The following is a 106,681-nucleotide window of genomic DNA, read 5'->3' on the forward strand; positions in this document are numbered from 1 at the left end:
GTCCCGCTCCCGAGGCCGGCGTGTCGCGGCAGGGTGCGCTCGACCGAGAGGTCGACGCCGTCGGCTCCGAGGAGGTCGACCGCCTGTTCGGCGTACTCGCGGGCGGCGGGATGCCGACACCGAACGTCGGACGCGGGCTCGGCGGCGACGACCACCCGCGGCTCGTCGAGCGCGACGCCCACGCCGCCGTAGAGGCGGTCGCGGGCGAGGCTCAGATTGAGGAAGCCGAAGTGGATGCGCGCGCCGGTCGAGACCCGAACCATGTCACCGGCTATCGGCGGGGACGCCAAAAGGGGGTTTCGACCATGGCAACGCGGGCCGGGGTTACCCGCCGCTGTCGGTCGGTTTCGACTCTCGGGGCGGTGGTCGAAAGGGGGTGGGCCGAGGCGCAGGAAGAACGAAAGCGGGGCGAACTGAAACCGGGGGCGCATCGCCTCAGCGGGGGTGACAGGCGGGAGGAGCCGCGTTACGAGGTCGTCTCGTTCGTCGTCGTTTCGTTGGCGGTCGAATCGGTCGTCGTCCCGTTCGTCTCCGTCTCGTTCGCCGTCGTCTCCGTTGACTCGTACGTCACCGTCACCTCGTCGGCGACGGGCTGGAGGACGTACTTGCCCGCGTTGCCGGCCTTGACGGGCGTGAAGTCGGCCGTGAACGTGGTCGTCTCGTCGGCGCGAATCTCGAAGGACCGCTCGAACTTCAGCGGGGCGGACCCGGGCACCTCGACGGTCGCCGAGGACCCGTCGGTGAGGGTCGCGTCGGTCTCCGACACCTCGACCTGCAGGGACTCGTAGGTGCCAGTCTCCAGTTCGAACTCCTCGACGAGCGCCGAGGCGTCGCCCTGTAGTTCGACGAGGTCGAGTTCCGCGTCGCCCGCGTCGAGCGACTCCGCCTCGCCGTCATCGGGCTTGACGCGGACCGTCGAGACCGTCACGACGCAGGACTCGAAGTCGGCGATGTCGCCGGGCTTGTCGCTCACGCGGGCCGAGAGCGTCCCCGTCGTCGCGGACGCGGTGCCCATACATCCGGCGAGGCCGGCGGTGGTTGCGGCGGCGATTCCAGCGGCGGACGTGAGGAAGCGTCGTCTGGTGCGTGTCATTGGTAGGTGTCCGTGTGTCTGCGGGGCGTCGCGGCGCGACCGGGCGGTCCGCGCGATGACTGGTGGGGAACCGCCGTCGCCCCGCGACGTCGCTCGCTCTGCACGCCGCGGTATTGAAGGGTGGAAACCGACGCGCCGGCTTGCGGTCGTTGGCGCGAGATTCGGCTCGAAAGACGCCGAATTTCGCCGAGTTTCGTCGGAAAATGGGGTGGGTCCGCCGCCGACCGCACGGGAGGGCGGCGACCGGCGTTCGACTCAGCGCACGCGGCAGACGTTCCCGTTTGACGGGTTCCCGTTGGACGGTCGCTCGCGCGCGGGCGAGACGGCGTCGACGACTGGGAGGACGCTGAAGCCGGGCGACCCGCCGGTGGCGAACCCGATGGCGAACACCGAGTAGGTCCGGCCGCCTTCGAGCGTCGTTCCGGGGAGGTCGAGCACGACGCTCCCGTCCGACGAGAGGACGACCTGCAGGTCGTACGTCCCGGCGGGCACCGTCTCGTAGTGCGAGACGTCGCCGAACGCAAGTCCGGAAAACAGCGTCGGGCCGTCCTTGACGACGATGTCGACTTCGGGCGCGTCGGGCGAGAAGTGCGCGACGCGGACTCTGGCTTTGCCGTACGGTGCCGGCCGGTTCGTGTCCGTGAGCACGACTGGCGTGATGTCGTCGAGCACGTCGGTCGCCGCGACGGTGTAATCGCGGTTGCGTCGGAGCGTGACCGAGGCGTCGATGACGACCGTCGAGGGGTCACCCGCGGGCGTCACCTCGACCTGATACGTCCCCGCCGGGACGGTGAAGTAGTCGGACAAGACGCCGAACGGGACGCCCTGCAGACCGGGGAAGGGGTCGCCGTTCACGTACACGTCTACGGGGGGCGCGTCGGGCGAGAAGTGGCCGACTCGGAACCGCGCGTCACCCGCGGCGACGCCGCCGGGGCGTGCCGCCGCTGTGGTCGCACCGCCGGCGAGGAGGAGTCCAGTTGCGCCGAGGCTCTTCAGCATCGTTCGTCGGGAGAAAGACGACATTTGCAACCGTCATGAAGGTCCATAAAGAGATTAATATTTCTACAAAACAATTCTTGAAAGAAAATCTTCGCGTCGAGACAGTCAGGCGTTCCTGACCGTCTCAGACGAGTTCTTCTGCGACCACGTCGACCGCGAGCAGGTTCGGGTCGATTGCGAGGTCGGCCTGCGCCGTGGCGAACTCCGGGAGGGAGTCGTAGGCGTAGGTCACGACGCGCACGTCGGGGTTCAGCTCCTTCGCCACCGAGATGGCCGTCGCGTCGTCCATATCGGTGAGCACGAACAGGTCGGCGTCCTCGATGCCGGCCTCGCCGAGCGAGTCGGCGGAGGCGATACCGCTGACGCGGACGACCGTCGCGCCCTCGGTTTCGAGCGCCTCGCCGAGTCCGTCGGGGTCGGTCCCCGCGACGACTGCCGTCGTCATTCGTACTCGATGGTCGCCGGCGGTTTGTGGGTCACGTCGTAGACGACGCGGGCGACGTTCTCGTTCGTCCCGGTGATGCGCGACTGGATGCGCTGGAGGGTGTCCCACGGCAGTTCCTGCGCGCGAGCGGTCATGCCGTCGCGCGACTCCACGGAGCGGACCGAGACGATCCAGCCGTGGACGCGGTTGTCACCCTTGACGCCGGTGCCCTTGCCGATGACGGCGGCGAACGCCTGCCACGGCTCGTGCTTTTCGGTCTCGTCTTCGACGACGTGACACGCGTCGCGGGCGACCTGCACCTTCTCGGGCGTGACTTCGCCGAGGACGCGGACCGCGAGGCCCGGCCCCGGGAACGGCATCCGCTCGGCGATGATGGATTCGAGGCCGAGCGCGCGGGCGACCTCGCGGACCTCGTCCTTGTAGAGGTCGCGGACGGGTTCGACGATGCCTTCGAAGTCCACCACGTCCGGCAGGCCGCCGACGTTGTGGTGGGACTTGATGTTGCCCTCGGACTCGATGCGGTCGGGGTAGATGGTCCCCTGCACGAGGTACTGCGCGTCGGTCTCCTTCGCCTCGCGCTCGAACTCGCGGATGAACTGCTCGCCGATGACCTTGCGCTTTTCCTCGGGGTCGACGACGCCCTCGAGGGCGTCGAAGAATCGGTCTCGGGCGTCGACGACGCGGAGGCTCTCCATGAAGGAGAAGGTGTCCGCGATCTGCTCGGTCTCGCCTTTGCGCATCAGGCCGGTGTCGACGTAGACCGGGGTGAGCTGCTCGCCGACGGCCTCGTAGGCGAGCGTCGCGGCGACCGAGGAGTCCACGCCGCCCGAGAGGGCGATGATGGCGTGCTCGTCGCCGATTTGGTCACGAATCGATGCGGTCGCGTCTTCGATGAATTCGTCTACGTTTACCATTATGCTGTCACCTCTTCGTTGCCGAGTTCGCGCGCGTCGAGTTCGCCGAGGACCGCGCGGAGGAAGCCGAGGAACGGCGGGCTGGCGCGGTCGGGTCGAGAGCGGAACTCGGGGTGGAACTGCGTTCCGAAGAAGAACGGGTGGTTCGTCAGTTCGAGAATCTCCATGCGGTTTTCGGCGCGGCCGGAGAAGCGGAGCCCCTCGGACTCGAGTTCGTCGATGAGTTCGGGGTTCACTTCGTAGCGGTGGCGGTGGCGCTCCGTACAGGAGGTGTCGCCGTACACCGCCTCCGCGAGCGTGCCGGCGTCGATGTCGGTGTCGTGCGCGCCGAGGCGCATCGTGCCGCCCATCTCGTCGACCTCGTACTGCTCGGGCAGGAGGTCGATGACGGGGTACGGCGTGTCGGGGTCGAGTTCGGCCGAGTGGGCGTCCTCGTGGCCGAGGACGTTCCGGGCCTGCTCGACGACGGCCATCTGGAAGCCCAGACAGAGGCCGAGGAACGGGATGTCGTTCTCGCGGGCGTAGCGGATGGCCTCGATTTTGCCGCCGGTTCCGCGGGAGCCGAAGCCGCCGGGGACGACGACGCCGTCGGCGTCCTTGAGTCGCTCTTCGTGCTTGTCGAGCATCTCGTCGGAGTCGACCCAGAGGATGTTCACGTCGACGCCGCACTCGATGCCCGCGTGCTTGAGCGCCTCGTGGATGGACATGTAGGCGTCTTCGAGGGCGTACTTGCCGACGAGCGCGATGTCGACCGAGCCGGTCCGGTCGGCCGTGACGAGCTCGCGCCAGCGGTTGTCGCGGTCTTCCTTCGGAAGCGCCTCGTCGGCGATGCCGAGCCGCTCCATGACGTACTCGTCGAGGCCCTCCTCTTCGACCATCAGCGGGACGTGGTAGATGTCCGGCACGTCGGGGTTGGAGAACACGGCGGCGTCCGGCACGTCGCAGAACTGCGCGATTTTGGTCTTCGTCGCCGGTTCGAGCTTGTCGTCGGCGCGGCCGACGAGGATGTCCGGCTGGAGGCCGATGCTCCGAAGCTCCTTGACCGAGTGCTGGGTGGGCTTCGTCTTCTGCTCGCCGTTCTTCGAGTAGGGGACGAGCGTGACGTGCGTGAACAGCACGTCGCCGTCTTCCTCCTCGGAGGCGAACTGGCGGAGCGATTCGAGGAACGGCATCGACTCGATGTCGCCGACGGTGCCGCCGACCTCGACGATGCACACGTCGGTGTCCTCGGCCGCCTCGCGGATGCGGCGCTTGATGTCCTCCGTGACGTGCGGGATAATCTGGACCGTCTTCCCGAGGTAGTCGCCGTCGCGCTCCTTCTGGATGACGTGCTGGTAGGTCTTGCCCGTCGTGATGTTGTGGTCGGCGGTCATGTCGACGCCGAGGAACCGCTCGTAGTTCCCGAGGTCGAGGTCGACTTCAGCGCCGTCTTTCAGGACGTACACCTCCCCGTGCTCGTAGGGGTTCATCGTCCCGGCGTCGACGTTCAGGTACGGGTCTATCTTAACCGCGGTGACGTCGAACCCGGCGTTCTTCAGGAGTCGGCCGGTGCTCGCGGCCGTGATACCCTTCCCGAGGCCGGACATGACACCCCCGGTTACGAAAATGAACTTGCGCCCCATCTCTGGGTCGTATTCGTCCGTCGGCATACTGACCGTGTGCGAGCGTACTTCAAAACCATTTCGGAGGGAACATCGTGTGCCAGAGCACCGCACGCTCCCGAATCCGCGAGAATCGCGCGACGGCGACGCGACGATGACGCCGACTCGGCGGCGCGTCCCCGGTCAGTCCAGCCTTTTAATGACTCGCGCCGGGTTGCCGCCGACGACCACCGAGTCGGGCACGTCCTTCGTGACGACCGCGCCCGAGGCGACCACCACGTCGTCGCCGATGGTGACGCCGGGGTTGACGACCGCCCGGCCGCCGAGCCACGCGTTGTCGCCGACGGTCACCGGCTCCCCCGACTCGGGGCCCTTGATTCGCTCCGCGGCATCGAGCGGGTGGGTCGCAGTGTAGATGTGAACGCCCGGCGCGAGCTGGCAGTTGTCGCCGAGCGTGATTGGACACACGTCGAGGAAGACGCAGTCGAAGTTGGCGAAGAAGTTCTCGCCGACGCTGACGTTGTAGCCGTAGTCGCAGCGGAACGTCGGCTCGATTTCGAACGACTCGCCGACCTCCCCGAACAGTTCCCGAATCAGTTCCTCGCGGCGCTCGGTTTGGGTCTCGTCGGTCTCGTTGAACAGGCGCGTGAGCCGCCGCGCGCGCTTTCGTTCCGCGACGAGTTCCGGGTCGCTCGCGTCGTACAGTTCGCCCGCGAGCATCTTCTCCTTCTCGGAGGGCATACCCTCGATGACCGGGGGAGCGGTGGTAAGTGTACGCACGACTTCCGCAACCGCAGGATTTGACTCGCCCGCCCACGACCACCCGTGCATGAAGGACTTCCCGCGACTCGGCTTCGGGACGTACAAGCTCGAAGACCGCGACGAGTGCGTCGAGGCCGTCAAGACCGCCCTCGACGTTGGCTACCGCCACGTTGACACGGCCCAGATGTACCACAACGAGGAGTTCGTCGGCGAGGGACTCGCCGAATCCGACGTCGACATCGACGACGTGTTCGTGGCGACGAAGCTCGACACCGACAACCTCGGCTCCGACGACGTGCTGGAGACCGCCCGCGAGTCCGCCGAAAAGCTCGGCGTCGACACCATCGACCTGCTGTACGTTCACTGGCCGCTCGACAGCTACGACGAGGACGAGACGCTCGCGGCCCTCGACGAACTCGTCGAGGAGGGCGTCGTCGCCAACGTCGGCCTGAGCAACTTCCGACCCGACCAGCTCGAATCGGCCATCGAGACGCTCGACGCGCCCGTGTTCGCCCACCAGGTCGAGATGCACCCGATGCTCCAGCAGGCCGAACTCCGCGAGCTCGCCGCGGAACGCGGCCACCGTCTGGTCGCCTACTCGCCCATCGCGCGCAACCAGGTCGCCGACGAGGAGGTCATCGTCGACATCGCCGAGAAGCACGACGCCTCGCCCGCGCAGGTCGCCCTCGCGTGGCTCATCGAGAAGGGCGCGACGCCCATCCCGAAGGCCGCCTCGCCCGACCACATCCGCGACAACTTCGCCGCGCTCGACCTCGACCTCGACGACGAGGACGTGGCCGCCATCGACGACCTCGATTCGACTCACCGCATCGTCGACTTCGAGGAAGCGCCGTGGAACCACGCCTGACCTGAGTCGAGCCGACCCGGCCGATGCCGGGACGCTGAGAACCCTCATTTTCGCCGCGAGCGCCCCGCTGTGCGTCGTCTTCGTCGCCGACGAATCCCTGACAGAGCGGGCCGTGGGACCCCGCCACAAACAGGGTGAACATATATGATGGACTCGGCCGTACTGCCGAATATGGCAACGGTGGTGGTGGTGTGCCCGCACTGCGGACAGCAAGTGGAATCGAGATACGAGGGCGACGCCGACTTCGACGGTGTCAGACAGCGGTTAAAAAGCGAGTATCGCGTCGCGCGGCAGACCTGTCCGGTCTGTTCGAATCCGTACGACCTCCGTCGGGCGTAAGTCGCTCCGACGGCGCGGCGACGGTGACGGTGACGACTTCGGCGGGTGGCCGAGGGCGTCGGCGTCGGTGTCGCGTTCGCGTTATCCCGTGTTCTTCATCCCGGCGGCGATACCTTTGACCGTGAGCCGCAGGGTCTGTTCTTCCTCGTCGGTCCGGTGGGTCTGCGACAGCAGGTGCGTCTGCAGCAGGTTCAGCGGGTCGACGTAGGGGTTGCGGCGGCGGAGGCTCTCTTCGAGCCACTCGCGCTTCAGGAGACTGCTGCGCTCGCTGATGTCGAGCATGAGGTCCGCGGCGTCCTCGTACTCCTCGGTGAGGCGGGTGAAGAACTCCTCGCGGAGCTCCTCGTCGGCGAGGTTCGCGTACTCCGTGGCGATTTCGAGGTCGGTGCGCGCCAGCGCCATCGCGGCGTTGTCGAACGTGCTCCGGAAGAACGCCCACTCGTCGTACATCTCGCGGAGGTCGTCCATGTCGCCGCCGTCTTCGAGGAAGGCGTTGACGCCGGCGGCCAGCGAGTACCAGCCGGGGAGGATACACCGCGACTGGGTCCACGAGAACACCCACGGGATGGCGCGGAGGTCCTCGACGCTGCGCTCGTCGGACCGAGAGGCCGGCCGGGAGCCGAGGTTGAGTTCCTCGATGACGGTGATGGGCGTCGCCTGCTCGAAGTAGGAGACGAAGCCGTCGGATTCGAGGAGGTTCCGGTACTCCTCGCGGGCGGCGGCCGCCATGGTGTCCATGGCGTCGACCCAGCGGTCGGGCACCTCCTCTTCGGGCGTCCGAATCGCCTGCAGGCGGGCGCGAATCTGGGCGTTGAGCATCTGTTCGAGGTTCCGCTCGGCGATGCGCGGGTTGGCGTACTTCTCGGCGATGGCCTCGCCCTGCTCGGTGAACTTAATCTGTCCCGTGACGGTCTCGTTCGGGAGCGCGAGCATGGCTTCGTTCATCGGACCGCCGCCGCGGGAGATGGAGCCGCCGCGGCCGTGGAACAGCCGCATCGTCACGTCGAAGTCGTCGCAGATGTCGGCGAGGCGGCGCTGGTTCTTGTAGAGGTCCCAGTTGGCGGCGAGGAAGCCGTTTTCCTTGTTGGAGTCGGAGTAGCCCAGCATAATCTCTTGGACGTCGTTCCGGGCGGCGAGCGCCGTCCCGTAGGCCTCGTTCTCGAACAGCGTGCCCATGATGCGGCGCGCGCCGTTGAGCGCGGACTCGGTCTCGAGGAGCGGGACCACGTCGATGCCGCAGTGGTCGGGCAGAGAGACGACGCCCGCCTGGTCGGCGAGGAACAGCACTTCGAGGACGTGCGAGGGTTCCTCGGTCATCGAGATGCAGTAGGTGTCGATAGCGCCGACGCCGTACTCGCGCTGCCACTCGCCGAGCTTGCGGAACCGGCGGAGGACGCGCTCGGCCGTCTCGGAGATGTCGCCGGGGTCTTCGAGGTCGACGACGGGCTCTTCCTGCAGAATCGCGTCGGTGAGGAGTTCGACGCGCTCCGCCTCCGAGCTACCCTCGTAGTCGAGGCCCTCGTGGGCGAGCGCCTCGTGGACGGCCTCGGTGTGGTTCTCCTGGTGGTCGCGGAGGTCGAGGCTGGCGAGGGTGAATCCGAACGTGTCGACCTGCCGCATCAGGGGCTCGACGTACACGTCCGCGACCTGCGCCGCGCCGGTCCGCCGGAGGCTGGCGTCGATGACTTCGAGGTCGGCCAAGAGCTCGCTCTCGTCCGCGTAGCCGTTCGGGCGCACGTCCTCGACGCGGCGGAGTCGCTCGCGCATCAGTTTGAGCTTCTGGCGGTACGGCTCGTTGGGGTAGCGCTCGTCGGCCTCCTCGGCGACGACGGGGAGGAGTTCGCGGTCGGCCTTCAGCGAGCGTTCGAGCTCGTGGCCGGGGTCGATTCGCGTCGCGTCCTGACTCAGCACACCGGAGAGACGCTTGAGCGAGTCGCTGTACTTTTCCAGGGCGACGCTGCGCTGGCGTTCGAGCGTGTCCTCTGTCACCTCGGGCGTGACGAACGGGTTGCCGTCGCGGTCGGAGCCGGCCCACGACCGGAACTCGAACAGCTTCGGCACGTCGAGGCCGGGGTACTCGGCCCGAAGCTCCTCTTCGAGTTCCTCGTACACCTCGCCGACCACGTCGAAGAGGGTGTTTTCGAGGTACCACTGGACGTTGCGGGCCTCGTCGGTCGGCTCCGGGCGGCGGTCGCGGACCTGCGAGGTCTGCCAGAGGCTCGTCACCTCGGCGACGACGTGCCGCCACTCCTGGTCGTGTTCGAGGTCGGTGAGACGGCGCTCGTCGAGCGTCTCCAGCCGGTTGGCGATGGAGCGGAGCTTCGATTTCACCGTCTTGCGGCGGGCCTCGGTCGGGTGCGCCGTGAACGTCGGTTCGATGAGCACGTCTTCGAGGACCCGTCCCAGAAGCTCCTCGTCGACCTCCTCGTCGTCCAGCGCGTCGAGCGTGTCGAGGATACCGTCTTCGAGCGTCCCCTCCTGGGACGCCTCGCGGATGACGCGAACGCGCTCGCGCTCCTCGGCGAGGTTGATGAGTTCGAAGTAGGTGGTGAACGCGCGGGCGACGACGCTCTCGCGCTCCGGTTCGAGGTCGCCGACCACGTCGTAGAGCCGCTCGCGCGACCCGGACTCGCCCTTCCGGTAGGCGATGGCCGCCTGCCGAAGCTCTTCGACCGTCTCGAACGACGCCGTCGACGTCTGCGCTTCGAGCACGTCCCCGAGCAACGCCCCGAGCTCGCGAACATCTTGCCGCACGTCTCTGGTGTGCAATCGCATCGTACTCGGATACGAGTAGCACATTCTAAAAGGCCACGAGTAACGTCGAAAATTTGCCCGGAAGTCGGTTCTAAACGAACGTTACGCACGTTTTCGTCCAGTTTTCGACGACCGACGAATTCCGCGCGTTCGAGCGGTCGAACCCCCTCGCTGGCGGCCGTTTCGTGGGGCGTACTACCACGGTGGATTCGTCACGCTTTTACTGGCCGCCTCGAAGGTGAGAGTATGAGCGATAGCGACAAGTACCCCGCCGACTCGGGTCGCCGTCGGTTCGTCAAGGGCGTCGTCGGGGGAGCGACGCTCGCGGGCGTGGGAACGACAGGCGCGGCCGCCATCAACAGCGCAACGTCATCCACCGGTACCGGTGGGGGGCCGACGCAGGCGTACGCCATCGAGAACACCGCCGGTCCCGCACCGCGCGGCATGCCGCAGATACCGATCGAGATCGACGACGAGGGCTACATCCGCGGCGTCTGGCCGGAAGTTCAGACCGTCACGCAGAACGGTGTGGAAGTCGACCTCGCCCTCACCGAGGACTACCAGGGGACGGGCGTCACCTACTCGCAGGACTGGTTCCAGTACTGCGGCGTGCAGACCTACGAGGGCCTGAACCCGACCTACGAGTCTGATAACTACTTCCGCTCCGACAGCGGCGGATACGACTGGCAGTCCGAGACGTACAGCTCCGGGGACCGCCTGAACGTCAACGACTTCGACGAGTACGAGACGTGGGGCAACGGCATCGGGCGAGCCGGTATCGGGATGCCCGCGACCGGCACCTGGCGCTCCGAGGGCGCCGAGAACACGATGCCGATTCAGGTGCTCCGCTCGACGCGTATCGAGGAAGCCGCACAGGACAACGAGTGGCTCGCCGCCTCGACGGACCAGGGCGTCATCGCGTGGCTCAACAAGTGTACCCACTTCTGCTGTGTCCCCGGCTACAAGCAGGCGGCCAGTTCCGCCACGTTCGGCGGCGAAAACGGTGTCTACTGCCAGTGCCACCAGTCCGTCTACGACCCCTTCTCCATCGTCCAGACGCTGTTTACGGCGCTGCCGCGCCCGAGCGAGTAACGACCCACGAAGCCGCCCTCCCGTTTCGAGTTCGACCGCGACGCGTTCCCGCCGTTTTCTCTTTTCCGACCACCCGAACGACCCGTTTCCGCCCCGACGAGTCGCCCGTTTCGAGCCCGTGGTCTCGTCTCCGTCTTCAGCACCATCTCCGTCTCCCGCCCCCGAGTGCCGACGGACCCGTCGCTCGCGGGGTGTGAGTCGAATTCGAGAACGGTTCCGGTTCGCGCGGCGCTCCGACGCGCCAGCGCGCTAGCCGCCGCTGACCGGCGGGAAGAGCGCGAGTTCGTCGCCGGCGGCGGCCTCCTCGCCGAGCGCGGCGGCTTCACCGTTTCGCAGGACGTTGATGTGGTCGTACAGTTCGCCGTCATCGCCGAACACCCGCGATTCGAGCGCCGGGTGCGCCCCGACGAGGGCGTCGAGCGCGTCGCCGACGGTCGCGTCGCCGTCGACGTCAACCCGAACGGTCCGCGTGCCGGTGACTTCCGCGAGGTCGGCGAACAGCTTCCACTCCATACTCCCGTCTCGTCGCCCGGCGCTCATGAGGATTGCGCCCCCGACGACCGCGGCGCGTCGTCACCGGAGCCGCCGTTGTCGTCTCCGTCTCCGTCGTCTCCGCCGTCGCCGTCGCCTCCGCCGTCGGTTCGGCTCGTGTCGGTCGTCGCCCGGCGCTCGACCTTCCGGAGAACTTCCGGCCGGCCGACGACGTAGAGCGTGTCGCCGGCCGCCAGTTCGCGTCCCCGACCGGGAATCGCGTCCACCGGACGGTTCGCCGACCGGATGGCGACGACAGTCGTGTCTACGTCCGAAACTGACAGTCCGTCGAGGTCGGCACCCGGGGCGACGGTCGTGACCGCCATCGTCTCGTCGGCGTTCCGGAGGAGCGACGCGAACTCGCGGTCGACGTGGGGGTCCGCGGGGAGCGTCACGAGTCGGTACTGCTCGCCGCTCGTCAGGCGGTCGGCGTCCTCCTCGTCGAGGGCGACGGTCGCCACGTCGTCGGCGACGCCGCGGAGTTCGCCGAAGGCGACGCGGGTCGGTGCGGCCGGTGCGGCCGGCGCGTCGGTGCCGCCGTCGGACAGCGACCCCGAACCGCCGGGAGGCGTCTCGGCCGTCGGTTCGGCGGACTGGGCCGGTTCAGTCGCGTCGGTCGCTTCCGCGACGGCGTCGTCGGACGAGTCGTTCTCGTCGTCCGCCGCCGGCTTCGGAACCGACCAGACCTGCACGGGGTCGCCGGCGGCCGCGCCGGAACCGGGGTCGCCGCGAATGGCGACCGCGACGGTGCCGGGTGCGAGCGTCGGCCCGAGGCCGGCCGCGCGACTGCCGAGCGCGAGGTACGACACCTCGTTCCCGCCGGCTTCGAACTCCACGTCGACGTGGCCGACGCCGTGGTCGTCCTTGATGCGCGTCGCGAGTCGGTCGCGGAGTTCGGCCTCGCTGAGCCGTCGGGGGAACAGCAGCGTCTTCCCGCTCAGTTGGGTCTTGACGGCCTCGCCGACCGGGTCGTACCCCTCGATGTCGGCGATGTCCTCGGGGAGCGTCACCGACGTGACGCGGCCGACGGTCCGGACCAGCCGGCTCACGTCGGCGTCGAGTTCCTTCGCGCCCGCGACGGCGAACACGTCGGTCGTGAGCCGGTCGCCGGCGACGCGGCCGACCGGCGCGATAAGCGCTCCGCCGAGGAGCGACGCGGTGTTGAAGAGGACGGTGTCGAGTTGGAACACCTCGGTCTCGGTGCCGGTGGTGAACGCGCCGAACAGGCCGATCGTGTTCAGGTAGAGCGCGACGACCGCCCCGCCGAAGAGGACCGAAAGCGCCCGCGGGATTATCTCCCGGGTGTACCACCGGTAGAGCAGCGAGGCGATCGCGGAGACGACGAACGCGCCGACGACGAGTCCGACGAACCGGAGAATCTGCAGGACGAGCGAGTCGTCCACCGGCGGAATCGACACCTGTCCGGCGGTCGCCGACTGTCCGACCGCCGCGAGCAGGTCGGCTGCGGGTGCGGCCGAAGCGGACCCGGCGGCCGAGGCGAGGGCGGCGAACATCACGCGACCGCCCCCTCGAAGGCTGTCAGGTCGCTTCTCGACCCGACCGCGTAGAGCGTGTCGCCGGCGGAAACCTCCTGGTCACCCCGCGGCGCAATCGTCCAGTTCCCGCCGTGGCGGACCGCGAGGACCGCAACGCCGTAGGCGTCGCGGACGCCGGCCTTCCCGAGTGTTACCCCGTCGAGCGGCCCCTCTGCACCGACCGAGAGCCGCGAGAAGCGCTTGCCTGCGCGGCGGAGCAGGGAGACGAGTTCGAACTCCCGGCGGACGCCGCGGGAGGTGACGATGAATCGCTCCGCGTCGCTCCCGAGGAGCGATTCGACCTTGCCTCGGTCGACCGCGAGCGTGACGCGGCCCTCGCCGCCGACGGCCGTCGGCGCGCGCGGCGCGGCCTTCGGGGCGTCCGCGTCGTCCTCGTCCTCGTCGGCGTCGCTCGGGGTCTCGACGACTGATTCGACCCCGGCGACGCTCGCCGAGACGGTGCCGCCGTCGGTGACGACGACCACCTCGTCGCCGCGCGCGAGTCCAGTCGGGACGAGCGCCGTCACCGACACCGCGCGCTTGCCCGTCGGGAGGCGCTTCGAGAGGCCGCCGACCGGGGCCGCGGCGGAGACGGTCGCGCGGGCTCGCTCGTCGAGTCTGACCTCGACGGCGGCGAGGTCGAACTCGTTTTGCAGGCGGTCGGCGTACCGCGATTCGAGTTCCACGAGCGGGATATCGGCGGGGAACGTCCACTCGCCGTTTCGGATACTGGTACGGATGTCGAGCGGGACCGGCGGGTAGCCCTCGATGTCGCCGACCTCGCCGGTGACGCTGACGCTGACCTGTCCGCGGCCGCCGACGAGTTCGACCACGTCGGTCGAGAGCGACCGCTCGGTGAGCTTTCGCAGCGACATCTTCCGCGGGATGTCGTTGGCGAAGGCGTCCCCGCGGTTGTGCGCGTACAGCGCCCCCATCAAGACGACAAGCAGCGCGACCGTCAGCCTGACCTGGCTCTCCGACTGGGTAATCGTCGGGTCGGCCAGCGCCATGAGACCGCCGCTCGCGCCCGCAATGGCGACGCTGAGAACGACGACGGCGAGGCCCGGAACGGTGACGCCGGTGACGTAGCGGAAGCCGAAGCCGAGGAGCCACGCGACGGCGGCCGGAACGAGCCCGGTGAGAACGCCGAAGTACAGTCCGTAAACGACTTCGACGGGGAGTGAAGCCATGGACCGGTACACTCGCCGACGGGATAAAGACGTGACGACGCGCCCGTGACGGGCCGATACCCGACCGTTTTTGGCCTCGGACGCCAGAACTGGGAGAGACATGGCTTCGGTACGCGAGTGGGTCGGTGCCCGCGCGACGATTGGGACGGTGTTCTTCGCCGCCGTTCTGTCGGTCGCCATCGGCATCCTCAACATCAGCTCCCCGGTCACCGGCGGCGTGTTGGCACCGTACATCCCGGAAGCGGTCCGAATCACCGCCGGCTTCACCGGGACGCTGACGGGCTTTCTGCTCCTCGCGAGCGTCTTCGGGCTCCGCCGACGCTACCGCGCCGCGTGGTACTCGACCGCGGTGCTGCTCCCGGTGACCGCCGCGCAGGGGCTCGTCCAGTCGCCGGAACGGGCGGCACCGCTCGTCGGCCTCTCGCTTATCAGCCTCGCGCTCCTGCTTTTCAACCACAGGGCGTTCAACCGCGACCTCGACCTGACGGCGACACAGCTGTCGGCCCTGCTCGCCATCGCGGGCGCACAGACCTACGCGACCGCCGGCGCGTGGGCGCTCAGAGAGCAGTTCAACGGCATCGAGACGCTGTTCGACGCGTTCTACTTCGGCGTCGTCACCGGCAGCACGGTCGGCTACGGCGACATCTACCCGCGGACCGCCATCGCCAGACTGTTCGGGATATCGGCGCTCCTCATCACGGTGGCGACGTTCGCCGTGGCGCTCGGTGTCCTGCTCACGCCCGCAATCGAAGCGCGACTCACCAAAGCACTCGGACGCATGACCGAATCACAACTCGACATCCTGGAGAACCACGTCCTCGTCCTCGGCTACGGCGAGCTGACCGAACCGATTCTCGAAGAGCTCGGCGACCGCGCCCGCGTCGTCATCGTCACGCCCGACGAGAGCCGCGCCAAGCGCCTCACCGACCGCGGCTACGACGTGGTCACCGACGACCCGAGCGACGAGGAGGCGCTCCAGCGGACCCGCGTGGACGCCGCCCGCTCGGTCGTCGTCGCCACCAACAACGACGCCGAAGACGCGCTGGCCATCCTCACGGCGCGACAGCTCAACCCCGACGTGCACATCGTCGCGGCGGCGACCCAGCGCGAAAACGAGCGAAAGCTCCGCCGCGCCGGGGCCAACACCGTCATCAGCCCGGCGGCGCTCGGCGGTCACTTCCTCGCCGAGTCCGCCGTCGGCGGGAGCGGCCTCGAAACCATCGAGGAACGACTGCTCGACGAGCAGCCCGCCGACCCGCCCGTAGACGAGACGGTCGAAACGACCGGGGCGGGTGCGGCCGACGACACCGACGACACCGACGACACCGACGACACCGACGACACGAACCGCTCGTAAACGCAAGCGACTCCGACTCTGCGTCTCGCCGCTCAGTGCCCGCGGTCGAACACCGCAACGTCGCAGTCTATCTCGCGGATTCGCTCGAACGTCGGCGGCGAGATGAACCGCGAGGCGGGCGACCGGTCGCCGCTGGACCCGAGCACCACGAGGTCGTAGGTGGCGGCGTTCGAGGCGATGAAACTAGTCACGTCGGACCGGGCGACCCGCGTCTCGATGTTCCCGTCCGCGGTTTCGACCAGATTGGCGAGTTTCGACTCTGCGGGCCGCCGTTCGACCTCCGTGGAGATGCAGGTCGTGACGCTCACGCTCCCGGTCTTCCCGGCGAGGCGGGTCGCGAAGTCTATCATCGCGTGAGCGGCGTCGCCGGGGCGGGAGACGAGGACGAGCACGCGCCGCCAGCGGTAGGTCTCGCCGGTCGAGCGGAACGCCACGGTGTCGTACGACCCGCCGAACAGGCCGCGGATGTAGTCCGAAAGCAGACCGCGGTCCTCCTCGTAGGGGGCCACCACGAGGTCCGAATTGGTGTTCGCCGCGGCCTCGGTCGTCGCGGTCAACGGGTCGCCGCGGGCGACCGCGACCTCCACGGGCACGCCCAGTCGGGTCCGCAGTTGGTGCGCGCAGGATTCGAGGCGCTCGACCGACGCGTCGGCGTCGGTGTCGAGTTCGCCGTCGGCTTCCGCGGCCGCGTCCGCGCCGCCCTCGGCGGTCGCCGCCGGCGGGAGCACGTCGAGGAGGACGACCTTGCCGGCGCTGTGGGCGGCGGCGAGTCGGGCGGCGAAGAAGGCCGTCTGGGTCGCCGCCTCCCCGCGCATCGGGACGAGCACGTGGTCGTCGCCGCGGACGGTCCCGTAGAGGTACTCCGCGCGGCGCTCGTAGAACTGCTCGCGCCAGATAGTGAACGCGATGGCGATGACGACGCTGGCGAAGAAGATGCTCACCACGTACTCCTCGGGGTTCACGTCGCCCGTGACGAGCGTCAGGAGCGCCGTCGAAAACGCGGAGGGGGCTTCCACGTCGAGGAGCCACGTCGTGACCCCCGCGAGGAAGATGGCGAGCGCCGCCGCCGACGGGTGGACGATTGCGGTCCCCGTCGGGCCGTAGGTCCACCCGGTGAACCCGACCGCGACGAGGCCGCAGAGCGCGCCGACCGTGAGGGAGACGGTGAACTTCACCGGCGACGAGTACCGCCCCTCCGGGTCGGAAAACAGCGTGTACGACCCCGACGCGAGCGGCGGGAAAAGCAGGAACGAGAGCGTGCTGACCGAGTTGGAGATGAACGTCACCCCGGCGATGAGCACGGGGATGATGAGGAGAATCGAGAGGTGAAGCAGGTTGTTCGTGTTCTCTATCCACCGACCGAACGCCACCATCTCGCGCCGCTCTATCCGGCGGAGCCGGGCGCGGAGCGCGCCGGCGCGTGCGACCGCTCGGGCCGCGAGGTGGCGGAGGTCCACGGCTCGGTTACGCGAGGTCGGTGACGGCGTCGAGCGTGATGGAGATGGCGCGCTCGACGTTGTTCTTCGCCTTCTCGGGGAGTTCCTCGTCCGAGTCGGCTCCCTTCTGAGTGCCGGCGACGAGGTTGCCGTCGACGGTACAGATAGCGCCGGCGCGGAGACCCTTCCGGCGGGCGAGCGAGAACACCGTCGCGGCCTCCATCTCGATGGCGAGCAGGCCGGCGTCGTTCCAGTCGTCGACGTACTCGTCGGACTCGTTGTAGAACGCGTCGTCGGAGACGATGGGGCCGACGTGCACGTCCTCGTCGTTGGCCTCCGCCGAGTCGACGAGCGACGTGAGCACGTCGTAGTCGGGGACGGCCGGGTAGACCTCGGACTCGTAGCGCTTCGAGGTTCCCTCCTCCTTGGCCGCGCCCGTGGCGACGATCATGTCGCCGACTTCGATGTCCGCCTGGAGCGCGCCGATGGTGCCGACGCGGATGAACGTCTCCACGCCGACGCGGGAGAGTTCCTCGATGGCGATGGCGGCCGACGGGCAGCCGATACCGGTCGAGGAGATGGTGAGCGGGACGCCCTCGTACTCGGCGTTGACGACCTTGTACTCGCGGTTCTGCGCGACTTCCTCGACGTTGTCACACTGCTTCGCGATGCGGTCGACGCGCCCGGGGTCTCCCGGGATGAGCGCGATGTCGTTCACGTCGCCTTCTTCGACGAGGAGATGGGGCTGTTTCGCCATGTTCCGACCCACTCGGGTCGCGGGCAAAAACGACGCGGTTCGACCGGGGGCGGGTGCGGTCGGCTGGAACGACCAGCCAACCGACCGGGTCGCCGTCACGCGAACCCGGTGAAAAGCGCCGGCGCGAGGACCAGCAGCGTCGCGCCGAAGACGAGCGAAGAGCGGAGCCACTGCCCGCGGACCGCCGTCGCGCGCTCCTCGTAGATGCGCCGGCCGGCGCGCGGGAGGACGAGGCGGGCGAACGCGACGTAGATGAACGCCACGACGACCGCGGTCGCGACGAGGTGCGACGGGAGGTCGACGCCGGCGACCCCGAGGTCCGGCGCGACGGCGTCGGTCGCGAGGTAGACGAACGCGTAGAGGACGCCGGCGAGCGCGCCGGCGGCGTGGTGGACGACGTTGGCGTCGCCGAAGCTCACCTCGTCGGGCGTCGTCCGTCGGACGACCGACGCGGCGACGTAGGCGGGGGTGAAGCCCTCGTCCTGTCGCCACATCGGGATGGCCATCACGACCGCGGCCGCGACCCCGACGACCGCGCCGAGGAGCAGTCGCCCGGCGACCGCACCGAGGCTCGACGCGGCGTCGAGGGCGGCGACGGCGACCGGGAGCTGGTCTAACATCGTCCCGACGAATGACTGGTGGGGATAAAATTTGTCGGGTCGGGGTCGGCCCGGGTTCGGGCGGCGTCGAAACGGTCGCGCGGCCGGTTCAGCCCTCGACGAGGTCGTCCAGCCGTCGCCAACTGAGTTGCGTCCGCGCGCCCGGCTCGGCCGCGGTGAGCGCGCCGCAGGCGTTGGCGACCGCCAGCGCCCGTTCGTAGGCGGCCCCGTCGAGGCGAGCGGCGATGAAGCCCGAGGCGAAGGCGTCGCCCGCGCCGGTCGTGTCCACCGCGTCGACGGGGTAGCCGGGGTGAACGTGTCGGTCATCGCCGTCTCTGACCTCCGCGCCGCGCGGGCCGTGTTTGAGGACGAGCGTCGTCCGCGCGAGCGCCTCGCCGACCTCGGACGCGGGCTCCGAGCCGGCGCTTCGGCCGCGCTCGACCGCCGCCTCGCCCAGCGCGGTTGCGGCCTCGCGGTCGTTGAGAAACACGTAGTCAACCTCGCGGAGGGCGTCGGCGTAGCCCCGGTCGCCGACGCGCCGGCCGGGGTCGAAGCTGACCGTCGTATCCACCTCGTGGGCCCGTCTGGCGAGCGTCGCGGCCGTGTCGGGCGACTGGCTCGTCAGGTGGAGGTGGTCGGCCGCCGCGAGCGGGTCGGCCGGGAGGTCGGTCGCCTCGAACGCCTCGTTGACGCCGGGGGAGCCGAGGACGAACACCTCGCCCGCGGCGTCGACGACGATGTACTTGACCGTGGTCGGGCCGCGGTCGACGCTGACGACGTGGCGGCAGTCGACGCCCTTCGAGGCGAGTTCGGCGACGGCGGCGTGGCCGTGTTCGTCGTCGCCGACGCTCCCGAGGAGCGCGGCGGGCACGTCGAGGCCGACGAGGCCGCTGGCGACGTTGGCGGCGCTCCCGCCGCCCGCGCCGACCCGCGACTCGACGGTCGCCTCGCCGTCGGGCTCCGGCAGCGCGTCCACGCGGAGGGTGACGTCCCAGTTCACGTGGCCGGCGCAGATGACACGGGACATGCGTCCGCGTAGGTCGGTTCGCCGGTGGGATAACTCTCCCGGGTCGGGCGACTACGGTGTCGAGAAAATGGAGTGTGGGCGCGTCCGAGCAGAATCGCGGTCTCAGCCGGCGATGGCGAACAACAGGAGGTTGTGGACGCCGGGGCCGAGGCCGACGGCGGCGACGAGACCCAAGAGGAGCGACCCCTCCGTCGGGTCCTCGCGGACGTAGTCGGCGAGCAGGGCGACCACGAAGCCGGCCACGACGAGTTTCACGAGGACGAACAGCCAGCCGACGCCGATGACCTCGGCGGTCGGGAGCGCAGCGGCGGCTTCGAGGATGATGCGCGACAGCGGCGTCCGCTCGCCGAAGCCGAGCACGTCGATGCCGACGGCGGTCGACAGCGCGTCGAGGGCGTGCCCGAAGATGGCGAGCAGGCCGAGCGACCCCGCGGCGGCCGCGTCGGTGTCGATTCGCGTCACGACGCGCCACGTCAGCGGCGTGACCGCGAGCGCGGCGACGAGGGCGACGCCGGGCCAGACGATTGAGAGCGTCCCGGCGGCCAGACCGATAAAGAGCGCGAAGCCCGCGAGTCCGGCGGCGACGAGCAGTCCGGGAACCGCGAGCGCCGTCGGGGAGGCGAGGTCGGCCGCGTCGAGCGCGAGCCACGTCGCGCCGGCGGCGACGGCCACGGAGAGGTAGACGGAGGGCGTGCCGGCGAGCGGTTCGACCGCGGGCGGGAGCGCGTCGATGACGTAGAGGACGTGCAGCGCCGACCCCGACACCATCCACGGGACGAGTGCGGCGACGTGGGCGGGCGTGACCGTCGGGCGCGTGCGGCTCAGTCCGACGCCGACGCCGACGAGTCCCGCGACGAGGGCGACGAGGTAGGGAAGCGGCGGGAGCGCGAACCCCTCGGGAAGGATGGCCATGCAGGAGGCGCGGCGGGGCGGCGTGAAAGCCTTACGTTCTTTAGCCTCGGGTCGCCTCGACAGGGTATGAACCGAGCCGACCTCGCCGCCCGAATCGACCACACGGTCCTCGGACCCGAGACGATGATGGCCGACGTGGAGGCCGTCCTCGACGACGCCGACGAGTGGGGGATGAACGCCTGCATCCCGCCGTGCTACGTCGGCGAGGCGAGCGAGTACGCTCCGGACGTGTTGCTGGCGACGGTCGTCGGCTTCCCCCACGGCCAGCACACGACCACGGCCAAGCGCGAGGAGGCCGTCGACGCGTGGCAGGCCGGCGCGGACGAACTGGACATGGTCATCAACGTCGGCCGGCTCAAAGCCGGCGAGGACGAACTCGTGACCGAGGACATCTCCGAGGTCGTCGCGGCCGTCCCGATTCCGGTGAAGGTCATCATCGAGACGTCGCTCCTCACCGAGGAAGAGAAGCACCGCGCCTGCGAGGCCGCCGTCGAGGCCGACGCCGCCTTCGTCAAGACCGCCACCGGCTTCGCCGACGGCGGTGCGACGGTCGAAGACGTGGCGCTCATGGCCGAGTACCTGCCCGTCAAGGCCTCCGGCGGGGTCGGCTCCTACGACGAGGCGGTCGCCATGTTCGAAGCCGGCGCGGAGCGCATCGGCGCGTCGTCGGGCGTCGACATCGTCGCCGGCGCGCCCGAGGAATAGGTCGGTCGTCGGCCGGTCGGCATCGCGCGGTCGCCGGTGCCCAACATTGATTACTCGACTCCCGAGAACCCAGTACCATGCTCCGAGGCGGGCTGGTCGTTCAAATCGGCGTCATTTTCGTGTCAGTACTGGGGCTCTGGGTCGGCGCGCGGCTGTTGGTCGACGCCGCCGTCCGGTCGGCTCGGAGGTTCGGGCTCTCGGAACTCACCATCGGACTGACAATCGTCGCGATAGGGACCTCGACGCCGGAGCTCTCGGTCGCGGTCGACGCCGCGTACAAGGGGTTGGGCGACATCGCGGTCGCGAACGTCCTCGGTTCGAACATCTACAATCTGGCGTTCGTGTTGGGCGTCATCTCGCTGCTCCGGGTGATTCCGGTCGCGGAGTCGCTCGTCTATCGGGACGGCCTCGCACTGCTGGCGAGCACGCTCCTCGGCGGACTGGTCCTGTTCGACCTCCGGGTCACGAGGCTCGAAGGCGCGCTCTTGGTCGGGGCGTTCGTCGCCTACACGGCGTACCTGCTCCGGGGGTCCCAGTCAGACGGGGACGGCGCGACAGACCAGTCGCTCGGCGACGGCGGCGTGACCCGCCCGATAACCGAACGAATCGACTTCCCCGGACGAGACGCCGTGTTCCTCTTGGCCGGGTTGGGGCTGGTGTTGGTGAGCGGCGACTACATGGTGCTCGCCGCGTCGGAGTTGGCCCGCGGTGCCGGCGTCTCCGAGTGGGTCATCGGCGGGACAATCGTCGCGGCGGGGACGTCGACGCCGGAGTTCGCCGTCTCGCTGGTCGCGCTCCGACAGCGGAGTCTCGGGGTCTCGGTTGGCAACGTCGTCGGCAGCAACATCCTCAACATCACGGGCATCGTCGGCGTCGCGGCGGTCGCCAGCCCCCTCGCGGTGAGCGGGTCGGCGCTCGGGACGTTCGCGTGGCTCGTCGCGGTCACGCTCCTGATAGTCGGCGCGCTCTGGACGGGGCGGGTCCTGTCGCGCTTGGAGGGCGCTTTCTTCGCGACCTCCGAGGTCACCCGGTGGATACTGGGGCTCATCTGAGGGCCGCGGGGGTCCCTCGATGCGGTTCTCTCGGACGACCGCCCTCGCACGCGTTTGTCACTCGGCTCGCAACGCGACGAGCCGTCGCGACCCGTCGTCGCCGCCGGATTCGAGTACGAACAGCGCGTCGCCCGCCGGCGTCGGGCCGGTCAGCGCGCCGCCCGCGAGTTCGTATCGCCAGCGCTCGGCCCCGATTCGGGTGTCGTCGAGGCCGACGCCGCCCCCGGCGTCGTAGGCGACGACGCCGCCGTCGTCGCTCGTGTCCGAGACGAATATCGTGTCGCCGGCACCGGCGGGCGGAGCGAAGAAGTCGTCGCCGGCCGCCCATGAGGGGGAGCCGGTACGCTTGTCGAAGGCGTCGAGGCCGGTCCCGTCGGTCGAAAAGACGCGCCGGGGGCCGACGACGACCGAACCGTGCGGCGAGGGCTCCTCGCGGTGCCAGTCTACGGCACCGGCGCGGAGGCCGCCTCTGAGCCGCGCGACGCCTGCGCCGAAGAAGCCGGCGAACACGTCGTTCGACTGGGCGACTGCGAGCGACTGCACGCCGCCGGGGTGTTTGGTTCGCCACTCTCCGGTCGGGCCGCGCTCGATGCCCTCGTCACGGAACGAGAACACTTCGCCGCCCTCCGTGCCCGCGACGACGGTGTCGTATCGGGCCGCGAGGGACCGGACCGGGCCGAACACCTCCTCGCGCCACTCGACGGTCCCGTCGCTGGCGCGGACGCGGTAGAGGTTCCCCGCGGTGTCGGAGGCGTAGAGGCGGTCGCGGTCCGGTTCGGGGCGGACGACGGGTGCCCAGACGCTCGACTCGGTCGGCGCGTGCCACGCCTCCTCGCCGTCGTGGGTGTACGCGAGCACGCCGGTTCTGGTCCCGACGTGGCCGACGTAGACGCGCTCCGAATCGACCGTCACCGACGAGCGAAAGCCGCTCTGGGGGTCGCTTTCGACCGACCACAGTTCGGTTCCGTCGCCGACCGAAAACGCCCGGAGGCGCTCGCTGGTCGCGAGGTAGACCGTCTCGCCGAACACAACCGGGCGCGCCAGTTCGATACCGTTGACCTCGACGCCCCACGATTCGCTCGGCTTCGAGGCCGGACCGGTCGCGCGGGGGTTGTAGCCGGTCCCCGCCGGCGAGAAGTACGGGTGCGGCCAGTCGGCGCGACCGTCGCCCGTAGAGCCCTCGTCGCCGCCGACACAGCCCGTGAGACCGGCGACCGCGCCGGTTCCGAGGGCACCGAGGAACGTTCGTCTGGAAAGGTCCGCACCGGGTTCCGTCACGACCCCGAACCTCCGGCGTCCGCGGCTGTCCCCGCGGTCGCGTTCGTCCCTGCAGCAGCGGTCGTTCCCGCGGTCGACGCGTCGGGGTCGGCGTCGCCGACGACGGTCAGGCTGAACAGGCCGTCGTCGCGGACGACCGGACAGAACACCCGGCGGTCGGTCGCGGCCAGCGAGTGGCCGACGTTGCGGCCGAGCGAAATCGACCAGCGCTCGCGGTCGCCGAAGAGGCCGCCGCCGCCGGTTCGATCCAGGGCGACCAGTTCACCGTGTCCGGTGCCGACGTAGACCGTGTCGCCGACGACGCTCGCGGCGGAGACGGTCTCTCGCGGGTCGTACTTCCACCGTTCTTCGCCGGTCGCGCTGTCGAGCGCCCGGAGCGACCCGCGGGCGGCGTAGAGGCGCTTGCCGTCGAACGCGAGGCGCTTGTGGACGCCGCGGTCGTCCTCCCAGACCACGTCGCCGTTCCGCCGTTCGAGCGCGGCGATTCGGTCCCAGCCCGCGATGTACACCCGCTCGTCGCCGACGACCGGCGCGACGGCCTCGACCGTCTCGGTCGGGGCCTGCCAGTAGGCGCTCCCGTCAGTACCGAGACAGTAGAGCCGCTGTCCCTCGGTGACGACGAACACCGAGTGGAGGTTGACCGCGAGGGGACGCCGGACCGCGCCGAACAGCGACCGCGTCCAGGTGACCTCTCCGGCGTCGATGTCGACCGCGCAGACGCGCTCGTCGTCGAGGCCGAGAAACAGCGTCTCGCGGTCGTTGGAGAACGCCGGCGGCGTCTGCGGACGGCCCGGGAGTTCGATAGTTCGGAACAGCCGACCCGAACGGGCGTGGTAGAGCGCGAGTCGGTTCGGCCCGTGAACCGTCGTTCCGAGCGAGTAGACGACGCCGTCGAGGACGACGGGAGCGGTCCAACTCTCGCCCTGTGCGGCCCACAACTCCTCGCCGGCCGCCGGGTCGATTGCTCGCATCGGGTCGCCGGGCGTGTAGCCCACTCCGTCGGCGACGACGGGCTCGGTGGAGTCCATCCCGAAATCGGGTTCGTACTCGATGGTCGGCTCGGAGATGGGGGTTCCCTCGCGGAGGAACGCGGTGTTGGCGTCGTCGTGGGCGTAGGTCCGCCAGCCGCTTTCGAAGCGGACGCCCTCGGCGGAGTCGTCGTCGGTCTGTTCGTCGCCGCCGAGGCACCCGGCGAGGCCGACGGCCGCACCCGACCCGAGGAGCCGGAGTACGTCGCGGCGACGTGGAGAACCGACGGAAGACGGACTGTGAGCGGCGGACGAAGCGTCGCTGTCGGTCGAGCCCGAGTCGTGGTCGGAGGGCGAACCGGGCGGTATCCTGCGGGAACGCATCTACCACAACTGCACAACACCGTGACAAGTAACTTTTCGCCGGGAGCGGTGGCGAGGGCGCGAAAGTGAGAGGGGGCGAGAGGAACTGGGAGGACGCGTGAGTCGGGCGGAAGGCGAAACACGGGCGAAAAACAGGAACCGGGGCCGAGTCGGCTCAGGCCGCGGGTCTGGTGCGGCGGGCGGCCGAGCGGTCGTGGAGCATGCTGCCGACCGCACCGCCGATAGCGCCGGGGATGCCCGCGAGGGCGATGATGACGACGGCCGCGGCGAACACGGTCAGGCCGAAGAACGCGCCCGCGAACAGGACGTTCATAATCACGAGGCCGATGGCGACGATAATCGCGCCCAGCGTCGTGCCGACGAGGCCGTTGAGCGCACCGTCGGCCATGCCGGTCGTGACGAGGTAGCCGGCGACGAGGCCGCCGATGATGCCCGTGAGGACGTAGCCGACCGTGGGGAGGGTGACGTTCGTGAAGGGGACCGCGAAGCCGCTGAGGATGCCGACGACTACGGTCGCGATGAACCCGTAGGCGATGGCGCGCATGTTGAACTTCATAGCGAATCTAAATACAACGCTTGAGGTAATGAATTATATTCGTCCTCGGGCGGATGATACGGCCGGCGCGAGACTCCTCGGCGACGGAGCGTCCAGTCGGTGCGACGCTCCGCCCGCCGTGTTCGTCGGCGTCGGCGTCCACGTCGAGCGGGCGAAGCACTCGGGGGACGCTATCACGGCCCGCGGACGCCGGCGGTCTCGCGGGAGACCGCGGCGTTTTTGCCCGCTGACCCGGTACGTGGGATAACCGAATGGCCCGATACCACATCGAGACATACGGCTGCACCTCGAACCGCGGCGAGAGCCGCGCCATCGAGAGCGCGCTCCGCGACGCCGGTCACTACCGCGTCGACGGGCCCGAGGAGGCCGATGTCGCCATCATGAACACCTGTACGGTCGTGGAGAAGACGGAGCGGAACATGCTCCGTCGGGCCAAAGAGCTGGAGGCGGAGACGGCGGACCTCATCATCACGGGCTGTATGGCGCTCGCGCAGGGCAACGACTTCCGCGAGGAGGGTATCGACGCCCAGATTCTCCACTGGGACGACGTGCCGACCGCCGTCACCAACGGCGAGTGCCCGACTCCCGGTCCCGGCGTCGAACCCGTCTTGGACGGCGTCGTCGGCATCCTGCCAATCGCCCGCGGCTGTATGTCGAACTGCTCGTACTGCATCACGAAGTTCGCCACCGGTCGGGTCGATTCCCCCTCGGTCGACGAAAACGTCGAGAAGGCGCGGGCGCTCGTCCACGCCGGCGCGAAGGAACTCCGCATCACGGGACAGGACACCGGCGTCTACGGCTGGGACAAGGGCGACCGGAAACTCCCCGAGCTACTGGACCGCATCTGCACCGAAATCGACGGCGAGTTCCGCGTTCGCGTCGGCATGGCCAACCCCGGCGGCGTCCACGGCATCCGCGAGGAACTCGCCGCGGTGTTCGCCGAACACGACAAGCTCTACAACTTCATCCACGCGCCGGTGCAGTCCGGCTCCGACGAGGTGCTCGAACACATGCGCCGCCAGCACCGCGTCGACAAGTTCAGGGAAATCGTCGAGACGTTCGACCGGGAGCTCGCGTACTGGACGCTCTCGACCGACTTCATCGTCGGCTACCCGACCGAGACCGACGAGGACCACGAGCGGTCGATGGAGCTGCTCCGCGAGATTCGCCCCGAGAAGGTCAACGTCACGCGCTTCTCGAAGCGCCCCGGCACCGACGCCGCCGACCTGAAGGGCCTCGGCGGGACGCTCAAAAAGGAGCGCTCCAAGGAGATGTCCGAGGCGAAGATGGACATCGTCGCCGCCGCCTACGACGAGATGGTCGGCACGGAGCGCGAGGTGCTCGTCGTCCAAGAGGGCACCGGCGACTCCGTGAAGTGCCGCGACGAGGCCTACCGCCAGATAATCGTCCAGAACGCGACCGAACACGGCCTCGAACCCGGCGACTTCGCCCGCGTGAAGGTGACCGCCCACCAGACCGTCTACGCCTTCGCCGAACCGGTCGAGGCACAGCCCGAACCGCGCGAGCCCACCGCCGCCTGAGCGGTCGGGTTCGCTTCGGACCAGCACCCCCTGACCCGACCCGACCCGACCCGACCCGACCCGACCCGACCCGACCCGACCCGACCCGACCCGAACCCCCCGAACCGGTTCTCGCTCGTTTCTCAGTTCTCGTCGCGCCCTCGGACGCCGTCCTCGCCGACCCGGAGAAACATCCCTTTCGACGCCGGCGCGGTCGGTTCGAACCCCCAGCGCTCGTAGTAGCCGTCCACGTCGGCCAGGAGGTTCACGAACGCCGACGGCGGGGCCTCGCGGTCGAGGTAGTCCACGAGCGCGTCCATCACGCGGGTGCCGAGCCCGCGGCCCTGATGGTCGGGGTGGACCGCCACGTCGACGACCTGAAAGACGGTGCCGCCGTCGCCGACGAGCCGACCCATGCCGACGACGCGCTCGTCCGAGTCGTCGCCGCCGGTCGCTCCCTCGAAGACGACGCGCACGCCGAAAATCGTGTTCGGAACGCCGCGCTCGGCGGCCGCGAGAGACCGGGGAGGCATCCCGGCGGCGTCGCGGAGAGAGACGTACGTTTCGGGGTCGGGGAACTCGGGGACGAGACGGTAGTCGTCGGTCACGAGTCGACCGTCGAGCCGCCCGGTCCTAACGGTTTCTCTCCGCCGAACCCATCAACAGATTGATAGCGACTCGCGGGGTGACAGCACCCGTGTCCGACGACAGCCCATCGGAGCCCCGAACGTTCGCGAGAGACGCGCTGGAGACGGTCGCTATCGTCGCCGCGGTCGGCGCGGTGCTCTTCGCGGTGAGCGGCGTGTGGCCCCCGATGGTCGCTATCGAGAGCGGGAGCATGCAACCGACCCTCGAACGCGGCGACCTCGTCGTCGTGACCGCGGAGGGTCGCTACGGCGGCCCCGCGGCCGACGACTACGGCGTCGTCACGGCCAACGAGAGCGAGGGCTACGGGCGGCTCGGCGGGCCGGGCGACGTCGTCGTCTACGACGCGCCGTCGCACCCCACGCCCATCATCCACCGCGCCGTCTTCTGGGTCGAGGACGGCGAGAACTGGTACGACCGGGCCAACGAGTCCTACGCGAGCGGTGCGGACTCCTGTGCGGAGCTTCTGAACTGTCCCGCGCCGCACGCCGGCTACGTCACCCGCGGCGACAACAACGACTACTACGACCAAGCGCAGGGTATCGCCTCGCCGGTCCGACCCGACTGGGTGCGGGCGAAAGGCCAGTTCCACGTGCCGCACCTCGGAGCGCTCCGACTGGAAGCGCAGAAACTGTTCTGAACACCCCCCGACGCGTCAGCGACTGTTGCCGCCGTCGGGCGAGAACATGGTGTAGCGGTCCGTCTCGTCGTCTTCCTTCCACTCGCCGAGCTCTCGCGGGTCGATGTGGACGAACACGTCGTCGACCTCGTCGATGTTCCGAATCGCCTGGACGACCCACGTCTCGATGTCGTGGGCCTCCGCGAGCGTCATGTCGCCTTCGACCTCGATGTGGAGGCTCACGTCGATTTCGGGGCCGACGTAGTGGGCGACCACGTCGTGTGCGCCGTAGACGTCGGGGTGCGACAGGGCGGTCTGGACGATGAGCGCCCGGAGATACTCCGGCGGCGCGGCCCCGACGAGGTAGTTCACGTTGTCGCGGACGATTTCGTAGCCGGTGTAGACGATGCCGATGGAGACGACCATGGCGGCCAGCGGGTCCAAGATTGGGTAGCCGAACTGGCCGCCGACCACGCCGACGAGCGCCGCGCCCGCGGTGAGGATGTCGTTTCGGTTGTCGACGCCGGCGGCGACGAGCGCGGGCGAGTTCTGCTCGCGGCCGACCGAGTAGCAGTAGCGGTAGAGGACGTACTTCCCCGCCGCCGCGACGACGAGGACGACGACGCCGAGCATCCCCGCGGACCCGCCGTAGGTTCCGGCGAGGATGCTGGACGTGCTCTGCCAGAGAATCGCCCCGCCGGCGGCGAAGATGCCGACCGCGACGAAAAGCGAGATGAACGGCTCGATGCGCTCGTGGCCGTGGGGGTGTTCCCAGTCCGGCGGCTTCGTCGTCAGGTAGAGGCCGCCGAGGATGATGGTGCTGTAGACCACGTCCGAGAGGCTGTTGACCGCCTCGGACCCGAGGGCCAGACTCCCGGTCGTCCACCACACGCCGCCCTTCCCGAGGACGAGAAGCAGGTTCGCCACGAGGACGACGAATCCGACTCGACGAATGGCCCGCTTTCGCTCCATTACCGTGGCTTTCGGGAGTGGGGTTCAAATGCGCTTCGGGCCGGAGCGGCCTATTAGACGCACTCGACGTGAGTTTTAGAGTCAGTCTAATTCGAAGCGAACCGCGTCGTCGTCGGCGTCGACGACCGCGCCGTCGAGGCCGGCGAACGCCTCGCGAAGTTGGTCGTAGGAGTCGTCGAGGGCCTGCACGAGCACTTTCGTGTCGGAGATGACCGGCATGAAGTTGGTGTCGCCGCTCCACCGCGGGACGACGTGGGTGTGGAGGTGGTCGTCGATGGAGCCGCCGGCGGCCGACCCGCCGAGGTTCTCGCCCGCGTTACAGCCGTCGGGGTCGAAGGCGGCGTCTAACGCGGCGAGCGTCTTCGATTTGAGCCGCGCGTGGTCGAGGAGTTCCTCGTCGGAGAGGGCGGCGAACTCGCCGGTGTGGCGGTACGGGATGACCATGACGTGCCCCGGCGCGTAGGGGTAGTTGTTCAGGAGGACGAACGAGTGCGGGGAGCGAGCGACGATTTTGCTCTCTCTGTCGTCGTCGCGTTCGGGGAGCGCACAGAAGGGACAGCGGTCGTCGTCCGGGTCGTCGGCGTCGGCCGCGTCTTGGTCGTCGTCGCGGGCGACCCACTCGATGCGCCACGGGGCGAACAGTTGGTCCATGGCGGCCCAACGGGACCGGACGTGCAAGCCGTTTCGGTCTCGGAGCGGTCGGTGTCGACCTCGATGCCGACCCGATGCCGACCCCGACTTCGTCCGATTACCGCGTGAGGTTCTCGTAGCCGTCTTCGGTGACGATGATGGTGTCTTCGGCCTGTCCGACAAGCGCGCCCTCCTCTTCTTTCAGGACGGGGTAGCCGCGCAAGATGCCCTGCTGTTCGAGCCGGCGGATGGCCATCTCGGAGCGGCCGCCCTCGAACCAGCGACCCGCGAAGGGGAGCAGTTTGTACTTCTCGCGCACCTCGTCGAGCAGTTTGCGCGACATGCGGTCGCGGACCGAGCGGTCGTTGACGAGGCTGTAAATCTCGTTTTTCGAGCCCTCGGTGACCTTGCCGGAGCCGTCGGTGGCGAACGGTTCGATGGCGACCACGTCGCCGACTTCGAGTTCGACGCCGCGCTCTGCGCCGCGGTTCGGGATGGTCGGGTCGGTGTGGGCGTCCCACTGTTCGACGCCGTGGCCCGAGAGGTTGAGGACGGGCGTGTAGCCGTAGCCGCGAATCACGTCCTCGATTTCCGCGCCGATTTTCCCGGTGTGCGCGCCCGCTTCGACCATGTCGAGGGCGGCGTCGAGCGCCTCCTCGGCGGACTCGACGAGTTCGTCGTTGCCCGAGAGGTCGACGGTCACGGCGGAGTCGGCGATGTAGCCGTCGACGTGGACGCCGACGTCGAGACAGACCATGTCCTCGCCGAACACGGTGTCGTCGTCGCGGCCGGGGCTGGCGTGCGAGGCCTCCTCGTTGACGCTGATGTTGACCGGGAAGGCGCAGCCGTCGGCGAGTTCGCGGATGCGACCTTCGGCGTACTCGGCGACTTCGAGGTGGGTGACGCCGGGTTCGACCATCTCGGCCGACTCGTCCAGCACCGTGCGCAGGACCTCCCCTGCCTCTCGATACTTCTCGACCGTCTCGTCGTCGAGGGGTCCGATACTCATGACCGCGACTTCGCGGCCGCGCCGGAAAGCGATTGCGGGATGGCCGGCGACTGAGCGCGGGCCGCCGCAGCCGACTCGGATACCGTGCGAGACAAACGCTCCCACGTCTATATAGCACAACATTCCGAAACTAGCAACCCTTTCTTAGGCAGGGATGTTCTGAAATAGGAGAGAACGTTTCCAATGAGTGTCCCATCCTTCCACCCCGACGTCGCCGAGCAACACCTTCGAGTCGACATCGACGACTGGGACGACGTGTACGTCGTCGGCGACGTACACGGGTGTCTGCCGGCGCTCGAACGCCTCGTCGACCGGCTCGACCCGTCCGAGGACGACCTCGTCGTCTTCGTCGGCGACCTCGTGCGGAAGGGGCCGGACAGCAAGGGCGTCGTGGACTACGTCCGCGAGCGCGACAACTTCCTGACCGTCCGCGGCAACAACGAGGAGAAACTCATCCGCGGCACGAAGGAGATAGACGCGCTGACCGACGACGACCTCGAGTGGATTTCGAACCTCCCGGTCGCTATCACGTGGGACGGGGCCATCGTCGTCCACGGCGGCATCCACCCCGAAAAGCCGCTCGACGAACACGACGTGGACGCCCTCGAGAACACCCGGGCGATGAACCCCGGCGACAGCTACGACGGCCCGTTCTGGTTCGAGCACTACGAGGGCCCCGAGCGCGTTTTCTTCGGCCACACCGTCATGGCCCACCCCGCCGTCTTCGAGCACGCGATGGGGCTCGACACGGGCGCGGTCTACGGCGGCGCGCTCACCGCCTACGACCTCCGCGCCGACGAACTCGTCGCCGTCGAGTCCGAGGTCACCCACGAGTCCCGCAAGGACTCGAAGATTCTCGAACCGCGCCAGCCCGCGCTGGTCTGAGCCCCGCCGAGTCGGAGGCGGCGAACTAAAGGTCGCCGCCGAACCATCTCCTCTCAGCACATGTCCGACGACGAGGCTCGCGGCGGCGACTCGCAGGCCCGGCAGGACAGTCAGACGACCGCGCCGGTCCGCGTCCGCGAGCGCGGAGACGGCGAGTCCACTCCAGCCGACGCCGACCTCACCGACCCCGCGCTGTACCTCAACCGCGAACTCAGCGAACTCGCCTTCCACGAGCGCGTCCTCCACGAGGCGGTCGACGACCGCAACCCGCTTTTCGAGCGCGTCAAGTTCCTCTCGATTCTCACCTCGAACCTCGACGAGTTCTTCATGAAGCGCGTCGGCGGCCTGAAACAGCAGATGGCCGCCGGCGTGAGCGAACTGTCGCCCGACGGTCGGACGCCGAGCCGACAGTGGTCGCTCGTCCTCGACCGCGCTCGCGACCTGCTTGACCGGCAGTCGGCCTGCTTTCACGACCTCGTCCGGCCCGCGCTCGCCGACGCGGGCATCGAAATCGTCGGCTACGACGACCTCGCGCCCGACGAGCGGGCGGCGCTCCGCGACTACTTCGAGGCGTCGGTCCTGCCGACGCTCACACCCCTGACGTTCGACCCGGCGCACCCGTTCCCATTCATCTCGAACCTCTCGCTGTCGCTCGCGGTCCGAACGACCGAGGGCGACGACGAGCCGACGAAGTTCTCGCGGGTCAAGGTCCCCGGCAACCGCCCGCGACTCGTCAACGTCGACGAGCGCGTCGGCGACGCAAACGAGGCGACCGACGCCGATGCCTCCACCTCCGAATCCGCCGGCTCAGCCGCCCCCGTCAGGTTCGTTCCGCTCGTGGCCGTCATCGAGCGCAACATCGACCTGTTGTTCCCGAACGTCGAGGTCATCGACACCTCCGCGTTCAGGGTGACGCGGAACGCCGAGGTCCGCCGGAACGAGGAGGTCGCCGAGGGCCTCATCGCCACGATAGAGGACGTGCTCCGCCAGCGCCGGTTCGCAACGGTCGTTCGACTGGAAGTCCAGTCGGGCACGCCCGAGGCGGTCCGCGACCTGCTCGCGGAACAGCTCGACGTGGACGACCCCGAGGTGTTCGAGCGCGACCTACCGCTGGACTACGGGGCGCTCACGTCGCTTTTCGACCTCGACCGCCCGGAGCTCGAAGTCGAGCCGTGGACGCCGCAGCCCCACCCGCGGTTCGCCGGGCGCTCCGCCGACGACCCCGAGTCGGTGTTCGCCGAAATCGCCCGGAAGGACGTGCTCGTCCACCACCCGTACCACTCGTTTACGGGCACGGTGGGAACGTTCCTCGCGGCCGCCGCGGCCGACCCGGACGTGCTGGCCATCAAAGCCACCATCTACCGGACCGCGCCGGACTCCGAGGTCATCGAGACGCTCATCGAGGCCGCGAAGAACGGCAAGCAGGTCGCGGTGATGGTCGAACTCAAAGCGCGGTTCGACGAGGAGAACAACCTCCGGTGGGTCCGCCGCCTCGAAGAGGAGGGCATCCACGTCGCCTACGGCACTATCGGGCTGAAGACCCACTCGAAGACGGCGCTCGTCGTCCGCGAGGAGGACGACGAGGTGCGACTGTACTCCCACGTCGCCACCGGGAACTACCACTCCCAGACGGCGAAGCTCTACACCGACCTCGGGCTGTTCACGGCCGACCCCGACATCGGTCACGACCTCGTTCGCCTGTTCAACTTCTTCACCGGCCATTCGCGCCAGGAGACCTACCGGAAACTGCTGGTCGCGCCGACGAGTCTCCGCGAGGAGATGACCCGACTCGTCCGCCGGGAGGCCGACCACGCCCGCGCCGGCCGCGACGCCCGCATCGTCGCCAAGATGAACTCCCTCGAGGACCCCGCGATGGTCCGCGAACTCTACGAGGCGTCGATGGCGGGCGTCGATATCGACCTCGTGGTCCGGGGAATCTGCCGGCTCAGGCCCGGCATCGATGGGCTCTCGGAGAACGTCTCGGTGTCGAGCGTCGTCGGTCGGTTCCTCGAACACTCGCGTATCTTCTACTTCGAAAACGCGGGCGACCCCGACTACTACGTCGGCTCTGCCGACTGGATGACGCGCAATCTCGACCGCCGGGTCGAGGCCGTCGCGCCCGTCGAAGACCCGGAACACCGCGCCGAACTCGACGCCGTCCTCGACGCGCTCCTGTCGGACAACCGCCGGCGCTGGGTGATGGACGCCGACGGTCGGTACCAGCAACTACGCCCGACAGACGACGCACAGGAAGTCGAGGCGCATACTGTCCTGATGAACCGGGCGCTGGCGGAGACCCACCGGTCGAAGAACGGCGACCACGAGTCGTAGCGTGCCCGACACGACTGGCCCGCACGTTTAGTTGGACAGAAGACATATTCTGGTCCACGTTGCAGACGAGTCTATGAACTCTCCTCACCACCGAAGACGTATCCTCCAGCGTACCGGCATCGTTCTCGTCTTCGGAATCGGTCTCGCAGGATGTCTCGCCGACACACCGACTGGTGATGGCTCACCCACCACGACACACCCCGAGACGACCGATGACCAGACGGCAACACCGGAATCCGAGACAGCAGTTCCACTCGCCGAAATTTCAGACGAGGACGCCAAAGCCCGAGCGCTCGCCGCCGAGGAAACCTATCTCGAAAACCGTCTGCAGAACGCCACCTGTCTCCTGAGTTGGGGAACGACACCGACGACGGCGAGCAAAGAAGCGATGGTCGTCGAACGCTCTGCTGACGGCGTCGTCGTCGACGTGACGCATCCGTACTGGTACGGCAAAGAAGGCGAAGAAGCGGACTCGTCCTCGGAGGCGCTCTACCTCGTGACCGAGACGGATGTCGAACGCACCAGCGGTGACGACGTCTCTCCCTGTTGACCCGAACAGCGTACCGCCGAAAAATAGCCGTCGTCAGGCGCTCGGTTGCACCCGCGCGAGCACGTCGCCGCGGTCGAAGTCGCCGCCCTCGGCGACGAGTATCTCCGTGACCGTCCCCGCGGTCGGCGCGGCCACGTCGATGCTCACCTTCTCGACCTGTATCTCGCAGAGCGTCTCGCCCTCGTCGACCGCCGACCCCTCGCGGACGAACCAGTTGGCGAGGTAGCCCTCGGCCACGTCGTCGGCGTCGTCGGGCCACGAATCGGCCGAGTTCACGTCGAGGGCGTCGCTCATCGTCCGCCTCCGTTCCCGTCTCTGCCTCCGTCCCCGTCTGTTTCGGGCGCTCGTCTCATTCGTGGAGTTCGCGGACGGCCGCCGCGATATCGTCGGTGCCGGGGTTGACCTCGTCTTCCAGCGAGCGGGCGTAGGGAATCGGCACGTCGGGGATGGCGAGGCGCTTGACGGCCGAGAGGTCGTTCAGCGCGCCCTCGGCGGCCCGCGCGATGATTTCCCCCGTCACGCCGAACGACTGGTAGTCTTCGTCCACGACGAGGAGTTTCCCGGTCTTGCGGACCGAGTCGAGCACCGTCTCAGTGTCGAGGGGTACGAGCGTCCGGAGGTCGATGACCTCGGCGTCGATGCCGTCGTCGTCGAGCTGTTCCGCGGCCTCCATCGCCCGGTGGACGTGCAGGCCGAGGGTGACCACGGTCACGTCGTCGCCGGGGCGCTTCACGTCGGCCTCGCCGAACGGAATCGTGTAGTCGTCCTTGGGAACCCCGGTCTTCGGGCCCGAAGGCGAGGGCATCCAACCAAGGCCCATGAGGCGCTTGTGGAACATGTAGACGACCGGGTCGTCGTCGCGGATGGCGCTGTGCATCAGGCCCTTGGCGTCGTAGGCCGTCGAGGGGACGACGACTTTCATCCCCGGCAGGTGGGCGAAGGTCCCGTAGAGCGTCTGGGAGTGCTGGCCGGCGTCGTTGTAAGTTCCGCCGACGGCCGTGGTCAGCACCATCGGGACCGAAAAGGACCCGCCGCTCATGTAGGTGTTCTTCGCCATGTTGTTGTAGATCTGGTCCATGGCGACGCCGAAGAAGTCGACGAACATCAGTTCGGCAATCGGGCGCATGCCGGCCTGTGCGGCCCCGACGGCCGCGCCGAGGTAGGCCGTCTCGCTGATGGGCACGTCCATCACGCGGTCGCGGCCGAACTCGTCCAAGAGGCCGGTCGTACTGGAGAAGATGCCGCCGTAGTCGGCGACGTCCTCGCCCATGTAGAACACCTCCTCGTTCTCGCGCATCTCCCACGCGATGGCTTCCACCATCGCCCTGCTCATGGTCAGTTCGCGGTCCGTCTCGGTCGCTTCCGTGTAGTCTCGTGATTCAGTCGCCATCAGTTGTCACCTCCCGTCTCGCCGGCGTCGTCCGGCGCGTCTGTCGCGCTCCCGCCGTCCGTCGCCGCCTGCGCCGGCGGGTTCGTAAACACGTTCTCGTACGCCTCCTCCGGGGCCGGTTCGGGCTGCTCTTTGGCCCACGAAATCGCCTCCTCGACCCGCTCGTGGGCGCGCTCTCGAATCTCGTCGAGTTCGTCGTCGGTCACGCCGTGCGAGCGGAGGTCCTCGGCGAGTCGCTCGATGGAGTCGCGCTGCTTCGCGCGGTCGATGTCGGCCTCCGGTCGATAGGCTTCGGCGTCGCCCATGAAGTGGCCCATCCGGCGGTGGACCTGTACCTCGATGAGCGTCGGCCCGTTGCCGTCGCGGGCGCGCATCACGGCCTCGCCCGCGGCCTCGTAGACCGCCGTGGCGTCGTCGGAGTCGATTCGGACGCCGGGCAGGTCGAAGCCGGCGGCGCGCTGTGCGCCGTTCTGCACGTCGGTCACGCGGTCTTTCGGCATGCTGATGGCCCAGTCGTTGTCCTCGACGACGAAGACGACCGGGAGGTCGTGGACCGCCGCGAGGTTCAGCGATTCGAGGAAGCCGCCCTGGTCGATAGCGCCCTCGCCGAGGAAGGCGACGGCCACGGCGTCGGTGTTCCGCTTTTTCGCCGCCATCGCCGCGCCGACCGCCGGCGGACAGCCCTGCGCGATGATGCCCGAACACGCGAAGTTCACGTCGGGGTCGAACAGGTGCATGTGCCCGCCCTTCCCGCGGCAGAGCCCCGTCTTCCGGCCGAAAATCTCGGCGGTCATGCGCTTGAGGTCGACGCCCTTCGCGATGGCGATGTGGTGCGGTCGGTGCGGCGCGGTCACCGTGTCGTCGTCTCGGAGGTGCATGCAGACGCCCGCTCCGGACGCCTCGTGGCCGGCCGCGAGGTGGAGTTCGCCGGGAATCGGCCCCGCCGAGATGTCGAACGCCGGCTGCTTGCCGACGAGGTACTCGTCCACCAGTCGCTCCTCGTAGTGCCGAGCGGTCACCATCTGCTCGTACATCGTCTGTAGGTCGGTAACACTCACCATAGTTGGCGTGCGGGTGTACTCCCGAGTATCTATTAACATTAATTGTGTAAGTCATGACCATCAGAACGAACGGACTGCGGATTCACGCGAAGCGACGGGTCGAGACAGGTCTAAGCCCGGTTCGAGCGTATCGTCTCGTATGAACGACACGACGACGAACCTCGTCTCGATACCCGTCGGCGACGCGGTGCTGGAGGGCGACCTCCGCGTTCCGTCCGGGGCGTCGGGGCTCGTGGTGTTCGCCCACGGCAGCGGCAGCAGTCGGAAGAGCCCGCGGAACAACTTCGTCGCCGAGGTCATCCGCGACCGCGGGCTCGGGACGCTCCTTTTCGACCTGCTCACGGAGGCGGAAGACGAGACGTACGAGACGCGGTTCGACATCCCGCTTCTGACCGAGCGACTGCTCGGCGCGACCGAGTGGCTCCGCGGCCGCGACGACGTCGCGGCCCTCGACTACGGCTACTTCGGGTCGAGCACCGGCGCGGCGGCGGCGGTCCTCGCGGCGGCCGACCTCGGCGACGACGCCGGCGCGGTCGTCTCTCGCGGCGGGCGCGTCGACCTCGCGGAGTCGCGGCTCGGCGACGTGACGGCACCGACGCTGTTCGTCGTCGGCGGTGCCGACGAGCCGGTTTTGAGCCTGAACCGCGACGCGTTCGCCCGACTGGACTGCGAGAAGTCGTTGGAAGTCGTCGCCGGCGCGGGCCACCTGTTCGAGGGGCCGGGCGAACTGGACGAGGTGGCCGACCTCGCCGCCGACTGGTTCGAGAGCCACCTCGGCTGAGGGCGTCGCCTGCGGTCGCCGGCGACCGCGGAGCGGGGGGTCGGGACGGTCAGCGCGAGAACTTGCGGTCCTTCGCGGGGTCTTCGACGACGACCCACCAGCGGACGTCCTCCTTCGGGTGGCGGCGCTCGACGTGTTCGTCGAGTCGCTCCCCGGAGTCGAAATCGCGGCCGCAGCGGTTGCAGCGGTGGTGTCTGTTGGTCGTGGGTACGGATACGCCGTAGATGATACTCGACATACATGGGTGGCCGCTTCCGACGCGACCGAACTGTTGTAGACGGCCTGAACCGGTACGTTTAGAACGGTTTATTCGAAAAACACCGCTCAATGACAGAACCCGAGTCGACGGAGCTCGACGAATCCGTTCGCGAGGCCGTCGAACGGTCACGAAGCGGCGCGCCGGCGGTCGGTTCGGTGGTTCGCGACCGGTTTTCGTCCGACGAGGTGTTCCAGCGCATCGTCGCGGCCGCGGACGAGGAGATAACCTCCGGGGCGCGGGAACTGTTCTTCAGCGCCCTCGCCGCGGGCTTCGCGATTACGATCACGTTCCTCCTCTACGTCTCGATGAAGGCGTCCACCGGCGGCGACCCGGTGTTAAGTGCGATGCTCTACCCGCTCGGGTTCATCTACATCATCATCGGGGGCTATCAGCTCTACACCGAGAACACGCTCCCGCCGGTCGCGTTGACGCTGGAGCGGTTGGCCAGTATCCCCGCGCTCTTGCGTAACTGGGTCGTCGTCCTCGCGGGGAACCTCTTCGGCGGGACGCTCGGTGCGGCCGCTCTCGCCTTCGGCGGCGTCCTCTCGCCGGAAGCCGCGAACGCGGCGCTCGAACTCGCTCAGAAGGGCGTCGAGACGCCATGGTGGAGTCTCTTCTTCAAGGCCGCGTTCGCCGGCCTTATCGTCGCCGGCGTCGTCTGGGTCACCTTCGCCGCCCGCGACACCATCTCTCGTCTCGTCGTCGTCTACCTCGCGTTCCTCGCGGTCCCGCTGGGTGGCCTCTTCCACGTCGTCGTCTCCTACACCGAGATGGTCTACCTCGTGATGAACGGCCAGCTGGCGTTCCTCGTCGGCCTGACCGAGTTCGTCGTCCCCGTCCTGTTGGGCAACACCTTCGGCGGCGTCGTCCTCGTCACCGTCGTCAACTACTTCCAGACGACGGAAAACCGGTTAGAATCCGCTCGTTTCGAGGGCGCGAAACGGCAGCTCTCGATTCGTGAGTGGGTGCTGGGTGGGCTCGCGGGACGGTCGTACGTCCCGCTCATCGAGACCGAAGAGGGAACCGAAGACCACCCGGACTCCTACCGGGTCGTCGTCCCCATCGCGAACCCGCGGACCGAGTCGCACGTCGTCGAACTCGCCTGCGCGCTCGCGAAGTCGAAAGAGGACGCCATCGTCGACATCGTCCACGTGGTGCAGGTCCCCTCGCGCGTCTCGCAACGCTACGGTGCCGCACAGAACCAGCGGATTATCGCACACTCCAACGAGCAGCTCGAAGACGCCCGCGAACGCGCTGCCGGCTACGATATCGAAGCCCGCACGTCGACCGTCGTCTCACACCGCTCGTTCGAGGAGATATTCACCGTCGCCCGCCGCAAAGACGCGGACCTCGTCGTCATGGGCTGGAGCAACGACCGAATCTGGGCGGGAGGACGTGCAGAGCGGACGATGAGCGAGTTGACGAGTCGCCTGCCCTGCGACTTCCTCGTCCTCAACGACCGGAACTACGACACCAGCCGACTCCTCTTGCCGACGGTCGATAGCGCCCACTCGGCGCTGAGTGCCGAGGTCGCGAAGTCCCTCCACTCGACCGTCGGGTCGGAGGTGACGCTCCTTCACGTCGTCGACGGCCCGGACGACCGCGAACGGGGCGAGGCGTTCCTCTCCGACTGGGCGACCGAACACGGCCTGCAGGACGCGGCGCGAATCGTCGACGACTCCGGCGACATCGAACGAGCCATCGCCGACCGGGCCGACAGCCACTCGATGGTGCTGATGGGAGCGACCGAACAGGGCCTTCTCACTCGACTCCTGACCGACTCGCTGCACCTCGACGTGGTCAACGACACCGACCACGCGGTTCTCCTGGTGGAGCGCGCCACCGACCGAAGCCTCAGGCAGCGTCTGTTCGGACGCTGAGGCGGTCGGCTACTCTCCTCGCGGCCGTTCGCTCTCTGCAACTTAGTAGCGTCGGCATTCGAACTGGTCGCCGGCGACCGCGCCGTTTTTGTAACCGTAGAAGGGACAAATACGCATGAGTTCAGACGCCGACCAGGCGATAACGGTCTACTCGGACTACGTGTGTCCCTTCTGCTACCTCGGGAGGCAGTCCCTGTCGCAGTACCAAGAGACGAGAGACGAGGAACTCGACATCGACTGGCATCCGTTCGACCTGCGGAGTCAGAAGCGCCGCCCCGACGGGAGCATCGACTTCTCGGTCGACGACGGAAAAGACGAAGACTACTACGAGCAGGCGAAGCAGGGAGTCCGCCGGTTACAAGAGCGCTACGGCGTCGAGATGAACCTGGAACTCGGGACCGACGTGGACTCGCTTCCGGCGCAGGTCGTCTCGTACTACCTGAAGGGACACGCCGACTACGAGACGTGGCTCGCGTTCGACGAGTCGGTCTTCGAGGCGCTCTGGCAGGACGGCAAAGACATCGGCGACGAGGCGGTACTCGTCGAACTCGCCGAATCGGTGGGCGTCGACGGCGAGGAAGTCACGTCCGCGCTCGGAGACGAAACGCTTCGGAGCGAGGTGCGCGAACGATTCAGCGAGGCCCAGCAACACGGCGTCACCGGCGTCCCAACGTTCGCGTACGAGGGCTACGCCGCGAGAGGTGCGGTTCCGCCGGAACAGCTAGAGCGACTCGTCGAGGGCGTGTAGGACCGGACGAGCGACCAACGAGACCGACAGCGCTCGAAGGGTCGTCGCGCCCGCCGGCGAGTCGGTTCACCCGGCGGTGTTCGTTTCGAGCATCCGACGGAGCGCGACTTCCATCTCCTCGAACTCCGAGAGTTCGAGTTCGTCGGTGGTGACGATGACGCCGCGGTCCCCGGCGACGACGCGGCCGACGAACCCGTCAGAGAAGACGCGAAGGGTGAACTCGTACTCGCCGAACTCCGGACGCTCGCCGTTCCTGCCGGCGTTGTAGGTTTCCTGCGGTCCGAACCCGGTGCGCTCGCTCTCGACGAGTTCGGATTTGGCCGCACGCGCCGCGGCCTCGTCGCCGCCGTAGAGGTCCCGCCGGACGTACAGCACGTCGAAGTCGTCGCGGGTGAAGTGGACGACGCTTCGGAGAGCGTCCCCGAGGGTCGTTCGGCAGGTGGAGACGAGGGCGTCGGCGACGCTCCCGGTGATTGTCGGCGTTGATTCGGTCACGGGGGTAGATAGCACGCCACAGTATTTGGCCGTCTCGCCTCTCCCACCACCCGGTCGCCGCGCCGCTCGGCCCGGCGCGGTTCAGGCCAGTCGGAACCGCGTGTCGGTGAGTTCCTCCGAGACCTCCCAGAGCCGTGCGGCAGTCTCCGGGTCTCTGGCGCGGTCGCTCGACTCCGCGATGCCGGGGTTGCCGCGCATGCCGAACAGCCCCTGCGGGCCGACGTACTCCCCGCTTTCGACAGCCGGCGACGTGGCGGCGTACAGAAGCGGGAGCGCGCCCATCTCGGCCGACTGGGCGAATATCGCGTTGCCGAGTTTGCTCATCCAGTACCGGAGCGTCGACCCGGACGCCTCGGGGCCGCGGAACTGGAGGTTCGTGTCGGCGTAGCCGGGATGTGCGCCCACGCTCAGCACGTCGTCGATGCCCGCGGCGGTCAGCCGGCGGTCGAGTTCGAACGCGAAAAGCAGGTTCGCGAGCTTGCTCTGGGCGTAGGCGTCCCACTCGTCGTAGTCGCGTTCGCCCTGCAGGTCGTCGAAGTCCATCCGGCCGCGCTCGTGGAGGCCGCTCGACATCGTGACGAGCCGCGTCTCGCCGGGCGTGTCGCGGAGCGTCGGAAACAGGCGGGCGCTCAGGACGAAGTGACCGAGGTGGTTCACGCCGAACTGCGTCTCGAAGCCCTGTGCGGTCTCCCGCCGGGGAATCGCCATCACGCCGGCGTTGTTGCAGAGGGCGTGTAACGCCCCGTGCTCGGCGGCGAACTCGTCGGCGAACCCCCGGACGGAGTCGAGGTCGGCGAGGTCGAGTTCCGAGAGAGTCAGCGAGGCCGCCGGCACCGAGTCGCGGACGTCGGCCATGGCGTCCTCGCCGCGGTCGAGGCTCCGGCAGGCCATGACGACGTGCGCGCCCTTCTCTGCGAACATGCGCGTCGCCTCGAAGCCGAGGCCGCTGTTCGCGCCGGTGACGACGACGGTCTTCCCCGAGAGGTCGGGGGCGTCGGCCGCGGTCCAATCGCTCATGGGGAACTCCAAGGACCGAACCGAGTAAACCGTGGCGGCGACCGCTGGCGCGGCCGGACGAACGGTCGCAGACGCCCGATTGGGACTACTTCGACGCGGTGCTGGTCTGCATCCCGTCGGAGTTGTACGCCGAGCCGAAGCCCTCGTCGTCGAGGAGGATGATGCCAGCCGACGACCCGGTGAGTTCGCCGAACTCCTCGATGGCGAGGTCGGCCGCGGTCTGGGCGTCGCAGCCGCGTTCGAGGTGGCCGACAGCGCGACGTGCGAGCGTCACGCGCGCGATGTCCTCTCCCGCTCCCGTGGTCGACGCGCCGCCCGCGGGGGAGGCGTAGAAACCCGAGCCGATTTGGGGTACGTCGCCGACACGGCCGGCGAGGGCGAACCAGCGGCCGCCGGTCGAGGTCGCGGAGGCGAACGTCTCGCCGTCGGTGGCGACCGCGCCGACCGTGTCGTGACCGGGAAGGCGAACATCGTGAGCCGAGCGGTCACTGCTTGCTGAGGTTCCCTCAGAATTGTCGTGGCCGGGAAGGCGAGCGTTGCGAGCCGGGCGGCCACTGCCTGCCGAGGTCTCCTCGCGGGCCGGCAGGTAGCCGTCACCCGCCTCGGCCGTCGGGTCGCTCGTGCTGCCGCCGAAGCGGTCCGCGAGCCACGCGAGGTGTTCCGTCGGCGACCCCTCGGGCGCGTCCGCGTTCTCCCAGCGCTCGCGGGTCTCGTCGGTGAAGAGGTCGACGCCGGTCTCGACGCCCGCGTCGGCGGCGAAGTCGACCGCCGGCTCGCCCGTCAGGAGGACGTGCGGGGTGTCTTCGAGGACCGCCCGCGCGACGGAGACGGCGTGTTCGACGCCCTCCATGCCGGAGGCCGCGCCGGCGCGTCGGTCGCTCAGCATGACGCCCGCGTCGGTGCGGACGACGCCGTCGGACTGGACCGCGCCGCCGACGCCCGCGTTGAATCGGTGGTCGGATTCGAGGACGCGGACCGCGGTCTCGACCGCCGAAAGCGGGTCGGATTCGCTCGCGCCCGCGTCGGCCGCGTCGTCCAAGACGGCCTGTCTGGGTTCCGGTTCGCCGGGGATGCCGCCGGCACCGCCGTGGAGGATAATTCGCATACGGAGGTGTCTTCAGAGCGTGAGTGTAAACGTATCGACCGCCGAATGGAGCGATACTTGCAGTTCGCCGTCGATAACGGCAGGACTTTTACACCGCACTGGAAAACCCAAATTGTTCATGAGCTACGACCAGATTGAGGTTCCGGATGACGGCGAGAAAATCACGGTCGACGAGGAGACGGGCGAGCTCTCCGTCCCCGACAACCCGATTATTCCGATCATCCACGGCGACGGAATCGGAACGGACGTCGGCCCCGCCGCACAGAAGGTCCTCGACGCCGCCGCCGAGGCGACCGGCCGCTCTGTCTCTTGGATGCGCGTCTACGCCGGTTCGTCCGCCCGCGACAAGTACGACGAGAACCTCCCGGAGGACACGGTAAGCGCCATCCGCAACCACCGCGTCGCAATCAAGGGCCCGCTCACGACGCCCGTCGGTGCCGGCTTCCGCTCGCTCAACGTCGCGCTCCGCAAGAAGCTCGACCTCTACGCGAACGTCCGCCCGACCTACCACCTCGACGGCGTCCCGTCGCCCGTGAAGAACCCCTCGGCGATGGACATGGTCACGTTCCGCGAGAACACCGAAGACGTGTACGCCGGCATCGAGTGGGAAGCCGGCACCGACGAGGTCCAGAAGGTCAAGGAGTTCGTCGAAGACGAGATGGGCGCGGACGGCGTCATCCACGACGGTCCCGTCGGCATCGGCATCAAGCCCATCACCGAGTTCGGGACGAAGCGACTCGTCCGCGAGGCCATCGAGTACGCCCTCGAAAACGACCGCGACTCCGTCACCCTCGTCCACAAGGGTAACATCATGAAGTTCACCGAGGGCGCGTTCCGCGACTGGGGCTACGAACTCGCCGAAGAGGAGTTCGGCGACGTCACCATCACGGAAGACGAGCTCTGGGAGGAGTACGACGGCGAGAAGCCCGAGGACAAGGTCGTCGTCAAGGACCGCATCGCCGACAACATGCTCCAGCAGCTTCTCACCCGCACCGCCGACTACGAGGTCATCGCCACGATGAACCTCAACGGCGACTACATGTCCGACGCCGCCGGCGCGCAGATCGGTGGTCTCGGCATCGCCCCCGGCGCGAACTTCGGCGAGGGTCTCTGTCTCGCAGAGCCCGTCCACGGCTCCGCGCCCAAGTACGCCGGCGAGGACAAGGTCAACCCGACCGCGATGATCCTCTCCGGCCGTCTCATGTTCGAGTACATGGGCTGGAAGGACGCCGGCAAGCTCATCCGCGACGCCGTCGAGAAGACCATCTCGGACGGCGACGTCACCTACGACCTCGAACGCCAGATTGAGGGCGGCAACAAGCTCGCCACGAGCGAGTACGCCGACAAGGTCGTCGAGAACATTCACGAATTGGCGTAAGCCCATTCGTGAGTCTGCCGAGCTTCGCTCGGCAACATCAAAAAGCTCGCATAAGCGAGCTTTTTGTGCGCTCGGAAATCTGTGATTTCCGAGAACATCAACGAACTCGCGTAGGCGAGTTCGTTGAGCAGCCAGAAATCTCCGATTTCTGGATACATTCACGAATTGGCGTAAACGAACACACCACTTCTCTCTCGCGGCACCGACGCCGCAGTTCTTTCGCGCCGACTACAGTCGATTCGGGTCCCGCCAGCGCTGAATCCGGTTCCACAGGGGCCTGACGAACCCGAAGACGACCGCGCCGGCGGTGTCGGCGACGATGTCGACGCCCGTGTCCTCCAAGTAGACAGAGCGGGGCCACTCGACCCAGAAGCTAGTGAACAGGCGCTCGTACACCTCGAACCACGTGCCGATGGCGGCGACCGCCATCGGGAGGACGACGAGGAGCGCGACCCGCGAGTGGAGCAGGCGGGGGTTGAGGACGTAGAGGACCGCCGCGACGCCGAACCCGGAGGCGGCGTGGACGAGGATGTCCCACCACCAGATGCGGGTGTAGAGAAACAGCGCCATGCTCGTGAAGTGCGTCGCGGTGACGACGCCCCCGAACACCGCGACGGCGGCCATCTCTCGGGGGCGTTCTTCCCACCCGGCCAGCACCATCTCGTCCCAGGTGCGCCTCAGCATGCGCGGGGGAGTGCGCGAGTCGCGCCGAGTACGGTGAGGAGGGTCGGTGCCGGGCCTGCTGCGAGCGGAAGCATAGACGAGAGATAGGACATCATCGATATGTACGTTATCCCGACGGAGCAACACGTTTGGGGTTAAATTAACCCTCCCGACGGGAGCATCGCGTCCGGAGTCAGCGGTCCGATGAGGAGTCGTCGTCCGCCTTCTCGCCGCCGTCGGAGCGGAGGTGACCGGAGGAGGGCGGCGAGTCGCCGCGGGGGCTGTCCGCCCGCGTCCGCGACCTGAGGACGCCCTCGACGAGGGCGAAAAAGCCGAGGCCGCCGACCACGTCGACCACGAGGTCTATCGCGGTGTCCTCGACGTAGTAGGCCATCGACCAGCCCCACCAGAAGTCCTTGAACAGGTACTCGTACACCTCGAACCCCGCGCCGATGGCGAGGATGATGCCACCGACGACCACCGGGGCGCGAGCGCCCCGGAAGGTCCGGGGGAACACGAGGAACAACACGCCCGCGACGCCGAAGCCCGAGAGCGAGTGGGTGAGCACGTCCCACCACCAGATACGCGTGTAGATGTCGTAGGCGAGCCCGCCGAAGTGGAGCGCGCTGACGACCGCCGCCCAGACGCCGACGAACACCCACAGCCACGGCTCGCGTGCGAGCTTCGAGTGACTCATGGTCGCCCGCTGCTCGGCGGGGTATCCGGGGTGTTCGGCGCGCCGGGCGCTATCCATGGAGGAAGTACGCGGGGGAGGGGCATAGTTAGGGACTACCGTCTACCGGATGGTGACACCGGACTGATAAATGCTTTCTCCTCATGTGTTTCGAACGAAACGTTCCGGGACTCGTTCGAGAGACCCCACCCCGACGGCCCGTAAGGGAGGTTCTAACGGGGGGTCGCACTCGGCGTCAGTCTAGCCACGGCGGATTCTCCCGCGGCGGCGAGAACACGTCGATGCCGACGACGGTCTCGTCGCCGCGGTTCTCCGCACCGTGGAGTTCGCCGCCCGCGAGCGAGTAGGCGTCGCCGGGACCGACGGCGACTTCCTCGCCCTCGTCGCCGACGAGGAACGTCAGTTCGCCGGCGACGATGTAGCCGACCTGCTCGTGCGGGTGGTCGTGAACCGGGACGGCCGCGCCGGGTTCGATGCGGAAGTGCTGGACGTTCATCTTCTCCCCGCCCGCGAGGAGCGAGAGGGAGACGCCGTCGGCCGCCTCGGCGGACGGCGCGTCGTCGAGTGAAACTCGGTCCATGGTGGCAAGCCACAGGGAACGGGGATAAATCCGCCGGGGAGGCGCGGCGGGGGTCGTCACCCGCGAGGGGCCCGCGGTCGCTCCCGCTCCCGAACGTTCAAATCCGACGCCGCGGAACATCGGCGTATGTACGCGGTCGTAGGGTGTACGGACTGCGCGAACATGTGGCTGCTTTCGGACCCCGACGGGTCGAAGACGGCGACGTGTCCGCGGTGCGGCAGGCGACACCAGACGAAGAAGCTCCGGCGCTTCTTCGAGTCCGACGACAGGGACGCCGCGCGGCAGGCGCGCTCGGCGCTGTTGGCGAAGAAACACGGCGACAGCGAGGCGTTCGCGCAGGTCGAACACGTCTCGGAACTCGACCGGCGGGCCGAGGAGTCGGGCGTCGACGACCGCGAGTACCTCGAAGGCTCGGGGCTCGACGCCGACGAGGTGTTCGAGGCGGGCGAGGCCGCCTCTCGCGGTCGGAACTCGTCGTCGGGGTCGCCCGACCGCCTGACGGTCGTTCGCGAGGCGGTTCGGGACGGCGACCGGCCGACCGAGGAGGAAATCGTCGCGACCGCGGTCGAACGCGGCGTCCCGGAGGACCGCGCCCGCGACCTGCTCGACAAACTCCGGCGGCGCGGCGAGGTGTCGGAGTCGCGGGGCCGACACCGACTGGTCTGAGCGTCGCGGCGGGCGACCGGTAGGAGGGGGCCGCGAGCGCGAGCACCTCAGAGCGCGCCGAGCAACTTCGCCACGGTCAGCGCGGAGGCGACGACGCCGAGGGCCAACTTCACCAGCCTGAGCGCGAGCGCCAACCGCCGCGCGTCGTCGTACTCGTCGGGCGATTCGGGGTCGGTACTGCGTGTAGAGAGTGGCATGGGAGGGGATGGGGTGTGGACACGCCCGCGGGTGCTGCCCGACGGGCGCGTTTTCATCGTTTCCGCGGAAACGGAATAAACGCGAGCCACGGGTGCGGGGTGAAAGTGAAAGTAAACAGAGAGATGCGAATACGCTAGTATAGTGCGGGAGTGTGCTGAGAAAAGCAGTTCAGCTGTGTCCGGTGCCGGTGAAACTGAAACCCGGTTCGAGTTATCGACCGAGTTCGGCGTGGGCGCTGGAGAGGTGCCGCGAGGCGAGCGCCGAAAGGAGCGAGAGTTCGCCCGCGAGGGAGCCGACGGCGATGCACTCGGCAAGGGCGTCGGCGTTGGAGCCGGCGGGGTCGCCGCCGCCGCTGACGCCGAGGATGTCGAGGCCCTCGGACTGCGTCGGGAGCTTCGTGCCGCCGCCGACGGTGCCGACTTCGAGGGAGGCGATGGAGACCGAGACGTAGAGGTCGCCGTCCTGCACCTCGGCGGTCGTGATGGCGTTCGCGCCCTCGACGACCTGCGCCTCGTCCTGTCCGGTGGCGAGGAACATCGCGGCGACGACGTTGGCGACGTGGGCGTTGAAGCCGAGGCTCGCGGCCTTCGCGGAGCCGACGAGGTTCTTGCGGGTGTTGAGTTCGGCGACCGCTTCAGGCGTGGTGTGCAGGCGCTCTTCGACGACCTCGCGCGGGATGCGCACGTCGGCGGTGACGCTCCGGCCGCGGCCCTCGACGGCGTTGATTGCGGCGGGCTTCTTGTCGGTACAGAGGTTGCCCGAGAGGGCGACGAGCGAGGCGCTCGTCTCTGCTTCGACGACGCCGGAGGCGGCCTCGGTGGCGATGGTGGCCATGTTCATCCCCATCGCGTCCTTGGTGTCGTAGCGGAACCGCAGGTAGACCGAGTTGCCGACGACGTACGGCGTCACGTCGAGGAGTTCGCCGTGGTTCGTCGTCTCCTCGGCGGCTTCCTTCAGCGCCGCGAAGTTGTCGCGGGTCCACGAGACGAGCGCCTCGGCCTCGGCCACGTCGGCGACGCGGAACACGGGCGCGCGGGTCATCCCGGACTTGAGGACGCGGGCGGTCGCGCCGCCGGCGCTGTTGATGACCGAACAGCCGCGGTTGACCGACGCGAGGAGCGCGCCCTCGGTGGTCGCGAGCGGGAGGTACTTCTCGCCGGAGACGGAGCCGCCGTCGACGCTGACGGGGCCGGCGACGCCCATCGGCACCTGAATCGCGCCGACCATGTTCTCGATGGCCGACTCGGCGGCCTCGGCGGGGAAGCCGTAGTTACCAACCGCGTCGAGCGACGCGCCGGACTGCGATTCGACGAGCAGCCGGCGCGCCTCGGCGGCGGTGTCGGCGTCGGCGTGCGCTTCGAGTTCGTGGAGGCGGAGTTCGCCCTCCCGAACGCGGTCGGCGAGGGACGCGGCGTCTGTCATGCCCCGACGTTTCCCGCGCCGGCCCTAACGCGTTCCGGTTCTTTCAACGGTCGCCGTCTGTCCCCGTCCGAGACCACCCGGCCACCGCCCGGCCACCCCGCCGCCTCCCGAACCGTTTTGCCCTCCCGCGTCGGGGTCGAACGTATGACCGCGGCAGCGGACCTCGTACTGACGAACGCGGAGGTACACACGCTCGGCTCGCCCGACGAGACGCACGAAGCCGTCGCCGTCCGCGACGGCGAGGTCGTCCGCGTCGGCCGCGCGTTCGACGTGGAACTGCTCGTCGGCGTCGAGACGCGGGTCGTCGACTGTGGCGGCCGCGTCGTTCTCCCCGGCTTCATCGACGCCCACACGCACCTCCCGATGGTCGGCCGGTCGCTCGTCCACGCCGACCTCTCGGCCGCCGACTCCCCGGCGGAGGCGGTCGAACTGCTCCGCGAGCGAGCCGCCGAAGTCGAAGCTGACGACGGCGGAGCCGGCGGTGGTGGGGCCAGCAGCGACGGGACCGGCGACGAGACCGACTGGGTGCTCGGCTACGGCTACGACGAGAGCACGTGGGACGAATCCAGATATCTCACCCGCGACGACCTCGACGCCGTCTCCGAGTCGCTTCCCGTGGTCGCCTTCCGCGAGGACCTCCACACCGCCGGCGTCAACTCGGTCGTCCTCGACCGCTACGCCGACGAGATGCCCGGCTCGGGCGTGCAGACCGCCGGCGGAGACGCTGCTTCCGAGGGCGTCGTCGACGGCGACGCCGCCGGCGAGCCGACGGGCGTCGTGGTCGAGGGCGCGGTCGACGTGCTCCGCGAGGCGACCGAACCGGGCCGCGAGGAGATGGCGGCGCTCGTCCGCGCCGCGCAGTCGTACGCAACCGCCCGCGGGGTCACCGGCGTCCACGACATGGTCCGCGGCTCCCGCGCGCCCGAGGTCTACCGCGACCTCGACGAAGCCGGCGAACTGGACCTCCGCGTCCGAATCAACTACTGGTCGGACCACCTCGACGCGCTCCGCGAGGTCGGTCTGCGGACGAACCACGGAGGCGGGAGCCGCGGCGACCTCGTCGCCGTCGGCGCGATAAAGACGTTCACCGACGGGAGCTTCGGCGGCCGGACCGCGAAGCTCACCGAACCGTACGCGGACGCCGCGGGTGACCCCGACGCGGCCGACGACGAGGCGGGCCAGTGGGTCGTCAACCCCGAGGAACTCCGCGAACTCGTCGCCGACGCGGACGACTCGGGCTACCAGCTCACCGCGCACGCCATCGGCGACGCGGCCATCGACGCAGTGCTCAACGCGTACGAGGAGACCGACGACCCCGGCTCGGCCCGCCACCGGGTCGAACACGTCGAACTCGCCTCCGACGAGGCCATCGAACGGTTCGCCGAACTGGGCGTCGTCGCCTCGGTCCAGCCGAACTTCCTGAAGTGGGCCGACGAGGGCGGCCTCTACGACGCCCGCCTCGGCGAGCGACGCCTGCGGACCAACCGCTACCGCGACCTGCTCGACGCCGGGGTCGACCTCGCGTTCGGGAGCGACTGCATGCCGCTCGGGCCGCTTCTCGGCGTCGACCTCGCCACCGACCACCCGAACCCCGACCAGTCGCTCACCGTCACCGAGGCGCTCCGGGCGTACACGTCCGGTGCGGCCTACGCCGGCTTCGACGAGGACCGACTGGGAACCGTCGCGGTCGGCACCGCCGCGGACCTCGTCGTCCTCGACGAGTCGCCGTGGGAAACCGACTCGATTCGCGACGTCGCGGTCTCGATGACCGTCGTGGACGGTCGCGTCGTCTTCGAACGCGACTGAGCGAACAATCGCCATCGACGGGGGAGTACATTCGAAGAAAATTATTCTTCAACCGAGTAGACGGCGTTCGCGGGTTCTGAATCCAAACAGACGGAAGTACCACCGACCAATCGGGGCTGTAGAGAATCTTTACGGGTGGGTGGCGAGTATTGAAGAAAAATATTTTTCAATAAGGCCCGATGATTGGACTTCCACCGTGGTGACCAATCGTGGTTGAATTACAGTCGGTCGGGTTCGAGTCGGAGCTCAGCCTGTTCAAATACGACACGCTCGAACAGCTTCCGGAGAGCCACCGCGACCTCGACGAGGCCGCCCGCTCCCGGCGAATCGCCGCCGCCCGCGAGGAGCTCGGCGACCGAGTCATCGTGCTCGGACACAACTACCAGCGACGCGAAATCGTCGAGCACGCGGACTTCATCGGCGACTCCTACGAGCTCTCGAAGCGCGCCGCCGAGTCCGATGCCGAGTACGTCGTCTTCGCCGGCGTGACGTTCATGGCCGAGAGCGCGGACATCATCACCGACGACGACCAGACGGTGATTCTCCCGTCGATGGAGGCGTCGTGTCCGATGGCCGGGATGGCCGAGGCCGTGCAGGTCGACTCCGCGTGGGAGACGCTCGTCGAGGAGTCCGGCGGCAAGGACATCATCCCCGTGACGTACATGAACTCCTACGCAGACCTGAAGGCCTTTTGCGCCTCCCACGGCGGGCTCATCTGCACCTCCTCGAACGCCGCCGACGCCTTCGAGTGGGCCTTCGAACGGGGCGACGCCGTGCTGTTCCTGCCCGACAAGCACCTCGGGCGCAACACGTCCGACGACCTCGGCATCGACGGGGTCGTCGAGTGGGACCCGTGGGCCGGCGACGTGGCCGAGTCGATGGGCGCCGCCGGCGAGGTCGACCCCGAGATTCCCGACCTCGGCGACGCCGAGGTCATCCTCTGGGACGGCTACTGTCAGGTCCACGAGCGCTTCCGCGTCGACCACGTCGAGGAGGCGCAGGCCGACGGCGCGAAGGTCGTCGCCCACCCCGAGTGCCGCCCGAGCGTCGTCGCGGCCGCCGACGAGGTCGGCTCGACGAGCCACATCTGCGACGTCATCGAGAACGCCGACCCCGGCGAGACGTGGGCCATCGGCACCGAAGTCCACCTCGCGCGACACCTCGCGCGCTGGCACCCCGAGGTCGACGTGCGGCCGCTCTGCGGCGACGCCTGCATGGACTGCAACGCCATGCGGCAGGTCGACCCCAACTACCTGACGTGGGTGCTCGAAGAACTCGCCGCGGGCCGCGAACCCAACGTCGTCGAGGTCGCGCCCGAGGAGAAAGAACTCGCCGCGGTCGCGCTCGACCGCATGCTCGAACTATGAAGGCCGACGTGCTCGTCGTCGGCTCCGGCATCGCCGGCTGCGCCGCGGCCCTCGCCGCCGCCCGCGAGGGGGCCGACGTGCTCGTCGTCACGAAGGCGACCGAGCCCGAGGACGCCGCGTCCGACTGGGCGCAGGGCGGCATCGCCGTCACCCAGTCCGCGCCCGAGGAGTTCGCCGCCGACATCCGCCGCGCGAGCGACGACACCGCCGACCCCGAGGCGGTCGAGACGCTCGTCTCCGAGTCCCGAGCCGTCGTCGAGGACGTGCTCTTGGACACGCTCGAAGTCGAGTTCGACGCGGTGGGCGGCGGCGCCGACGGCACCGACAGCACCGACGCCGCCGACTTCGACCTCGCCCGCGAGGCGGGCCACTCCAGCCGCCGCATCCTCCACGTCGACGCCAGCACCGGCGCGCACGTCCTCCGGCCGTTCCTTCAGCACCTGTCGGCCCGCGACGGCGTGCGCATCGTCGACGACGCGACGGCGCTCGACCTCCTGACCGAGGAGGGAACCGTCCGCGGCGCGACCATCCTCGCCGACGGCGAGGTCGAACCCGTGTTCGCCGGGGCGACCGTCCTCGCCACCGGCGGCATCGGCGACTGTTACGCCCGGTCGACCAACCCCGCGGGCGCGACCGGCGACGGCGTGGCGATGGCCGCGCTCGCCGGCGCGACCGTCTCGGACATGCAGTACGTCCAGTTTCACCCGACGGCGTACGACCCCCGGACTGACCCCCAGGCCGACGACGACGCGCAACCGTTCCTCGTCAGCGAAGCCGTTCGCGGCGAGGGCGCGACCCTGCGCGACGCCGACGGCCGCCGATTCATGCCTGACGTGCACGAAGACGCCGAACTCGCCCCCCGAGACGTGGTCGCCCGCGCCGTCTCCCGCGCTCGCGACCGAACCGGCCGCGTCGTCCTCGACGTGTCCGACCTCGACTTCCGCGAGGAGTTCCCCGACCTCGCGGCGCTCTGTGACGACCGCGGCGTCGACCTCGACGCCGGCATCCCCGTCGCCCCGAGCGAGCACTTCCTCTGCGGCGGCGTCGCCGTCGACGACCGCGGCAGAACCTCGCTGTCCCGCCTGTTCGCCGCCGGCGAGTGCGCCCGCACCGGCGTCCACGGCGCGAACCGACTCGCCTCGACCAGCCTGCTCGAAGGGCTCGTCTGGGGCGTCCGCGCCGGCGAGACCGCGGCCGACCGGGGCCGCGGCGACGCCGAGGCCGTCGAGTACGCGCCGCCGCGCGACTCCGACCCGGCGCTGCCCGACGCCTTCGCCGACACGAAGTTCGACCGCCTCGGGCGGACGATGGACGAGTTCGTCGGCATCGAGCGCACCCCCGACGGGCTCGGGACCGCGCGGGCTCGGCTCCGCCGCCTGAAGGGCGAGGTCGACGCCTACGCCCGCACCCGCGTCTCGCGGTCCATCTACGAACTCCGGAACGCCTGCGTCTCGTCGCTCCTCGTCGCCCGCGCGGCCGCCGACGCGCCGTCGGCCGGCTGTCACTCGCTGGTCGACCCGGACGGAAGCGAGGAAAGCGAGGAGAGCGACGACGCCGGACGGGGGGTGACCCCGCGTGCTGACGACTGAGACCGTCGAGCGCTGGCTGGCCGAGGACGTCGGCCACCGCGACGTGACGAACGACGTGCCCGGCGACACCACCGGGCGACTCGTGGCGAAGGAGCCGGCGGTCGCCGCCGGTCTCGACGCCGCCGTCGCCGTCTTCGACTACCTCGGCGTTGAGGCCGAGCGAACGGTCGAAGTCGGCGACGCGGTCGAAGCCGGCGACGAAGTGCTGCGAGTCGACGGCGACGCCCGGAGCGTCCTCCGCGGCGAGCGCGTCGCCGCCAACGTCGTCGGCCACGCCTCCGGGGTCGCGACCACGACTCGCGAGGCGGTCGCCGCCGCCCGCGAGGTCTCCGACTCGGTCCGGGTCGCCGCGACCCGCAAGACCACGCCCGGCCTCCGCGGCGTCGAAAAGCGCGCCGTCGTCGCCGGCGGCGGCGACACCCACCGCCTCACGCTCTCGGGGATGGTGATGGTCAAGGACAACCACGTCGCCGAACTCGGGCTTGAAGAAGCCGTCCGCCGCTTCACCGAGCGCAAGTCGTTCGCGACGAAGCTCGAAGTCGAAGTCGAGACGCCCGAGATGGGCGAGCGCGCCGCGGCCGCCGGAGCCGACATCGTCTTGTTCGACAACCTCCCGCCCGAGGCGGTCCGCGAGGGCGTCTCCCGGCTCCCCGAGGGCGTCATCGCCGAGGCCAGCGGCGGCATCACGCCGGAGACGCTCCCCGCCTACGCCGACACCGGCGTCGACGTGGTCTCGATGGGCTGGCTCACCCACAGCGCGCCGAGTTCGGACTTCTCCTTCCGGACCGGGTGAGCGGGCCGGTCCACCCGGAGCGAAGGGAAAACCCCTTACTGCCGGTCGTCGCACTCGCGGGCAATGGGCTTCTTCGACGACCTCCGCGACCGCATCGAGGCGACAGACAGCGTCGTCTCGGTCGGCCTCGACGCCGACATCGACCGCATCCCCGACCACCTCCTCGACAAGGACCTCCCGCGGTGGGCGTTCAACCGCCGCATCATCGACGCGACTCACGAGCACGCCGCGGCGTACAAGCCGAACGCGGCGTTCTACGAGGACGAAGACGGCTGGCGCTCCCTGCGCGAGACCGTCGCCTACGCCCACGGCAAGGGCGTGCCGGTCCTCCTCGACGCCAAGCGCGCCGACATCGGTAACACGACCCGCAAGTACGCCGACCTGCTCGACGACGCCGACGCCATCACGGTCAACCCCTACATGGGCCGCGACTCCATCCAGCCGTTCCTCGCCCGCGAGGACAAGGGCGTGTTCGTCCTCTGTCGGACCTCGAACCCCGGCGGCTCCGACCTCCAGTCGCTCGAACTCGATTCGGGCGAACCCCTCTACGAGCGCGTCGCGGCGCTCTGCGACCTCTGGAACGAACACGGCAACGTCGGCCTCGTCGTCGGCGCGACCGGTCCCGACGAACTGGAACACCTCCGCGAACAGGTGCCCGACCTGCCCTTCCTCGTCCCCGGCGTCGGGGCGCAGGGCGGCGACGCCGAGGCCGCCGTCGAGTTCGGCCTCGCCGACGGCGTCGGTCTCGTGAACTCCTCGCGCGGCATCATCTTCGCCGGCGAGGACGACGGCGAGGACTTCGACAAGGCCGCCGGACAGGCGGCCAAGCGCCTCAAAAAGCGGCTGAACCAGTACCGCTGAGTCGGCGCGGGCGCTCGATTTTCGGCGGGTGACTCTTCGGCAGGTGACTCCCCGGCGAGACGTTTACCACCGTGCGCCCCTAACTGCGCTCGTGGACCGAGACCGACTCGTCATGGGGCTCGCGGCGGTGTTCGCGGGAATCACCATGCTCCTCGTCGTGTTGGCGTTCGCCTACCAACAGCTCTTGTTGCTGTTCGTCGCCATCCCCTTCGGCGCGACGACGTACTTCATGTACGCCCACGTCAGCGGCCGCCTCGAAGAGCGGTTCCGCAGGACGCGCGTCCGCGCCGACGCCGGGCGCGGCGGGTTCGGCTTCCGGTCGGACCAACGGCGGGGCGACCGCCGGGGGACCGGCGGCTTCGGCGCGGGTCCCCGCGGCGACCCCCAAGAGGGACCACGAACCGGTCGATTCGGCCCGAACGCCGGCCCCGGCGGCGGATTCGACGGCGGTCGGCGGAGACGGCGCGCCCGCGACGGAAGCGGGACGCGGGTCCGCCCGCCGCGGCGCGGCATGAGTCGGCAGAAAGCCCTCGAAACGCTCGGCCTCGACGACGACGCCTCCGAGGACGAGGTGAAGGCGGCCTACCGGAAGCGAGTCAAGGAGACCCATCCGGACTCGAAGACCGGCGACGAGGAGGCGTTCAAGCGCGTCAACCGCGCCTACGAGCGCCTGACCGAGTAACGCGGTTTCCTTTTCACCCGCATTCGACCGGCACAAGCCTCGACGAGCGCCCCCGCGTCGGTTCCGTCTCGATTGCGGTACGTTCTCATGGTAATCGCTACCGCGGAAAGCGTTTTCACGGTCGGTTTCCTACCCGCTTCCATGAGCGCGGATCGGGCTCTCTTGGACGAGGCCCTCGAGCGCGGTGAGGAAGAAGGCGGCAACGTCGAGTTCAAAGAACGCCTCACCCGCGCCGTTCACCTGTCCGACGGCCGGATGGAGTCGCTCGCGGCTCAGCTCCGACACCGAGTGCTCTCCGGCGACGGCGTGGCGACCTACGTGGTCGGCGTCACCGACGACGGCGGCATCGCCGGCATCCCGCCGGACGACTTCTCCGAGACCATGGACGTGCTGTCGCTTCTGGCCGAGGAGGCCGGCGCGCACATCGAAGACGTGGAGACGTGGGGCGTCGGCGACTCGGCCGAGCGCGGCCTCGTCGGCGTCGCGACCATCCGCGAGGGGGCGATGCTCGACGTGGACGACGACCACATCGTCGTCGGCACCGCGGGCCACGTCGACCACGGGAAGTCCACCCTCGTCGGTTCGCTCGTCACCGGGCAGGCCGACAACGGCAACGGCGGCACGCGGTCGTTCCTCGACGTGCAGCCCCACGAGGTCGAACGCGGCCTGTCGGCGGACCTCTCGTACGCCGTCTACGGCTTTTCCGACGACGGCCCGGTCCACATGCGAAACCCCCACCGGAAGTCCGACCGGGCGCAAATCGTTCAGGAGGCCGACCGGCTGGTCTCGTTCGTCGATACTGTGGGCCACGAGCCGTGGCTCCGGACGACGATTCGCGGCCTCGTCGGTCAGCGTCTCGACTACGGCCTGCTCGTCGTCGCCGCCGACGACGGCCCGACGCGGACGACCCGCGAACACCTCGGCATCCTGCTCGCGATGGAGCTACCGACGGTCGTCGCCATCACGAAGGTCGACGCCGTCTCCGAGGAGCGCGCCGCCGAGGTGGAACGCGAGGTCGAGCGGCTCCTCCGCGACGTGGGCCGGACGCCCCTGAGCGTCGAGCGCCACGGCGTCGACGCCGCGGTCGACGAGATAAGCGAGTCGGTCGTCCCGCTGTTCCTGACGAGCGCGGTCACGATGGACGGCCTCGACGACCTCGACCGGCTGTTCGAGTCGCTCCCGAAGCGCAGCGCCGCCGAGGGCGACTTCAAGATGTACATCGACCGGACCTACTCGGTCACTGGCGTCGGCGCGGTCGCCTCCGGCACGGTCAACTCCGGGGCGGTCGAGGCCGGTGACAAACTGCTCTTGGGACCGATGTCCGACGGCGAGTTCCGCGAGGTCGAGGTCCGCTCTATCGAGATGCACTACCACCGGGTCGACCGGGCCAACGCCGGCCGCATCGTCGGCATCGCCCTCAAGGGCGTCCGCGAGTCCGAAATCGAACGGGGGATGGTGCTCCTCCCGGCCGACTCGGAGCCCACCGCCGTCCGCGAGTTCGAGGCCGACGTGATGGTACTCAACCACCCGACGCGGATTCAGGAGGGCTACGAGCCCGTGGTCCACCTCGAAACCATCTCTGAGGCGGCCGTCTTCCACCCCGACGGGGGGCGGCTCCTGCCGGGCGACACCGGCACGACCCGCGTGGAGTTCAAGTTCCGACCGTACTTCGTCGAGGAGGGCCAGCGGTTCGTCTTCCGCGAGGGCCGGTCCAAGGGCGTCGGGACCGTGACCAAGGTCGACTAACGTAACACGGGCGGCGACGCGGGTTCGTCCCCGCCGGCGGTCAGGCTGATTCCTCGACCGCGACGTAGCCGTCCGGTTTTCTCGCCGCCGCGCCGAACAGCACCGCCCAGTCGAGCAGCCGCGCGACCCTGTTTCGCCAGCGCGATTCCCACCCGTCGGGGTCGCGGTGGCGCTCCCAGTTCGGGACGGTCGGCTCGAACGCGTCGAAGACCGCGTCCGCAGACCTCGGCTCGTCGCCAAGGGCGTCGAGGGCCTCTCTCGCGCCGAAGACGTTCGCCTCGAAGGCGGCCCGCAAGTCGTCCCGCGTCGGGTCCTCGCGGACGCGCTCGAAGCCGCGGCTCACCTCGCGGGCGAGGCCGAGCGACTGGCAGAACACGAGCCAGTCGCGGCCCTCGTCGGGCGTCACGTTGAGTCGGTTCGCCACCCGGCCGCAGCAGTCGTCTTCGGAGCCCGGAATCAGCGGGACGGCGCGGTGGGCGTCCCACAGTCGGTCGAGGGAGTCCGGCGCGGGCGGGACCGGTTTGCGCCTCACAGTCCGAACGAGTCGGCGAGCACGTCCTCGTCGGTCTCGCCGAGGGCGTACGTCGGGCCGTCGACCACGTCGACGGTGACCTGCGCGGGGCCGAACACGTCGGGGTCGACCTCGCCGAAGTCCCAGTCGGCGTCCTCGAACAGTTGTTCGAACGGCACGCCGTAGTCGGGTCCGGCCGTGGAAATCGCGCGGTCGAAGTCGTCGAAGTCCTCGCTGACGGTGACGTGGACGCGCCCGCCGTAGGCGACGGCGTCGTTCGTCCGTCCCATGGCGACGCTCTCGTCGTATCTGACGGGGGCGAGCGGGGCGGAACCGTTGATAGAGAGGACGTTCGTCGGGTCGTAGCCCGCCTCGAAGAGGTTGAACACGGCGAGTTCGGCCGCGCGGGCCGCGCCCGTGACGCTCCCGACGAGCGAGCCGGTCGCGTAGGTCGGCAGGAAGACGGCGCTCGGTTCGAGGCCGGTCGTCTCCGCGACGTGTTCCGCGACCTCGTCGGTCGGGAGGTCGATGCTCTCGACGGAGAGGACCGTCAGGTCGAACTCGTCGTAGTAGCCGAGGTGGTGGAACTCCTCTTCCTCGCCGACCAGCGCGCGTGCGGGGCCGGAGCCGAGGCCGTCGAAGTCGTCGAAGGTGAGCTCCCAGCCGGCCTTCTGCGAGCACAGGAGGGCCAGCGCGGGGCGGTCGGTGGAGAGTTCGACGTGCGGGCGGGGCGTGCCGGCGACCTCGCCCATCCGCGTCTGTACCGTGGCGAGACCCGCGGTCTGAATCTCCGCGAGGAGCATCCCCGCCTCGACACCGCCGTCGGCGTCGACGCCGAAGTCGATGACCGTCGCGCCCGAGTCGAGTTCGTAGCCCTCGATGCCGAGTTCCCCGGCGAAATCGAGCGCCTCGTCGACCAGTTCGATGGCCATCCGATTGATGCTGTCCATGCGAGGCGATTGCGCGCCTTCGGCTAAAGGGTTTGTCAGTCACCTACCGCTACGGGTCGCGTGGACGTGCCACGTGGGGCGCGTCGCGGGAATGCGCGGCGGGTCGCCGCACCCCCGTGCGACACTATTCGCGGTCGCTTCTCGCTTCCCGACCGAGGTGGGCTTCGACCGCGTCGACCTTGTCGGCGGCCGTCTGGTCCTTCGTGCGCTTGTCGTCTATCTTCAGGAACGTGCTCACGCGGTCGCCGTCGACCGCCTTGTGGGCCGCGCCGACCGCCGCGAGCAGTTCGTCGATGTCGTCGGCCTCGATGACCGTCCCCATCGGATTCGTCTCGTAGGACACCTCGAAGTCGTCGAGAGCCGCGACCGCCTTGGCGACCTCGCCCGACATGCTCCCTTCGACGACCGGTGCGACGCTCAGCATCGCGATGACTGTCATGGTCGAACCCACGCGCCACGCGGTAGTAAAACGGAGTGGACCGAGGCTGCCGATTCGATGACGGAACCGACGAGGCTATCTCCTCGAACAGCCACAGATTCCGATATGTTCCAGAGCGAACTCACTCGGGTGGCACTCGTCGCGGGTGCGAACGTCGTCGGTGGGGTGACCCTCGGCTCAGCCATCGGTGGCACGGTCGGTTACGCGGTGGAGTGGACCGCGACGGGCGCTGTCTTGGGGCTGGCAGTCGCCGTCTTCGCCGCCCGGCGATAGCCGCCTCCGCATCCCCGACTTGGCGGCGCATCGCGCTTTTCTCGTCGGCCGACGTATCAGCGTTCATGAATCCACGTGTCACGAGAGCGCTCACGCTCGGCCGGGCCATCGTCTACGAGGTGCGAACCGAGCGGCTCACCTTCATGGCGGGAAGCATCGCTTACGGGGCGTTCGTCTCGCTGTTACCGCTGTTCCTGCTCGTCCTCGCGGCCGTCTCCGCCACCGGCGACAGCGGCCTCCGCGAGGGCGTCATCGCCGTCATCCAGTCCGTGTTGACTCCCGGCGCGGGCGACGTTATCATCGCCGAACTGGAGTCGTCGACCCAACTAGCGAGCCTCTCGGTCGTCGGGGTGCTCGTGTTGGTGTGGGGGACGCTTCGCATCTTCCGCGGCCTCGACACCGCCTTCTCGGACATCTACGAGTCGGAGGCGGCCAACACCTTCGCCGACCAACTCTCCGACGGCATCGTCGTGCTCGTCACCGTCGCCGTCGCCGTCGTCGCCGGCGCGCTCATCGAGTCCGCGCTCCCGGCGCTCGACGGGGCGCTCGGGTGGGCCGTCTACCGCGGGCTCCTCGTGGTCGTCCTGTTCGTGACGTTCTACCCGATGTACTACATCTTCCCCGACGAGGACGTGACCTACCTCGAAGTCGTTCCCGGGACCCTCGTCGCCGCCGTCGGGCTGACGACCTTCGAATCGCTGTTCCGGCTCTACGTCGAGTTCAGTAGCCGCGCGCCCGAGTCGAGCGTCGTCGCCGGCATCCTCGTCCTCCTGACGTGGCTCTACTTCAGCGGGCTCGTCATCCTCCTCGGCGCGGCCGTCAACGCGGTGCTGTCGAACCGCTCGCGCGACGTGAACGTCCGCCCGCTGTTCGGCGGCGTCCCCCTCGACTCGCAGACCGACGCGGTGACTCGCGGCGAGGTGACCGCGGCCATCGAACGACTCGACCACCTCGTGGCGGCCGCGCCACACGAGGACCTGACGGTTCGCGTCGGCGACGAGTCCGTCACGCTCCCCCGGCCCGAACGGGTCGTCGCCGACACCGAAACCAGTCGATTCCTGCCGGAGGGGCCTGTCAGACTGGAACTCCGATGGTCCTCGTGGCCTGACAGTCAGGAGGAGTGACGACGGGCGTTATGAGGCTGGCGTGCGTATGCGACACTATGGCAATAAAGACCCCTGCCCGACCGACTCAGCCGGCGCGACCGCTCGAAGGGGACCGAACGAGGTGGGAGGCCGTGGAGACGACCGCCGAGACCGCCTCCCGCGCGGTTCGGCCTCCGACCGTCGTCGAACACCGGCGACTGCCCGAGAAGGATTTCGGCGAGGCGCTGCTCGTCTGGCGCTGTGACGACTGCGGCGAACTCGGCTCGCTGACCTCGTTCCCGTCGGGGTGTCCCGACTGCGGCGCGGGTCGCGAGGCGCTGTTTTACTTCACCGAGGACTGACGCCTCGGTCGAGCGCGGTCCGCCACCGGCCGACCGCGACCGTTTTCCCGCCGGCCGACGACCCCCGGATATGTATCTCTCTCACCCCGTCCGTCGCATGCGCGACGACCCCCTCGACGACGAGGTCGCGGAACTCCGCGTCGAACCCGCGGACGACGACGCCCGCGCCGCGCTCGAAACCCGCGTCGAGTCGCTCGGCGGCAGCCTCGAACGCGAACTCCGGTTCGGCGGCGTCGTGGTCTCGCTCGCCGAGTCGGCCGTCTCCGACCTCTGCGAACTCGACGGTATCGAGCGAATCGAGACGGTCGACACGCTCGGCTACTGATTCTTCGCCCACGCGTGCGAGGCCAGAACCGCGACTGTTGTCAACTGTTTAGTGTATTCTCTGCGGACGTTCCGTATGGTCTCCCTCCATTCCCGCGTCACGCGAGTGGTCGGCGTCGTCGCCGCCGCCGTCGGCGCGTCCGCCGCGCTCTCCGCCAGCGAGTTCGGCATCGAACTCCGTGAGAGTACCGCGCCCGCCTCGCTCATCACACGCCTCGCCACCCGGTCGCCGCTCGAATTCGGCGCGCTACTCGTCGTGTTCGCGGCCGCTATCGTCCTCGTGACGGTTCCGATCGACTCATGAGCGTGCTCGCCGAACTCGGGGGCGTTTTCCTGCTCGTCGCGTACCTGTTGCTCCTCGCGGGCACGGCCGTGCAGTACCGGCGCGGAACGCTCTCCGCTCCGCGGGCGGTTCTCCTCGTCGGGATGTGTCTCACGTGGCTCTCGTACGCCCTCTTACAGGTGACGCAGTCCGGGACCGTGCCGACGGGAACGCCGCTCAACTACGCCCTCGACGCGCTCGCCGTCGTTGTCCTCGTCGTCGGCGTGGCCGCGATGGTCTGGTGGTGGCGGGCACGGGACGAAACGTGAGTTCTCGGGGACGCGTCGGTGACTGAGTTTCGTTCAGAGAAGTGCGTCGGCTGGGATTTGAACTCCACTCGCTCACTCACGTTCGCTCGCTAGTTCAAATCCCAGCGTCCCGCATTCACAACTCACAGTCCGAGCGACACGCACAGCGGTCGCTCGGAGGGTAGATTCGTTGTAGAAGTGCGTCGGCTGGGATTTGAACCGAACCCAGACGTGCTCGCTCACTTCGTTCGCTGTGCGCGACTGGTCGGGTTCAGAATCCCTCTTGGCCGCACTTCTTCACTCCACGGAAACTCGGAGTCTGACGACTCCTCGTTTGGTACCGTTCAGAAAGTGCGTCGGCTGGGATTTGAACCCAGGTTGTGACCATGGCAAGGTCACGTGATACCACTACACTACCGACGCATGTGGTGGAAGTGCGCTGGCTGGGATTTGAACCCAGGTTGTGACCATGGCAAGGTCACGTGATACCACTACACTACCAGCGCATTCCGCGTGTATCGTGGCGTGCTGCTGCGTTACTCGATAGTGTCGGGTTGATAAATAAGACTTGCGAAACGGGGGAGAAATCGGGCGACGGCGCGCCACCTGCTACCACGTGAGATTCGCCTTCGCCGACCTGTCGTCGACCGTGTAATTACGTACCACGCGTCATTCGCCAATCGTCCACAAACTGGGTCGTGGGACGCTCTACCACCCCAGAACGGATTCGCTACTCTTTTAGGTAGGCCCCCGGTACAAACGCCACAGTCTAGACGAGACGAGGATGAACCCGGCATGAAACTCAGCGTACTCGTGCCGTCCTCACTCGTCCGGGAAGCCGAAGATCAACGCGAGGCAACTCGCAAACTCGGCTACGTCGCCCGCGCGGCGGCGGTCTTCCGGGCGAACGAACTCGTCGTCTTCCCCGACGAAGACGGCGAGAACAAGTGGGGCGGCGAGTTCGTCGAAACCGTACTTCGGTACGCCGCGACGCCCCCCTACCTCCGCAAGGAGGTCTGGGGTAAGCGCGACGAACTCCGCTACGCTGGTATCCTGCCGCCCGTTCTCGTGGCGTCTACGACCGCGGACGACTCTGACGAGTCGCCCGCGTTGCGAGAAGGAATCGTGACCGAGGTCGGACCTGACGACCGCGTTCGGGTCAATTGCGGAATGCAACACCCGATCTCCCTGTTCGTCCCTCCCGGGATGGACCTCACAGAGGGAGAGCGCGTCGCTGTCAGGATCTCTTCGCGAGAACCGGTCCGTGCGCGGATCGTCGACGAGCCCCTCTCGGGCTTCGACGTATCCCGCATGGACCTCACGGAAGCACTCGGCAGGCCAGATGCGGGCGTGCGAATCGCCACGTCTCGCTATGGCGAACCGCTGTCGGTCCCCACATTGGGCGACTTGACGGCCCGCATCACCGATGCCGGCGGCATGACCGTCGTCTTCGGGTCGCCGGGCCGTGGGCTTCCGGACATGCTCGGGATGTCTCCCGAGGATGTTGCAGACGTCGAACCTTCCGTTGGTCCGGGGTTCGACCTCTGGCTCAATACGATTCCGCGACAGGGCAGCGAGGTCGTGCGAACAGAAGAAGCGATGTTCGCCTCCCTCGCCTCCCTGACACTCACGGAGTGAATCCATGCCACAACCAAGCAGACCACGAAAAGGCTCGATGGGCTTCAGCCCCCGCAAGCGTGTGACCAAAGAGGTCCCGCGTATCAAGTCGTGGCCAAGTGACGACGGTTCCCCTGCACTGCAGGGATTCGCTGGCTACAAGGCCGGTATGACCCACGTCATGATGGTCAACGACGAGGCCGACTCCCCCCGCGAGGGAATGGAGGAGTCCGTCCCGGTGACCGTCGTCGAGACGCCGCCGATGCGCGCCGTCGCCCTTCGCGCCTACGAGCAGACGCCGTACGGTATGAAGCCGCAGACCGAGGTCTGGACGGACGAGTTCCACGACGAACTCGACCGCGTCCTCGACCTGCCGGCAGAGAACACGTTCGACTCGGACGCCGACGCGCTTCGCGAGGCCGTCGAGGCCGGCGAAGTCGATGACCTCCGCGTCATCACGCACACGGTGCCCGCCGAGCTCGCGAACGTGCCCAAGAAGAAGCCCGACGTGATGGAGACTCGCGTCGGTGGCGGCTCCATGGTGGAGCGCGCCGACTTCGCCCTCGACCTCGTTGCCGAGGGCGGCGAACACGAGATGTCCGACGTGTTCCGCGCCGGCGAGTACCTCGACGCCGCGGGTGTCACGAAGGGTAAGGGTACGCAGGGTCCCGTCAAGCGATGGGGCGTCCAGAAGCGTAAGGGCAAGCACGCCCGCCAGGGCTGGAGACGCCGTATTGGCAACCTCGGCCCCTGGAACCCGTCCCGTGTCCGCTCTACGGTTCCGCAGCTCGGTCAGACTGGTTACCACCAGCGCACCGAGCTCAACAAGCGCCTCATCGACCTCGGTGAGGGTGACGAGGCCTCCGTCGAAGGTGGCTTCGTCAACTACGGCGAGGTCGACGGCTCCTACGCGCTCATCAAGGGCTCGCTGCCGGGCCCCAACAAGCGCCTTCTGCGGTTCCGCCCGGCCATCCGGCCGAACGACCAGCCGCGCCTCGACCCCGAGGTGCGCTACGTCTCTACCGCATCGAACCAGGGATAATCCATGCAGGCAACTATCCGAGACCTGAACGGCGACGACGCGGGCAGCATCGACCTGCCCGAGGTCTTCGAGACGGCTTACCGTCCCGACCTCATCAAGCGTGCCGTCATCGCCGCGCAGGCAAACCGAAAACAGCCGTACGGTGCCGACCCCTACGCCGGACTTCGAACCCCGGCAGAGTCCATGGGCAGCGGCCGTGGGATGTCCCACGACCCACGCCAGAACGGCGTCGCCCGACGCGTCCCGCACGCCGTCTCCGGCCGTCGCGCTCACCCGCCGAAGGCCGAGAAGGACCAGGGGAAGGAGATCAACACGAAGGAGCGTAAGCTCGCCGTCCGCTCGGCGCTCGCCGCCACGACGGACCCCGAGCTGGTCGCCGAGCGCGGTCACCGCTTCGACGACGACGTCGAGCTCCCCCTCGTCGTCTCCGACGACTTCGAGGACCTCGTCAAGACGAAGGAGGTCGTCGACCTCCTGCAGTCGCTCGGCGTCTACGACGACATCGAGCGCTCCGAGGAGAACAAGAAGGTCAAAGGCGGCCAGGGCAAGCTCCGCGGTCGCAAGTACACCCGTCCGAAGTCCATTCTCTTCGTGACGGCCGAGGAGCCCTCGAAGGCCGCTCGCAACCTCGCCGGCGTCGACGTCGCCACCGCGGCGAACGTCTCCGCCGAGGACCTCGCGCCCGGCACCCACGCCGGTCGCCTCACGCTCTTCACCGAGAGCGCGCTCGAGGAGGTCGCAGAACGATGAGCATCATCGAACACCCGCTGGTCACGGAGAAGGCGATGAACCAGATGGACTTCGACAACAAGCTCCAGTTCATCGTCCACATCGACTCGACGAAGTCCGACGTGAAGGACGAAGTCCAGTCGCGCTACGACGTGACCGTCGAGAAGGTCAACACGCAGGTCACGATGAAAGGCAAGAAGAAAGCAACAGTTCGTCTCTCTGAAGACGACGACGCGCAGGAAGTCGCGTCGCGTATCGGGGTGTTCTAACCATGGGACGCCGAATTCAGGGCCAGCGTCGTGGTCGCGGTACGTCCACCTTCCGGGCGCCGTCGCACCGCTACAAGGCCGAACTGTCGCACAAGAAGTCCGAGGAGAAAGACACCATCACGGGCACGGTCGTCGGCATCGAGCACGACCCCGCACGCAGCGCGCCCATCGCCCTCGTCGAGTTCGAGGACGAACAGCGCATGATTCTCGCGCCCGAGGGTGTCACCGTCGGCGAAGAGCTTCAGATCGGCGTTTCCGCCGAAATCAAGCCCGGCAACACGCTGCCGCTCGCCGAGATTCCCGAGGGTGTCCCCGTCTGTAACGTCGAGCACCAGCCCGGCGACGGCGGGAAGTTCGCCCGCGCCTCCGGCGTGAGCGCGCAGCTTCTCTCGCACGACCGCAAGGTCGCCATCGTGAAGCTCCCGTCGGGCGAGGTCAAGCGCCTCAACCCCAACTGCCGAGCCACCATCGGCGTCGTCGCCGGTGGCGGCCGCACGGAGAAGCCGTTCGTCAAGGCAGGCAAGAAGTACCACAAGATGAAAGCGCGCGGTATCAAGTGGCCGCGCGTGCGTGGTGTTGCTATGAACGCCGTCGACCACCCGTTCGGTGGCGGCGGCCGGCAGCACCCCGGTCAGCCGAAGTCCGTCTCGCGGAACGCTCCGCCGGGCCGGAAGGTCGGTGACATCGCCTCCAAACGCACCGGTCGCGGTGGCAAGGGAGGTAAGTAACCATGAGTACGCAATACCGCACCGGCCGCGAAGGTGAGTTCACCTACCGCGGCTACACGCTCGACGAGCTGCAGGACATGGAGCTCGACGAGGTCGCGGAACTGCTCCCCGCTCGTCAGCGGCGAACCATCACCCGAGGCCTGTCGGCCGAGCACGAGAAACTGCTCGCGAAGGCTCAGGACAAGACGGAAGAGGAGACGGCTAACACGCCGATTCGAACGCACCTGCGTGACATGCCGATTCTCCCCGAATTCGTCGGTCTCACCTTCGCCGTCTACACCGGCCAGGAGTTCGAACGCACCCAGATTCAGCCCGAGATGATCGGTCACTACCTGGGCGAGTTCCAGCTGACCCGTAGCTCGGTCGAGCACGGTCAGGCCGGTATCGGCGCGACCCGGTCTTCGAAGTTCGTGCCCCTCAAGTAAACCATGGGAATCAACTACAGCGTCGAGGCCGACCCGGACACCACGGCCAAGGGTATGCTCCGGGACCGGCCCATCAGCATCAAGCACAGCAAGGCCATCTCCCGAGCCATCAAGGGGATGCCCGTCGCCGACGCAGAGGAGTACCTCGAAGCCGTCATCGACGGCGAGCGGTCGGTTCCGTTCAAGCAGCACAACTCCGGTGTCGGTCACCGAAGCGACATCGACGGCTGGGACGCGGGACGGTACCCCGAGAAGGCGTCCAAGGCGTTCCTCGAACTCCTCGAAAACGTTCGCAACAACGCGACCGAACAGGGGTTCGACGGACCGGCCATGGAGATCAAGCACGTCGCCGCCCACAAGGTCGGCGAACGTCAGGGTCGCAAGCCCCGTGCCTTCGGTCGGGCGGACCCGTGGAACACCCCAATCTGTGACGTCGAACTCATCATCGAAGAGGTCGAGGAATAATGGCTGACGAACACCAATTCATCGAGAACGGACTGCAGCGGTCCCAGATCGACGAGTTCTTCGCCGAAGAGCTCGGCCGAGCGGGCTACGGCGGCATGGACGTCGCCAAGACGCCGATGGGCACCCAGATCGTGCTCAAGGCCGAAAAGCCCGGGATGGTCATCGGGAAAGGCGGGAAGAACATCCGTAAGGTCACCCGCGAACTCGAAGAGCGATTCAACCTCGACGACCCCCAGATCGACGTGCAGGAAGTCGACGAGCCGGACCTCAACGCCCGGATCGTCGCCGACCGCCTCGCCAACGCGCTCGAGCGCGGCTGGTACTTCCGTAAGGCGGGCCACACGACCATCGACCGCATCATGGACGCCGGCGCCCTCGGTGCCGAAATCGTCCTCTCCGGTAAGGTCACGGGCGCTCGCTCCCGCGTCGAGAAGTTCAACCGCGGCTACATCAAGCACAACGGCGAGCCCGCACAGGAGATCGTCGACGAGGGCCAGGGCGTCGCAGTCATGAAGCTCGGCACCATCGGCGTGACGGTCAAGATCATCCCGCCGGGTGCGAAGCTCCCCGACGACTTCGAAGTCGAGGAAGACGCGAACCCCGAAGCGGTCGAACAGATCGAAGAGACCGAGAGCGTCGAGGACCTCCTCGAAGAGGAGCCGGAGGAAGTTCCGGACGTCTCCGAGGAGGCCGACGCCGAGACGGACGCAGTCGACGAAGACGTCGTCGAGGAAGCGGCCGTCGAAGCGGTCGAAGAAGAAGTCGTCGACGAAGCCGACGACGAGGACGACGAAGCGGTCGAGGAAGTCGTCGACGACGACGAAGAACTCGACGAAGACGTCGCCGAAGAGGCGGCCGACCTCGTCGCGGAGATGGAAGACGACGACGAAGAAACGGAGGAAGAATAAATGGCGATCCTCTACACCGAAGAGATTCGCGACATGACGCCCGCAGAGCGCACCGCCGAGCTCGAAGAGCTCGAGACGGAGCTGCTCAACGCGAAGGCCGTGCAGGCCGCGGGTGGCGCGCCGGAGAACCCCGGCCGCGTCTCTGAACTGAAGAAGACCATCGCCCGAATCAAGACGATTCAGGGCGAAGAAGGCGACCTCGACGAAGAATAAAATGCCACTCACACCCGAGACCCTCACGCGACACGAGCTCAACGGCCTCCACGTGGAGGTCGTCGACGCGGCGAACCCCGACCTCGTCGGGATAGCCGGTCGCATCGTCGTCGAGACGATGCACACGCTCATGGTCGACGACGGGTCCCGGGTGCGGCAGGTGCCGAAACGAGGGGCGACCTTCGAATTCGAGATTCCGCGTACAGATGAAGCCGCCGGCGCCGCGAAGGCGTCGGGGACCGCGTCCAAACTTCGGTCGGATACTACTGGCGGATTTGATGCCAGTCAGTCTGATCGGCTCGCCGACTCATCATCGGCGGCTTCCCGTCCCGGGAATTGCGAGGGCGCGGCCTACGTTACGGTGGATGGCGCACAACTGCTCTCACGACCCGCCCTGCGCACCGAAACTACAGGTGACTCGAAATGGCGATAGGACTTGACGTTCCAATGCCTCCGGAACCAGACAATTCCGAGGCTTACGACTACGAAAAATGTCCGTTCTACGGCTCGCTCTCCGTCCGGGGTCAGACCCTGGAGGGGACAGTCGTCTCGACGGACATGGCAAAGACCGTCATCGTCGAGCGGGAGTACGACGTATTCGTTCCGAAGTACGACCGCTACATGAAGCGACGTTCCCGCATCCCGGCACACGTGCCGGGCGTGCTCGACGACGTCGCTGTCGGTGACGAAGTAACGATTGCGGAGACCCGACCTCTCTCGAAGACGAAATCCCACGTCGTCGTCGAGATTATCGGAGGTGACGAGTGATGGAAGCGCTCAAAGCGGACATCACCAAGGGTGTCGCCCGTGGCTCGCTGGTCACGTGCGCCGACAACACCGGCGCTCGTGAACTGAAGATTATCAGCGTCGCGGGTTACTCCGGCACGAAGAACCGCCACCCCAAGGCAGGCATCGGGAACAAGGTGACCGTCTCGGTCACCAAGGGTACCCCCGAGATGCGCCGCCAGGTGCTCGAAGCGGTCATCGTCCGCCAGCGGAAATCCATCCGCCGGCCCGATGGCACGCGTGTGAAGTTCGAGGACAACGCCGCCGTCATCATCGACGAGATGGAAGAGCCTCGCGGGACCGAAATCAAGGGTCCCGTCGCACGCGAAGTCGCCGAGCGCTTCGGGAGTATCGCATCGACGGCTACGATGATTGTATAGTATGACTCGACAACCGCGCAAACAGCGAACCCAGATTCGCGACGCGCCGCTCCACGAGCGGCAAAAGCAGGTCCGCGCACCGCTGTCGGACGACCTCAGCGAGGAGTACGGCAGCCGTAACGTCCGCGTCAACGCGGGCGACACGGTCGAGGTGCTCCGCGGCGACTTCGCCGGCGAAGAAAGCGAAGTCACCGAGGTCGACCTCACCGACGCCGTCATCTACGTCGACGGCGTCACCGTTGAGAAAGCCGACGGCGAGGAGGTCCCACGCCCCCTTCAGGCCAGTAACGTCCGCGTGACGGAACTGGACCTCGAAGACGACGTGCGCGAGGCCCGACTCAAGGAGGATAACGAATGACTCGACACCAGAAGCGACTGTCCGTACCGAAGTCCTGGCCGGTCGAGCGCAAGACAGGCACGTTCACGGTCAAGGCCGGAGCGGGTCCGCACGGCGAAGAGGGGGTTCCCCTCCTCATCGTCCTGCGCGACGTGCTCGGCTACGTGGACTCGAAGAAGGAGGCCCAGTACGCCCTCAACCACCAGAGCATTCTGGTCAACGGCGACGTGGCTTCCGACGTCCGCCGTCCCATCGGGATGTTCGACATCCTGGCGTTCGTCCAGCGAGAGGAGTACTACCGCGTCTTCCCCGACGAGGGAGGCCGCCTGGCGCTGACCCCCATCGACGCCGACTCGGCATCCAGCCGTCTCGGTAAGATCGTGAACAAGACGCAGGTCGGCGGTGGCGACTTCCAGCTGACGCTCCACGACGGGGCGACCCTCATCGTCGAGGACGCCTCGGAGTACAGCGGCAAGGACTCCATCGTCGTCGACAACGAGACGAAGGACGTCGTCGCGCACTTCCCCTACGAGGAAGGCGCGCTCGTCACGGCCGTCAACGGACGGCACTCCGGCGAAATCGGCGAAATCACCGAGATTATCGTCACGCCCGGCAGCGGGAACAACTCCGTTGTCGTCGAGACCGAAGACGGCGAGTTCGAGACGGTCGAACAGTACGTCGTCGTCATCGACGAGAACTTCACGGGTGATGACGAATGAGCGAGGCTGACTTCCACGCGATGCGCGACCCGCGCATCGAGAAGGTCGTCGTCCACATGGGCGTCGGCGAAGGTGGTCGCGAACTCGCGAAGGCCGAGGACATCCTCGAGGAGATCACCGGTCAGGAGAGCGTTCGCACGATCTCCGGCCGCGCCTCGCAGGACTTCGGCGTCCGCCGCGGCGAACCCGTCGGCGCGAAGGTCACCCTCCGTGGTGACACCGCCGTCGAGTTCCTCGAAACCGCACTCCCCATCGCGGACCTCTCCGTCTCGTCGTTCGACCAGACGGGCAACTTCGGCTTCGGCGTCGAAGAGCACACGGAGTTCCCGAGCCAGGAGTACGACCCGCAGATCGGTATCTACGGGCTGGACGTGACGGTCAACCTCGTCCGCCCCGGCTACCGAGTGAAAAAGCGCGACAAGCGTTCCCGCCAGATTCCGTCGTCCCACCGGATGACCGTCGAGGACGCCGTCGCGTTCATCGAGTCCACGTTCGACGTGGAGGTTGAAGAATGAGCGATAGCGAAACAGAACAGACGGGCGAGCACGCATCCCGCCGCACCGGCCAGGAGAACGAGTGCCGGCGCTGCGGTCGAAAGCAGGGACTTGTCAGCAAGTACGACATCAACCTGTGCCGCCAGTGCTTCCGAGAGATCGCCCGCGAGATGGGATTCAAGAAGTACCGATAAGCAATGGCTGACAACGACCCACTCAGTAGCGCTCTCTCCGGTGTGGACAACGCCGAGAGCGTCGGACATCTGTCCCACGAGATCCAGCCCGCCTCCAACATCATCGGCTCCGTCCTCGAGGTCTTCTACGACCGCGGGTACATCGACGGCTTCGAGTTCGTCGACGACGGCAAGGCCGGTCTGTTCGAGGTCGAACTGAAAGGCGCAATCAACGATTGTGGCGTCGTCAAGCCCCGGTATTCCGCCGGAGCCGACGACTTCGAGAAATGGGAGAAGCGATTCCTCCCCGCCCGTGACTACGGCGCGCTCATCGTCACGACGAGCCACGGCGTCATGAGCCATTACGAGGCCCGCGAGAAGGGCATCGGTGGCCAGATCATCGCCTACGTCTACTAGAACAATGAGCCGAATAGAAATCGAAATCCCGGACGAGGTATCCGCCGAGGTCAAAAACCTCGAGCTCACCATCGAGGGCCCCAACGGAAGCGTCACCAAGCGCCTCTGGTACCCGAACGTCTCGGTCTCCGCCGAAGACGACGCAATCGTCATCGAGAGCGACGTCGAGAACGCGAAGACCAACGCGACCATCGGTACCTTCGAGAGCCACGTGAACAACATGCTTCACGGCGCGACCGAGGGGTGGGAGTACAAGATGGAAGTCCACTACGCTCACTTCCCGATGCAGGTTAGTGTCGAAGGGAGCGACGTGGTCATCAAGAACTTCCTCGGCGAGAAGTCCCCGCGACGAGCGCAGATTCGCGGCGACACGGACGTACAGGTCGACGGCGAAGAACTCACCCTGACGGGCTCCAACAAGGAGGACGTCGGGCAGACCGCCGCCGACATCGAACAACTCACCCGCGTCAAGGACAAGGACACTCGCGTGTTCACCGACGGCGTGTACATCACCCAGAAACCGCAGACTGGTGATGCCTAATGTCGGAAGAAATCACCGAACTCGAAGACATCAGCGGCGTCGGCCCGTCGAAGGCCGACGCACTCCGCGAAGCCGGCTTCGAGAGCGTCGACGACGTACAGGCCGCGAGCCAGTCCGAACTGGCCGAGGTCGACGGCATCGGTAACGCGCTCGCCGCGCGTATCAAAGCCGACGTCGGTGGCCTCGAGGTCTCCGACGAGGCCGAGGCCGAAGTCGAAGACGAGTCCGAAGCCGAGCCAGAGGAAGAGGAAGCCGAAGAGGTCGAGACGGAGCTTCAGCCCCGCGGTCACGCGGACAAGAAGCCCCAGCTCGACGAGGAAACCGCGGAAGCCCTGGCGCAGAAGCGCCGCGAGGGCAAGCCGCAGTTCAACCGGCAGGACCACCACAAGAAGAAGCGCACGCCCACGTCGTGGCGTCGCCCCCGTGGTGGGCTCTCCAAACAGCGTATCGGCATCAAGGGCAAGGGCCCCAAGGTCGAGGCGGGCTACCGCACGCCGAAGGCCGCCCGCGGCCTGCACCCGTCGGGCTTCGAGGAGGTCCGCGTGTTCAACACGGACGACCTCGAAGGCATCGACGGCGATACGCAGGCAGTTCGCATCGCCTCCTCGGTCGGCGCGCGCAAGCGCGAGCGCATCGAGGAAGCGTGTGAGGACCGCGAGATTCGCGTCCTCAACCCCACCTACGTCGAAGTCGAGGTGGACAACTGATGACGGACCTCAAAGCGCAGAAGCGAATGGCGGCCGACGTCCTCGACGTCGGCAAGGGTCGAGTTTGGTTCGACCCAGAGGAACAGGCCGAAATCGCGGAGGCCATCACGCGCGAAGACATCCGTGAACTCGTCGACGAGGGCACGATTCGCGCCAAGGACGCCAAGGGCAACTCGAAGGGTCGCGCACGCGAGCGCGCCGCCAAGCGTTCCTACGGTCACCGCAAGGGTGCCGGCTCCCGCAAGGGCCGTTCCGGCGCTCGACAGAACAAGAAAGACGCATGGGTCAGCCGAATCCGCGCCCAGCGCCGTCGCCTGAAGGAGCTTCGCGAGGACGGAACGCTCGACCGTTCCCAGTACCGCACGCTCTACAACAAGGCGTCCGGTGGCGAATTCGATAGCGTGGACCGGCTCGAAGCGTACATTCAGAACAACTACCAGGTGGAGATTCAATAATGGCGACCGGACCACGATACAAGGTTCCGATGCGGCGTCGCCGCGAAGTCCGGACCGATTACCATCAAAGGTTGCGCCTGCTGAAATCGGGCAAGCCCCGCCTCGTTGCTCGCGTGAGCAACAAGCACGTCAGGGCGCAGCTGGTCACTCCGGGCCCGCAGGGCGACGAGACCCACGCTGCAGCGACCTCTGCCGACCTCGACGAGTACGGCTGGGAAGCCCCCACGGGCAACCTCCCGAGCGCGTACCTCACGGGGTATCTGGCAGGTAAGCGGGCGCTGGCCGCCGGCGTCGAGGAAGCGGTCCTCGACATCGGCCTCAACACGGCCACGCCCGGAAACAAGGTCTTCGCGGTGCAGGAGGGTGCTATCGACGCTGGCCTCGAAATCCCCCACAACGATGCAGTACTCGCTGACTGGGACCGCAACCGCGGTGTCCACATCGCCGAGTACGCAGAGCAGCTCGACGAGCCGCTCTACAGTGGAGACTTCGATGCCACGAACCTCCCCGACCACTTCGACGAAGTGCTCGGGAACCTTCAGGAGGACGAATGAGCAGAAATAACAACGGCTGGGAGCCGCGAACGCGGCTCGGCCGCATGGTGCAGAACGGCGACGTCACGTCGATGGACCAGGCGCTCGAGACGGGACTTCCGCTCAAGGAACCCCAGCTCGTCGACCAGCTCCTTCCCGGACTGGACGACGAGGTGCTCGACATCAACATGGTCCAGCGCATGACCGACTCCGGCCGCCGGGTGAAGTTCCGGTGTGTCGTCGCAGTCGGGAACCGTGACGGCTACCTCGGCTACGCTGAGGCCCGCGACGACCAGGTCGGCGGTGCCATCCAGAAAGCCATCGAGGTGGCGAAACTGAACATCATCAAGGTAGACCGCGGCTCGGGGTCGTGGGAAGACCGCGCAGGCGGCCTCAACTCCCTCTCGCGCAAGGCAGAGGGCAAGGCCGGCTCCGTGACGGTCCGCATCATCCCCGCCCCGCAGGGTCTCGGCCTCGCGGCCGCAGAGACCGTCCGGAACATCCTCGAACTCGCCGGCATCCAGGACGCCTGGACCAAGAGCGACGGGAACACCCGGACCACGGTCAACCTCGCGAAGGCGACCTACAACGCGCTCAAGAACGCGTCGCAGTCTCGTACGCCGCAGCGCGCTCGTGAAGTGCGTCAGGAGGTGCGCGAATAATGCAGGCTATCGTTCAGCTTCGCGGTGAGGTCAACATCGCACAGGACGTCCGCGACACGCTCTCGATGCTCAACATCCACCGCGTGAACCACGCGACGTTCGTGCCGGAAACGGACGCCTACCGCGGGATGATCTCGAAGGTCAACGACTTCGTCGCGCACGGCGAGCCGAGCGTCGACGTCGTCGAGACCCTCATCAGCACGCGCGCCGAGCCCGAGCAGGGCGACGGCGACATCACCGACGAGTGGGTCTCCGAGAACACCGACTACGACGACGTGGCCGCGCTCGCGCAGGCCATCGTCGACGAGGAGACGACGCTGCGAAAGCAGGGCGTCTCCCCCGTGCTCCGTCTGCACCCGCCGCGCGGCGGTCACCGCGGACAGAAGCACGTCACCAAGGAAGGTGGCCAACTCGGAAAGCACAGCACCGAACAGATCGACGAGCTCCTGGAGGACATGCGATGACGTCCAAGAAGCGACGCCAACGCGGTTCCCGCACGCACAGCGGCGGTACGCACAAGAACCGACGCGGTGCCGGTCACCGCGGCGGTCGCGGCCGCGCCGGACGCGACAAACACGAGTTCCACAACTACGAGCCGCTCGGCAAGCACGGCTTCAAGCGACCGGACGTCCTGCAGGACGACGTCGCCGAAGTCAAGATCCAGAAGCTCGACGAGGACGCGGCGCTCCTCGCGGCCGACGGAGTCGCCGAGAAGGACGGCGACACCTACACCATCGACGCCCGCGACGTGGCCGAGGACGGCTGGGAAGCGGACGTCGTGAAGGTGCTCGGTGGCGGGCAGGTTCGTAACGAACTGCACATCGTCGCCGACGCCTTCACCGCCGGTGCCGTCGAACTCATCGAAGAGGCGGGCGGCAACGCCGAACTCTCCGAACGCGCCGAAGAAGCGGCGGAGGCCGAGGAATCGGCCGACGCCGACGAGGACGACGAGGAATAAATCATGGGATGGAAGGACGCCGCCGAACCAGTGCTGGCGCGGATGCCCGCAGTCGCCCGACCGGAGGGACACGTACCGTTCCGCCGGAAGCTCGGGTGGACTGGCGGTATCCTCGTTCTGTACTTCTTCCTGACGAACGTGACGCTGTTCGGCGTCGACGCCGCGACCGCGAACGACCTGTTCGGTCAGTTCCGGTCCATCTTGGCCGGCCAGCAGGGCTCGGTGCTCCAACTGGGTATCGGTCCAATCGTCACGGCGAGCATCGTCCTACAACTGCTTGGCGGTGCTGACCTGCTCGGGCTCGACACGGACAACAACCCGCGCGACCAGATCCTCTATCAGGGTCTGCAGAAGCTGCTCGTCGGGGTCATGATCGTCCTGACGGGTCTACCGATGGTGTTCGCCGGCAACTTCCTGCCGGCCGACCAGGCCGTAGCGGCGTCGCTCGGCATCGGTACGCTCGGCGTGAAGGGACTCATCTTCGCGCAGATCGCCGTCGGTGGTGTCCTCATCCTGTTCATGGACGAGATCGTCAGCAAGTGGGGCGTCGGCTCCGGGGTCGGCCTGTTCATTATCGCCGGCGTCAGCCAGCAGCTCGTCGGTGGGCTGTTCAGCTGGGAGGGTCTCGGCGGCGCGTCCGGGTTCTTCCCGACGTGGATCGGCATCGTCACCGGTGCCATCGAACTGCCGGCCTCGCCGACCGACCTGCTGTCGACGATCTTCCTCGGTCAGGGACAGCTGCTCGCGCTCGTCACGACGGTGCTCATCTTCGGCATCGTCGTCTACGCCGAGAGCGTCCGCGTCGAGATTCCCCTCTCGCACGCCCGCGTGAAGGGTGCCCGCGGTCGCTTCCCGGTCAAGCTCATCTACGCGAGCGTCCTGCCGATGATCCTCGTCCGCGCCCTGCAGGCGAACATCCAGTTCCTCGGGCGCATCCTCAACAACTCGTGGGCCGCCATGCCAGCGTGGCTCGGCCAGTACACGAGCGGGCAGGTCACCGGTGGCCTGTTCTACTACCTCGCGCCCATCCAGTCGCGGTCCGACTGGATGTGGTTCCTCGGGCTCACGTCGGCCGACCCGCTCGACATCGCCATCCGCGTGCTCATCGACCTGGTCTTCATGATCGTCGGTGGCGCGGTGTTCGCGATATTCTGGGTCGAGACGACGGGCATGGGTCCGGAATCGACCGCGCGACAGATTCAGAACTCCGGGATGCAGATTCCCGGGTTCCGACGCAACCCGCAGGTCATCGAGAAGGTCATGGAGCGGTACATCCCGCAAGTGACCGTCATCGGTGGCGCGCTCGTCGGCCTGCTCGCCGTCATGGCGAACATGCTCGGCACCATCGGCGCAGTCTCCGGGACGGGGCTGCTCCTTACGGTCTCCATCACGTACAAGCTGTACGAGGAGATCGCGGAGGAACAGCTCATGGAGATGCACCCGATGATGCGCAACATGTTCGGCTCCGAATAGCGAGCACCGACGCGCTCGACTGCCGCCGCACGCTCGCGGCGAACGTCACTTCCACATCACCTCATTTCTGACGCGCTCGCACCGAGAGCGGCGCGACCGCCTCGAACCACCGTACCGCCGGACAATCCGGCCACTTTTGACTGCCGCCGCCGGAACAGCGGGGTATGCACGAGGGGCGACTCGCAGTCGACATCGAGACGGCCAGCCCGAACGGCCCGCCGAGCGACTTCCGGAACACCGACGACTTCGAGTTGGTCGCCGTCGGCCTCGGCCACCGGGGCGACGGCGACGACCCCGAGGTCGAAGTCGAAGTGCTCCTCCGCGACGGCGACTGGTCGCTTGAACACACCGCCGACCTCCTCCGACGGGTCGTCGAGTGGTGCGAGGCGCGCGACGAGGGCGTCGTCACCTACAACGGCGAGTACTTCGACGAACACCACCTCCGCGCGTGGGCCGACCGAGTCGCCGACGCCGGCGTCTGGGCGGACGCGCCGCGTCGAATCGACGCGCTGTTCGCCGACCACGTCGACCTCGGAACCCTCGCCGCGGACGCGTACCCGGAGGCGGTCCGTCCGAACCGCGACATTCCGGCGCTGTGGAAGGCGTGCAAGGAAGCCGGCGTCGACCAGCCGACCGTCTGGTACGACGACTACGACCTCCCGGCGGGCTACCTCGAACGCCTCGGCATCGAGGACGGCCACGTCAAGGGAGCCCACGTCGGGGAGGCGTTGGGCGAGGCGTACGTCGACGGCGTGGTCGCGGGGCTCGGACACACGCGGACGCACGCCGAACTCACTCGGCTCCTCGTCGACTACGCCGCCGGCGACATCGAACCGCTGTTTTCGCTCCACGACGCGCTCCGCCGGGCCGGCGCGACCGCGGACTGAATCGTTTCCCCCTGCCGACCCGGCTCGACACCGTCGGTCGGGCCCGCGCGTCGTCCTGTCTCGCGGCAAACGTTTAGCCGCCGGCAGTCGTATCGCGTGGTATGAACGACCTCGAACCGACGGCCGCCGTCGAGGAGGCGCTCCGCGGCAACGGCATCAGCGTCGAGTCAGTCTCGCTCGACGACGCCGTCTCGCTGACCTATCTCACGGCGTTCCCGGACGTCGAACCCGACCACGGCGAAGTGGGGCGGGCCGTCACGGCCTTCCTCGACCTCGCTCGCGACGACGAGTTCAACCCGAGGACCGTCGAGGCGACGGTGCTCCGAAGCGAGGGCGACGTGCAGGCGACGTGGACGCTCGAAGCCGACTGGATTCGCGCGTACAACGACTACTCGCTGGACGACGAGGAACTGTCCCAACGCGTTCTCGACAGCCTCTACGAGGAGGGAGACGCGTGAGCGCGTGGCGTCACCGCGGCGAGCCGCCCGCCGCGCGCGGTCCGCGCCGACCCTCCCACTTCGAGTACTCCCGCGTCGCGTTGACCTTCGAGAGCGAGGGGACGAACTGCGCGGGCTGGCTCTACCGCCCCGACGGCGTCGAGTCGCCGCCGGTGGTCGTCATGGCGGGCGAACTCGCCGCGGAGCGTCGTTTCGGTCTCCGCCCCTACGCCGAGCGACTGGCCGAGGCGGGCTACGCGGCGTTCCTCTTCGACTACCGGAACACCGGTGATTCCGACGGGGAACCCCGGAATCTCGTGGACCCCGACTCGCAGGTCGCCGACTGGCACGCCGCGCTCGACGGACTCCGCGGGCGCGACGAAATCGACTCGCGCTCGCTCGTCCTCTGGGGGGCGGGGCTCTCCGGCGGCTACGCGCTCCGCGCGGCAGCCGAAGACGGTCGGGTCGCCGCGGTCGTCGCCCAGAACCCCATGCTCGACGGGAAGGGGGTCACGCGGGGCCGAGGCGTCAAAGGGACGCTCGCGGCGGTCGCCGCCGCCGTCCGCGACAAACTCCAGTCGCGGCTCCTCGGCCCGTATCGCGTCCCCGTCGTCGGCGACGGCTCGTCGATGGCGGTCTTCGAGGACCCCGGCGTGCGCGCCGCCTACCGCGACCTCGTGCCCCCGGGGAGCGCGTGGCGAGACGAGACACCCGCTCGGCTGTTCCTCTCGCTGCTCCGCTACCGGGCGCTCCCCGACCCGGAGGCCGTCACCTGCCCGGCGCTCCTCGTCTCGGGGACGCGCGACGACCTCGCGCCCGCCGACGCGGTCGCCGCCCTCGCCGACGAGTTACCGGAGTCGACGCTGGTCGAACTCCCCGCCGGTCACTTCGACCACTACGACCGGGCGTTCGAACAGACGTTCGGCCACCTCCTGTCGTTCCTTCGAACGGTTCGCTGACGGGGACGAGTCACCTCGTTGAACGCTCGCGCGAACCATTATGTCCTCGCCCGGCCTATACCACACAGAAATGTCCACATCCACACGTTTCGTCTCGTTGTTCCTCGCCGTCGCGCTCGTCGCGGTGGCCGCGTCCGCCCCGGTGTTCGCACAGTCCGAGACGCCGAGCGACGAGGAGATGCAACAGCTCCTCGAAGAGGGCGTCGCGCTGTACAACGATAACGTCGAACAGCTCGACGTCTCGTTCGCGCGGAGCCTCATCGCCGGGAAGACGGTGAACGTCTACGTCGAAGACGGCGACGAGACCCACGTGTTCTCGGCGTCGGTGCAAGACGACATGCGCATCGACGACATCTCCACCGGCCCCAACGACGAGGCGTCGACCCGAATCACGACGGACCGACAGACCCTCGAAACCATCGCCGACTCGCCTGACCCGCTCGCGGAGGTTCAAGACGCCCTCGCCGACGACCGCATCCGCGTCTCCGGCGAGAAGGGCCACCCCGTCGACCAGGTCGTCTGGACCGTCGCCAACACGTTCAAGGGCTTCTTCCTCTGAACACGGGCCGAACCGAACTCCGTCCGACTCCGTCCGACTCCGTCTTTTCTCCGCGTCATCGCGTCCGTAACCCACTTTGCCGCCTCTCCCGTCTCTCCGTCGATGACGTTCACGCGAACGGTCGAACTCGACGGCCACATCATCGACTCGGGGATGATGCAACAGGCCATGGGCATCGTGATGGACCTCGGGGGGGACTTCGACGTCGAGCAGTTCGACGTCGGCCGGCAGAAAGACGAGACCTCCTACTGCCGGATGTCGGTGTCCGCGGACGACCGCGAGACCCTCCAGGAGATACTGCACGAACTCCACCAAATCGGCGCGAACCTCACGGACCCCGTCGACGCCCGCGTCGAGGCCTCGCCGGCCGACCGGGTCGTCCCCGTGGGCTTTTATTCGACGACGAACCACCCGACCGACGTTCGGTATCAAGGCGAGTGGCTCCCGGTCGAGGACATCGAGATGGACTGCGCGATAGTCATCGAGGAGACCGAAACCGGGCCGCGCGCCTACACGAAGGTACTCAACGGCATCGAGGAGGGCGACCTCGTCGTCACCGACGAGGCGGGGATTCGCGTCAAGCCGCCGGAACGGCCCCGCGACGCCTCCGGTCCCTTCGGGTTCATGCAGGGCGGCGTCTCCTCGGAGCGACCCTCGGAATCGCTCATCGGCGAGGTGGCCGACGCGCTCCGCGAGACGAAGGCAGACGGCGGGAACGTCCTCGTCGTCGCCGGGCCGGCGCTCATCCACTCGGGCGGCGGCGACGCGCTCGCAGAACTCGTCCGCGAGGGCTACGTGGACATGATTTCCGCCGGCAACGGCTTCGCCACCCACGACATCGAACGCGGGCTGTACGGCACCTCACTCGGGATGGACATGGAGACGATGGAACACCCCCGAAAGGGCCACAAACACCACATCTACACCATCAGCGAGGTCATCCGCGCCGGCGGCATCGCCGAGGCCGTCGAGGAGGGACTCATCAAAGAGGGCGTGATGTACGAGTGCGTGAAAAACGACGTGCCGTACGTCCTCGCGGGGTCGATTCGGGACGACGGCCCGCTTCCCGACACCATCACCGACACCATCGAGGCGCAGAACGCCATCCGCGAGCAGGCCCACCGCGCCGACATGGTGCTCATGCTCTCGACGCTCCTGCACTCGGTCGCCGTCGGGAACTGCCTGCCCTCGACGGCGAAGACCGTCTGCGTGGACATCAACCCCGCGACCGTCACGCAACTGCTCGACCGCGGCTCCTCGCAGGCCATCGGCATGGTCACGGACATCGGGACGTTCGTGCCGACGCTCGCCGAGAAGGTGCTCGAAGCGGACGGCGAGAACTGAGCGGGTCGCTCGCGGTTCGCCCCGCGCCGCCCCGTCTGACGTGTCTATTATGACCCCGGGTGGCCTCTCTGTCCTGTATGCAACCCACAGCAGCGCGAGTGCTTCTCGCGGCACTCATGGTTCTCCTCGCCGGGTGCGGGGGCGGCGTCGGCGGCGACGCCACGACCGCGACCGACGCATCGACGGGTGCGACAGACGCGACCGCGACAGCCACCGACGGCGAATCGGCCGACCAGAGCGGCGACGGCGACGCCGAACGGTCCTCGTTTTCGTTCAACGGGACGTGGGACCAGCGGTACCGGACCGGGCAGTACTACCGCTACGACATCACGAGTCCGAGCATCGACGGCACCGCCACCTACGAGTGGGAGGTCGTCTCCGCGACCGACGACGAGGTGACGATTCGGACGAAACTGGTCACGCCCAACACGACGAGCGAGCAGACCGTGAGCGCGCCGCCGGACGAGATTTACGGCGAACTCGCCGGAAGCCCGTCGGGCTCGGTCGCTACCATCGGCTTCGACTCGCCGTACTACAGCGGGGTCGACGGCGAGACGCTCCGCGTCGGCGACGGCTGGGAAGCCTCGGGCGAAAACGGCAACGTGAGCTTCAAAGTCGAGGAGATATCCACCTACGCCGGCCTGGAGTGCGCGAACTTCGTCGTCCGGACGAACGGGAGCGTCTTCTGGGAGAGCTGCGTCACGCCGGAGAGCCCGCTGCCGGGCTACATGGCGTTCTACGAGGAGGAAGGCGACGAAGAGCCCGCGTTCGAGATGGTACTCGTCGAGTACCGAGCCGGAGACTAACGCGGCCGCGGTCGACCTCGGACGCGACGATTAGACTTTTTCCAGCGGGACGACCGCCATCGGGATGTTCGAGTTCAACAGCACGTCCTGTGCCGTGCTGCCGAAGACGATTTTCGAGGTCGGGTTGCGCTTTCGGACGCCGATGACGATTTCGTCCGCGTCCTGTTCGTCGGCGCACTGGAGGATGTCGTCGGCGGCGTCGTTACCGCGGATGTACTGGTGAGTCTCCACGTCCACGAGGTCGCCGAGACGGGAGACGACGACGTTCAGGGCGTCCTCGCCGTCGCGAACGTCCTCGCTGTCGGTCTCGTCGCCGCCGCGGTGGGAGTTGACGACGTGGAGCACGTCGCCGGCGTCGATTCGCCGCGAGAGATAGTCGCAGACTTCGGCGCTGGTGTGGACCGAGTTCGTCCCGATAACGTATGTTGCCATGCCACATATCGCTACGCCGTCCTATAAAAATCCACGCCCGACCGCGCTCGTCAGGCCTGCTTCATCATCGCCAGCACGTCGTCTCTCGTCATCTGTTTCCCGTGCTCGTCGTGGGCGTGTTCCTGAATCACTTTCACGACCTCGTTTCTGTTCTCGGAGGTCACGCTGAACCCGCACGAACACGTCGCCTGTTGCATCGCCTTCGACATGGCAGCAGAGATAGGCGCCCCGAGAGCAAAGCGTGTGTTCACACTCGTCGTGACACTCCCGCTGACGGGCGAGTCCCCGCGGCCGCGGTGTCTCTATGGCCGCGGCGTCGCCGTTGTGTCGCCCGCTCCGCCGACCCATCGGGGACAAAACATATACCCGGCCGTAAATGTCAGTCGGGTATGGAAAGAAACGCCCTCCTCACCGCCGGGGCGGTCGGCGTCGTCGTCGTGGCGCTCGTCGCCGCCGCCGTGGTTCCGGGGGTCGTCGCGGACCCGACCGACGACGGCCCCGTCCGACCCGGGCCGGTGGATGTCGCCGGCGTCTCCATCGCGGCCGGACAGGCGACGGGGGAGACGGTCACGCTCGAAATCGAGACGCGCATCGACCACCGAGGAAATCCCACGCAGAACGTGAGCGTCCTCGTCCGCGCCGTCGACGCCGAGTCGGGGCTGTTGACGACGACGCAGGAACTCGACGTCGGGACGCTCTCGAAGACGGGTGAGGTGGCGACGACGACCAACCTCACGGTCCCCCGCGAGGGCGGCTACGATATCGAGGTCGTCCTCTACAGCGACGACGAGCGGGTCGACCAGGCGCGAAAGAGCGTCCGCGGCGTCTCGGCCATCAAGCCGCCGTACCTCCGGTCGACTACCTCGTTCACCGACAGCGAGGCGCTCCCGCCCGTCTCTTTCGCCGTCGCCGAGGCCGGCGAGGACCGGACGACGCTCGACCTGACGGCGACGCTGACGAACGCCGGCGACGACCCGGCCGAGGACCTCTCGGTGATGTTCGTCCTCCGGCAGGCCGAATCGAACATCGTGGCCTCCCGAACGACGGTCGACGCGGGGACCATCGCGGCCGGCCGAACCGAGACGGTGGACGCGTCGGCGAGCGTCCCGAACGACTACAACTACTACATCGACGCCGTGTTGCTCCGCGACGGGGTCGTCATCGACACCGCCCGCGGCGCGGCGAACCTGAACCCAACGAGGACGATTAGCGTGAACCAGACCAGAGAGGACGTGGAACTCCGCGTCGAAGACTTCGAGAACGGCGACGGCGACGTGCCGCAGCGAACCGACTACGAGCAGACCGAGACCTCCTCGCAGGCACCCGGCTTCGGGCCGATAGTGGCGGTCGTGGGACTGCTCGCGGCCGTCTTCGCCGCCCGGAGGTGGTCGAAATGAGCGACGAGACGCCGACGGAGACAGCGCAGTCGACGACCGACGAGCCACCGACGGCCGACGATGACGCGTCCGGGGTGGACAGGCTTCGAGAGCCCACCCCGGAGCCGACCGACGAGGAAGAAAGCGAGAACCGGGAGTTCGCGGAGCGGATGCGACGCTACCTCGACTACGCGGTCCTCGCGGGGCTGCTGTTGCTCGCGCTCATCGCGGCGTTGCAGTTCTACTTCAACGCCAGCCAGACCATCACGACGTGGGTGAACCCCGAGTACCGCGCGCCGTTCCAAGCGGCGTTCAACCTCGTGTTGCTCCTCGGGGCGGCGCTCGGCGTCTCGGTCCAGCTTCGCCGACTGGCGAGCGACTGAGCGGTTGCCGAGCTACCTCTCACCACACACACAGTTTTCAGGCCGCCGCCCGAGTCGTGGGATATGAACTTTCTCTTCGTGTCGGCGGACGCCGCGCTCATCACCGACCTCGCGTGGCAGGTCCACAGGGAGGGCCACGACGTTCGGTACTACATCGAGGCCGAGCGCGACAAAGAGATCGGCGACGGCTTCGTCCCGAAGACCGACGACTGGCGCGCGGAGGTCGAGTGGGCCGACGTGACCGTCTTCGACGACATCTGGGTCGGCTCCGACATCGGCACCGGCGCGCTGGCGCAGGAACTCCGCGAGGAGGGACACGCCGTCGTCGGCGGGACGCCCAACACCGACCGCCTCGAAGAGGACCGCGGCTACGCGATGGACGTACTGGAGTCCCACGGCGTGAACACGGTCGAACAGCGCGTCTTCCACGACTTCGACGAGGGTATCGAGTACGTCCGGCGGAACCGCGCCCCCTACGTCATCAAGCCGCTCGGCGAGGTGCAGAACGTCAAGCGCCTCCTCTACGTCGGCAACGAGGACGACGGCAGCGACGTGGTCGAGGTGCTCCGCGCGTACAAGCAGGCGTGGGGCCACCGCATGAAGGGCTTTCAGCTCCAGCGGAAGGTCGAAGGCGTCGAAATCGCCGTCTGCGGCTTCTTCAACGGGGAGACGTTCGTCGACCCGGTGAACTTCAACTTCGAGCACAAGAAGCTCTTTCCGGGCAACATCGGCCCCTCGACCGGCGAGATGGGCACGTCGATGTTCTGGGCCGGGCGGAACCGGCTGTTCGAGGAGACGCTGGGTCGGCTCGAACCGTGGCTCGCCGAGGAGGGCTACGTCGGGAGCATCGACATCAACTGCATCGTCAACGAACACGGCATCTATCCGCTGGAGTTCACGCCGCGGTTCGGCTACCCGACGATTACGCTCCAAGAGGAGTCCTTCGAGTCGTCGACGGCGCAGTTCTTCTACGACCTCGCCCACGGCAACGACCCCGAGCTATCGGTCCACGGGGGCTACCAAATCGCGGTCCGAATCGTCCTGCCGCCGTTTCCCTTCACCGACGAGAAGACCTACGACGAGAACTCGCGGAACGCGGCGGTCGTCTTCGAGACCGACAGCCGCGAGGGCGTCCACATCGAGGACGCGAAACTCGTCGACGGGCAGTGGCGCGCCGCCGGCGAAAGCGGCATCCCGCTCGTCGTCACCGGGAAGGGCGAGACGATGCAGGAGGCGAGAAAACGGGCGTACGACCGCGTCGACGACATCGTCATCCCGAACCTGTACTACCGCGACGATATCGGCGAGCGCTGGGTAGACGGCGACGGCGACCGACTGCTCGCGTGGGGCTACCTCGGGCCGGCCGGCGAGTAGTCGATTCGTCGGGAGTCGATTAGTTGAGCACCAGCCACGCGGCGAAGACGGCGAGGCCGCCGACGCCGGTACTCAGCGCGGCGTGGACTCGGAGGCGGTCGAGTATCGCGTGGGCGTGGTCGTCTTCGACCGACAGCAGTTCGTGTATCTCGCTGCCGATTTCACAGCGCGGGAGGAAGTCCATGGCGACGTGGAGGAAGACGCCGGAAGCGAAGCCGAAGACGAGCCCGCGGAAGGCGCCGGTCGCCGGAAGCGAGACGGCGCTTGAGACGATGGCGGCGATGCCGAGGCCCGCCGCGGGGAGGAGAAGCGGGGCGACCGACTCACCTCGTCCCGAGAGCCGGCGGGCGGCGGCGTAGCCGGCCGGTCCCTTGTGGGAGACGATGGCGAGGCCGAGACCGACGCCAACGTCGATGTTCCCGTACACGATGCCGATAATAGCGCCCGCGGACACCGCGTGCGCCGAGAGTTCGGCCACGGTGCGGTCGATGGGCAGGTCCATGTGGGCGAAGCGGTGGCCGACGGTGTGGGCGGCGAAGCCGACGAGGATACCGAACGCGATGCCGAAGCCGCCGAACTGGGGGTGGTGACCGAGCGCCTGCGGGACCAGAAACACCGCGGCGCTCGTCACCATCGCGCCGCTGGCGAGACCGTAGCCCCAGACGAGCCCCTCGGCGTGTTCGGCCCGGCTGCGCGCGCCGAACGGTGCGGCGAGGGCCATCGCGCCGAAAGCGGCCCACGAGACGATAAGGAGGTTCCGCGCCTCGGCGCTCGCGGCGTACGCGGAGAGCGCGACGAGTGCCACGACGCTCCCCACGCCGATGGCCGTCGAACGGTTCATATTGTGAACGAACTGGTTCTGATTAATAAGGGGCGCGGTTCCGGCGGGATGGGGGAGTCGAAGCGGTGAGAACCCTCACCGCGTCGCTTTCTTCCAGGCTCTGAGGTCCGCGATGTCGCCGTCGAACTCGGCGGGGTCGGCGTCGGTCGCCGCCCAGACGAACAGGTCGGCCACGTCGTCGGGGTCGCGGCCCTGCCCGCCGGTGAGGTCGGTGGCGACGAGGCCGGGGTCGACGACCGTCACGGTCCGGTCGCAGTCGGCGGCGAACTGCCGGACGAGCGCCTCGGCGGCCGCCTTGGAGACGGCGTACGCCCCCATTCCCGGCTTCGCCTCGCGGGCGATAGAGCCGGAGGGGACGAGGATTCGACCGTCGTCGGCCATGTGCGGGAGCGCCTCTTTGACCGCCGCGAAGACGCCGCGGACGTTGGTTCGGAGGGTGTCGTCGAACGCCGCGTAGGACTCCTCGGGCGCGGGCATCTCGCCGGGCGTGCCGTGGGCGACCGCCGCGTTGGCGACGAGCACGTCGATGCGCCCGCCGGCGCGGGCCGCCGTCTCCATCAGGCGCTCCATGTCGAGTTCGTCGCGCACGTCGGCGCGGACGGCGCTCGCGGTCCCGCCGCCGGCCTCGATGTCGTCGACGACCGACTGGAGGGCGTCGCCGTCGCGGGCGCAGGCGACGACCGTCGCGCCGGCGCGACCGAGGGCGCGCGCGACCGCCGCGCCGATTCCCGAACTCGCACCCGTGACCACCGCGGTGGTGTCGTTCATGCGGGGCCGTAAGGAGGGACCGAGCCTAAAGCTACCCCCCGACGGCGGTCGATTCGGTCAGTCGATTTATGTCCTCTACGTCCTTACGAACGGACATGAATTCTGTCTCGGCTCTCGACTCCCTCGCCGGCGAGTCCGTCGTCGTCGTCGGCGGCGGGTTCGGCGGCCTCTCGACGGCGTGCTACCTCGCGGACGCCGGTGCCGACGTGACGCTGTTGGAGAAGAACGAACAGCTCGGCGGCCGAGCCAGCACGCTCGAACGCGACGGTTTCCGGTTCGATATGGGGCCGTCGTGGTATCTCATGCCCGACGTGTTCGAGCGCTTCTTCGCCTACTTCGGCAAGCGGCCCGAGGACTACTACGGGCTGACCCGACTCGACCCGCACTACCGCATCTTCTTCAAGGACGGCGACCGGGTGGACATGCTTCCCGACGTCGCGGCCAACAAGGCCACCTTCGAGTCCTACGAGCCCGGCGCGGGCGACAGGCTCGACGACTACCTCCGGAAGGCCGAGCGGAACTACCGCATCGGGATGGAGCACTTCGTCTACACCGACCGCCCGGAGCTAACCGACTACATCGACCTCGACGTGTTCCGGTACTCGTGGGGGCTGTCGCTCGTCGGCTCGATGCAGGACCACGTCGAGAAGTACTTCGACCACCCGAAGCTCCAGCAGATAATGCAGTACACGCTGGTGTTCCTCGGCGGCGCGCCGAACAACACCCCGGCGCTCTACAACCTGATGAGCCACGTGGACTTCAACATGGGCGTCTACTACCCCGACGGCGGTCTCGCGGGCGTCGTCGACGCCATCGTCGACCTCGCCGAGGAGCTGGGCGTCGAGTTCCACACCGACTCCCCCGTGGCCGAAATCGCGGGTCGCCGCGGCGGGTTCGCCGTCCGCACCGAAGACGGCCGCGAGTTCCTCTGCGACCAGGTCGTCTCCGACGCCGACTACGCCCACACCGAACAGGAGCTCCTCCCCGAGAAGAAGCGCCAGTACGACGCCGACTACTGGGACTCTCGGACCTACGCCCCCTCGGCGTTCCTGCTCTACCTCGGCGTCGAGGGCGACGTGGACGAACTCGCCCACCACACGCTCGTGTTACCCACCGACTGGGACGACCACTTCGAGACGATATTCGAAGACCCCGCGTGGCCCGACGACCCCGCGTACTACCTCTGTGTCCCCTCGAAGACCGACGACACGGTCGCTCCGGAGGGCCACAGCAACCTGTTCGCGCTCGTCCCCATCGCGGCCGGGCTGGAGGACACGCCGGAACTCCGCGAGAGCTACCGCGACCTCGTCCTCGCCGACATCGCCGACAACACCGGCGTCGACCTCCGCGACAGAATCGTCGTCGAGGAGTCGTTCTGCGTGAACGACTTCAAGGAGCGCTACAACAGCACGCAGGGCACCGCCCTCGGCCTCGCGCACACGCTGTTCCAGACGGCGCTCCTCCGCCCGCCCCACGGCTCCGAGGCGGTCGACGGCCTCTACTTCACCGGCTCGTTTACCACGCCGGGCATCGGCGTCCCGATGTGCCTCATCAGCGGTCAACTCACCGCCGAGGAGATGGCCGACGACGCGAGATGAGCGCCGACATGGCCGCACAGACCGAGTCCGGCGAAGGCGGCGACGACGGGGGAGCAGACGGCGGTCTCCGAGACCGGCTCGTCTACCTCGCGGTCCTCTCGCGGCCCCGCTTCTGGCTCTACCTCGCCGGCCCCGTCGTCGTCGGCGTGGCGGCCGCCGCGAGCGCCCCCGCCGACCTGTTCGGCCTCGAACCGGTCGCCCTGTTCGCGTACTTCCTCGTCCCCGCGAACGTCTTTCTCTACGGCGTCAACGACGTGTTCGACGCCGACGTGGACGAGGCGAACCCGAAGAAGGACGACCGCGAGGCCCGCTGGCGCGGCGACCCCGTCAACACCGCCGTCGTCGCCGCGAGCGGCCTGCTCGGCGTCGGCCTGTTCGCCGTCGTTCCGCGGGTGGCGTGGCCGTGGCTCGCCGCGCACTTCTTCCTCGCTGTCGAGTACAGCGCGCCGCCGTTTCGGTTCAAGACGACGCCGCTTCTCGACTCGGTCTCGAACGGCCTGTACGTCCTGCCGGGCGTCGCCGCCTACGCGGCCGTTTCGGGGTCGAACCCCCCGATGCTCGCCGTCGCGGGCGCGTGGCTCTGGACGATGGGGATGCACACGTTCTCCGCGATTCCCGACATCGAGCCCGACCGCGAGGCCGGCATTCGAACGACCGCGACGGCTCTCGGCGAGCGCCGGACCTACTGGTACTGCGCCGCGACGTGGGGTCTCGCCGCTGTCGCCTTCGCCGCGGTCGACCTCCGACTCGGCGCGCTCTTGGCGGCCTATCCGGTCGTCGTCCTCGGCATCGCCACCTCCGGCGTCGACGTGGACCGGGCGTACTGGTGGTACCCCGTCATCAACACCGTCGTCGGCATGCTCATCACCCTCGGGGCTCTCTGGAGGCTCGTCAATGGGTGAACCGGAGGTGCGGCCGTGAGCGCGAGCGACCTGCGAGCGCGGCTGCCGTCTACCCGCGGTGAAGCGGAGGCGGCGCTCGACCGACTCGTGCGCGACAACCGCTTTACCATCTCGGTGTTCTTCCCGCTGAACGGCGCGGTGCTCCTCGTCGCCAGCGCGATGGGCTGGCTCCCCGACCCGCTGGCGTTCAACGCGTTTCTCATCCTCCTCGGGACGTTCGTGATGCGCTCGCCGCTCATCGTGGGCGTCCTCCCGCTCGTGACCCGGCGGGCCGCCCTCGGCGTCGGCGCGCTCACCGCGTACGCCTACGCCATCGAGTACACCGGCGTCACCACGGGCTGGCCGTACGGCTGGTTCCACTACGGCGTCGACCTCGGGCCGACGGTCGCCGGCGTTCCGATCGGCTTGCCGGTGTTTTTCATCCCGCTCGTGATGAACGCCTACCTGCTGTGTCTGCTCCTGCTGGGCGACCGCGCCCGCAACGGGGCCGTCCGCCTCGGCGTCGTCATCGCGGCCGTCCTCGCCATGGACGTGGTGCTCGACCCCGGCGCGGTCGCGCTCGGCTTCTGGGAGTACTACCGCCTCGCCGACGACGCGGTGCTGTTCTACGGCGTCCCGCTTTCGAACTACGCCGGTTGGGTCGTCAGCGCGACCGTCGCCGTCGTCGCGCTCGACTGGTCGTTCGACCGCGAGGCGCTCCTCGCGCGGCTCGACCGCACGGAGTTCATGCTCGACGACCTGGTGAGCTTCGTCATCCTCTGGGGCGGCATCAACGCGTGGTTCGGCAACTGGATTCCCGTCGCGGTCGCGGCGCTGTTCGGCGTCGGACTGCTCAAGACGGACCGGTTCGACTCGCGGCTTCTGCGGCTTCCGCGGCGGCTGCCGTGGCGCTCCTGAGCGGCGGGGTTCGCTCGCGCTCGCGCCCGTCTGTCGCGACCCCAGCGCTGTCTCTCAGTCGGATTCGACGCCGCGACGCCGGCCCCGATAGGCGGCTCCGAGCCGTTTCCACTTGAGCAGGCCGAAGCCGAGGAGGATGAACCCGAAGCCGACGAGCGTGGCCGCGGTGACGGGCTCCGTGAACAGAAGCCAACTGTACACCGTCCCGAAGCCGGCGATGGCGTAGGTGACGAGGTTGAGCTCGACCGAGCCGAGTCGGGGGAGAAGCGAGAAGTACAGCAGGTAACTGACCGCGCTCGCGAAGACGCCGAGGTAGACGAGGCCGACGACGCCGGCGACCGACACATCGACCCCCGCCAGCGACTCCGTCGGACTCGCCGCGCTCGCGAGATGGGTCGCGGCGGCCCCGACGACCATCGCCCACGCGGTCTGGGCGGCGAACGGCATCTCGGTCTCGATTCGCTGGGCGAGTACGCCGCCGAGCGCGAAGGACGCCGCGGCGAGCACCAGTATCACCTGCCCCGCGGCGTTCGCCCCGAGGAGGTTCGACGGGTCCGGGTCGGTGATGACGACTAAGCCGAGGAAGCCGACGACGACGCCGAGCAGTTCGACCGGGCCGAACCGCTCGTCGGGGAGAAACAGCTTCGCGAAGCCGACGGTCAGTATCGGAATCAGCCCCGCCAGCACCGACGCGACCGCGCTCGGGACGGTCTGCTGGCCGACGTTCTGGAGGACCCCGTAGCCCGCGAGCGTCAGGAGACCGGCGACCGAGACGGCCGCCCAGTCGCCTCGCGTGCGGGGCCGCCAGTAGTCGGTGCGCCACGCCGCGTACGGCAACAGGAGCGCCGCCCCGATGTCGAGTCGGAACGCGGCGTACAGAATCGGCGGGAACGACCCCAGCCCGAGCGTCACCGCGGGGTACGTCCCGCCCCACAGCGCCGCCAAAATAACGAACAGGACGGCGTTTCGGTACCGACCGGGGAGGAGTTGGTCACCGACCATGGGGCGGCTGATCGGGGACCCCCGGGGTCGCGGGCGCGGTCGAGTCAGCGGTTCGCGGTGGCGTGTCGAGAATCGATCTCGGCTCGTCGGCGGTCGAGAGCGATGCGTCGGCGTGTGCGCTCATCACCGTGACCTACGCCCGCGAGCCGGGAGAACCGGAGGGTTAGGATGCTAACCCCCGTCGCCGGGCCGCCCGGTCGGCGGGTCGCGGTCGGCGTCGAGACCGGCGAGCGCGGAGACGGCGGCCCCGAGGAGCTTTCGCTCCGCGCGGCGGAGCGTCTTCGAGATGGCGACGTCGGAGACGCCACAGCGGTCGCCGAGGGAGGCGAGCGACTCGCCCCGCGGCGTCTCGTAGTAGCCGTGTTCGACCGCGGTTCGGAGCACCCGCGCTTCCGTCTCGGTGAGTCGCTCACAGCCGTCGAGGAGCGTCGCGGCCTCGTGGAAGTTCCGGAAGACGGCGGCCGCACCCGAGTCCGTGAGCGGCGTCTGCTCGACGACGGTGAGTTCGTAGCGGCGGTCGAGCGAGTCGAGGGTGGCCGCCGCGGCATCCGGCTCGGCGAACCCGAGGTGCCACCGTTCCCAGCCGTCCCTGTCGCGGAACGGAGCGATGACAGCGCCGCCGTTGGCCATGACCGTCTCGATGGCGACGGTCTCTTCGAGCACGACGTGGGCCGTCGCGTGCGACCCGCGCTTCCACTTCAGTTCGAAGCGGCGCACGCCGTCGGCGTCTCTGAGCGCGCGGATGCCGGCCTCCAACTGCGACCGCCCCGGCGACGAGGCTTCGACCCAGAGGTCGCACTGGCCGGTTTCGGGCGAGAGATTCCAGTACGGCGTGGTCAGCGTCACGTCGTGCGCGGCGGTCACCCGTCCCAGCGGACAGTCGTCTAACCGGGTGTCGAGGGTGACGCGATGCATGCCGAGGGCTCTCTCGGCCGCCCACTAAATCTTTCAGTCGCGGAAAAATCGCGCGTCGCTCAGTCCGAGCCCCAGCGGTTCAGCGACCGGAGCCAGCCGGAGACGCGCCCGCTGCGTCGGGGGCGGGTGGCCCGCGTCGAACCGGGGCCGAAATCCGCGTCGAGGTCGTCGTCGTCCGGGTACGGGACGACGCTGACGGCCTTGAACACGGCCACGGGGTCGCGCCAGACGGCCCAGTACGCCGCGGTCTTCGCGAGGAGCGTGAGCTTCCGCCCGAAGCTCAGTTCGGGTGTCGTCGCGAGCGTGTCGTAGCCGAGGTTCCGAATCGAACGGTGGTGGTCGGCGTACAGCACCGCCGAGAGGAGTACCGGGAACTGGCAGTCCGCCGGGAGGTACTCGATGCCGGCGACGCCGTCGCGGTACAGCGACTCCGTTCGGCGGAGTTCGTCGCGCATCACGTCGGCGACGCGCTCGTCGAACTCGAGGGCGAGTATCTGCTCGGCGTCGACGCCGTGGCGGTCCAGTGTCGTCCGCGGGAGGTACACCCGGTCGCGCTCGACCACGTCTTCGCCCACGTCGCGCAGGAAGTTCGACATCTGGAACGCCTGTCCCAGCGCCGTCGCGTGCGGGAGCGCCGCCTCGGGGTCGTCGGGACGCATGACGTCGGTCATCATCCGACCGACCGCGGAGGCCGACCCGTCCATGTACGTCTCAAGTTCGTCGTAGGTCTCGTAGCGGTCCTTCTCGATGTCCGACTCCATCGCGTCGATGAAGACGTTCACGTCGTCGGGGTCGATACCGTAGCGCTCTCTGAGTTCGGCGAACGCCGACAGGACGGGGTCGTCGGTCTCGACCTCGCCGAGCGCCTCGGCGCGGAGGCGTTCGAGACGCTCGCGCTGTTGTGCCGGCGGCGCGGTCTCCTCGGCGTCGACGACCTCGTCGGCGACCCGAAAGAACGCGTACAGCACGTACGTGGCGTGTCTGACGCGCTCCGGGAGGAGGCGCGTCGCGAAGTAAAACGTCTTTCCCGTCCGCTGTTGGATGTCTTTTCCCGCCTCGACCTGTGATTCGTTGAGCATCGTTTCGTGTACGTGGCCGCATCCGTCTCGGGACCAACTGAGCTGACCGGGGAGGACAGTCATTCGTTAGGTCTCCGCCGACATAACGCTTCGTGCTGTCGTGAAATCAACCCGCGAACCCGCCGACTTCGCAGTGGTACCAGCGCGGGCGTCTCCTGTCAGGTTTCGTTACCAGAACGTGTCGCTGCAGTCGTAGACGACCCCGTGTTCCGGGCAGACGTACTTGCAGTGGCGGTGGTCCATCGACGTGCCGCAGAAGGGACAGGGCCGTCCCTTCGGGGACTCGATGGCACACGCGTTCCGTCCGGTGTCGTCGTCCATACGAGTTTTCGTAGGACGCGACCGACATATCCCTTACTGCCGTCGGGGAGCCCTGCCGGTTCGAGTCGGTCCGCCGGTGAGGCCGAGTCGATTCCGTCTCGGACACCGGCGAGCGCCGTCGGGGCGGCGGCACCGACCGACTCGACGCGTCCGGAGACTCCACCCGAATTTGGTACGGAACTGGAACAACGCTCATGTACGGTCGTCGCCGAGTCGAACTCGTCGCGTCGAACGGCACCCGCGAGAATATTACCGCGCTCGACCAATCAACTAAACGAACAGTCGATGGAGAAGGCGCTTTGGTATCTGCTCACGGCGACTCGCGGCGGTGAGAACCGCGTCCGCATCATCCGCGCCCTCTCGGAGCGCCCGCAGAACGCGAACCGCCTCGCCGACGAGCTCGACGTGGGCTACAAGACCGTCAGACACCACCTCGACGCCCTCGAATCCCACGGGGTCGTCGAGGCCGGCGGCGACAAGTACGGACGGCTGTACTTCCTCACCGACCAGTTCGAACGGTACCGCGACACCTTCGAAGAAATCACGACACACCTCGAATGACCATGGCAATGGACACCCAAATCATGGCGGCCAGCGCCCTCTCGGGCGCGAACATCGTCTTCCTCGCGGCGCTGACCGCCGTGTGGATTCGCAACTACCGGACGTTCCGCACCTCGCTCGTCCTCGGCCTGCTCGCGTTCGCCGTCGTCATGCTCGTCGAGAACGCCGTCGCGCTCTACTTCTTTTTCACCATGCAGAGCCTCTACTCCGGGGACCCCCACGTCCAGCAGGCCGTGTTGGTCCTCCGCGGCCTCCAACTCGTCGCGCTGGCGTTCCTGACCTACGTGACGGTCCGGTGAACGCCCGGCGGTCTCGACCTTCGGCCCTCGCCCGGTCCGAATTTGGTACAGAGTCGACCCCGATTCGTCACGGAGTCACCCCGAATCTCGAAAAACCGCCTTTAGCCGGTCTCGCGTCTTCGTTGTCGTGGCATCGACCACACGTGAGACCAATGACGGACACGACGACTCCGACGACGCGACGAACCGTACTCGGACTGACCGGCGCGGGCGTGCTGGCCGCCCTCGCCGGCTGTTTGGGTAGTGCGAGCCTGCCGGGCCAATCGGTCGGAAACGGAAACAGCCAGTCCGCGCGAACCTACCGCGTGACCGTGGCGAACCTGACGACGGGACAGCCGCTCACCCCGCCCGCGGTGGTCGCCCACCGCGCCGGCGTGGAACTGTTCGCCGTCGGCGACCCGGCGAGCGACGCCATCAGGGAACTCGCCGAGAACGGGAACCTCGGCCCGCTTGGTGAACTGGCCGAGGAAACCGACGACGTTCGCGGCGTCGCGGTCGGCGACGCGCCGCTCGTCCCCGACGAACTCCCGGCGAGCGAGATGTTCCCCGCGGCCGCGACGCTCGAACTGGAGACCGACGCCAGCGGCGCGTACCTCTCGTTCGTCAGCATGCTTATCGGCACGAACGACGGGTTCGCCGGCCTCGACACCGTCCCGCTCCCGGAGCGGGTCAACGAGTCGCGGTCGTACTTCGCGGCCAGCTACGACGCCGGAACCGAGGTCAACACCGAGGCGTACGGCGACATGGTCCCCCCTGCACAGGCCCTCTACGGCATCGACTCCGGGACCGACGGAACCGGCATGAGCGACCCCGACCTCGCCGAGGACGGCGTCATCGCGCCGCACGCGGGTATCGTCGGCGACGGCGACCTCGACCCCGCCGTCTACGGCTGGGACGACCCCGTCGCGCTGGTTCAGGTCGAACGACTCGACTGAGTCGGCCACGACCTGACTTTCCGACCGTTGAAACGCCGTCGCTCGCGGGAATCGGCGTCGTCGGAGAACAAAACCCGAGGCGTGGACGCCGTCGGAAGCGAACGACCGGGGGCGGTCGTCCGGTGAAACCACGTAGCGTACCACGCGGCGAGTGCAGGGAGGCCCGACCGCGCGATGCTGTTGCAGCTGCGTCTACCCGTTGTCGGAGCGCGTTGAACCGCTCTGGTGGTGATGGTGGTGGTGGGGGGGGCATCCGGTCGGCGAGAGACCGACGCGAACGGGAGGGTCTCTGACAACGGCGATTACCAGTTCGTTATCACCTATCAAAGCTGTACCGGTGGTTCGAGAGCCGGGCCATCCGACATCGACGGGGTCGAATTCGGTACTGAGACGGCGTTTCACGCCCCGTGGGATCGGTTCACCTACCGAACTGTCACCGGTGTCGGTTCCGAGCGGCGGCGCCTCGCGCGTCGACTCTCGGCCGAGTCACTCGTCGCCCCCGTCGCCGAACTTCGCGTACGGCCGGCGGTGGGTGTTCCGAATCAGGTCCTCGTCGGAGACGCGAAGCCCCAGTTCGTCTAACTCCTCGCCGATTCGACTGAGGTCGTCGCCGTCGACGCCGATGGCTCGGACCATGACGTTTCGCTCGCCGGTCATCACCTCCTGTACCTCGACGACGCCGGGGACCGCGGCGGCGGCCTCGGCCAACTCCTCGCGCTCCGGAATCGGGGCCGTACAGACGATGAGCGTGTACAGTTGGTACCCCGCGCGCTCGTAGTCCACGTCGGCGTGGTAGCCGCGGACCACTCCGTCGGCTTCGAGTCGCTGGATACGGTTTCGGACGGTGCTCGCCGAGGCGTCGAGTTTGTCGGCGATGTCGGTCGACGACGTGCGGCGCGCCTCCGACTGCAACGTGTACAGTATCTTCCTGTCCAGCGCGTCGAGTTCTCGACTCGTCATTCGTCCGGTCGTCTGTCGCCCGCGACATTAACCCTCCCGGCATCGTTGTCAGAAGCTTAGTTCAAATTGAATAATACGCGACTCCCGACAATACACTACATATACGTCCGGACGGCCGATGCTTTCTAACGGGTCGAACGCGAACGAAGGGGACACCGACACAAATGAACCCAACAGAGATCGGTATACGCCTCGTCGCGGGGGCGTTGCTCATCCTCACGAACGGTTTCTTCGTGGCCATCGAGTTCGCGCTGACGCGCGCCCGCCAGTTCACCGAGTCCGAGTTCGTCGACGGCGACTCCCGACTCGAACGGGCCTGGGAGATGACCCAGGAGCTCGAACTGTATCTCACGACCTGCCAAGTCGGAATCACGGCGTCGAGCATCGCCGTGGGTATCGTCGCCGAGCCCGCGCTGGCGGCGCTGTTCGAACCGCTACTCGAGCCGCTGTTCGCCGGCACGACGCTCGCGACCATCGGCGCCGGCGCGCTCCTCGCCTACCTGATCATCAACCTCCTCCACCTCACCCACGGCGAGCAGACGCCGACGTACCTCGGCGTCGAGCGCTCCCGGATGGTCTGTCGCTACGGGGCGGCGCCGCTGCACTGGTTCTACGTCGCCATCTCGCCCGTCATCAAGTTCGGCGACTGGGTCGCCAAGTGGACGCTCAAGCTCTTCGGCATCGAGATGTCGGGCGCGTGGCTCGAAACCGAAACCGACGTCATCGAGTCCCGCGGCCAACTCCGCGAGCGTCTGAACTCGCTGCTTCAGGAGGGCGAACTCACCGAGGAGCGCCGCGACGAGGTGCTCAGCGCGCTGGACGCGGACGAACTCTCCATCAGCGAAATCATGATTCCGACAGACGACATCGTCTCGCTCTCGACGGCGGCGACGCCCGGCGAGAACTTCGACCGGATTCGGAACACGCCCCACACCCGGTTCCCGCTCGTCGGCGAGTCGCTCACCGACTTCCGCGGCGTCGTCTACGCGCCCTCCATCATCGACAACTTCGAGGCGCTCCGCGCCGGCGAGCGCTCGTTCGACGAAATCGCCGCGCCGCCGATGACGCTCGCCGCCGACACGAACGCCAGCGACGCGTTCGACCAGTTCCAAGCGGAAGACCAGGAACTCGCGCTCGTCCTTCGGGACGGCGAGGTCGTCGGCCTCCTCACCGCGACCGACGCTCTCGAAGCCGTCATGGGCGAACTCGACGACCCGCTCGACTAGCGTCGCAGACGACGTTTTCGGCTTTTTTCGGTGATTGGCCGTCGCTCACAGCGACGTGGTTTCGCGGAAAACGGGCGCGGCCGTGACGACCCACGGACGGCTCTGCGTGCGTGACGAATCGAAGAATGCCCGGGGTGGGCTCCGAACCCACGATCTCCGCATGTCCCAGGTGCGAAGCCGGCATGACTTCGCGAGGGGCGGAGGCTTCCAAGGCGTTCCGCACCGATTGTGAAACCCTATGAGTGCGGCGCTATGTCCAGCTAAGCCACCCGGGCTCAACTTCCCGTTGTGTGCTGGTTGTATTTAAGCTTCTCATCTCCGACGACCGCGGGGCGAGTCACCACGCCACTCGATTCGCGTCATCACCCGCGGATTTATGTCCCAACACCGGGTGCACACACGCATGAGCCAACCGGAGATCGTCCAGTCCGTCCTCGGAGAGGAAGACGTGGTGACGCGCGTCCACCTCGGGGGCGAGGACGAACTGTTTGTGACTCCGACGCGGACGCTCGTCTATCGGGCCGAAGGCCTCCTCTCGGACGAGTCCGTCGACGAATTCTCGCACGCCGCGGAGCGACTGTCCGTCAAGGAAGGGCGACGAAAAGCGAAGCTATCGCTCGACTACGGTCTCGACGGGAGCGAGACGTTCTCGATGTCCTCGAAGCGGCTCGACGACGCGCTCCAACCCATCGTCGAGGGCGTGCTCGCGGCCGCCGGCGTGACCGACGAAGAAGGCGAGCGCGTCGTCCAGACGTTCCGTTTCAGCGAACTCACGTTCGTCGTCACCGACGCCCGCGTCGTCCGGCACATCGGCAGCGCGGTCTGGGACGAAGACTACGAGTCGTACCGCTACGCCGACGTGACCGACCTCGAATTCGAGTCCGGAAGCGTCGCTACGACGGTCGTGCTCACCGTCGACGGCCGCCAGGAGCGGTTCAAGATTCCCAACGAGGAGGCCCGGCTCGTCCGCGAGAAACTTGCACGTGCGCTGTGTGACTACCACGGCGTCGGCAGTCTCGAGGAGTTCCGCGTCCAGATGGAGAAAGCGCGGGCGAACGACGAGTCCGCCGACGCCGCCGACCGCGACAACACCGACTTCGGCGCGGGCCCCGACCCGCTGAGCGCGAATCCCGGTGAGCTGTCCGACGAACCGGCGAACGCCACCCGCGCCGAGGGCGACGCGGCCGCCGAGGCGAGCCAGCAGGCCACCCGGACGCAGTCCGTCGAAGCCCCCTCCGCGACCGGCGCGGTGGCGGAGGCGAAGCAGGCCGCCAAGGCGGCGTCGACCGAGTCGGCGTCGGGCAACGTCGCCGACGCCGCGGACCTCGGGTTCGAGGGCTCCGGCTTCGAGTCGGCCGCCGAGTCCGAGTCGGCGGGCTCCGGTGCCGTCGATGCCGACTACGCCGAACTCGCAGACGAAATCGAGTCGCTCCGCGAGGTCGTCGAGGCCCAAAGCGAGCAGATTCGCCACCAGCAGGAGCTGGTCGAACAGCTCATCGAAGAACTCCGCCGCGGGCGGTAACCGCGGAGTTCGCCCGACGACGACCGCCCGGACACCTATTCCCGCCCGAGCACTTTCCTGATACACGACGAGCCGAAGGGCCCGAGTTCGCCGGACTCGAACCGCACGAAGTGGCCGGTGGAGATGGACGCGCCGCAGCGGCGGCAGTCGAAGTCGCCCTCGCGCTGGACGACCTGACTCTCGAATCTGACGAACGTGCCGCCGCGGTTGTGACGGACGCGGCCGCCGTCGCGCTCGATGATGCCCCGAAGCTCCGCGGTATCGAGGATGTCGCGCGTGAGCGTCGGGTCCGTGGTGACCGTCTCGATGCGGTCGACGACCTCGGCGAGGGAGAGTTCGTCGGCTTCGAGGTGCGCGAGGAGGTCGAGCGCGAGTTCGACGCGCTCGTCGCGTGTGGGCTCGGTCACGGTTCGGGAGCCAATCGAACCGGGGCGGGCTAAAGCCCTCCGAAGCACAAAGCGTTTGGTCGCGGCGCGACGACCGACTCCAGAGCTTCCGTGCCCCGTCCGCGTCTCGCCGCCGGCCTCGCGCTCGCGGCCGTCGTCGCCGGTCTCCTGTTCGCGTCTCCAGACGCCGTCATCGCGCGCGCGGCGTGGGTCGCCGCCGACCCCGTCCGACTCGTCGTCGTCGTGAGCGCGCTCGCGCTCGTCCGCCCGCTTCTCGCGTGGCCGACGACGCTCCTCGCGCTCGTCGTGGGCTACGGCCTCGGCCCGGTCGGCGTGCCGTTCGCGCTGGCGCTCATCGTCCTCACGAGCGTCCCGCCGTTCCTCTTCGCGCGGCGCTACCGCGGGACGACCAGACTGGCCGAGGTCGGCGAGCGAACCGTCGAGCAGACGGGGTCCGTCAGGGGCGTCGCCGCGAGCCGCCTGCTGCCGATCCCCTCCGACGTGGTGTCGGTGGCGGCGGGCGTCGCCAACGTCCGGCTCGGCGCGTTCGCGCTCGGAACCGCCGTCGGCGAACTCCCGTGGGCCGTCGCGGGCGTCATCGCCGGCGCGTCGGTCGAGACGCTCACGACCGAGTCGCTGGCCGCGGCCGTCCGCCCGGAGTTCGTCGTGCTCGCGGCGGTCGCGGGCGTGTCGATGCTCGTCCCGACCGCGTACCGTCGCTACCGGGCAGAATCGGGCGCGTAGGGGACGAAAATAGAGGGCAGAGAGTACGTAGAGCGTGCGAGCGGCGGGCCCTATTCTAACAGCGACTCGCCGGTCATCGCGGCCGGCTGGTCGACGCCGACGAGTTCGAGGATGGTCGGCGCGATGTCGCACAGCGAGCCGCCCTCGCGGACGGTCCGACCGCCCGAAAGCGGGTGTTCGGGGTCGAGGTCGGCGGCTTCGTCCTCGGCGTCGTTCTCCGGGGCGGCCTCGTCGTCGCGGTCGGCCGCGAGGTAGACGAACGGGACGGGGTTGAACGTGTGGGCCGTGTGCGGGTCGTCCTCGGTGCCCATGTCGTCGGCGTTGCCGTGGTCGGCGGTGATACAGACGTGGCCGCCGTGCGCGCGGACGCTCTGGACGAGCCGCCCGAGCTGTTCGTCGACCGCCTCGACCGCCTCGATGGCGGCCTCGTAGTCGCCGGTGTGGCCGACCATGTCGGGGTTGGCGTAGTTGAGCACCATCACGTTCGGGTCGTCGGACTCGATGATGTCGATGGCCGAGTCGGTGAGTTCCGCCGCGGACATCTCGGGTTGGAGGTCGTAGGTCGGCACGTCGGGGCTCTCGACGATCTTCCGAATCTCGCCGTCGAACTCGACCTCGCGGCCGCCGTTGAGGAAGTAGGTGACGTGGGGGTACTTCTCGGACTCGGCCATGCGCAGTTGCGTCATGTCCGCCTCGGCGAGCACCTCGCCGAGCGTGTCTTCGGGCTGTTCCGGCGGGTAGGCGACCGAGACGTCGAACGTCTTGTCGTACTGCGTCATCGTCGTCATGAGGATCTCCGGCGGCGCCGTCTCGAACTCCCAGACGGGCTCGATGTCGCAGAGCATCCGAACGAGCTGTCGCGCGCGGTCCGCGCGGAAGTTGAAGAAGATGACCGAGTCGCCGTCTTCGAGGGCGGGCGCGTCGTCGACGACGGTCGGCTCGACGAACTCGTCGGTGTCGCCGCGGTCGTACGACTCGGTGACGGCGTCGACGGCGGTGTCGGCGGTCCACTCCGCCTCGCGCTCGACGATGGCGTCGTAGGCGCGCTTGGTGCGCTCCCAGTTCTGGTCGCGGTCCATCGCGTAGTAGCGCCCGGAGACGGTGGCGACGCCGCCGGTTCCCTGCTCCTCGGCGACGGCTTCGAGGTCCGAGAGGTACGCCTCGCCGCCGGTGGGACTGGTGTCGCGGCCGTCGGTAAAGGCGTGGGTGACGGCGTCGACGCCGCGTTCGGCGGCGAGTTCGATGAGCGCGTGGAGGTGCTCCTGGTCGGAGTGAACGCCGCCGTCGGAGACGAGGCCCATGAGGTGTACGCGGCCGTCGTGTTCGTCGGCGTGGTCGTAGGCGGCCGTGATGGCATCGTTCTCGAAGAACGAGCCGTCGTCGATGCTGTCGCCGATGCGGGTGTACGCCTGCTTGACGACGCGGCCGGCCCCGATGTTGAGGTGGCCGACTTCGCTGTTGCCCATCTGGCCGTCCGGAAGACCGACGCGCCGGCCGTCGACGATGAGCGTCCCGAACGCGCCCGCGTCGCGGTAGCGGTCGAAGTTCGGCGTGTCCGCCGCCTTGATAGCGTCGCGGCGGTCGTGGTCGCCGAGTCCCCACCCGTCGAGGATGATGAGTGCTGCGTCCATGCGTCGCCGTTCGGCGCGCCGGGCTAACTGTCCTTTGCTCCCGACATGGAATGACAACGTGTCGCGTACGGAGATGAGAGGGCGGCGTTCGCGCCCCGACGGCGGGTTCGAGCCGCCCCGTCCCCGCCCCAGTCGCCCCCGCCCCGACGGTCTTTTCTTTCGGCGCGCCGTCCGACTCGGCGATGGGTCTGCGAGACTTCGACCTCGGCGCGGCGGTCGACGACTGGACGGAGTACTACCTCGGAAACGGCCCGAGCCTCGTCGTCTTCCTCGTCCTCAACGCCGCCGCGTTCCTCGTCGGGGTGAGTTTCTACGTCCACTCGGACCCCGCGCTGTCGGACCTGCCGACGTTCCTCTACCCGCTTTTCGGCGACTCGCCGACCGCCCTCGCGCTGATGACGCTGTCGGCCGCGACGCTGCTTCCGAACCTCGGCCGCCGCGTCGCCGACGCGCCGGTCAACCGGCCGCTCGCGTACCTCCACACGCTCGCGTTCGTCTGGCTCGTCAAGTACGGCGTCTGGACGGTCGTCGCGCTCAACCTCCGACCCGACCTCTACGTCGGCTTCTCCGGGGCCGCGCTCTGGGACTACTGGGGCATCATGCTCACCCACGCGGGCTTTCTCGCGCTCGCCCTCGTCGTCCCGCGCTACGGCGCGACCACGAAGGGCGCGCTCGGGTTCGCCCTCACCCTCGCGCTCGTCAACGACGTGTTCGACTACGGCCTCGGCTACTACCCGCCGCTGAAGTACGAGGCGGGGGCGCTCCTCGCGGGCATCACCGTCGCCCTCTCGTTTCTCGCGGTGTTCCTCGCCTCCCGGGCGTTCGACCGCCTCTCAGAGACGCCGGAGACGGCCCCGTGAGCGCCTCGGGACGGCCCCGACAGCTCCCCGTGAGCCACAATCGCTAATCGCATGACGGCGCGGAGTATCACATGAGTCAGGCTTTTCCCCGCCCGCAGTCTATGACCTCGTAATGGACTCCGCGGTACTGCTTGACCTACTCGGGAACGAAAACCGCCGGCGCATCCTGCGGTTGCTCTCGCACAAACCGTGCTACGTCACCGAGATAAGCGAGTACCTCGGCGTCAGCCCCAAGGCCGTCATCGACCACCTCCGAAAGCTGGAGGACGCGGGGCTCATCGAGTCCCGCACCGACGACCAGCGGCGCAAGTACTTCCACATCTCGCGGAACCTCAGGCTGGAGGTGAACGTCTCGCCGTACGGGTTCGGGGCGAAAAGCGCCTATCCGCCGAGTCCGAGCCTCGACATGGCCGGGCGCTGTCCGCACGTGACGCTCGAAGTCGAGAACGCCGGCACCGACGACGTCTCGGAACTGGCGCGCGAACTCGGGAAACTGGAGGAACTCGACAACGAACTCTCCTTGGCCCAGCGGTGGGTGCAGGGCCGCATCACCGACGTGCTCGACCGCCTCAACGACCGCCTCGGCGTCGACGCCGACAGCAGGTTCTACGCGGAGATTCTCGCCGCGCTCGCCAACGGGTCGAACACCGTCCGCGGCATCGCGAAGGACCTCAACGCGGACCCCGCGGTCGTCGACAGCGCGCTGCACCACCTCGCCGACGGCGGTCTGGTCGCCCACAACGGCGACCGCTGGCGAATCGACTGACGCCTACAACTCCTCTGTCAGGCCCGCCCGAAGGTCGCGGCCGAAGTAGTGACCGACCAGCCCCGCGAGCCCGCCGCTCGCCGCGCCGACGCCCGCGATGGCGACGCCGTAGTCCGCGAGCAGTTGGACCGCGAAGGGCGCGAACACGGCGAACAGCGTCGAGAGGACGAACGCGAGGCCCGCGGCGATTGCGCCGGCGAGGACGACTTCCGTGTAGCGTCGCTTCGACCCGACGAGGCCGAGGACGAAGCCGGCGGCGGCGATGCCGACGAACCGCCCGACGAAACCGACGATGGGAATCGCGCCGCCGACGAGCAGTCCGCCGATGGAGAGCAGGAGCGCCGCGAGGAACACGCGCGGGGAGAACAGCCCGCCGAGGCGACCGCCGCCGGACGAGGCGGAGCGCTCCGCCCGCATCGAATCGTCGCTCTCGCGGTTCACGCCGGAGAGCAGGTCGTCGACGGACTGCTCAGACTCCCGTTGGTCCGACCGTTGCATGTGTACAGGGTCGCGGGCGAGCCTGATGGCTCTTGTGCCGGTTGGTCAGCCGCGGTGACTGTTCGGCGTCGCGTGACGGTGCGCCGCCCGGCTCGGTCCTACGCGTTGCGGCCGAGGATGAAGTACAGGACGAGTCCCAAAAGCGGCGCGAGGAAGACGACGACCGCCCAGAGGAACGCCGGGTGACTGCTGTTTCGCTTCGCGTCACTGTACGTCCACACCACCATCCCGAGGAACAGGAGGAAAAACAGCAGGCCGACGACGAGCGCGCCTGCGCCGCCCGACTGGAGGAGTATCGTGGGGAGCACACGCTGGCTGACGGACGGTCCGGTAAAATGTCTTGTGTCCGTTATGTCGGTGGTGCGGCCGTCTCCCTCGTTTCGCTCGGTCGGTTCGGTTGCGCTCCAGTCGCCGTACCGAGTCGCGAGCGAAGCGAGCTACTCGGCTTTTTCCCTCCAGGTTTTTGCCGTGAGCGGGTCGCCTCCGGCGACCCCGAACGGTAAAAAGGTGGGTTTGAAGTCTGCCCCCACGGTATCCCGCGATATGAACGCAGGGGACCGCGTCCGCGTCACCCGCGCGGACGTCACGAACGAAGGCGTACTCATGCCGTCTTCCACCGAGGACCATCTCGTCGTCAAACTCGACGGCGGGTACAACGTCGGCATCGCCCGCGAGGGAGCCGACGTGGACGTGCTCGAAACCGACGTGTACGACATCGAAGACGCACAGTCCGAGGGCGACGGCACCTCAGAAATCGAGTTCGACGACGACCTCCCGACCATCTCGCTCATCTCGACCGGCGGGACCATCGCCTCGACGGTCGACTACCGCACGGGCGCGGTGACCGCGCAGTTCGACGCCGAGGACGTGCTCCGGGCCGTCCCCGACCTCGCGGGCCGGGCGAACTACCGCGGCCGCGTCGTCGCCAACATCCTCTCGGAGAACATGACGACCGACGTGTGGGTCGACCTCGCCGAGGCCGTCGCCGAGGAAATCGAGGCCGGGGCCGACGGCGTCGTCGTCATGCACGGCACCGACACGATGCAGTTCTCCGCGTCGGCGATGTCGTTCATGCTCGACACGCCCGTCCCCATCGTCTTCACGGGCAGTCAGCGCTCGGCCGACCGCCCCTCGTCTGACAACGTGATGAACGCCGTCTGCGCCGTCGAGGCCGCCAAGGCCGACGCCGCCGAGGTCATGGTCTGCATGCACGCCTCGGAGTCCGACGACGTCTGCGCGCTCCACGAGGGGACGCGCGTCCGCAAGAACCACACCTCCCGGCGCGACGCGTTCGAGACCGTCGGCGCGAAGCCGCTCGGCGAGGTCGACTACGAGGCCGAGGAGGTCACGTTCCGCCGCGACTACGCCCCCCGCGGCGAGGCCGACCTCGCGCTCCACGCCGACATCGAGTCCGAGGTGGAACTCGTGAAGTTCACGCCGGGGATGGACCCCGCGGCGCTCGACTACCTCGACGGGAAGGCCGGCGTCGTCATCGAGGGGACGGGCCTCGGCCACGTCCACACCGACCTCATCCCGCGGTTCGAGGAACTCGTGGAAGACGGAACCACCGTCGCCATGACCTCGCAGTGTCTCGACGGCCGCGTCTGCGACCGCGTCTACGACACCGGCCGCGACCTGCTCGACGCCGGCGTCGTCGAGGCGGGCGACACGCTCCCCGGCACGGCGAAGGTGAAGCTCATGTGGTCGCTCGCCAACCTCTCCGACCCGGCCGGCGCGATGGGCCGGAACCTCGAAGGCGAGCTGACCCAGCGCTCCGTCCCGTGGGAGTGAACTGATGGAGATTCGACCCGCCCGACCCGAGGACTACGACGCGGTCGCCGCGTTCACCCGCGACACGTGGGCCGACCGCGGCGGGTCGGACTACATCCCCGACATCTACCACGACTGGATTTCCCCCGGCGAGTCGGACCAGGCGACGCTCCTCGTGGACATGGGCGAAGAGACGCCCTCCGACGACGTGGCCGCCATCGCGCAGGTCGTCATGCTCTCGGAGTACGAGGGCTGGGCGCAGGGGATGCGCGTCGCGCCCGACTACCGCGAGCGGGGGCTCGCGACCCGGCTGTCGCACGCGCTTCTCGACTGGGCGCGCGAGCGGGGGGCGCGCCGCGTCCGCAACATGATTCACTCGTGGAACGTCCCGAGCCTCGCCAACGCCCGCACGGTCGGGTTCGACCCCGGCGTCGAGTTCCGCTGGGCGACGCCCGAACCGGACGCGGCCGCCGAGCCGGAGACGGCGGTCGGCGACGACGCCGACGCCGCGTGGGCCTACTGGACCGGGTGCGAGGCGCGAACCGCGCTGTCGGGGCTCGCGCTCGACCCCGTCGAGTCGTGGGCGCTCTCCGAGCTGACCC

Annotated in this window: 127 protein-coding genes and 3 tRNA genes (2 of these 130 cut by a window edge); 76 read left to right on the forward strand and 54 right to left on the reverse strand. The window is 68.0% G+C overall.

The features are described from left to right. The 7 genes from C5C07_RS10545 to C5C07_RS10575 form a co-directional block, all read right to left on the reverse strand. Window positions 1-263 carry the 5' end (the start) of a beta-ribofuranosylaminobenzene 5'-phosphate synthase family protein gene (locus C5C07_RS10545; RefSeq protein WP_115805039.1) on the reverse strand. The gene continues 700 nt to the left of window position 1, outside the view, so the window shows 263 of its 963 coding nt (coding positions 1-263); the start codon lies at window positions 261-263; its stop codon lies beyond the left edge, outside the window. Window positions 264-466: 203 nt separating this feature from the next. Continuing rightward, the gene (locus tag C5C07_RS10550) at window positions 467-1,093 is read right to left on the reverse strand and encodes a DUF4382 domain-containing protein (RefSeq protein ID WP_115805040.1); all 627 of its coding nucleotides are present in this window, start codon (window positions 1,091-1,093) and stop codon (window positions 467-469) included. 255 nt (window positions 1,094-1,348) lie between these two features. After that, a complete protein-coding gene (locus C5C07_RS10555; protein WP_115805041.1) occupies window positions 1,349-2,092 on the reverse strand; it encodes a DUF4397 domain-containing protein in 744 nt (247 codons plus the stop codon). Window positions 2,093-2,216: 124 nt separating this feature from the next. Next, complete coding sequence (locus tag C5C07_RS10560; protein ID WP_004974796.1) at window positions 2,217-2,537, reverse strand: NAD-binding protein; 321 nt, start codon at window positions 2,535-2,537, stop codon at window positions 2,217-2,219. Next, window positions 2,534-3,451, reverse strand: coding sequence for a glutamine-hydrolyzing GMP synthase (guaA, locus tag C5C07_RS10565; protein ID WP_004974798.1), 918 nt, complete (start codon window positions 3,449-3,451; stop codon window positions 2,534-2,536). Before guaA ends, C5C07_RS10560 begins: the two co-directional genes overlap by 4 nt. After that, window positions 3,451-5,100: a glutamine hydrolyzing CTP synthase gene (gene pyrG / locus C5C07_RS10570; RefSeq protein ID WP_004974799.1), complete on the reverse strand. Its 1,650-nt coding sequence runs from the start codon at window positions 5,098-5,100 to the stop codon at window positions 3,451-3,453. Before pyrG ends, guaA begins: the two co-directional genes overlap by 1 nt. Window positions 5,101-5,235: 135 nt before the next feature. Then, window positions 5,236-5,793 carry a maltose acetyltransferase domain-containing protein gene (locus C5C07_RS10575; protein WP_050459711.1) on the reverse strand — a complete coding sequence of 186 codons (558 nt, stop codon included), beginning with the start codon at window positions 5,791-5,793 and terminating at the stop codon, window positions 5,236-5,238. 88 nt (window positions 5,794-5,881) lie between these two features. Here C5C07_RS10575 and C5C07_RS10580 point away from each other — a divergent pair, with 88 nt between their 5' ends. Together C5C07_RS10580 and C5C07_RS21285 are read left to right on the forward strand one after the other, a co-directional pair. Continuing rightward, window positions 5,882-6,682, forward strand: a complete 801-nt coding sequence (locus tag C5C07_RS10580; RefSeq protein WP_050459710.1) for an aldo/keto reductase — start codon at window positions 5,882-5,884, stop codon at window positions 6,680-6,682. Between the two features lie 171 nt (window positions 6,683-6,853). Continuing rightward, complete coding sequence (locus tag C5C07_RS21285) at window positions 6,854-7,021, forward strand: hypothetical protein (protein WP_155821702.1); 168 nt, start codon at window positions 6,854-6,856, stop codon at window positions 7,019-7,021. 81 nt (window positions 7,022-7,102) lie between these two features. Here the strand turns inward: C5C07_RS21285 and ppc are convergent, their stop codons facing one another. After that, complete coding sequence (gene ppc / locus C5C07_RS10585; RefSeq protein WP_050459709.1) at window positions 7,103-9,796, reverse strand: phosphoenolpyruvate carboxylase; 2,694 nt, start codon at window positions 9,794-9,796, stop codon at window positions 7,103-7,105. A 225-nt stretch (window positions 9,797-10,021) separates the two neighbouring features. On the opposite strand from ppc, the gene C5C07_RS10590 reads away from it, so the two are divergent. Beyond that, complete coding sequence (locus C5C07_RS10590; protein ID WP_004974806.1) at window positions 10,022-10,867, forward strand: hypothetical protein; 846 nt, start codon at window positions 10,022-10,024, stop codon at window positions 10,865-10,867. Between the two features lie 249 nt (window positions 10,868-11,116). Here C5C07_RS10590 and samp1 read toward each other — a convergent pair whose 3' ends face one another. The 3 genes from samp1 to C5C07_RS10605 are packed head-to-tail and all read right to left on the reverse strand — an operon-like array spanning window position 11,117 to window position 14,123. Continuing rightward, window positions 11,117-11,380 (reverse strand): ubiquitin-like modifier protein SAMP1, encoded by a 264-nt coding sequence (samp1, locus tag C5C07_RS10595; protein WP_004974807.1) that lies wholly within the window; start codon window positions 11,378-11,380, stop codon window positions 11,117-11,119. A 23-nt stretch (window positions 11,381-11,403) separates the two neighbouring features. After that, a complete protein-coding gene (locus C5C07_RS10600; protein WP_115805042.1) occupies window positions 11,404-12,912 on the reverse strand; it encodes a cation:proton antiporter regulatory subunit in 1,509 nt (502 codons plus the stop codon). Further along, window positions 12,912-14,123, reverse strand: a complete 1,212-nt coding sequence (locus C5C07_RS10605; protein WP_004974810.1) for a potassium channel family protein — start codon at window positions 14,121-14,123, stop codon at window positions 12,912-12,914. Before C5C07_RS10605 ends, C5C07_RS10600 begins: the two co-directional genes overlap by 1 nt. Window positions 14,124-14,223: 100 nt before the next feature. Here C5C07_RS10605 and C5C07_RS10610 point away from each other — a divergent pair, with 100 nt between their 5' ends. Beyond that, the gene (locus tag C5C07_RS10610; protein WP_115805043.1) at window positions 14,224-15,480 is read left to right on the forward strand and encodes an NAD-binding protein; all 1,257 of its coding nucleotides are present in this window, start codon (window positions 14,224-14,226) and stop codon (window positions 15,478-15,480) included. Window positions 15,481-15,512: 32 nt separating this feature from the next. On the opposite strand, the gene C5C07_RS10615 is transcribed toward C5C07_RS10610, so the two are convergent. From C5C07_RS10615 to C5C07_RS10635, 5 genes are all read right to left on the reverse strand, one after another. Further along, on the reverse strand, window positions 15,513-16,937 hold the full coding sequence (locus tag C5C07_RS10615) for a universal stress protein (protein ID WP_004974814.1): 1,425 nt from the start codon (window positions 16,935-16,937) through the stop codon (window positions 15,513-15,515). A gap of 7 nt (window positions 16,938-16,944) precedes the next feature. Further along, entirely contained in the window at window positions 16,945-17,673 is a 729-nt protein-coding gene (locus tag C5C07_RS10620; RefSeq protein ID WP_004974815.1) for a nucleoside phosphorylase, read from the reverse strand. A gap of 95 nt (window positions 17,674-17,768) precedes the next feature. After that, entirely contained in the window at window positions 17,769-18,293 is a 525-nt protein-coding gene (locus C5C07_RS10625; protein ID WP_004974816.1) for a hypothetical protein, read from the reverse strand. Between the two features lie 88 nt (window positions 18,294-18,381). Continuing rightward, complete coding sequence (locus C5C07_RS10630; protein WP_115805044.1) at window positions 18,382-19,299, reverse strand: carbohydrate kinase family protein; 918 nt, start codon at window positions 19,297-19,299, stop codon at window positions 18,382-18,384. Between the two features lie 102 nt (window positions 19,300-19,401). After that, entirely contained in the window at window positions 19,402-20,211 is an 810-nt protein-coding gene (locus tag C5C07_RS10635; protein ID WP_004974818.1) for a DUF63 family protein, read from the reverse strand. 66 nt (window positions 20,212-20,277) lie between these two features. On the opposite strand from C5C07_RS10635, the gene deoC reads away from it, so the two are divergent. Next, on the forward strand, window positions 20,278-20,916 hold the full coding sequence (gene deoC, locus C5C07_RS10640; protein WP_115805045.1) for a deoxyribose-phosphate aldolase: 639 nt from the start codon (window positions 20,278-20,280) through the stop codon (window positions 20,914-20,916). 77 nt (window positions 20,917-20,993) lie between these two features. Continuing rightward, window positions 20,994-21,968 carry a sodium:calcium antiporter gene (locus C5C07_RS10645; protein ID WP_115805046.1) on the forward strand — a complete coding sequence of 325 codons (975 nt, stop codon included), beginning with the start codon at window positions 20,994-20,996 and terminating at the stop codon, window positions 21,966-21,968. Window positions 21,969-22,025: 57 nt separating this feature from the next. Here C5C07_RS10645 and C5C07_RS10650 read toward each other — a convergent pair whose 3' ends face one another. From C5C07_RS10650 to C5C07_RS10660, 3 genes are all read right to left on the reverse strand, one after another. Then, window positions 22,026-23,246, reverse strand: a complete 1,221-nt coding sequence (locus C5C07_RS10650) for a PQQ-binding-like beta-propeller repeat protein (protein WP_115805047.1) — start codon at window positions 23,244-23,246, stop codon at window positions 22,026-22,028. Next, window positions 23,243-24,598: a PQQ-like beta-propeller repeat protein gene (locus C5C07_RS10655; RefSeq protein WP_115805048.1), complete on the reverse strand. Its 1,356-nt coding sequence runs from the start codon at window positions 24,596-24,598 to the stop codon at window positions 23,243-23,245. Before C5C07_RS10655 ends, C5C07_RS10650 begins: the two co-directional genes overlap by 4 nt. 154 nt (window positions 24,599-24,752) lie before the next feature. Next, window positions 24,753-25,154, reverse strand: coding sequence for a DUF5518 domain-containing protein (locus C5C07_RS10660; protein WP_004974825.1), 402 nt, complete (start codon window positions 25,152-25,154; stop codon window positions 24,753-24,755). A gap of 251 nt (window positions 25,155-25,405) precedes the next feature. Between C5C07_RS10660 and C5C07_RS10665 the strand changes: the two genes are divergently transcribed. Next, a complete protein-coding gene (locus C5C07_RS10665) occupies window positions 25,406-26,695 on the forward strand; it encodes a tRNA (N(6)-L-threonylcarbamoyladenosine(37)-C(2))-methylthiotransferase (protein WP_115805049.1) in 1,290 nt (429 codons plus the stop codon). Window positions 26,696-26,817: 122 nt separating this feature from the next. On the opposite strand, the gene C5C07_RS10670 is transcribed toward C5C07_RS10665, so the two are convergent. Beyond that, the gene (locus C5C07_RS10670; protein WP_050459698.1) at window positions 26,818-27,282 is read right to left on the reverse strand and encodes a GNAT family N-acetyltransferase; all 465 of its coding nucleotides are present in this window, start codon (window positions 27,280-27,282) and stop codon (window positions 26,818-26,820) included. 89 nt (window positions 27,283-27,371) lie between these two features. On the opposite strand from C5C07_RS10670, the gene C5C07_RS10675 reads away from it, so the two are divergent. Beyond that, a complete protein-coding gene (locus tag C5C07_RS10675; protein ID WP_004974830.1) occupies window positions 27,372-27,959 on the forward strand; it encodes a S26 family signal peptidase in 588 nt (195 codons plus the stop codon). A 15-nt stretch (window positions 27,960-27,974) separates the two neighbouring features. On the opposite strand, the gene C5C07_RS10680 is transcribed toward C5C07_RS10675, so the two are convergent. From C5C07_RS10680 to map, 3 genes are all read right to left on the reverse strand, one after another. Continuing rightward, the gene (locus C5C07_RS10680) at window positions 27,975-28,910 is read right to left on the reverse strand and encodes a cation diffusion facilitator family transporter (RefSeq protein WP_004974833.1); all 936 of its coding nucleotides are present in this window, start codon (window positions 28,908-28,910) and stop codon (window positions 27,975-27,977) included. Window positions 28,911-28,991: 81 nt separating this feature from the next. Continuing rightward, the gene (locus C5C07_RS10685; protein ID WP_115805050.1) at window positions 28,992-29,561 is read right to left on the reverse strand and encodes an HIT domain-containing protein; all 570 of its coding nucleotides are present in this window, start codon (window positions 29,559-29,561) and stop codon (window positions 28,992-28,994) included. 97 nt (window positions 29,562-29,658) lie between these two features. Next, complete coding sequence (map, locus tag C5C07_RS10690; RefSeq protein WP_004974836.1) at window positions 29,659-30,549, reverse strand: type II methionyl aminopeptidase; 891 nt, start codon at window positions 30,547-30,549, stop codon at window positions 29,659-29,661. 183 nt (window positions 30,550-30,732) lie between these two features. Between map and C5C07_RS10695 the strand changes: the two genes are divergently transcribed. The 3 genes from C5C07_RS10695 (at window position 30,733) to C5C07_RS21020 (ending at window position 34,315) form a co-directional block, all read left to right on the forward strand. Continuing rightward, window positions 30,733-31,434, forward strand: a complete 702-nt coding sequence (locus tag C5C07_RS10695; protein WP_004974838.1) for a metallophosphoesterase family protein — start codon at window positions 30,733-30,735, stop codon at window positions 31,432-31,434. A gap of 60 nt (window positions 31,435-31,494) precedes the next feature. After that, a complete protein-coding gene (ppk1, locus tag C5C07_RS10700; protein ID WP_115805051.1) occupies window positions 31,495-33,765 on the forward strand; it encodes a polyphosphate kinase 1 in 2,271 nt (756 codons plus the stop codon). A 73-nt stretch (window positions 33,766-33,838) separates the two neighbouring features. Then, window positions 33,839-34,315 (forward strand): hypothetical protein, encoded by a 477-nt coding sequence (locus tag C5C07_RS21020; protein ID WP_115820708.1) that lies wholly within the window; start codon window positions 33,839-33,841, stop codon window positions 34,313-34,315. A 33-nt stretch (window positions 34,316-34,348) separates the two neighbouring features. Here C5C07_RS21020 and C5C07_RS10705 read toward each other — a convergent pair whose 3' ends face one another. From C5C07_RS10705 to C5C07_RS10715, 3 genes are read right to left on the reverse strand one after another with little or no spacing between them, the layout of a single operon-like run. Beyond that, window positions 34,349-34,609, reverse strand: coding sequence for a lipoyl domain-containing protein (locus C5C07_RS10705; protein ID WP_115805052.1), 261 nt, complete (start codon window positions 34,607-34,609; stop codon window positions 34,349-34,351). Between the two features lie 55 nt (window positions 34,610-34,664). Next, a complete protein-coding gene (locus tag C5C07_RS10710; RefSeq protein ID WP_115805053.1) occupies window positions 34,665-35,705 on the reverse strand; it encodes an alpha-ketoacid dehydrogenase subunit beta in 1,041 nt (346 codons plus the stop codon). Then, a complete protein-coding gene (locus C5C07_RS10715; protein WP_004974850.1) occupies window positions 35,705-36,739 on the reverse strand; it encodes a thiamine pyrophosphate-dependent dehydrogenase E1 component subunit alpha in 1,035 nt (344 codons plus the stop codon). Before C5C07_RS10715 ends, C5C07_RS10710 begins: the two co-directional genes overlap by 1 nt. A gap of 166 nt (window positions 36,740-36,905) precedes the next feature. On the opposite strand from C5C07_RS10715, the gene C5C07_RS10720 reads away from it, so the two are divergent. Further along, the gene (locus tag C5C07_RS10720; protein WP_004974852.1) at window positions 36,906-37,547 is read left to right on the forward strand and encodes a dienelactone hydrolase family protein; all 642 of its coding nucleotides are present in this window, start codon (window positions 36,906-36,908) and stop codon (window positions 37,545-37,547) included. Window positions 37,548-37,596: 49 nt separating this feature from the next. Here the strand turns inward: C5C07_RS10720 and C5C07_RS10725 are convergent, their stop codons facing one another. Beyond that, window positions 37,597-37,785: a hypothetical protein gene (locus tag C5C07_RS10725; protein ID WP_115805054.1), complete on the reverse strand. Its 189-nt coding sequence runs from the start codon at window positions 37,783-37,785 to the stop codon at window positions 37,597-37,599. Window positions 37,786-37,874: 89 nt separating this feature from the next. Between C5C07_RS10725 and C5C07_RS10730 the strand changes: the two genes are divergently transcribed. Next, complete coding sequence (locus tag C5C07_RS10730; protein ID WP_050459690.1) at window positions 37,875-39,686, forward strand: formate/nitrite transporter family protein; 1,812 nt, start codon at window positions 37,875-37,877, stop codon at window positions 39,684-39,686. 115 nt (window positions 39,687-39,801) lie between these two features. Continuing rightward, window positions 39,802-40,434, forward strand: coding sequence for a DsbA family protein (locus tag C5C07_RS10735; protein ID WP_050459689.1), 633 nt, complete (start codon window positions 39,802-39,804; stop codon window positions 40,432-40,434). A gap of 66 nt (window positions 40,435-40,500) precedes the next feature. Here C5C07_RS10735 and C5C07_RS10740 read toward each other — a convergent pair whose 3' ends face one another. The 3 genes from C5C07_RS10740 to C5C07_RS10750 all read right to left on the reverse strand — a co-directional run bounded on the left by C5C07_RS10740 (window position 40,501) and on the right by C5C07_RS10750 (window position 43,051). Further along, window positions 40,501-40,929: a hypothetical protein gene (locus C5C07_RS10740; protein WP_004974860.1), complete on the reverse strand. Its 429-nt coding sequence runs from the start codon at window positions 40,927-40,929 to the stop codon at window positions 40,501-40,503. 81 nt (window positions 40,930-41,010) lie between these two features. After that, window positions 41,011-41,946 carry an oxidoreductase gene (locus C5C07_RS10745; RefSeq protein ID WP_115805055.1) on the reverse strand — a complete coding sequence of 312 codons (936 nt, stop codon included), beginning with the start codon at window positions 41,944-41,946 and terminating at the stop codon, window positions 41,011-41,013. Window positions 41,947-42,031: 85 nt separating this feature from the next. Beyond that, window positions 42,032-43,051, reverse strand: a complete 1,020-nt coding sequence (locus C5C07_RS10750; RefSeq protein ID WP_115805056.1) for an isoaspartyl peptidase/L-asparaginase — start codon at window positions 43,049-43,051, stop codon at window positions 42,032-42,034. A 118-nt stretch (window positions 43,052-43,169) separates the two neighbouring features. Here C5C07_RS10750 and icd point away from each other — a divergent pair, with 118 nt between their 5' ends. Beyond that, window positions 43,170-44,429 carry an isocitrate dehydrogenase (NADP(+)) gene (gene icd, locus C5C07_RS10755; protein ID WP_004974870.1) on the forward strand — a complete coding sequence of 420 codons (1,260 nt, stop codon included), beginning with the start codon at window positions 43,170-43,172 and terminating at the stop codon, window positions 44,427-44,429. A gap of 228 nt (window positions 44,430-44,657) precedes the next feature. Here the strand turns inward: icd and C5C07_RS10760 are convergent, their stop codons facing one another. The 3 genes from C5C07_RS10760 to C5C07_RS10770 form a co-directional block, all read right to left on the reverse strand. Continuing rightward, the gene (locus C5C07_RS10760; RefSeq protein ID WP_115805057.1) at window positions 44,658-45,113 is read right to left on the reverse strand and encodes a hypothetical protein; all 456 of its coding nucleotides are present in this window, start codon (window positions 45,111-45,113) and stop codon (window positions 44,658-44,660) included. A 172-nt stretch (window positions 45,114-45,285) separates the two neighbouring features. Beyond that, window positions 45,286-45,789 carry a hypothetical protein gene (locus C5C07_RS10765; protein ID WP_081605199.1) on the reverse strand — a complete coding sequence of 168 codons (504 nt, stop codon included), beginning with the start codon at window positions 45,787-45,789 and terminating at the stop codon, window positions 45,286-45,288. 232 nt (window positions 45,790-46,021) lie between these two features. Then, entirely contained in the window at window positions 46,022-46,366 is a 345-nt protein-coding gene (locus C5C07_RS10770; RefSeq protein WP_004974876.1) for a cupin domain-containing protein, read from the reverse strand. 126 nt (window positions 46,367-46,492) lie between these two features. On the opposite strand from C5C07_RS10770, the gene C5C07_RS10775 reads away from it, so the two are divergent. After that, window positions 46,493-47,032 (forward strand): DUF5817 domain-containing protein, encoded by a 540-nt coding sequence (locus C5C07_RS10775; RefSeq protein WP_004974877.1) that lies wholly within the window; start codon window positions 46,493-46,495, stop codon window positions 47,030-47,032. A gap of 47 nt (window positions 47,033-47,079) precedes the next feature. On the opposite strand, the gene C5C07_RS21290 is transcribed toward C5C07_RS10775, so the two are convergent. Both C5C07_RS21290 and hmgA read right to left on the reverse strand, forming a co-directional pair. Then, window positions 47,080-47,229, reverse strand: a complete 150-nt coding sequence (locus C5C07_RS21290) for a hypothetical protein (RefSeq protein ID WP_156224407.1) — start codon at window positions 47,227-47,229, stop codon at window positions 47,080-47,082. Between the two features lie 211 nt (window positions 47,230-47,440). Continuing rightward, window positions 47,441-48,652 (reverse strand): hydroxymethylglutaryl-CoA reductase (NADPH), encoded by a 1,212-nt coding sequence (hmgA, locus tag C5C07_RS10780; RefSeq protein WP_115805058.1) that lies wholly within the window; start codon window positions 48,650-48,652, stop codon window positions 47,441-47,443. Window positions 48,653-48,796: 144 nt separating this feature from the next. Between hmgA and C5C07_RS10785 the strand changes: the two genes are divergently transcribed. From C5C07_RS10785 to C5C07_RS10815, 7 genes are all read left to right on the forward strand, one after another. Beyond that, window positions 48,797-50,458: an amidohydrolase gene (locus tag C5C07_RS10785; RefSeq protein WP_115805059.1), complete on the forward strand. Its 1,662-nt coding sequence runs from the start codon at window positions 48,797-48,799 to the stop codon at window positions 50,456-50,458. Between the two features lie 209 nt (window positions 50,459-50,667). Then, a complete protein-coding gene (nadA, locus tag C5C07_RS10790; protein WP_115805060.1) occupies window positions 50,668-51,825 on the forward strand; it encodes a quinolinate synthase NadA in 1,158 nt (385 codons plus the stop codon). Continuing rightward, entirely contained in the window at window positions 51,822-53,414 is a 1,593-nt protein-coding gene (locus tag C5C07_RS10795; protein ID WP_115805061.1) for an L-aspartate oxidase, read from the forward strand. Before nadA ends, C5C07_RS10795 begins: the two co-directional genes overlap by 4 nt. Continuing rightward, the gene (gene nadC / locus C5C07_RS10800) at window positions 53,401-54,207 is read left to right on the forward strand and encodes a carboxylating nicotinate-nucleotide diphosphorylase (protein WP_115805457.1); all 807 of its coding nucleotides are present in this window, start codon (window positions 53,401-53,403) and stop codon (window positions 54,205-54,207) included. Before C5C07_RS10795 ends, nadC begins: the two co-directional genes overlap by 14 nt. 63 nt (window positions 54,208-54,270) lie before the next feature. Then, on the forward strand, window positions 54,271-55,068 hold the full coding sequence (gene pyrF, locus C5C07_RS10805) for an orotidine-5'-phosphate decarboxylase (RefSeq protein WP_004974893.1): 798 nt from the start codon (window positions 54,271-54,273) through the stop codon (window positions 55,066-55,068). Window positions 55,069-55,159: 91 nt separating this feature from the next. Next, entirely contained in the window at window positions 55,160-55,750 is a 591-nt protein-coding gene (locus C5C07_RS10810) for a J domain-containing protein (RefSeq protein WP_115805062.1), read from the forward strand. Between the two features lie 141 nt (window positions 55,751-55,891). Further along, window positions 55,892-57,496 carry a GTPBP1 family GTP-binding protein gene (locus C5C07_RS10815; RefSeq protein ID WP_004974896.1) on the forward strand — a complete coding sequence of 535 codons (1,605 nt, stop codon included), beginning with the start codon at window positions 55,892-55,894 and terminating at the stop codon, window positions 57,494-57,496. Window positions 57,497-57,536: 40 nt separating this feature from the next. Here the strand turns inward: C5C07_RS10815 and C5C07_RS10820 are convergent, their stop codons facing one another. The 3 genes from C5C07_RS10820 to C5C07_RS10830 all read right to left on the reverse strand — a co-directional run bounded on the left by C5C07_RS10820 (window position 57,537) and on the right by C5C07_RS10830 (window position 59,396). Continuing rightward, window positions 57,537-58,028, reverse strand: coding sequence for a hypothetical protein (locus C5C07_RS10820; RefSeq protein WP_115805063.1), 492 nt, complete (start codon window positions 58,026-58,028; stop codon window positions 57,537-57,539). Continuing rightward, window positions 58,025-58,957, reverse strand: coding sequence for a methenyltetrahydromethanopterin cyclohydrolase (mch, locus tag C5C07_RS10825; RefSeq protein ID WP_115805064.1), 933 nt, complete (start codon window positions 58,955-58,957; stop codon window positions 58,025-58,027). Before mch ends, C5C07_RS10820 begins: the two co-directional genes overlap by 4 nt. Before the next feature lie 124 nt (window positions 58,958-59,081). Beyond that, complete coding sequence (locus tag C5C07_RS10830; protein ID WP_004062408.1) at window positions 59,082-59,396, reverse strand: MTH1187 family thiamine-binding protein; 315 nt, start codon at window positions 59,394-59,396, stop codon at window positions 59,082-59,084. Window positions 59,397-59,501: 105 nt separating this feature from the next. On the opposite strand from C5C07_RS10830, the gene C5C07_RS10835 reads away from it, so the two are divergent. From C5C07_RS10835 to C5C07_RS10860, 6 genes are all read left to right on the forward strand, one after another. Further along, window positions 59,502-59,669: a hypothetical protein gene (locus C5C07_RS10835; protein ID WP_233510337.1), complete on the forward strand. Its 168-nt coding sequence runs from the start codon at window positions 59,502-59,504 to the stop codon at window positions 59,667-59,669. Window positions 59,670-59,734: 65 nt separating this feature from the next. Further along, window positions 59,735-60,793, forward strand: coding sequence for a YihY/virulence factor BrkB family protein (locus C5C07_RS10840; RefSeq protein WP_004974900.1), 1,059 nt, complete (start codon window positions 59,735-59,737; stop codon window positions 60,791-60,793). Window positions 60,794-60,831: 38 nt separating this feature from the next. Continuing rightward, on the forward strand, window positions 60,832-61,116 hold the full coding sequence (locus C5C07_RS10845) for a hypothetical protein (protein ID WP_049905064.1): 285 nt from the start codon (window positions 60,832-60,834) through the stop codon (window positions 61,114-61,116). 70 nt (window positions 61,117-61,186) lie between these two features. After that, window positions 61,187-61,441, forward strand: a complete 255-nt coding sequence (locus C5C07_RS10850) for a hypothetical protein (RefSeq protein WP_004974905.1) — start codon at window positions 61,187-61,189, stop codon at window positions 61,439-61,441. Between the two features lie 75 nt (window positions 61,442-61,516). Beyond that, window positions 61,517-61,744 (forward strand): hypothetical protein, encoded by a 228-nt coding sequence (locus tag C5C07_RS10855; protein ID WP_004974906.1) that lies wholly within the window; start codon window positions 61,517-61,519, stop codon window positions 61,742-61,744. After that, window positions 61,741-62,031 carry a hypothetical protein gene (locus tag C5C07_RS10860; RefSeq protein WP_004974907.1) on the forward strand — a complete coding sequence of 97 codons (291 nt, stop codon included), beginning with the start codon at window positions 61,741-61,743 and terminating at the stop codon, window positions 62,029-62,031. Before C5C07_RS10855 ends, C5C07_RS10860 begins: the two co-directional genes overlap by 4 nt. A gap of 331 nt (window positions 62,032-62,362) precedes the next feature. Here the strand turns inward: C5C07_RS10860 and C5C07_RS10865 are convergent. Further along, window positions 62,363-62,433, reverse strand: a tRNA-Gly gene (locus C5C07_RS10865). 12 nt (window positions 62,434-62,445) lie between these two features. After that, window positions 62,446-62,516 (reverse strand) — tRNA-Gly (locus C5C07_RS10870). 289 nt (window positions 62,517-62,805) lie between these two features. Between C5C07_RS10870 and C5C07_RS10875 the strand changes: the two genes are divergently transcribed. The 31 genes from C5C07_RS10875 to C5C07_RS11025 all read left to right on the forward strand — a co-directional run bounded on the left by C5C07_RS10875 (window position 62,806) and on the right by C5C07_RS11025 (window position 82,033). Then, window positions 62,806-63,648 carry a putative RNA uridine N3 methyltransferase gene (locus tag C5C07_RS10875; RefSeq protein ID WP_115805066.1) on the forward strand — a complete coding sequence of 281 codons (843 nt, stop codon included), beginning with the start codon at window positions 62,806-62,808 and terminating at the stop codon, window positions 63,646-63,648. A 4-nt stretch (window positions 63,649-63,652) separates the two neighbouring features. Next, complete coding sequence (locus C5C07_RS10880) at window positions 63,653-64,669, forward strand: 50S ribosomal protein L3 (RefSeq protein WP_004974909.1); 1,017 nt, start codon at window positions 63,653-63,655, stop codon at window positions 64,667-64,669. Between the two features lie 3 nt (window positions 64,670-64,672). Further along, a complete protein-coding gene (gene rpl4p / locus C5C07_RS10885; protein ID WP_004974910.1) occupies window positions 64,673-65,419 on the forward strand; it encodes a 50S ribosomal protein L4 in 747 nt (248 codons plus the stop codon). Beyond that, a complete protein-coding gene (locus C5C07_RS10890) occupies window positions 65,416-65,667 on the forward strand; it encodes a 50S ribosomal protein L23 (RefSeq protein WP_004974911.1) in 252 nt (83 codons plus the stop codon). The genes rpl4p and C5C07_RS10890 overlap by 4 nt, the downstream gene beginning before the upstream one ends. 2 nt (window positions 65,668-65,669) lie before the next feature. Continuing rightward, window positions 65,670-66,395 (forward strand): 50S ribosomal protein L2, encoded by a 726-nt coding sequence (locus C5C07_RS10895; protein WP_004974912.1) that lies wholly within the window; start codon window positions 65,670-65,672, stop codon window positions 66,393-66,395. Between the two features lie 2 nt (window positions 66,396-66,397). Next, window positions 66,398-66,820, forward strand: a complete 423-nt coding sequence (locus tag C5C07_RS10900) for a 30S ribosomal protein S19 (RefSeq protein ID WP_004974913.1) — start codon at window positions 66,398-66,400, stop codon at window positions 66,818-66,820. A gap of 3 nt (window positions 66,821-66,823) precedes the next feature. Continuing rightward, the gene (locus tag C5C07_RS10905) at window positions 66,824-67,285 is read left to right on the forward strand and encodes a 50S ribosomal protein L22 (protein WP_004042608.1); all 462 of its coding nucleotides are present in this window, start codon (window positions 66,824-66,826) and stop codon (window positions 67,283-67,285) included. Then, complete coding sequence (locus C5C07_RS10910; RefSeq protein ID WP_004974914.1) at window positions 67,285-68,193, forward strand: 30S ribosomal protein S3; 909 nt, start codon at window positions 67,285-67,287, stop codon at window positions 68,191-68,193. The genes C5C07_RS10905 and C5C07_RS10910 overlap by 1 nt, the downstream gene beginning before the upstream one ends. Next, complete coding sequence (rpmC, locus tag C5C07_RS10915; RefSeq protein ID WP_004062417.1) at window positions 68,194-68,406, forward strand: 50S ribosomal protein L29; 213 nt, start codon at window positions 68,194-68,196, stop codon at window positions 68,404-68,406. 1 nt (window position 68,407) lies between these two features. Next, window positions 68,408-68,839, forward strand: coding sequence for a ribonuclease P protein component 1 (locus C5C07_RS10920; protein WP_049967753.1), 432 nt, complete (start codon window positions 68,408-68,410; stop codon window positions 68,837-68,839). Beyond that, complete coding sequence (locus C5C07_RS10925; protein ID WP_049905065.1) at window positions 68,830-69,174, forward strand: 30S ribosomal protein S17; 345 nt, start codon at window positions 68,830-68,832, stop codon at window positions 69,172-69,174. Before C5C07_RS10920 ends, C5C07_RS10925 begins: the two co-directional genes overlap by 10 nt. Continuing rightward, entirely contained in the window at window positions 69,174-69,572 is a 399-nt protein-coding gene (locus C5C07_RS10930; RefSeq protein WP_004974917.1) for a 50S ribosomal protein L14, read from the forward strand. The genes C5C07_RS10925 and C5C07_RS10930 overlap by 1 nt, the downstream gene beginning before the upstream one ends. Before the next feature lies 1 nt (window position 69,573). Continuing rightward, window positions 69,574-69,930: a 50S ribosomal protein L24 gene (gene rplX, locus C5C07_RS10935; protein WP_004974918.1), complete on the forward strand. Its 357-nt coding sequence runs from the start codon at window positions 69,574-69,576 to the stop codon at window positions 69,928-69,930. After that, window positions 69,927-70,628, forward strand: a complete 702-nt coding sequence (locus C5C07_RS10940; RefSeq protein ID WP_004974919.1) for a 30S ribosomal protein S4e — start codon at window positions 69,927-69,929, stop codon at window positions 70,626-70,628. The genes rplX and C5C07_RS10940 overlap by 4 nt, the downstream gene beginning before the upstream one ends. Continuing rightward, window positions 70,625-71,143 (forward strand): 50S ribosomal protein L5, encoded by a 519-nt coding sequence (locus C5C07_RS10945; protein WP_004974920.1) that lies wholly within the window; start codon window positions 70,625-70,627, stop codon window positions 71,141-71,143. The genes C5C07_RS10940 and C5C07_RS10945 overlap by 4 nt, the downstream gene beginning before the upstream one ends. Continuing rightward, window positions 71,140-71,316, forward strand: a complete 177-nt coding sequence (locus C5C07_RS10950) for a 30S ribosomal protein S14 (RefSeq protein ID WP_004042587.1) — start codon at window positions 71,140-71,142, stop codon at window positions 71,314-71,316. The genes C5C07_RS10945 and C5C07_RS10950 overlap by 4 nt, the downstream gene beginning before the upstream one ends. Window positions 71,317-71,319: 3 nt before the next feature. Next, window positions 71,320-71,712: a 30S ribosomal protein S8 gene (locus C5C07_RS10955; protein WP_004042581.1), complete on the forward strand. Its 393-nt coding sequence runs from the start codon at window positions 71,320-71,322 to the stop codon at window positions 71,710-71,712. 4 nt (window positions 71,713-71,716) lie between these two features. Beyond that, the gene (locus C5C07_RS10960) at window positions 71,717-72,253 is read left to right on the forward strand and encodes a 50S ribosomal protein L6 (RefSeq protein WP_004974940.1); all 537 of its coding nucleotides are present in this window, start codon (window positions 71,717-71,719) and stop codon (window positions 72,251-72,253) included. Next, complete coding sequence (locus C5C07_RS10965) at window positions 72,253-72,960, forward strand: 50S ribosomal protein L32e (protein WP_004974943.1); 708 nt, start codon at window positions 72,253-72,255, stop codon at window positions 72,958-72,960. Before C5C07_RS10960 ends, C5C07_RS10965 begins: the two co-directional genes overlap by 1 nt. Beyond that, window positions 72,960-73,415, forward strand: a complete 456-nt coding sequence (locus C5C07_RS10970) for a 50S ribosomal protein L19e (RefSeq protein WP_004974946.1) — start codon at window positions 72,960-72,962, stop codon at window positions 73,413-73,415. Before C5C07_RS10965 ends, C5C07_RS10970 begins: the two co-directional genes overlap by 1 nt. Next, the gene (locus tag C5C07_RS10975; RefSeq protein ID WP_004969595.1) at window positions 73,415-73,969 is read left to right on the forward strand and encodes a 50S ribosomal protein L18; all 555 of its coding nucleotides are present in this window, start codon (window positions 73,415-73,417) and stop codon (window positions 73,967-73,969) included. Before C5C07_RS10970 ends, C5C07_RS10975 begins: the two co-directional genes overlap by 1 nt. Continuing rightward, window positions 73,966-74,610: a 30S ribosomal protein S5 gene (locus tag C5C07_RS10980; protein WP_049905066.1), complete on the forward strand. Its 645-nt coding sequence runs from the start codon at window positions 73,966-73,968 to the stop codon at window positions 74,608-74,610. The genes C5C07_RS10975 and C5C07_RS10980 overlap by 4 nt, the downstream gene beginning before the upstream one ends. Beyond that, on the forward strand, window positions 74,610-75,074 hold the full coding sequence (locus C5C07_RS10985) for a 50S ribosomal protein L30 (RefSeq protein WP_004974952.1): 465 nt from the start codon (window positions 74,610-74,612) through the stop codon (window positions 75,072-75,074). The genes C5C07_RS10980 and C5C07_RS10985 overlap by 1 nt, the downstream gene beginning before the upstream one ends. Continuing rightward, window positions 75,071-75,568 carry an uL15m family ribosomal protein gene (locus C5C07_RS10990; RefSeq protein WP_115805067.1) on the forward strand — a complete coding sequence of 166 codons (498 nt, stop codon included), beginning with the start codon at window positions 75,071-75,073 and terminating at the stop codon, window positions 75,566-75,568. The genes C5C07_RS10985 and C5C07_RS10990 overlap by 4 nt, the downstream gene beginning before the upstream one ends. Window positions 75,569-75,571: 3 nt before the next feature. Next, a complete protein-coding gene (secY, locus tag C5C07_RS10995) occupies window positions 75,572-77,041 on the forward strand; it encodes a preprotein translocase subunit SecY (RefSeq protein ID WP_004974957.1) in 1,470 nt (489 codons plus the stop codon). A gap of 164 nt (window positions 77,042-77,205) precedes the next feature. Continuing rightward, on the forward strand, window positions 77,206-77,928 hold the full coding sequence (locus C5C07_RS11000) for a hypothetical protein (RefSeq protein WP_050459673.1): 723 nt from the start codon (window positions 77,206-77,208) through the stop codon (window positions 77,926-77,928). 101 nt (window positions 77,929-78,029) lie between these two features. Then, on the forward strand, window positions 78,030-78,386 hold the full coding sequence (locus C5C07_RS11005; RefSeq protein ID WP_050459672.1) for a hypothetical protein: 357 nt from the start codon (window positions 78,030-78,032) through the stop codon (window positions 78,384-78,386). Further along, complete coding sequence (locus C5C07_RS11010) at window positions 78,383-79,324, forward strand: alpha/beta hydrolase (protein WP_050459671.1); 942 nt, start codon at window positions 78,383-78,385, stop codon at window positions 79,322-79,324. The genes C5C07_RS11005 and C5C07_RS11010 overlap by 4 nt, the downstream gene beginning before the upstream one ends. A gap of 70 nt (window positions 79,325-79,394) precedes the next feature. After that, window positions 79,395-79,883 (forward strand): hypothetical protein, encoded by a 489-nt coding sequence (locus tag C5C07_RS11015; RefSeq protein WP_050459670.1) that lies wholly within the window; start codon window positions 79,395-79,397, stop codon window positions 79,881-79,883. Between the two features lie 102 nt (window positions 79,884-79,985). Then, window positions 79,986-81,227 carry a TIGR00300 family protein gene (locus C5C07_RS11020; protein ID WP_004974966.1) on the forward strand — a complete coding sequence of 414 codons (1,242 nt, stop codon included), beginning with the start codon at window positions 79,986-79,988 and terminating at the stop codon, window positions 81,225-81,227. 116 nt (window positions 81,228-81,343) lie between these two features. Continuing rightward, a complete protein-coding gene (locus tag C5C07_RS11025) occupies window positions 81,344-82,033 on the forward strand; it encodes a hypothetical protein (protein WP_004974969.1) in 690 nt (229 codons plus the stop codon). 30 nt (window positions 82,034-82,063) lie between these two features. Here C5C07_RS11025 and C5C07_RS11030 read toward each other — a convergent pair whose 3' ends face one another. Continuing rightward, window positions 82,064-82,465, reverse strand: a complete 402-nt coding sequence (locus C5C07_RS11030; RefSeq protein ID WP_008095356.1) for a universal stress protein — start codon at window positions 82,463-82,465, stop codon at window positions 82,064-82,066. Window positions 82,466-82,515: 50 nt separating this feature from the next. Next, entirely contained in the window at window positions 82,516-82,674 is a 159-nt protein-coding gene (locus C5C07_RS11035; RefSeq protein WP_081605197.1) for a DUF1059 domain-containing protein, read from the reverse strand. Between the two features lie 180 nt (window positions 82,675-82,854). On the opposite strand from C5C07_RS11035, the gene C5C07_RS11040 reads away from it, so the two are divergent. The 3 genes from C5C07_RS11040 to C5C07_RS11050 all read left to right on the forward strand — a co-directional run bounded on the left by C5C07_RS11040 (window position 82,855) and on the right by C5C07_RS11050 (window position 85,598). Beyond that, window positions 82,855-83,862, forward strand: coding sequence for a PGF-CTERM sorting domain-containing protein (locus C5C07_RS11040; RefSeq protein WP_004974975.1), 1,008 nt, complete (start codon window positions 82,855-82,857; stop codon window positions 83,860-83,862). Next, window positions 83,850-84,224, forward strand: a complete 375-nt coding sequence (locus C5C07_RS11045; RefSeq protein ID WP_115805068.1) for a hypothetical protein — start codon at window positions 83,850-83,852, stop codon at window positions 84,222-84,224. Before C5C07_RS11040 ends, C5C07_RS11045 begins: the two co-directional genes overlap by 13 nt. Before the next feature lie 63 nt (window positions 84,225-84,287). Further along, entirely contained in the window at window positions 84,288-85,598 is a 1,311-nt protein-coding gene (locus C5C07_RS11050; RefSeq protein WP_004974977.1) for a phosphoribosylamine--glycine ligase, read from the forward strand. Between the two features lie 19 nt (window positions 85,599-85,617). Here C5C07_RS11050 and C5C07_RS11055 read toward each other — a convergent pair whose 3' ends face one another. Both C5C07_RS11055 and C5C07_RS11060 read right to left on the reverse strand, forming a co-directional pair. Further along, window positions 85,618-86,439, reverse strand: a complete 822-nt coding sequence (locus C5C07_RS11055; RefSeq protein WP_004974979.1) for a hypothetical protein — start codon at window positions 86,437-86,439, stop codon at window positions 85,618-85,620. A gap of 75 nt (window positions 86,440-86,514) precedes the next feature. Continuing rightward, window positions 86,515-87,207 carry an SDR family NAD(P)-dependent oxidoreductase gene (locus C5C07_RS11060; protein ID WP_050459667.1) on the reverse strand — a complete coding sequence of 231 codons (693 nt, stop codon included), beginning with the start codon at window positions 87,205-87,207 and terminating at the stop codon, window positions 86,515-86,517. 95 nt (window positions 87,208-87,302) lie between these two features. Here C5C07_RS11060 and C5C07_RS11065 point away from each other — a divergent pair, with 95 nt between their 5' ends. The 3 genes from C5C07_RS11065 to cruF are packed head-to-tail and all read left to right on the forward strand — an operon-like array spanning window position 87,303 to window position 90,604. After that, a complete protein-coding gene (locus tag C5C07_RS11065; RefSeq protein WP_004974981.1) occupies window positions 87,303-88,805 on the forward strand; it encodes an NAD(P)/FAD-dependent oxidoreductase in 1,503 nt (500 codons plus the stop codon). Beyond that, window positions 88,802-89,707 carry a prenyltransferase gene (locus C5C07_RS11070; protein ID WP_004974982.1) on the forward strand — a complete coding sequence of 302 codons (906 nt, stop codon included), beginning with the start codon at window positions 88,802-88,804 and terminating at the stop codon, window positions 89,705-89,707. The genes C5C07_RS11065 and C5C07_RS11070 overlap by 4 nt, the downstream gene beginning before the upstream one ends. A gap of 15 nt (window positions 89,708-89,722) precedes the next feature. After that, a complete protein-coding gene (cruF, locus tag C5C07_RS11075) occupies window positions 89,723-90,604 on the forward strand; it encodes a bisanhydrobacterioruberin hydratase (protein WP_008095371.1) in 882 nt (293 codons plus the stop codon). Window positions 90,605-90,658: 54 nt separating this feature from the next. On the opposite strand, the gene C5C07_RS11080 is transcribed toward cruF, so the two are convergent. From C5C07_RS11080 to C5C07_RS21685, 4 genes are all read right to left on the reverse strand, one after another. Further along, a complete protein-coding gene (locus tag C5C07_RS11080; protein WP_004974989.1) occupies window positions 90,659-91,606 on the reverse strand; it encodes a DMT family transporter in 948 nt (315 codons plus the stop codon). Between the two features lie 171 nt (window positions 91,607-91,777). Beyond that, entirely contained in the window at window positions 91,778-92,521 is a 744-nt protein-coding gene (locus C5C07_RS11085) for a helix-turn-helix domain-containing protein (protein WP_004974997.1), read from the reverse strand. A 59-nt stretch (window positions 92,522-92,580) separates the two neighbouring features. Further along, entirely contained in the window at window positions 92,581-93,600 is a 1,020-nt protein-coding gene (locus C5C07_RS11090; RefSeq protein WP_115805069.1) for a phytoene/squalene synthase family protein, read from the reverse strand. 168 nt (window positions 93,601-93,768) lie between these two features. Then, window positions 93,769-93,921, reverse strand: coding sequence for an HVO_2523 family zinc finger protein (locus tag C5C07_RS21685; protein ID WP_004974999.1), 153 nt, complete (start codon window positions 93,919-93,921; stop codon window positions 93,769-93,771). A 285-nt stretch (window positions 93,922-94,206) separates the two neighbouring features. On the opposite strand from C5C07_RS21685, the gene C5C07_RS11095 reads away from it, so the two are divergent. From C5C07_RS11095 to C5C07_RS11105, 3 genes are all read left to right on the forward strand, one after another. Then, window positions 94,207-94,482, forward strand: a complete 276-nt coding sequence (locus C5C07_RS11095; RefSeq protein ID WP_004975000.1) for a winged helix-turn-helix domain-containing protein — start codon at window positions 94,207-94,209, stop codon at window positions 94,480-94,482. 2 nt (window positions 94,483-94,484) lie between these two features. After that, window positions 94,485-94,781, forward strand: coding sequence for a hypothetical protein (locus C5C07_RS11100; RefSeq protein WP_049905074.1), 297 nt, complete (start codon window positions 94,485-94,487; stop codon window positions 94,779-94,781). Window positions 94,782-94,933: 152 nt separating this feature from the next. Then, window positions 94,934-95,716: a spondin domain-containing protein gene (locus C5C07_RS11105; RefSeq protein ID WP_115805070.1), complete on the forward strand. Its 783-nt coding sequence runs from the start codon at window positions 94,934-94,936 to the stop codon at window positions 95,714-95,716. A gap of 486 nt (window positions 95,717-96,202) precedes the next feature. Here the strand turns inward: C5C07_RS11105 and C5C07_RS11110 are convergent, their stop codons facing one another. After that, window positions 96,203-96,676 carry an Lrp/AsnC family transcriptional regulator gene (locus C5C07_RS11110; protein ID WP_004975004.1) on the reverse strand — a complete coding sequence of 158 codons (474 nt, stop codon included), beginning with the start codon at window positions 96,674-96,676 and terminating at the stop codon, window positions 96,203-96,205. Between the two features lie 164 nt (window positions 96,677-96,840). Here C5C07_RS11110 and C5C07_RS11115 point away from each other — a divergent pair, with 164 nt between their 5' ends. Next, on the forward strand, window positions 96,841-97,902 hold the full coding sequence (locus C5C07_RS11115) for a CNNM domain-containing protein (RefSeq protein ID WP_004975005.1): 1,062 nt from the start codon (window positions 96,841-96,843) through the stop codon (window positions 97,900-97,902). Window positions 97,903-98,028: 126 nt separating this feature from the next. Here the strand turns inward: C5C07_RS11115 and C5C07_RS21295 are convergent. Next, window positions 98,029-98,177, reverse strand: a tRNA-Met gene (locus C5C07_RS21295). Between the two features lie 128 nt (window positions 98,178-98,305). On the opposite strand from C5C07_RS21295, the gene C5C07_RS11120 reads away from it, so the two are divergent. After that, window positions 98,306-99,424: a hypothetical protein gene (locus C5C07_RS11120; protein WP_115805071.1), complete on the forward strand. Its 1,119-nt coding sequence runs from the start codon at window positions 98,306-98,308 to the stop codon at window positions 99,422-99,424. A gap of 35 nt (window positions 99,425-99,459) precedes the next feature. On the opposite strand, the gene C5C07_RS11125 is transcribed toward C5C07_RS11120, so the two are convergent. Beyond that, complete coding sequence (locus C5C07_RS11125) at window positions 99,460-99,831, reverse strand: DUF5830 family protein (protein ID WP_004975009.1); 372 nt, start codon at window positions 99,829-99,831, stop codon at window positions 99,460-99,462. 90 nt (window positions 99,832-99,921) lie between these two features. Between C5C07_RS11125 and C5C07_RS11130 the strand changes: the two genes are divergently transcribed. Beyond that, window positions 99,922-100,554: a TVP38/TMEM64 family protein gene (locus tag C5C07_RS11130; RefSeq protein ID WP_004975010.1), complete on the forward strand. Its 633-nt coding sequence runs from the start codon at window positions 99,922-99,924 to the stop codon at window positions 100,552-100,554. 50 nt (window positions 100,555-100,604) lie between these two features. Here C5C07_RS11130 and gpmI read toward each other — a convergent pair whose 3' ends face one another. Next, a complete protein-coding gene (gpmI, locus tag C5C07_RS11135; RefSeq protein ID WP_004975013.1) occupies window positions 100,605-102,185 on the reverse strand; it encodes a 2,3-bisphosphoglycerate-independent phosphoglycerate mutase in 1,581 nt (526 codons plus the stop codon). A gap of 182 nt (window positions 102,186-102,367) precedes the next feature. Here gpmI and C5C07_RS11140 point away from each other — a divergent pair, with 182 nt between their 5' ends. Together C5C07_RS11140 and C5C07_RS11145 are read left to right on the forward strand one after the other, a co-directional pair. Continuing rightward, window positions 102,368-103,045: a DUF1405 domain-containing protein gene (locus C5C07_RS11140; RefSeq protein WP_004975016.1), complete on the forward strand. Its 678-nt coding sequence runs from the start codon at window positions 102,368-102,370 to the stop codon at window positions 103,043-103,045. 112 nt (window positions 103,046-103,157) lie between these two features. After that, entirely contained in the window at window positions 103,158-103,811 is a 654-nt protein-coding gene (locus C5C07_RS11145; protein ID WP_004975018.1) for a metalloregulator ArsR/SmtB family transcription factor, read from the forward strand. Between the two features lie 3 nt (window positions 103,812-103,814). Here the strand turns inward: C5C07_RS11145 and C5C07_RS11150 are convergent, their stop codons facing one another. Beyond that, on the reverse strand, window positions 103,815-104,309 hold the full coding sequence (locus C5C07_RS11150; RefSeq protein WP_115805072.1) for a hypothetical protein: 495 nt from the start codon (window positions 104,307-104,309) through the stop codon (window positions 103,815-103,817). 98 nt (window positions 104,310-104,407) lie between these two features. Further along, a complete protein-coding gene (locus C5C07_RS11155) occupies window positions 104,408-104,617 on the reverse strand; it encodes a PLDc N-terminal domain-containing protein (RefSeq protein ID WP_050459662.1) in 210 nt (69 codons plus the stop codon). A gap of 235 nt (window positions 104,618-104,852) precedes the next feature. Here C5C07_RS11155 and gatD point away from each other — a divergent pair, with 235 nt between their 5' ends. Continuing rightward, a complete protein-coding gene (gene gatD / locus C5C07_RS11160) occupies window positions 104,853-106,100 on the forward strand; it encodes a Glu-tRNA(Gln) amidotransferase subunit GatD (RefSeq protein ID WP_050459661.1) in 1,248 nt (415 codons plus the stop codon). A gap of 4 nt (window positions 106,101-106,104) precedes the next feature. Next, window positions 106,105-106,681 carry the 5' portion of a GNAT family N-acetyltransferase gene (locus C5C07_RS11165; RefSeq protein WP_115805073.1) on the forward strand. Its footprint extends 332 nt past the window's final position, so only the first 577 of its 909 coding nucleotides appear in the window; the start codon lies at window positions 106,105-106,107; its stop codon lies beyond the right edge, outside the window.

This window comes from Haloferax sp. Atlit-4N (genome assembly GCF_003383025.1).
In the GTDB taxonomy this organism is placed as follows: domain Archaea; phylum Halobacteriota; class Halobacteria; order Halobacteriales; family Haloferacaceae; genus Haloferax; species Haloferax gibbonsii.

Excerpts from the sequence above, each read along its gene's own strand:
- C5C07_RS10550 (WP_115805040.1), bottom strand. The coding sequence starts at position 1,093 with ATGACACGCACCAGACGACGCTTCCTCACGTCCGCCGCTGGAATCGCC.
- C5C07_RS10555 (WP_115805041.1), bottom strand. The coding sequence starts at position 2,092 with ATGCTGAAGAGCCTCGGCGCAACTGGACTCCTCCTCGCCGGCGGTGCG.
- C5C07_RS10560 (WP_004974796.1), bottom strand. The coding sequence starts at position 2,537 with ATGACGACGGCAGTCGTCGCGGGGACCGACCCCGACGGACTCGGCGAG.
- guaA (WP_004974798.1), bottom strand. The coding sequence starts at position 3,451 with ATGGTAAACGTAGACGAATTCATCGAAGACGCGACCGCATCGATTCGT.
- pyrG (WP_004974799.1), bottom strand. The coding sequence starts at position 5,100 with ATGCCGACGGACGAATACGACCCAGAGATGGGGCGCAAGTTCATTTTC.
- C5C07_RS10575 (WP_050459711.1), bottom strand. The coding sequence starts at position 5,793 with ATGCCCTCCGAGAAGGAGAAGATGCTCGCGGGCGAACTGTACGACGCG.
- C5C07_RS10580 (WP_050459710.1), top strand. The coding sequence starts at position 5,882 with ATGAAGGACTTCCCGCGACTCGGCTTCGGGACGTACAAGCTCGAAGAC.
- C5C07_RS21285 (WP_155821702.1), top strand. The coding sequence starts at position 6,854 with ATGGCAACGGTGGTGGTGGTGTGCCCGCACTGCGGACAGCAAGTGGAA.
- ppc (WP_050459709.1), bottom strand. The coding sequence starts at position 9,796 with ATGCGATTGCACACCAGAGACGTGCGGCAAGATGTTCGCGAGCTCGGG.
- C5C07_RS10590 (WP_004974806.1), top strand. The coding sequence starts at position 10,022 with ATGAGCGATAGCGACAAGTACCCCGCCGACTCGGGTCGCCGTCGGTTC.
- samp1 (WP_004974807.1), bottom strand. The coding sequence starts at position 11,380 with ATGGAGTGGAAGCTGTTCGCCGACCTCGCGGAAGTCACCGGCACGCGG.
- C5C07_RS10600 (WP_115805042.1), bottom strand. The coding sequence starts at position 12,912 with ATGTTCGCCGCCCTCGCCTCGGCCGCCGGGTCCGCTTCGGCCGCACCC.
- C5C07_RS10605 (WP_004974810.1), bottom strand. The coding sequence starts at position 14,123 with ATGGCTTCACTCCCCGTCGAAGTCGTTTACGGACTGTACTTCGGCGTT.
- C5C07_RS10610 (WP_115805043.1), top strand. The coding sequence starts at position 14,224 with ATGGCTTCGGTACGCGAGTGGGTCGGTGCCCGCGCGACGATTGGGACG.
- C5C07_RS10620 (WP_004974815.1), bottom strand. The coding sequence starts at position 17,673 with ATGGCGAAACAGCCCCATCTCCTCGTCGAAGAAGGCGACGTGAACGAC.
- C5C07_RS10625 (WP_004974816.1), bottom strand. The coding sequence starts at position 18,293 with ATGTTAGACCAGCTCCCGGTCGCCGTCGCCGCCCTCGACGCCGCGTCG.
- C5C07_RS10630 (WP_115805044.1), bottom strand. The coding sequence starts at position 19,299 with ATGTCCCGTGTCATCTGCGCCGGCCACGTGAACTGGGACGTCACCCTC.
- C5C07_RS10635 (WP_004974818.1), bottom strand. The coding sequence starts at position 20,211 with ATGGCCATCCTTCCCGAGGGGTTCGCGCTCCCGCCGCTTCCCTACCTC.
- deoC (WP_115805045.1), top strand. The coding sequence starts at position 20,278 with ATGAACCGAGCCGACCTCGCCGCCCGAATCGACCACACGGTCCTCGGA.
- C5C07_RS10645 (WP_115805046.1), top strand. The coding sequence starts at position 20,994 with ATGCTCCGAGGCGGGCTGGTCGTTCAAATCGGCGTCATTTTCGTGTCA.
- C5C07_RS10655 (WP_115805048.1), bottom strand. The coding sequence starts at position 24,598 with ATGCGTTCCCGCAGGATACCGCCCGGTTCGCCCTCCGACCACGACTCG.
- C5C07_RS10660 (WP_004974825.1), bottom strand. The coding sequence starts at position 25,154 with ATGAAGTTCAACATGCGCGCCATCGCCTACGGGTTCATCGCGACCGTA.
- C5C07_RS10665 (WP_115805049.1), top strand. The coding sequence starts at position 25,406 with ATGGCCCGATACCACATCGAGACATACGGCTGCACCTCGAACCGCGGC.
- C5C07_RS10680 (WP_004974833.1), bottom strand. The coding sequence starts at position 28,910 with ATGGAGCGAAAGCGGGCCATTCGTCGAGTCGGATTCGTCGTCCTCGTG.
- C5C07_RS10685 (WP_115805050.1), bottom strand. The coding sequence starts at position 29,561 with ATGGACCAACTGTTCGCCCCGTGGCGCATCGAGTGGGTCGCCCGCGAC.
- map (WP_004974836.1), bottom strand. The coding sequence starts at position 30,549 with ATGAGTATCGGACCCCTCGACGACGAGACGGTCGAGAAGTATCGAGAG.
- C5C07_RS10695 (WP_004974838.1), top strand. The coding sequence starts at position 30,733 with ATGAGTGTCCCATCCTTCCACCCCGACGTCGCCGAGCAACACCTTCGA.
- ppk1 (WP_115805051.1), top strand. The coding sequence starts at position 31,495 with ATGTCCGACGACGAGGCTCGCGGCGGCGACTCGCAGGCCCGGCAGGAC.
- C5C07_RS21020 (WP_115820708.1), top strand. The coding sequence starts at position 33,839 with ATGAACTCTCCTCACCACCGAAGACGTATCCTCCAGCGTACCGGCATC.
- C5C07_RS10705 (WP_115805052.1), bottom strand. The coding sequence starts at position 34,609 with ATGAGCGACGCCCTCGACGTGAACTCGGCCGATTCGTGGCCCGACGAC.
- C5C07_RS10710 (WP_115805053.1), bottom strand. The coding sequence starts at position 35,705 with ATGGCGACTGAATCACGAGACTACACGGAAGCGACCGAGACGGACCGC.
- C5C07_RS10715 (WP_004974850.1), bottom strand. The coding sequence starts at position 36,739 with ATGTACGAGCAGATGGTGACCGCTCGGCACTACGAGGAGCGACTGGTG.
- C5C07_RS10720 (WP_004974852.1), top strand. The coding sequence starts at position 36,906 with ATGAACGACACGACGACGAACCTCGTCTCGATACCCGTCGGCGACGCG.
- C5C07_RS10725 (WP_115805054.1), bottom strand. The coding sequence starts at position 37,785 with ATGTCGAGTATCATCTACGGCGTATCCGTACCCACGACCAACAGACAC.
- C5C07_RS10730 (WP_050459690.1), top strand. The coding sequence starts at position 37,875 with ATGACAGAACCCGAGTCGACGGAGCTCGACGAATCCGTTCGCGAGGCC.
- C5C07_RS10735 (WP_050459689.1), top strand. The coding sequence starts at position 39,802 with ATGAGTTCAGACGCCGACCAGGCGATAACGGTCTACTCGGACTACGTG.
- C5C07_RS10745 (WP_115805055.1), bottom strand. The coding sequence starts at position 41,946 with ATGAGCGATTGGACCGCGGCCGACGCCCCCGACCTCTCGGGGAAGACC.
- C5C07_RS10750 (WP_115805056.1), bottom strand. The coding sequence starts at position 43,051 with ATGCGAATTATCCTCCACGGCGGTGCCGGCGGCATCCCCGGCGAACCG.
- icd (WP_004974870.1), top strand. The coding sequence starts at position 43,170 with ATGAGCTACGACCAGATTGAGGTTCCGGATGACGGCGAGAAAATCACG.
- C5C07_RS10760 (WP_115805057.1), bottom strand. The coding sequence starts at position 45,113 with ATGCTGAGGCGCACCTGGGACGAGATGGTGCTGGCCGGGTGGGAAGAA.
- C5C07_RS10765 (WP_081605199.1), bottom strand. The coding sequence starts at position 45,789 with ATGAGTCACTCGAAGCTCGCACGCGAGCCGTGGCTGTGGGTGTTCGTC.
- C5C07_RS10770 (WP_004974876.1), bottom strand. The coding sequence starts at position 46,366 with ATGGACCGAGTTTCACTCGACGACGCGCCGTCCGCCGAGGCGGCCGAC.
- C5C07_RS10775 (WP_004974877.1), top strand. The coding sequence starts at position 46,493 with ATGTACGCGGTCGTAGGGTGTACGGACTGCGCGAACATGTGGCTGCTT.
- C5C07_RS21290 (WP_156224407.1), bottom strand. The coding sequence starts at position 47,229 with ATGCCACTCTCTACACGCAGTACCGACCCCGAATCGCCCGACGAGTAC.
- hmgA (WP_115805058.1), bottom strand. The coding sequence starts at position 48,652 with ATGACAGACGCCGCGTCCCTCGCCGACCGCGTTCGGGAGGGCGAACTC.
- C5C07_RS10785 (WP_115805059.1), top strand. The coding sequence starts at position 48,797 with ATGACCGCGGCAGCGGACCTCGTACTGACGAACGCGGAGGTACACACG.
- C5C07_RS10795 (WP_115805061.1), top strand. The coding sequence starts at position 51,822 with ATGAAGGCCGACGTGCTCGTCGTCGGCTCCGGCATCGCCGGCTGCGCC.
- pyrF (WP_004974893.1), top strand. The coding sequence starts at position 54,271 with ATGGGCTTCTTCGACGACCTCCGCGACCGCATCGAGGCGACAGACAGC.
- C5C07_RS10815 (WP_004974896.1), top strand. The coding sequence starts at position 55,892 with ATGAGCGCGGATCGGGCTCTCTTGGACGAGGCCCTCGAGCGCGGTGAG.
- mch (WP_115805064.1), bottom strand. The coding sequence starts at position 58,957 with ATGGACAGCATCAATCGGATGGCCATCGAACTGGTCGACGAGGCGCTC.
- C5C07_RS10830 (WP_004062408.1), bottom strand. The coding sequence starts at position 59,396 with ATGACAGTCATCGCGATGCTGAGCGTCGCACCGGTCGTCGAAGGGAGC.
- C5C07_RS10835 (WP_233510337.1), top strand. The coding sequence starts at position 59,502 with ATGTTCCAGAGCGAACTCACTCGGGTGGCACTCGTCGCGGGTGCGAAC.
- C5C07_RS10840 (WP_004974900.1), top strand. The coding sequence starts at position 59,735 with ATGAATCCACGTGTCACGAGAGCGCTCACGCTCGGCCGGGCCATCGTC.
- C5C07_RS10845 (WP_049905064.1), top strand. The coding sequence starts at position 60,832 with ATGGCAATAAAGACCCCTGCCCGACCGACTCAGCCGGCGCGACCGCTC.
- C5C07_RS10850 (WP_004974905.1), top strand. The coding sequence starts at position 61,187 with ATGTATCTCTCTCACCCCGTCCGTCGCATGCGCGACGACCCCCTCGAC.
- C5C07_RS10855 (WP_004974906.1), top strand. The coding sequence starts at position 61,517 with ATGGTCTCCCTCCATTCCCGCGTCACGCGAGTGGTCGGCGTCGTCGCC.
- C5C07_RS10860 (WP_004974907.1), top strand. The coding sequence starts at position 61,741 with ATGAGCGTGCTCGCCGAACTCGGGGGCGTTTTCCTGCTCGTCGCGTAC.
- C5C07_RS10875 (WP_115805066.1), top strand. The coding sequence starts at position 62,806 with ATGAAACTCAGCGTACTCGTGCCGTCCTCACTCGTCCGGGAAGCCGAA.
- C5C07_RS10880 (WP_004974909.1), top strand. The coding sequence starts at position 63,653 with ATGCCACAACCAAGCAGACCACGAAAAGGCTCGATGGGCTTCAGCCCC.
- rpl4p (WP_004974910.1), top strand. The coding sequence starts at position 64,673 with ATGCAGGCAACTATCCGAGACCTGAACGGCGACGACGCGGGCAGCATC.
- C5C07_RS10890 (WP_004974911.1), top strand. The coding sequence starts at position 65,416 with ATGAGCATCATCGAACACCCGCTGGTCACGGAGAAGGCGATGAACCAG.
- C5C07_RS10895 (WP_004974912.1), top strand. The coding sequence starts at position 65,670 with ATGGGACGCCGAATTCAGGGCCAGCGTCGTGGTCGCGGTACGTCCACC.
- C5C07_RS10900 (WP_004974913.1), top strand. The coding sequence starts at position 66,398 with ATGAGTACGCAATACCGCACCGGCCGCGAAGGTGAGTTCACCTACCGC.
- C5C07_RS10905 (WP_004042608.1), top strand. The coding sequence starts at position 66,824 with ATGGGAATCAACTACAGCGTCGAGGCCGACCCGGACACCACGGCCAAG.
- C5C07_RS10910 (WP_004974914.1), top strand. The coding sequence starts at position 67,285 with ATGGCTGACGAACACCAATTCATCGAGAACGGACTGCAGCGGTCCCAG.
- rpmC (WP_004062417.1), top strand. The coding sequence starts at position 68,194 with ATGGCGATCCTCTACACCGAAGAGATTCGCGACATGACGCCCGCAGAG.
- C5C07_RS10920 (WP_049967753.1), top strand. The coding sequence starts at position 68,408 with ATGCCACTCACACCCGAGACCCTCACGCGACACGAGCTCAACGGCCTC.
- C5C07_RS10925 (WP_049905065.1), top strand. The coding sequence starts at position 68,830 with ATGGCGATAGGACTTGACGTTCCAATGCCTCCGGAACCAGACAATTCC.
- C5C07_RS10930 (WP_004974917.1), top strand. The coding sequence starts at position 69,174 with ATGGAAGCGCTCAAAGCGGACATCACCAAGGGTGTCGCCCGTGGCTCG.
- rplX (WP_004974918.1), top strand. The coding sequence starts at position 69,574 with ATGACTCGACAACCGCGCAAACAGCGAACCCAGATTCGCGACGCGCCG.
- C5C07_RS10940 (WP_004974919.1), top strand. The coding sequence starts at position 69,927 with ATGACTCGACACCAGAAGCGACTGTCCGTACCGAAGTCCTGGCCGGTC.
- C5C07_RS10945 (WP_004974920.1), top strand. The coding sequence starts at position 70,625 with ATGAGCGAGGCTGACTTCCACGCGATGCGCGACCCGCGCATCGAGAAG.
- C5C07_RS10950 (WP_004042587.1), top strand. The coding sequence starts at position 71,140 with ATGAGCGATAGCGAAACAGAACAGACGGGCGAGCACGCATCCCGCCGC.
- C5C07_RS10955 (WP_004042581.1), top strand. The coding sequence starts at position 71,320 with ATGGCTGACAACGACCCACTCAGTAGCGCTCTCTCCGGTGTGGACAAC.
- C5C07_RS10960 (WP_004974940.1), top strand. The coding sequence starts at position 71,717 with ATGAGCCGAATAGAAATCGAAATCCCGGACGAGGTATCCGCCGAGGTC.
- C5C07_RS10965 (WP_004974943.1), top strand. The coding sequence starts at position 72,253 with ATGTCGGAAGAAATCACCGAACTCGAAGACATCAGCGGCGTCGGCCCG.
- C5C07_RS10970 (WP_004974946.1), top strand. The coding sequence starts at position 72,960 with ATGACGGACCTCAAAGCGCAGAAGCGAATGGCGGCCGACGTCCTCGAC.
- C5C07_RS10975 (WP_004969595.1), top strand. The coding sequence starts at position 73,415 with ATGGCGACCGGACCACGATACAAGGTTCCGATGCGGCGTCGCCGCGAA.
- C5C07_RS10980 (WP_049905066.1), top strand. The coding sequence starts at position 73,966 with ATGAGCAGAAATAACAACGGCTGGGAGCCGCGAACGCGGCTCGGCCGC.
- C5C07_RS10985 (WP_004974952.1), top strand. The coding sequence starts at position 74,610 with ATGCAGGCTATCGTTCAGCTTCGCGGTGAGGTCAACATCGCACAGGAC.
- C5C07_RS10990 (WP_115805067.1), top strand. The coding sequence starts at position 75,071 with ATGACGTCCAAGAAGCGACGCCAACGCGGTTCCCGCACGCACAGCGGC.
- secY (WP_004974957.1), top strand. The coding sequence starts at position 75,572 with ATGGGATGGAAGGACGCCGCCGAACCAGTGCTGGCGCGGATGCCCGCA.
- C5C07_RS11000 (WP_050459673.1), top strand. The coding sequence starts at position 77,206 with ATGCACGAGGGGCGACTCGCAGTCGACATCGAGACGGCCAGCCCGAAC.
- C5C07_RS11005 (WP_050459672.1), top strand. The coding sequence starts at position 78,030 with ATGAACGACCTCGAACCGACGGCCGCCGTCGAGGAGGCGCTCCGCGGC.
- C5C07_RS11015 (WP_050459670.1), top strand. The coding sequence starts at position 79,395 with ATGTCCACATCCACACGTTTCGTCTCGTTGTTCCTCGCCGTCGCGCTC.
- C5C07_RS11020 (WP_004974966.1), top strand. The coding sequence starts at position 79,986 with ATGACGTTCACGCGAACGGTCGAACTCGACGGCCACATCATCGACTCG.
- C5C07_RS11025 (WP_004974969.1), top strand. The coding sequence starts at position 81,344 with ATGGTTCTCCTCGCCGGGTGCGGGGGCGGCGTCGGCGGCGACGCCACG.
- C5C07_RS11030 (WP_008095356.1), bottom strand. The coding sequence starts at position 82,465 with ATGGCAACATACGTTATCGGGACGAACTCGGTCCACACCAGCGCCGAA.
- C5C07_RS11035 (WP_081605197.1), bottom strand. The coding sequence starts at position 82,674 with ATGTCGAAGGCGATGCAACAGGCGACGTGTTCGTGCGGGTTCAGCGTG.
- C5C07_RS11040 (WP_004974975.1), top strand. The coding sequence starts at position 82,855 with ATGGAAAGAAACGCCCTCCTCACCGCCGGGGCGGTCGGCGTCGTCGTC.
- C5C07_RS11050 (WP_004974977.1), top strand. The coding sequence starts at position 84,288 with ATGAACTTTCTCTTCGTGTCGGCGGACGCCGCGCTCATCACCGACCTC.
- C5C07_RS11055 (WP_004974979.1), bottom strand. The coding sequence starts at position 86,439 with ATGAACCGTTCGACGGCCATCGGCGTGGGGAGCGTCGTGGCACTCGTC.
- C5C07_RS11060 (WP_050459667.1), bottom strand. The coding sequence starts at position 87,207 with ATGAACGACACCACCGCGGTGGTCACGGGTGCGAGTTCGGGAATCGGC.
- C5C07_RS11065 (WP_004974981.1), top strand. The coding sequence starts at position 87,303 with ATGAATTCTGTCTCGGCTCTCGACTCCCTCGCCGGCGAGTCCGTCGTC.
- C5C07_RS11070 (WP_004974982.1), top strand. The coding sequence starts at position 88,802 with ATGAGCGCCGACATGGCCGCACAGACCGAGTCCGGCGAAGGCGGCGAC.
- C5C07_RS11080 (WP_004974989.1), bottom strand. The coding sequence starts at position 91,606 with ATGGTCGGTGACCAACTCCTCCCCGGTCGGTACCGAAACGCCGTCCTG.
- C5C07_RS11085 (WP_004974997.1), bottom strand. The coding sequence starts at position 92,521 with ATGCATCGCGTCACCCTCGACACCCGGTTAGACGACTGTCCGCTGGGA.
- C5C07_RS11090 (WP_115805069.1), bottom strand. The coding sequence starts at position 93,600 with ATGCTCAACGAATCACAGGTCGAGGCGGGAAAAGACATCCAACAGCGG.
- C5C07_RS21685 (WP_004974999.1), bottom strand. The coding sequence starts at position 93,921 with ATGGACGACGACACCGGACGGAACGCGTGTGCCATCGAGTCCCCGAAG.
- C5C07_RS11095 (WP_004975000.1), top strand. The coding sequence starts at position 94,207 with ATGGAGAAGGCGCTTTGGTATCTGCTCACGGCGACTCGCGGCGGTGAG.
- C5C07_RS11100 (WP_049905074.1), top strand. The coding sequence starts at position 94,485 with ATGGCAATGGACACCCAAATCATGGCGGCCAGCGCCCTCTCGGGCGCG.
- C5C07_RS11105 (WP_115805070.1), top strand. The coding sequence starts at position 94,934 with ATGACGGACACGACGACTCCGACGACGCGACGAACCGTACTCGGACTG.
- C5C07_RS11110 (WP_004975004.1), bottom strand. The coding sequence starts at position 96,676 with ATGACGAGTCGAGAACTCGACGCGCTGGACAGGAAGATACTGTACACG.
- C5C07_RS11115 (WP_004975005.1), top strand. The coding sequence starts at position 96,841 with ATGAACCCAACAGAGATCGGTATACGCCTCGTCGCGGGGGCGTTGCTC.
- C5C07_RS11120 (WP_115805071.1), top strand. The coding sequence starts at position 98,306 with ATGAGCCAACCGGAGATCGTCCAGTCCGTCCTCGGAGAGGAAGACGTG.
- gpmI (WP_004975013.1), bottom strand. The coding sequence starts at position 102,185 with ATGGACGCAGCACTCATCATCCTCGACGGGTGGGGACTCGGCGACCAC.
- C5C07_RS11140 (WP_004975016.1), top strand. The coding sequence starts at position 102,368 with ATGGGTCTGCGAGACTTCGACCTCGGCGCGGCGGTCGACGACTGGACG.
- C5C07_RS11145 (WP_004975018.1), top strand. The coding sequence starts at position 103,158 with ATGGACTCCGCGGTACTGCTTGACCTACTCGGGAACGAAAACCGCCGG.
- C5C07_RS11150 (WP_115805072.1), bottom strand. The coding sequence starts at position 104,309 with ATGCAACGGTCGGACCAACGGGAGTCTGAGCAGTCCGTCGACGACCTG.
- gatD (WP_050459661.1), top strand. The coding sequence starts at position 104,853 with ATGAACGCAGGGGACCGCGTCCGCGTCACCCGCGCGGACGTCACGAAC.